General features: G+C 60.5%; 111 protein-coding genes and 2 tRNA genes (2 of these 113 running past the window's edge). 65 read left to right on the top strand and 48 right to left on the bottom strand.

The annotated features are described in order from the left end of the window. From QMK55_RS20160 to QMK55_RS20145, 4 genes are all read left to right on the top strand, one after another. Positions 1-242, top strand: the 3' end of a protein-coding gene (locus QMK55_RS20160) for an OprD family porin (RefSeq protein ID WP_102354294.1). It extends 1018 nt beyond the left edge of the window; the window shows 242 of its 1260 coding nt (coding positions 1019-1260); its start codon lies off the left edge, out of view; it ends in the stop codon at positions 240-242. Between the two features lie 188 nt (positions 243-430). Then, positions 431-1621 (top strand): FAD/NAD(P)-binding oxidoreductase, encoded by a 1191-nt coding sequence (locus QMK55_RS20155; protein ID WP_320329842.1) that lies wholly within the window; start codon positions 431-433, stop codon positions 1619-1621. Between the two features lie 26 nt (positions 1622-1647). After that, on the top strand, positions 1648-2004 hold the full coding sequence (locus QMK55_RS20150) for a hypothetical protein (RefSeq protein WP_320329841.1): 357 nt from the start codon (positions 1648-1650) through the stop codon (positions 2002-2004). A 21-nt stretch (positions 2005-2025) separates the two neighbouring features. Beyond that, complete coding sequence (locus QMK55_RS20145) at positions 2026-2844, top strand: methyltransferase domain-containing protein (RefSeq protein ID WP_320329840.1); 819 nt, start codon at positions 2026-2028, stop codon at positions 2842-2844. A gap of 104 nt (positions 2845-2948) precedes the next feature. Here the strand turns inward: QMK55_RS20145 and pcaC are convergent, their stop codons facing one another. From pcaC to pcaR, 11 genes are all read right to left on the bottom strand, one after another. Next, positions 2949-3341, bottom strand: coding sequence for a 4-carboxymuconolactone decarboxylase (pcaC, locus tag QMK55_RS20140; RefSeq protein ID WP_320329839.1), 393 nt, complete (start codon positions 3339-3341; stop codon positions 2949-2951). Positions 3342-3354: 13 nt separating this feature from the next. Further along, a complete protein-coding gene (pcaD, locus tag QMK55_RS20135; RefSeq protein WP_320329838.1) occupies positions 3355-4143 on the bottom strand; it encodes a 3-oxoadipate enol-lactonase in 789 nt (262 codons plus the stop codon). A 12-nt stretch (positions 4144-4155) separates the two neighbouring features. Then, complete coding sequence (locus QMK55_RS20130) at positions 4156-5520, bottom strand: 3-carboxy-cis,cis-muconate cycloisomerase (protein WP_320329837.1); 1365 nt, start codon at positions 5518-5520, stop codon at positions 4156-4158. 45 nt (positions 5521-5565) lie between these two features. After that, complete coding sequence (locus QMK55_RS20125; protein ID WP_102354300.1) at positions 5566-6861, bottom strand: MFS family transporter; 1296 nt, start codon at positions 6859-6861, stop codon at positions 5566-5568. 202 nt (positions 6862-7063) lie between these two features. Then, positions 7064-7630: a protocatechuate 3,4-dioxygenase subunit alpha gene (gene pcaG / locus QMK55_RS20120; RefSeq protein ID WP_320329836.1), complete on the bottom strand. Its 567-nt coding sequence runs from the start codon at positions 7628-7630 to the stop codon at positions 7064-7066. Between the two features lies 1 nt (position 7631). Continuing rightward, positions 7632-8336 (bottom strand): protocatechuate 3,4-dioxygenase subunit beta, encoded by a 705-nt coding sequence (pcaH, locus tag QMK55_RS20115; RefSeq protein WP_102354303.1) that lies wholly within the window; start codon positions 8334-8336, stop codon positions 7632-7634. A gap of 37 nt (positions 8337-8373) precedes the next feature. After that, complete coding sequence (gene pcaF, locus QMK55_RS20110; protein WP_320329835.1) at positions 8374-9579, bottom strand: 3-oxoadipyl-CoA thiolase; 1206 nt, start codon at positions 9577-9579, stop codon at positions 8374-8376. Then, the gene (locus QMK55_RS20105; RefSeq protein ID WP_102354305.1) at positions 9576-10355 is read right to left on the bottom strand and encodes a CoA-transferase subunit beta; all 780 of its coding nucleotides are present in this window, start codon (positions 10353-10355) and stop codon (positions 9576-9578) included. Before QMK55_RS20105 ends, pcaF begins: the two co-directional genes overlap by 4 nt. Then, positions 10355-11212 (bottom strand): CoA transferase subunit A, encoded by an 858-nt coding sequence (locus QMK55_RS20100; protein WP_320329834.1) that lies wholly within the window; start codon positions 11210-11212, stop codon positions 10355-10357. The genes QMK55_RS20105 and QMK55_RS20100 overlap by 1 nt, the downstream gene beginning before the upstream one ends. A gap of 273 nt (positions 11213-11485) precedes the next feature. Next, entirely contained in the window at positions 11486-12832 is a 1347-nt protein-coding gene (locus QMK55_RS20095; RefSeq protein ID WP_320329833.1) for an MFS transporter, read from the bottom strand. A 293-nt stretch (positions 12833-13125) separates the two neighbouring features. Continuing rightward, entirely contained in the window at positions 13126-13968 is an 843-nt protein-coding gene (gene pcaR / locus QMK55_RS20090) for a pca regulon transcriptional regulator PcaR (protein WP_320329832.1), read from the bottom strand. Here pcaR and QMK55_RS20085 point away from each other — a divergent pair. From QMK55_RS20085 to QMK55_RS20075, 3 genes are all read left to right on the top strand, one after another. After that, on the top strand, positions 13957-14130 hold the full coding sequence (locus QMK55_RS20085) for a hypothetical protein (protein WP_320329831.1): 174 nt from the start codon (positions 13957-13959) through the stop codon (positions 14128-14130). The genes pcaR and QMK55_RS20085 overlap by 12 nt on opposite strands. A gap of 486 nt (positions 14131-14616) precedes the next feature. Beyond that, entirely contained in the window at positions 14617-14817 is a 201-nt protein-coding gene (locus QMK55_RS20080; RefSeq protein WP_003222398.1) for a hypothetical protein, read from the top strand. 374 nt (positions 14818-15191) lie between these two features. Further along, on the top strand, positions 15192-16667 hold the full coding sequence (locus tag QMK55_RS20075) for an inorganic phosphate transporter (protein ID WP_025110748.1): 1476 nt from the start codon (positions 15192-15194) through the stop codon (positions 16665-16667). 1215 nt (positions 16668-17882) lie between these two features. Here QMK55_RS20075 and ccoM read toward each other — a convergent pair. From ccoM to QMK55_RS20060, 3 genes are all read right to left on the bottom strand, one after another. Then, complete coding sequence (ccoM, locus tag QMK55_RS20070) at positions 17883-17996, bottom strand: cytochrome c oxidase subunit CcoM (RefSeq protein WP_003222396.1); 114 nt, start codon at positions 17994-17996, stop codon at positions 17883-17885. A gap of 148 nt (positions 17997-18144) precedes the next feature. Next, positions 18145-18306: a hypothetical protein gene (locus tag QMK55_RS20065; RefSeq protein ID WP_178082166.1), complete on the bottom strand. Its 162-nt coding sequence runs from the start codon at positions 18304-18306 to the stop codon at positions 18145-18147. A 126-nt stretch (positions 18307-18432) separates the two neighbouring features. Continuing rightward, the gene (locus tag QMK55_RS20060; RefSeq protein ID WP_102358557.1) at positions 18433-18774 is read right to left on the bottom strand and encodes an aspartate-semialdehyde dehydrogenase; all 342 of its coding nucleotides are present in this window, start codon (positions 18772-18774) and stop codon (positions 18433-18435) included. A gap of 241 nt (positions 18775-19015) precedes the next feature. On the opposite strand from QMK55_RS20060, the gene rapA reads away from it, so the two are divergent. Then, the gene (gene rapA, locus QMK55_RS20055; protein WP_320329830.1) at positions 19016-21862 is read left to right on the top strand and encodes an RNA polymerase-associated protein RapA; all 2847 of its coding nucleotides are present in this window, start codon (positions 19016-19018) and stop codon (positions 21860-21862) included. Positions 21863-22023: 161 nt separating this feature from the next. On the opposite strand, the gene QMK55_RS20050 is transcribed toward rapA, so the two are convergent. Further along, positions 22024-23373, bottom strand: coding sequence for a spinster family MFS transporter (locus QMK55_RS20050; RefSeq protein ID WP_102358559.1), 1350 nt, complete (start codon positions 23371-23373; stop codon positions 22024-22026). Between the two features lie 301 nt (positions 23374-23674). Here QMK55_RS20050 and QMK55_RS20045 point away from each other — a divergent pair, with 301 nt between their 5' ends. Further along, positions 23675-24043, top strand: a complete 369-nt coding sequence (locus QMK55_RS20045) for a YkgJ family cysteine cluster protein (RefSeq protein WP_320329829.1) — start codon at positions 23675-23677, stop codon at positions 24041-24043. Between the two features lie 148 nt (positions 24044-24191). Beyond that, a complete protein-coding gene (locus QMK55_RS20040; RefSeq protein WP_320329828.1) occupies positions 24192-26474 on the top strand; it encodes a bifunctional diguanylate cyclase/phosphodiesterase in 2283 nt (760 codons plus the stop codon). Here the strand turns inward: QMK55_RS20040 and QMK55_RS20035 are convergent. After that, positions 26365-27261, bottom strand: a complete 897-nt coding sequence (locus tag QMK55_RS20035) for an NAD(P)-dependent oxidoreductase (protein WP_178082167.1) — start codon at positions 27259-27261, stop codon at positions 26365-26367. The two genes, QMK55_RS20040 and QMK55_RS20035, sit on opposite strands and share 110 nt — an antisense overlap. Before the next feature lie 197 nt (positions 27262-27458). Between QMK55_RS20035 and QMK55_RS20030 the strand changes: the two genes are divergently transcribed. Continuing rightward, complete coding sequence (locus QMK55_RS20030) at positions 27459-29657, top strand: hypothetical protein (protein ID WP_320329827.1); 2199 nt, start codon at positions 27459-27461, stop codon at positions 29655-29657. Between the two features lie 313 nt (positions 29658-29970). Here QMK55_RS20030 and QMK55_RS20025 read toward each other — a convergent pair whose 3' ends face one another. Further along, a complete protein-coding gene (locus QMK55_RS20025) occupies positions 29971-30276 on the bottom strand; it encodes a DUF2288 domain-containing protein (RefSeq protein ID WP_102358563.1) in 306 nt (101 codons plus the stop codon). Between the two features lie 352 nt (positions 30277-30628). Here QMK55_RS20025 and QMK55_RS20020 point away from each other — a divergent pair, with 352 nt between their 5' ends. The 5 genes from QMK55_RS20020 (at position 30629) to QMK55_RS20000 (ending at position 35629) form a co-directional block, all read left to right on the top strand. After that, positions 30629-31756 (top strand): branched-chain amino acid ABC transporter substrate-binding protein, encoded by a 1128-nt coding sequence (locus tag QMK55_RS20020; protein WP_102358564.1) that lies wholly within the window; start codon positions 30629-30631, stop codon positions 31754-31756. Between the two features lie 230 nt (positions 31757-31986). Further along, positions 31987-32910, top strand: a complete 924-nt coding sequence (gene livH / locus QMK55_RS20015) for a high-affinity branched-chain amino acid ABC transporter permease LivH (RefSeq protein ID WP_003222384.1) — start codon at positions 31987-31989, stop codon at positions 32908-32910. Then, positions 32907-34163 carry a high-affinity branched-chain amino acid ABC transporter permease LivM gene (locus QMK55_RS20010; protein WP_102358565.1) on the top strand — a complete coding sequence of 419 codons (1257 nt, stop codon included), beginning with the start codon at positions 32907-32909 and terminating at the stop codon, positions 34161-34163. The genes livH and QMK55_RS20010 overlap by 4 nt, the downstream gene beginning before the upstream one ends. Continuing rightward, positions 34160-34927, top strand: coding sequence for a high-affinity branched-chain amino acid ABC transporter ATP-binding protein LivG (gene livG, locus QMK55_RS20005; protein ID WP_102358566.1), 768 nt, complete (start codon positions 34160-34162; stop codon positions 34925-34927). The genes QMK55_RS20010 and livG overlap by 4 nt, the downstream gene beginning before the upstream one ends. After that, positions 34928-35629 carry an ABC transporter ATP-binding protein gene (locus QMK55_RS20000; protein ID WP_008082262.1) on the top strand — a complete coding sequence of 234 codons (702 nt, stop codon included), beginning with the start codon at positions 34928-34930 and terminating at the stop codon, positions 35627-35629. Between the two features lie 171 nt (positions 35630-35800). Here the strand turns inward: QMK55_RS20000 and QMK55_RS19995 are convergent, their stop codons facing one another. Together QMK55_RS19995 and QMK55_RS19990 are read right to left on the bottom strand one after the other, a co-directional pair. Then, the gene (locus QMK55_RS19995; protein ID WP_320329826.1) at positions 35801-37039 is read right to left on the bottom strand and encodes a DUF2599 domain-containing protein; all 1239 of its coding nucleotides are present in this window, start codon (positions 37037-37039) and stop codon (positions 35801-35803) included. A gap of 32 nt (positions 37040-37071) precedes the next feature. Continuing rightward, a complete protein-coding gene (locus QMK55_RS19990; protein ID WP_102358568.1) occupies positions 37072-38778 on the bottom strand; it encodes a DUF2599 domain-containing protein in 1707 nt (568 codons plus the stop codon). A 303-nt stretch (positions 38779-39081) separates the two neighbouring features. Between QMK55_RS19990 and QMK55_RS19985 the strand changes: the two genes are divergently transcribed. Genes QMK55_RS19985 through QMK55_RS19970 form a run of 4 tightly spaced genes read left to right on the top strand, consistent with a single transcriptional unit; the run spans position 39082 to position 41528 of the window. Next, positions 39082-39387 (top strand): DUF2282 domain-containing protein, encoded by a 306-nt coding sequence (locus tag QMK55_RS19985; protein ID WP_025110762.1) that lies wholly within the window; start codon positions 39082-39084, stop codon positions 39385-39387. 25 nt (positions 39388-39412) lie between these two features. Further along, the gene (locus tag QMK55_RS19980) at positions 39413-40300 is read left to right on the top strand and encodes a DUF692 domain-containing protein (RefSeq protein ID WP_102358569.1); all 888 of its coding nucleotides are present in this window, start codon (positions 39413-39415) and stop codon (positions 40298-40300) included. Then, positions 40297-41055 (top strand): DNA-binding domain-containing protein, encoded by a 759-nt coding sequence (locus tag QMK55_RS19975; RefSeq protein ID WP_320329825.1) that lies wholly within the window; start codon positions 40297-40299, stop codon positions 41053-41055. Before QMK55_RS19980 ends, QMK55_RS19975 begins: the two co-directional genes overlap by 4 nt. Further along, positions 41052-41528, top strand: coding sequence for a DoxX family protein (locus tag QMK55_RS19970; protein WP_102358571.1), 477 nt, complete (start codon positions 41052-41054; stop codon positions 41526-41528). The genes QMK55_RS19975 and QMK55_RS19970 overlap by 4 nt, the downstream gene beginning before the upstream one ends. A 117-nt stretch (positions 41529-41645) precedes the next feature. On the opposite strand, the gene QMK55_RS19965 is transcribed toward QMK55_RS19970, so the two are convergent. Then, entirely contained in the window at positions 41646-42560 is a 915-nt protein-coding gene (locus QMK55_RS19965) for a LysR family transcriptional regulator (RefSeq protein WP_320329824.1), read from the bottom strand. Positions 42561-42663: 103 nt separating this feature from the next. Between QMK55_RS19965 and QMK55_RS19960 the strand changes: the two genes are divergently transcribed. Next, positions 42664-43263 (top strand): short chain dehydrogenase, encoded by a 600-nt coding sequence (locus QMK55_RS19960; protein WP_320329823.1) that lies wholly within the window; start codon positions 42664-42666, stop codon positions 43261-43263. A 35-nt stretch (positions 43264-43298) separates the two neighbouring features. Here the strand turns inward: QMK55_RS19960 and QMK55_RS19955 are convergent, their stop codons facing one another. Further along, positions 43299-43667, bottom strand: coding sequence for a hypothetical protein (locus QMK55_RS19955; RefSeq protein WP_102358574.1), 369 nt, complete (start codon positions 43665-43667; stop codon positions 43299-43301). Between the two features lie 162 nt (positions 43668-43829). Between QMK55_RS19955 and QMK55_RS19950 the strand changes: the two genes are divergently transcribed. After that, complete coding sequence (locus QMK55_RS19950; protein ID WP_320329822.1) at positions 43830-44483, top strand: hypothetical protein; 654 nt, start codon at positions 43830-43832, stop codon at positions 44481-44483. A gap of 96 nt (positions 44484-44579) precedes the next feature. After that, a complete protein-coding gene (locus QMK55_RS19945) occupies positions 44580-46193 on the top strand; it encodes an NAD(P)/FAD-dependent oxidoreductase (protein ID WP_320329821.1) in 1614 nt (537 codons plus the stop codon). 139 nt (positions 46194-46332) lie between these two features. Here QMK55_RS19945 and QMK55_RS19940 read toward each other — a convergent pair whose 3' ends face one another. Continuing rightward, positions 46333-47427 (bottom strand): PLP-dependent cysteine synthase family protein, encoded by a 1095-nt coding sequence (locus QMK55_RS19940; RefSeq protein WP_102358801.1) that lies wholly within the window; start codon positions 47425-47427, stop codon positions 46333-46335. Between the two features lie 172 nt (positions 47428-47599). On the opposite strand from QMK55_RS19940, the gene nhaA reads away from it, so the two are divergent. From nhaA to QMK55_RS19905, 7 genes are all read left to right on the top strand, one after another. Further along, a complete protein-coding gene (nhaA, locus tag QMK55_RS19935) occupies positions 47600-48772 on the top strand; it encodes a Na+/H+ antiporter NhaA (RefSeq protein WP_102358802.1) in 1173 nt (390 codons plus the stop codon). Positions 48773-49018: 246 nt separating this feature from the next. Continuing rightward, complete coding sequence (locus QMK55_RS19930; protein ID WP_320329820.1) at positions 49019-50245, top strand: S-type pyocin domain-containing protein; 1227 nt, start codon at positions 49019-49021, stop codon at positions 50243-50245. Between the two features lie 5 nt (positions 50246-50250). Then, the gene (locus tag QMK55_RS19925) at positions 50251-50508 is read left to right on the top strand and encodes a colicin E3-like toxin immunity protein (RefSeq protein WP_413787275.1); all 258 of its coding nucleotides are present in this window, start codon (positions 50251-50253) and stop codon (positions 50506-50508) included. After that, positions 50502-50717: a colicin E3/pyocin S6 family cytotoxin gene (locus QMK55_RS19920; protein ID WP_320330269.1), complete on the top strand. Its 216-nt coding sequence runs from the start codon at positions 50502-50504 to the stop codon at positions 50715-50717. Before QMK55_RS19925 ends, QMK55_RS19920 begins: the two co-directional genes overlap by 7 nt. Continuing rightward, positions 50714-50947: a hypothetical protein gene (locus QMK55_RS19915; RefSeq protein ID WP_320329819.1), complete on the top strand. Its 234-nt coding sequence runs from the start codon at positions 50714-50716 to the stop codon at positions 50945-50947. Before QMK55_RS19920 ends, QMK55_RS19915 begins: the two co-directional genes overlap by 4 nt. A 228-nt stretch (positions 50948-51175) precedes the next feature. Next, positions 51176-52369 carry an S-type pyocin domain-containing protein gene (locus tag QMK55_RS19910; RefSeq protein ID WP_320329818.1) on the top strand — a complete coding sequence of 398 codons (1194 nt, stop codon included), beginning with the start codon at positions 51176-51178 and terminating at the stop codon, positions 52367-52369. 11 nt (positions 52370-52380) lie between these two features. Then, positions 52381-52632 (top strand): pyocin S6 family toxin immunity protein, encoded by a 252-nt coding sequence (locus tag QMK55_RS19905; protein WP_102358804.1) that lies wholly within the window; start codon positions 52381-52383, stop codon positions 52630-52632. 74 nt (positions 52633-52706) lie between these two features. Here QMK55_RS19905 and QMK55_RS19900 read toward each other — a convergent pair whose 3' ends face one another. Further along, positions 52707-53171, bottom strand: a complete 465-nt coding sequence (locus QMK55_RS19900) for a glycine zipper 2TM domain-containing protein (RefSeq protein ID WP_007918566.1) — start codon at positions 53169-53171, stop codon at positions 52707-52709. A gap of 167 nt (positions 53172-53338) precedes the next feature. Between QMK55_RS19900 and QMK55_RS19895 the strand changes: the two genes are divergently transcribed. After that, a complete protein-coding gene (locus QMK55_RS19895; RefSeq protein ID WP_102358805.1) occupies positions 53339-53575 on the top strand; it encodes a hypothetical protein in 237 nt (78 codons plus the stop codon). A gap of 5 nt (positions 53576-53580) precedes the next feature. Here QMK55_RS19895 and pdxH read toward each other — a convergent pair whose 3' ends face one another. The 5 genes from pdxH to dinG all read right to left on the bottom strand — a co-directional run bounded on the left by pdxH (position 53581) and on the right by dinG (position 61435). Then, positions 53581-54228 carry a pyridoxamine 5'-phosphate oxidase gene (pdxH, locus tag QMK55_RS19890; RefSeq protein WP_102358806.1) on the bottom strand — a complete coding sequence of 216 codons (648 nt, stop codon included), beginning with the start codon at positions 54226-54228 and terminating at the stop codon, positions 53581-53583. A gap of 24 nt (positions 54229-54252) precedes the next feature. Further along, the gene (locus QMK55_RS19885) at positions 54253-55371 is read right to left on the bottom strand and encodes an OmpA family protein (protein ID WP_102358807.1); all 1119 of its coding nucleotides are present in this window, start codon (positions 55369-55371) and stop codon (positions 54253-54255) included. A 113-nt stretch (positions 55372-55484) separates the two neighbouring features. Continuing rightward, positions 55485-56630 carry a serine hydrolase domain-containing protein gene (locus tag QMK55_RS19880; protein WP_102358808.1) on the bottom strand — a complete coding sequence of 382 codons (1146 nt, stop codon included), beginning with the start codon at positions 56628-56630 and terminating at the stop codon, positions 55485-55487. Between the two features lie 213 nt (positions 56631-56843). Further along, entirely contained in the window at positions 56844-59198 is a 2355-nt protein-coding gene (locus tag QMK55_RS19875) for a beta-galactosidase (RefSeq protein WP_102358809.1), read from the bottom strand. 92 nt (positions 59199-59290) lie between these two features. Further along, on the bottom strand, positions 59291-61435 hold the full coding sequence (gene dinG, locus QMK55_RS19870; protein ID WP_102358810.1) for an ATP-dependent DNA helicase DinG: 2145 nt from the start codon (positions 61433-61435) through the stop codon (positions 59291-59293). Between the two features lie 99 nt (positions 61436-61534). On the opposite strand from dinG, the gene QMK55_RS19865 reads away from it, so the two are divergent. After that, the gene (locus QMK55_RS19865; protein WP_320329817.1) at positions 61535-61999 is read left to right on the top strand and encodes a DUF2269 family protein; all 465 of its coding nucleotides are present in this window, start codon (positions 61535-61537) and stop codon (positions 61997-61999) included. 71 nt (positions 62000-62070) lie between these two features. Here QMK55_RS19865 and QMK55_RS19860 read toward each other — a convergent pair whose 3' ends face one another. The 4 genes from QMK55_RS19860 to QMK55_RS19845 all read right to left on the bottom strand — a co-directional run bounded on the left by QMK55_RS19860 (position 62071) and on the right by QMK55_RS19845 (position 64767). Further along, complete coding sequence (locus QMK55_RS19860) at positions 62071-62829, bottom strand: collagen-like protein (RefSeq protein ID WP_102358812.1); 759 nt, start codon at positions 62827-62829, stop codon at positions 62071-62073. Beyond that, the gene (locus tag QMK55_RS19855) at positions 62822-63097 is read right to left on the bottom strand and encodes a DUF1145 domain-containing protein (RefSeq protein ID WP_102358813.1); all 276 of its coding nucleotides are present in this window, start codon (positions 63095-63097) and stop codon (positions 62822-62824) included. Before QMK55_RS19855 ends, QMK55_RS19860 begins: the two co-directional genes overlap by 8 nt. A 162-nt stretch (positions 63098-63259) precedes the next feature. Next, positions 63260-63982 (bottom strand): OmpA family protein, encoded by a 723-nt coding sequence (locus QMK55_RS19850; RefSeq protein ID WP_102358814.1) that lies wholly within the window; start codon positions 63980-63982, stop codon positions 63260-63262. An 89-nt stretch (positions 63983-64071) separates the two neighbouring features. After that, on the bottom strand, positions 64072-64767 hold the full coding sequence (locus tag QMK55_RS19845; protein ID WP_102358815.1) for an OmpA family protein: 696 nt from the start codon (positions 64765-64767) through the stop codon (positions 64072-64074). Positions 64768-64964: 197 nt separating this feature from the next. On the opposite strand from QMK55_RS19845, the gene QMK55_RS19840 reads away from it, so the two are divergent. The 4 genes from QMK55_RS19840 to QMK55_RS19825 are packed head-to-tail and all read left to right on the top strand — an operon-like array spanning position 64965 to position 66687. Next, positions 64965-65462 carry a DUF6231 family protein gene (locus QMK55_RS19840; RefSeq protein ID WP_102358816.1) on the top strand — a complete coding sequence of 166 codons (498 nt, stop codon included), beginning with the start codon at positions 64965-64967 and terminating at the stop codon, positions 65460-65462. A gap of 4 nt (positions 65463-65466) precedes the next feature. Further along, a complete protein-coding gene (locus QMK55_RS19835) occupies positions 65467-65943 on the top strand; it encodes a YchJ family protein (RefSeq protein ID WP_102358817.1) in 477 nt (158 codons plus the stop codon). Positions 65944-65986: 43 nt separating this feature from the next. Continuing rightward, positions 65987-66481 (top strand): LEA type 2 family protein, encoded by a 495-nt coding sequence (locus tag QMK55_RS19830; protein ID WP_320329816.1) that lies wholly within the window; start codon positions 65987-65989, stop codon positions 66479-66481. Then, the gene (locus tag QMK55_RS19825) at positions 66478-66687 is read left to right on the top strand and encodes an SEC-C metal-binding domain-containing protein (RefSeq protein WP_018607772.1); all 210 of its coding nucleotides are present in this window, start codon (positions 66478-66480) and stop codon (positions 66685-66687) included. The genes QMK55_RS19830 and QMK55_RS19825 overlap by 4 nt, the downstream gene beginning before the upstream one ends. Before the next feature lie 147 nt (positions 66688-66834). Here QMK55_RS19825 and QMK55_RS19820 read toward each other — a convergent pair whose 3' ends face one another. Beyond that, on the bottom strand, positions 66835-67392 hold the full coding sequence (locus QMK55_RS19820) for a cysteine hydrolase family protein (RefSeq protein ID WP_320329815.1): 558 nt from the start codon (positions 67390-67392) through the stop codon (positions 66835-66837). Between the two features lie 144 nt (positions 67393-67536). Here QMK55_RS19820 and QMK55_RS19815 point away from each other — a divergent pair, with 144 nt between their 5' ends. The 11 genes from QMK55_RS19815 to pdeM all read left to right on the top strand — a co-directional run bounded on the left by QMK55_RS19815 (position 67537) and on the right by pdeM (position 81774). Next, a complete protein-coding gene (locus tag QMK55_RS19815; protein WP_320329814.1) occupies positions 67537-68181 on the top strand; it encodes a glutathione binding-like protein in 645 nt (214 codons plus the stop codon). 275 nt (positions 68182-68456) lie between these two features. Beyond that, complete coding sequence (locus tag QMK55_RS19810) at positions 68457-70907, top strand: penicillin acylase family protein (protein ID WP_320329813.1); 2451 nt, start codon at positions 68457-68459, stop codon at positions 70905-70907. Between the two features lie 191 nt (positions 70908-71098). After that, positions 71099-72133, top strand: a complete 1035-nt coding sequence (locus QMK55_RS19805) for a ligase-associated DNA damage response exonuclease (RefSeq protein ID WP_320329812.1) — start codon at positions 71099-71101, stop codon at positions 72131-72133. Further along, entirely contained in the window at positions 72130-73818 is a 1689-nt protein-coding gene (locus QMK55_RS19800) for an ATP-dependent DNA ligase (protein WP_320329811.1), read from the top strand. Before QMK55_RS19805 ends, QMK55_RS19800 begins: the two co-directional genes overlap by 4 nt. 425 nt (positions 73819-74243) lie before the next feature. Next, complete coding sequence (locus QMK55_RS19795; protein WP_025110791.1) at positions 74244-75026, top strand: transporter substrate-binding domain-containing protein; 783 nt, start codon at positions 74244-74246, stop codon at positions 75024-75026. A gap of 57 nt (positions 75027-75083) precedes the next feature. Beyond that, positions 75084-75812 (top strand): ABC transporter permease, encoded by a 729-nt coding sequence (locus QMK55_RS19790; RefSeq protein ID WP_102355738.1) that lies wholly within the window; start codon positions 75084-75086, stop codon positions 75810-75812. Continuing rightward, the gene (locus QMK55_RS19785) at positions 75809-76519 is read left to right on the top strand and encodes an ABC transporter permease (protein ID WP_320329810.1); all 711 of its coding nucleotides are present in this window, start codon (positions 75809-75811) and stop codon (positions 76517-76519) included. The genes QMK55_RS19790 and QMK55_RS19785 overlap by 4 nt, the downstream gene beginning before the upstream one ends. 11 nt (positions 76520-76530) lie before the next feature. Continuing rightward, positions 76531-77649, top strand: coding sequence for a M14 family metallopeptidase (locus QMK55_RS19780; protein WP_320329809.1), 1119 nt, complete (start codon positions 76531-76533; stop codon positions 77647-77649). A 13-nt stretch (positions 77650-77662) separates the two neighbouring features. Continuing rightward, positions 77663-78427, top strand: a complete 765-nt coding sequence (locus QMK55_RS19775; RefSeq protein WP_320329808.1) for an ABC transporter ATP-binding protein — start codon at positions 77663-77665, stop codon at positions 78425-78427. 204 nt (positions 78428-78631) lie between these two features. After that, positions 78632-81118 carry a ligase-associated DNA damage response DEXH box helicase gene (locus QMK55_RS19770; RefSeq protein WP_320329807.1) on the top strand — a complete coding sequence of 829 codons (2487 nt, stop codon included), beginning with the start codon at positions 78632-78634 and terminating at the stop codon, positions 81116-81118. Further along, positions 81118-81774 carry a ligase-associated DNA damage response endonuclease PdeM gene (gene pdeM, locus QMK55_RS19765; protein ID WP_102355734.1) on the top strand — a complete coding sequence of 219 codons (657 nt, stop codon included), beginning with the start codon at positions 81118-81120 and terminating at the stop codon, positions 81772-81774. The genes QMK55_RS19770 and pdeM overlap by 1 nt, the downstream gene beginning before the upstream one ends. Positions 81775-81821: 47 nt before the next feature. Here pdeM and QMK55_RS19760 read toward each other — a convergent pair whose 3' ends face one another. Both QMK55_RS19760 and dcd read right to left on the bottom strand, forming a co-directional pair. Further along, the gene (locus QMK55_RS19760) at positions 81822-82031 is read right to left on the bottom strand and encodes a hypothetical protein (protein ID WP_025110798.1); all 210 of its coding nucleotides are present in this window, start codon (positions 82029-82031) and stop codon (positions 81822-81824) included. Positions 82032-82137: 106 nt separating this feature from the next. Then, positions 82138-82704 (bottom strand): dCTP deaminase, encoded by a 567-nt coding sequence (gene dcd, locus QMK55_RS19755; protein ID WP_102355733.1) that lies wholly within the window; start codon positions 82702-82704, stop codon positions 82138-82140. Between the two features lie 353 nt (positions 82705-83057). On the opposite strand from dcd, the gene QMK55_RS19750 reads away from it, so the two are divergent. Beyond that, entirely contained in the window at positions 83058-83267 is a 210-nt protein-coding gene (locus QMK55_RS19750) for a cold-shock protein (RefSeq protein WP_002554837.1), read from the top strand. A gap of 280 nt (positions 83268-83547) precedes the next feature. Here the strand turns inward: QMK55_RS19750 and QMK55_RS19745 are convergent, their stop codons facing one another. Beyond that, the gene (locus QMK55_RS19745) at positions 83548-84555 is read right to left on the bottom strand and encodes a DUF481 domain-containing protein (protein WP_320329806.1); all 1008 of its coding nucleotides are present in this window, start codon (positions 84553-84555) and stop codon (positions 83548-83550) included. Between the two features lie 165 nt (positions 84556-84720). Between QMK55_RS19745 and QMK55_RS19740 the strand changes: the two genes are divergently transcribed. The 4 genes from QMK55_RS19740 to QMK55_RS19725 all read left to right on the top strand — a co-directional run bounded on the left by QMK55_RS19740 (position 84721) and on the right by QMK55_RS19725 (position 89493). Further along, a complete protein-coding gene (locus QMK55_RS19740; protein WP_102355731.1) occupies positions 84721-85074 on the top strand; it encodes an MGMT family protein in 354 nt (117 codons plus the stop codon). A 43-nt stretch (positions 85075-85117) separates the two neighbouring features. Further along, positions 85118-86677, top strand: a complete 1560-nt coding sequence (locus QMK55_RS19735; RefSeq protein WP_320329805.1) for an AmpG family muropeptide MFS transporter — start codon at positions 85118-85120, stop codon at positions 86675-86677. 129 nt (positions 86678-86806) lie between these two features. After that, on the top strand, positions 86807-88522 hold the full coding sequence (locus tag QMK55_RS19730; protein WP_102355729.1) for a proline--tRNA ligase: 1716 nt from the start codon (positions 86807-86809) through the stop codon (positions 88520-88522). A gap of 17 nt (positions 88523-88539) precedes the next feature. After that, complete coding sequence (locus tag QMK55_RS19725) at positions 88540-89493, top strand: hypothetical protein (RefSeq protein WP_320329804.1); 954 nt, start codon at positions 88540-88542, stop codon at positions 89491-89493. A 118-nt stretch (positions 89494-89611) separates the two neighbouring features. Here QMK55_RS19725 and dinB read toward each other — a convergent pair whose 3' ends face one another. Next, positions 89612-90673, bottom strand: a complete 1062-nt coding sequence (gene dinB / locus QMK55_RS19720; RefSeq protein ID WP_320329803.1) for a DNA polymerase IV — start codon at positions 90671-90673, stop codon at positions 89612-89614. A 280-nt stretch (positions 90674-90953) separates the two neighbouring features. On the opposite strand from dinB, the gene QMK55_RS19715 reads away from it, so the two are divergent. The 4 genes from QMK55_RS19715 (at position 90954) to QMK55_RS19700 (ending at position 95528) form a co-directional block, all read left to right on the top strand. Further along, positions 90954-91030, top strand: a tRNA-Met gene (locus tag QMK55_RS19715). A gap of 207 nt (positions 91031-91237) precedes the next feature. Then, positions 91238-91314: transfer RNA gene (locus tag QMK55_RS19710), tRNA-Met, on the top strand. 279 nt (positions 91315-91593) lie between these two features. Next, positions 91594-94233, top strand: a complete 2640-nt coding sequence (gene mprF / locus QMK55_RS19705) for a bifunctional lysylphosphatidylglycerol flippase/synthetase MprF (protein WP_320329802.1) — start codon at positions 91594-91596, stop codon at positions 94231-94233. Further along, positions 94233-95528, top strand: coding sequence for an AcvB/VirJ family lysyl-phosphatidylglycerol hydrolase (locus QMK55_RS19700; RefSeq protein WP_320329801.1), 1296 nt, complete (start codon positions 94233-94235; stop codon positions 95526-95528). The genes mprF and QMK55_RS19700 overlap by 1 nt, the downstream gene beginning before the upstream one ends. 194 nt (positions 95529-95722) lie before the next feature. Here QMK55_RS19700 and QMK55_RS19695 read toward each other — a convergent pair whose 3' ends face one another. From QMK55_RS19695 to QMK55_RS19685, 3 genes are read right to left on the bottom strand one after another with little or no spacing between them, the layout of a single operon-like run. Continuing rightward, positions 95723-96406, bottom strand: a complete 684-nt coding sequence (locus tag QMK55_RS19695; protein WP_102355724.1) for a serine/threonine protein phosphatase — start codon at positions 96404-96406, stop codon at positions 95723-95725. Next, positions 96403-97101 carry a hypothetical protein gene (locus QMK55_RS19690; RefSeq protein WP_102355723.1) on the bottom strand — a complete coding sequence of 233 codons (699 nt, stop codon included), beginning with the start codon at positions 97099-97101 and terminating at the stop codon, positions 96403-96405. The genes QMK55_RS19695 and QMK55_RS19690 overlap by 4 nt, the downstream gene beginning before the upstream one ends. Before the next feature lies 1 nt (position 97102). Continuing rightward, positions 97103-97870, bottom strand: a complete 768-nt coding sequence (locus tag QMK55_RS19685; protein WP_102355722.1) for a MarR family transcriptional regulator — start codon at positions 97868-97870, stop codon at positions 97103-97105. Positions 97871-98506: 636 nt separating this feature from the next. Between QMK55_RS19685 and QMK55_RS19680 the strand changes: the two genes are divergently transcribed. After that, positions 98507-98818 carry a DUF3077 domain-containing protein gene (locus QMK55_RS19680; RefSeq protein ID WP_178082120.1) on the top strand — a complete coding sequence of 104 codons (312 nt, stop codon included), beginning with the start codon at positions 98507-98509 and terminating at the stop codon, positions 98816-98818. A 162-nt stretch (positions 98819-98980) separates the two neighbouring features. Here the strand turns inward: QMK55_RS19680 and QMK55_RS19675 are convergent, their stop codons facing one another. Continuing rightward, the gene (locus QMK55_RS19675; protein WP_371859053.1) at positions 98981-100822 is read right to left on the bottom strand and encodes a potassium transporter Kup; all 1842 of its coding nucleotides are present in this window, start codon (positions 100820-100822) and stop codon (positions 98981-98983) included. A 350-nt stretch (positions 100823-101172) separates the two neighbouring features. On the opposite strand from QMK55_RS19675, the gene rimO reads away from it, so the two are divergent. From rimO to tsaA, 5 genes are all read left to right on the top strand, one after another. Beyond that, entirely contained in the window at positions 101173-102510 is a 1338-nt protein-coding gene (gene rimO / locus QMK55_RS19670) for a 30S ribosomal protein S12 methylthiotransferase RimO (protein ID WP_102355718.1), read from the top strand. Positions 102511-102949: 439 nt separating this feature from the next. Further along, entirely contained in the window at positions 102950-103423 is a 474-nt protein-coding gene (locus tag QMK55_RS19665) for a GNAT family N-acetyltransferase (protein WP_102355717.1), read from the top strand. A gap of 190 nt (positions 103424-103613) precedes the next feature. Further along, positions 103614-104324, top strand: a complete 711-nt coding sequence (locus QMK55_RS19660) for an rRNA pseudouridine synthase (protein WP_102355716.1) — start codon at positions 103614-103616, stop codon at positions 104322-104324. A gap of 73 nt (positions 104325-104397) precedes the next feature. Further along, positions 104398-104865, top strand: coding sequence for a DUF1456 family protein (locus tag QMK55_RS19655; RefSeq protein ID WP_320329800.1), 468 nt, complete (start codon positions 104398-104400; stop codon positions 104863-104865). A 186-nt stretch (positions 104866-105051) separates the two neighbouring features. Further along, entirely contained in the window at positions 105052-105750 is a 699-nt protein-coding gene (gene tsaA / locus QMK55_RS19650) for a tRNA (N6-threonylcarbamoyladenosine(37)-N6)-methyltransferase TrmO (RefSeq protein WP_102355713.1), read from the top strand. Between the two features lie 169 nt (positions 105751-105919). Here tsaA and fpr read toward each other — a convergent pair whose 3' ends face one another. Beyond that, complete coding sequence (gene fpr, locus QMK55_RS19645) at positions 105920-106699, bottom strand: ferredoxin-NADP reductase (RefSeq protein ID WP_007908723.1); 780 nt, start codon at positions 106697-106699, stop codon at positions 105920-105922. Between the two features lie 133 nt (positions 106700-106832). Here fpr and QMK55_RS19640 point away from each other — a divergent pair, with 133 nt between their 5' ends. Beyond that, positions 106833-107759, top strand: a complete 927-nt coding sequence (locus QMK55_RS19640) for a LysR family transcriptional regulator (protein WP_025110814.1) — start codon at positions 106833-106835, stop codon at positions 107757-107759. On the opposite strand, the gene QMK55_RS19635 is transcribed toward QMK55_RS19640, so the two are convergent. The 3 genes from QMK55_RS19635 to QMK55_RS19625 form a co-directional block, all read right to left on the bottom strand. Then, complete coding sequence (locus QMK55_RS19635) at positions 107756-108118, bottom strand: diacylglycerol kinase (protein ID WP_003222276.1); 363 nt, start codon at positions 108116-108118, stop codon at positions 107756-107758. The genes QMK55_RS19640 and QMK55_RS19635 overlap by 4 nt on opposite strands. Positions 108119-108192: 74 nt before the next feature. Then, positions 108193-108843, bottom strand: a complete 651-nt coding sequence (erdR, locus tag QMK55_RS19630; RefSeq protein ID WP_095119237.1) for a response regulator transcription factor ErdR — start codon at positions 108841-108843, stop codon at positions 108193-108195. A gap of 223 nt (positions 108844-109066) precedes the next feature. Then, entirely contained in the window at positions 109067-109816 is a 750-nt protein-coding gene (locus QMK55_RS19625) for a tRNA-uridine aminocarboxypropyltransferase (RefSeq protein ID WP_102355712.1), read from the bottom strand. A 186-nt stretch (positions 109817-110002) separates the two neighbouring features. Here QMK55_RS19625 and QMK55_RS19620 point away from each other — a divergent pair, with 186 nt between their 5' ends. Further along, complete coding sequence (locus tag QMK55_RS19620) at positions 110003-110428, top strand: PA3611 family quorum-sensing-regulated virulence factor (protein ID WP_102355711.1); 426 nt, start codon at positions 110003-110005, stop codon at positions 110426-110428. Here the strand turns inward: QMK55_RS19620 and QMK55_RS19615 are convergent, their stop codons facing one another. Next, positions 110429-110623 carry a hypothetical protein gene (locus QMK55_RS19615; protein ID WP_102355710.1) on the bottom strand — a complete coding sequence of 65 codons (195 nt, stop codon included), beginning with the start codon at positions 110621-110623 and terminating at the stop codon, positions 110429-110431. It abuts the gene before it with no gap. Positions 110624-110976: 353 nt separating this feature from the next. Here QMK55_RS19615 and QMK55_RS19610 point away from each other — a divergent pair, with 353 nt between their 5' ends. Beyond that, a complete protein-coding gene (locus QMK55_RS19610) occupies positions 110977-112095 on the top strand; it encodes a TIGR00730 family Rossman fold protein (RefSeq protein WP_102355709.1) in 1119 nt (372 codons plus the stop codon). A 55-nt stretch (positions 112096-112150) separates the two neighbouring features. On the opposite strand, the gene recX is transcribed toward QMK55_RS19610, so the two are convergent. Both recX and recA read right to left on the bottom strand, forming a co-directional pair. Then, positions 112151-112621: a recombination regulator RecX gene (gene recX, locus QMK55_RS19605; RefSeq protein ID WP_102355708.1), complete on the bottom strand. Its 471-nt coding sequence runs from the start codon at positions 112619-112621 to the stop codon at positions 112151-112153. An 8-nt stretch (positions 112622-112629) separates the two neighbouring features. After that, positions 112630-113134: the 3' end of a recombinase RecA gene (gene recA, locus QMK55_RS19600; protein WP_102355707.1), read on the bottom strand. The gene runs 554 nt beyond the window's last position; 505 of the gene's 1059 nt are visible here — the last part of the coding sequence; its start codon lies beyond the right edge, outside the window — the gene reads right to left on this strand; the stop codon is at positions 112630-112632.

The following is a 113134-nucleotide window of genomic DNA, read 5'->3' as shown; positions in this document are numbered from 1 at the left end:
CTCTCGGCATCCCTGGCCTGACCCTGATGAACCGCTACATCAGCGGCGACAACGTGCACACCGGAACCATCACCGACGGTAAGGAATGGGGTCGCGAGTCGGAACTGGGCTACACCGTGCAGAGCGGCACCTTGCGCGACCTGAACGTACGGTGGCGCAACTCGACCATGCGCCGTGACTTCAGCAACAACGAGTTCGACGAAAACCGCCTGATCATCAGCTATCCGATCAGCCTGCTCTGAACCCGCACGCCGGCGCTGAATGAGTGGCGCCGGCATCAACCACTGGTCAGCCCGGACTGGCGATTTGTCGAGGCGCAGATACAGTCAACAGAGTGTGTAAATTCTCCAGCCTGCTGTAGGAGCCCTTAGTTTTCTTCCGTTATCTCCGGATGCTGTACGCGAAGCTGCCTTGGCCACGGAGGTCAGGTATGAGCAAGCGAATAGTTATCGTCGGTGGCGGTGTAGGTGGAACCATGCTGGCCAATCAACTGGTCGGCAAGCTGTATCCCGAAGTTCTACGCGGCGACGTCTCGATCACATTACTGTCCAGTTCCCCCGATCATTACTACAAACCTGCGTTCATGTACGTGGCGTTCAGCCAGTTCTTCGAAGAGGAACTCAAACGTTCGGAACGCTCACTGTTGCGCCCGGAAATCAGTTTCCACGTTGAAGAAGTTACCCGCTTCGACTTTTCCGGGCAGCAATTGAGCACCCGAAACGGCAAGCGCTTCGACTATGATTTGCTGGTGATCGCCACCGGCTGCGTGCCGGCGCCGGAACGAATCGCGGGTCTGCAAGAAGCCGGCGACCACTTCTATCAATACCTTCCTGCCCGGCAGTTGGCGCAACGCCTGAACACCATCGAAAAAGGCCGGATTTTCATTACCGTATCCTTCCCGCAGACACCGAACGTCCCGCACCAATGCGGAATCGCGCCCGTGGAAACGACATTGATGCTGGATGATTTGTTGCGTCGCCGGGGCGTTCGCGAGCAAGTGGAAATCATCTACACCTACCCGACGGTTGCCCAGCTATTGCGCAATTGTCTGTTCTTGCAGCGCCCCACGGGTGAAATCCTGCCGAGCATCTTTGCCCGGAAAAACATTCATTTTCAGCGCGGCTTCACCTTGAGCCATGTGGATCCCGATGCAAAAGTCGCCTACTCAGCCGAGGGCGATGCGCAACCCTTCGACATCCTGATGGCTACTCCGCCAATCCAGGCCGTCGAGGTGGTGCGCGAGAGCGGCATCTCACAAGCCGCCAATGATGAAGGATGGCTGCCGACCAATCACGAAACGCTGCAGGTCTACGGTCTGGAGAATGTCTACGTGATCGGCGACACCGTCGATCTGCCGGTCAGCAAGGCAGGCGGCGCCTGTCATAACCAGGCGCCGGTGATCGCCAACAACATCACCGCCCAGATCCGTCTTGGCGCACCCAACTCGGTATACGACGGTCGGGTACAGGCGGTAGCACAAATGGGCCTGAATGCCGGGATGCCACTCTGGTACGACTACGCCCACGATGTATTGCCGACACCCCCGACCAAATTGGGCGGTCTGCTCAGAAACGGTTTCAATCGCGGTCTTTACTGGGCGGTGGCCCGGGGAATGCTTTGACCCTGCACAGGGAGGAGTGATTGCTCATGAACATGCCCGAGGAAATGTCAGCCACGCCCGGGTTTACTGCGCTGATGGCAAAACTGCAGCCATTAATCGATGGAGGACGCCTGGAGAATATTGTCGACCTGCTTTCCCTGGTTTCCGATATCGCCGATCTGCTCGACGCGGCCATGGTGGAAAAACTCGCGCAATTATTCGAAAACAGCACTGCCGCCACCTGGACAGTCAGCAATGCAGTGCGCGTGGCCAAAGCCGAAGTATCGGCACAGTCAGCGGCGCCGGGCACTCTGGCGTTACTCAAGCTGCTGAATGAAGAGGACACACGCAAAGGCGTGGCCATTGTCCTGAAAACCCTCAACGTCATTGGACGACAATTGTAATCCGCCAGAGAGGAGCTCCTCATGAGCGCCAAACTCAAAACGGCAGGGAACGCCTGCACCCACTGGGACGCCAAGGCGTACCAGCAGTTTTCCCGTCTCAGGCAACGCCCGGTCAACGAATTGCTCGACCGTGTCGATCTGCACGACCCCAAACGCATTTATGACCTGGGCTGCGGCACTGGCATTGCCACGCAGCTGCTGGCCGAGCGCTGGCCGCGTGCGCAGTTGCTGGGCGTCGACAGCTCGCGGCAGATGCTTGATCAGGCCCGATGCCTGCCGATCAACGCCCACTGGCAAGAATGCGACCTGCTCGACTGGCACCCCGAACAACCCGCTGATCTGCTGCTCGCGGCGGCGGTGCTGCACTTCATTGGCGATCATCAACAACTGCTGCCGCGCCTACTGGGACATCTGCGTCCCGGCGGCTGTCTGGCGGTACACATGCCGGACTGGCGCGATGCGCTGTGGTATCGACTGATGCTCGACACCCTCGAGGACGCAGGTCCCGATCACACGCCCATGGGCCCACCGCAACTGCGCCTGCAAATGGCGGCGCGACCGTTGTTGACACTGGAGGAGTACTACCGTTTGCTCGCACCGCTGACCACTTCACGGGACATCTGGGAAACCGAGCAATTGCAGGTGGTCGACGGCAAGTCGCCGATCTACGACTGGGTGAAGGTCTCGGCGCTGAGGCCGGTGATGCAGGCGCTGACGCCACAGGAACAGGCGCGGTTTATCTACCACTACCTGATGCGGGTGCATAAGCATTACCCGCCGGAGCAAAACGGGCAGACGCTGTTTCCGTTCAAGCGGATTTTCATTGTCGCCAAGGTGTGATGTGTCACGACAAGTATCGCCATCGCGAGCAGGCTCACTCCTACAGATGAACGCGTTCCATTGTAGGAGTGAGCCTGCTCGCGAAGGCGTCAGTTCAGGCACCATCACTCCCGGGATTCGACACCCAGCTCATCCCACACCGACTCCGCCAGATGGAATGTGGCATTGGCCGCCGGAATCCCGCAATAAATCGCGCTCTGCATGATCACTTCCTTGATCTCGCCGCGGGTCACACCATTGTTCGCCGCCGCGCGCAAATGCAGTTTCAGTTCGCCTTCGCGATTCATCCCGATCAGCATGGCGATGGTGATCAGGCTACGGGTGTGCCGTGGCAGGCCCGGGCGGGTCCAGATGTCGCCCCAGGCGTGGCGGGTGATCATCTCCTGGAATTCCGAATTGAACTCGGTCAGTGTGGTCAGGCTGCGGTCGACATGCGCATCCCCCAACACCGCGCGGCGCACCTGCATGCCTTCGTCGTAACGATGTTTCTCGTCCACAAAAATCCCCTTATCAAGCGTTCAGAAACGCCAGCACACGGTCGCTGAAAGCCGCACCGGCCTGCACGTTGGACAGGTGCGCGGCATGGAACTCGGCGTACTCGGCGCCGCGCACACGCTCTTGAATGAAATGCCCGCCGGACGGCGGCGTCACCGCATCTTCAGTGCCGGCAATCACCAGCAGCGGCAGGTTGATCGAGGCCAGCTGATCACGGAAATCGGCATCACGCACCGCCGCGCAATTGGCCGCATAACCTTGCGGCGAAGTGGCCGCGAGCATGTCGGTGATTTTCTTTGCAGCGCCCGGATTGGCCGCCGAAAAGTCCGGGGTGAACCAGCGCGCAATCGATGCGTCGCGCAGTGCGACCATCGCTGCCGGACCATCGCGCAGCACGGTTTCGATGCGCGGATTCCACACCGACGGGTCGCCGATCTTCGCTGCGGTGTTGCACACGATCAACGTGTGCAGGCGATGACCGGCGTTGATCCCCAGCCACTGGCCGATCAAGCCGCCCATCGACAATCCGCAGAAATGCGCGCGTTCGATATGCAGCGCATCGAGCAGTCCGAGTACATCGCGGCCCAGTTGCTCGATGCTGTATGGCCCCGGCGTCACCAGCGACTGGCCGTGACCGCGGGTATCAAAACGCAGCACGCGAAAGTGTTCGGTGAAGGCCGGCATCTGCGCGTCCCACATGTGCAGATCGGTGCCCAATGAGTTGGACAGCACCAGCACCGGCGCATCCACCGGGCCTTCAATAACGTAATGAAGTTCGCCATCGGCGAGTTGAACGAAAGCCACAGCCCTCTCCTTTCAGACAGACAATGCGTTGTGTTCGGCCACTGCGCGCGCGACCCAGACTTGCGCCTGGCCGAGGTAATGCACGGGGTCGAGCAGATGATCCAGTTCAGCGCTGCTCAGTTCGGCAGTCACTTGCGGCTCGTCGCCGAGCACCGCGCGCAAATGGCGGTGTTCAGCCACCGCACGTTTGCAGCACTGTTCGAGCAAATGATGCGCGGTGTCGCGCCCGACTCGCTGCGCAAGGACGATGCTCACCGCTTCGGCCAGCACCAACCCTTGGGTCAATTCGAGGTTGCGCGCCATGCGGGCGGCGTCGACTTCCAGGCCATCAGCAAGCAATTGCGCCTGCTGCAAAGCACCGGACACCAGGCAGCAGATCTCCGGCAGGGTTTCCCATTCGGCATGCCACAAGCCGAGGCTGCGTTCGTGCTCCTGGGGCATGGCGCTGAACAGCGTAGACAGCAGACCCGGCACCCGGGTCGCTGCGCCGATCAACACGGCTGCACCTACCGGATTGCGCTTGTGCGGCATGGTCGATGAACCGCCCTTGCCCGGTGCCGACGGTTCGAACACTTCCGCCGCTTCGGTCTGCATCAGCAGGCTGACGTCGCGACCGAGTTTGCCCAGGCTGCCGGCGATCAAACCGAGTACCGCGCCGAACTCGACGATGCGATCACGCTGGGTGTGCCACGGTTGCTCGGGCAGTGTCAGTTGCAGCTCTTCGGCCAGGGCCTGGGCGATCGGCAACGCCTGCCCGCCGAGCGCCGCGAGCGTGCCGGACGCACCGCCAAACTGCAGCACCAGCAGACGAGGCTTGAGTTCGCGCAGACGCTGACGACTGCGGGTCACCGCACCGAGCCAACCGGCGACTTTCATCCCGAGGGTCACCGGTGTCGCGTGTTGCAGCCAGGTGCGTCCGGCCAGTGGCGTCGCCGCATGACGTTTGGCTTGAGTGGCGAGTGAATCGGCAAGCGCTGTCAGATCGTTTTCAATCAGTTCCAGCGCCTGCCGCAATTGCAGGACCAGCCCGGAATCCATCACGTCCTGACTGGTGGCGCCCAGATGCACATAACGCTCGGCCTCGGCGTCGGTCGCAGCGATCTGTTTGCCCAAGGCCTTGACCAGTGGAATCGCCGAATTGCCCGCCGTGGCGATGGCTTCACCCAGCGCGGCGAAGTCATACAGACCGGCCTTGCATGCAGCGGCAATCGGGGCAACGGCAGACGCCGGAATCACCCCGACCCGCGCCTCGGCCCGGGCCAGCGCCGCTTCGAAGTCGAGCATCGCCTGCACCCGGCCCTGATCGCAAAAGACCTGGCGCATATCGCGCGCAGTGAAGTAGGCATCGAACAATTGATTGCCCGGTCGCTGAGTCATAAACAGTCCTTGCCGGCGCGGGCCATCGCGGCCCGCGCACATCGTTTAGAGATCGTGGTGCAAGTACGCCGCCTGTTTCGGCAGGCGCAGGCTGAACAGGAACGCCACCGCCATCATCACCGTAACGTACCAGTAGAAGGCGTTTTCCATGCCCCCGGCTTTCAGGCTCAGGGCCACGTATTCGGCCGAACCGCCAAAGATCGCGTTGGCCACCGCGTAGGCCAGACCCACACCTAGCGCGCGGACTTCCGGCGGGAACATTTCGGCTTTCACCAGGCCGCTGATCGAGGTGTAGAAACTGACGATCGCCAGCGCCACGGTGATCAGCACGAAGGCCAGAATCGGGCTGCTGACGCTTTTCAGGCTCAGCAGGATCGGCACCGTGAACAGCGTGCCGAGTGCGCCGAACCAGAGCATCGAATTACGTCGGCCGATCTTGTCGGCGAGCATGCCGAACAGCGGCTGCATGCACATATACAGGAAGAGCGCGCCGGTCATGATGTAACTGGCGGTCTTGGCGTGCATGCCGGCGGTGTTCACCAGGTACTTCTGCATGTACGTGGTGAAGGTGTAGAAAATCAGCGAGCCACCGGCGGTGTAACCGAGCACGGTGATGAACGCCGCTTTGTGATCGCGGAACAGCGCACGGATGCTGCCGGCATCCTTGTTCTCGCGCATTTCCTTGCTGGCGGTTTCTTTCAGCGAACGCCGCAGGAACAGCGAAATCACCGCCGCCACCGCACCGACCACAAACGGAATCCGCCAGCCGTAAGCACGCAGTTCGTCTTCGCTGAGGAACTGCTGCAGGATCACCACCAGCAGCACCGCCAGCAGTTGTCCACCGATCAGGGTCACGTACTGGAACGAGGCGAAGAACCCGCGCTGGCCCTTGAGCGCGACTTCGCTCATGTAGGTCGCGGTGGTGCCGTATTCGCCACCCACCGACAAACCTTGCAGCAGACGCGCGAACAGCAACAGCAGCGGCGCCCAGACACCGATGCTGGAATAGGTCGGCAAACACGCGATGAGCAGCGAGCCGAAGCACATCATCAGCACCGAAATCATCATCGAGGTCTTGCGGCCCTTCTTGTCCGCCAGCCGGCCGAAAATCCAGCCACCAATCGGGCGCATCAGGAACCCGGCGGCGAACACCCCGGCCGTGTTGACCAGTTGCACTGTGGGATTGTCGGAGGGGAAGAACGCCGGGGCGAAATAGATCGCGCAGAAGGCGTAGACATAGAAGTCGAACCATTCGACCAGGTTGCCGGACGAGGCACCGACAATCGCGAAGATGCGCTTGCTGCGCTCTTCGCCGGTGTAATGAGCGGTGGTAGTTGTCATTGTTTTTTACTCTGAGGGGACAGGTGAGAGTCTAGACACACTTCGCAACAGTCCCGTTCCACAGTTCCATCTGCAACACAGTTGATCGTTCCCACGCTCTGCGTGGTAACGCATCCCGTGACGCTCCGCGTCACAGTGGACGCGGAGCGTCCATGGCGGCATTCCCACGCAGAGCGCGGGAACGATCATTGGTGGTGTTCTTTTAATAATCGAAGAACACCGTCTCCGCCTCAGTGCCCTGCAAAATCACATTCCACTGGTAAACACCCGAGACGTCCTTTTTCGCCAGCAACGTCGCACGACGCTCAGCCGGCACGCACTCCAGCAACGGATCATCAACATTCGCCGGGTCGCCTTCGAAGTAGATGCGCGTCAGCAAGTGCTTGACCAGCCCACGGGCAAACACCAGCACCACCAGATGCGGCGCCTGGGTCGAGCCCTTCAGGCCTTCGACCGTGCCCGGCTTGATCGTGGTGAAACGGAAGCGCCCTTCGGCGTCCACCGGCACCCGACCGAAACCTTCGAAATGCGGGTCCAGCGGCTTGTCCTGCTCGTCTTCCGGGTGCGCGTACTTGCCGGCGGCGTTGGCCTGCCAGACTTCGAGCATCGCGTCGTTGACCACATCGCCGTTGCCGTCAACGACTTGGCCGGTGATCGCCACGCGCTCGCCGAGGGTTTGTTCGACCGCGAGGTTTTCGCGGTTCAGCCAAGTCAGGCCGATGTGGTAATACGGCCCGACGGTGTGAGACGTGGTGGCAGTCAGCGTCATCTTATTTCTCCATCGGCGTGGCGTCGCGGCCGCGCAAGACGATGTCCCAGCGATAGCCAAGGGCGTAGGACGGAATGGTTTTTTCCAGATCGAAACTGGCGATCAAACGTTCCTTGGCCGAGGTGTCCGGCACGCAGTTGTAGATCGGGTCGTAGGCCAGCAGCGGGTCGCCGGGGAAGTACATCTGCGTCACCAGACGAGTGAGGATGCTCGGCCCGAACAGCGAAAAGTGAATGTGCGCCGGACGCCACGCGTTGTGGTGATTGCCCCACGGGTAAGCGCCTGGTTTGATGGTCTGGAACTGATACCAGCCGTCGGCGTCGGTCACGGTGCGGCCAGTGCCGGTGAAGTTCGGGTCCAGCGGTGCGTCGTGCAGGTCACGCTGGTGGTTGTAGCGGCCGGCGGCGTTGGCCTGCCAGATCTCCACCAGAATCCCCGGTACCGGCAGACCGTTTTCGTCGAGCACGCGGCCGTGAAGGATGATCCGCTCACCCAACGGTTCGCCGTCGTGCTGGGCGGTCAGGTCGTTGTCCTTCTCGGCAACGCGCTCGGCACCGATGGTCGGGCCGGTGATCTCCGATAACGAATGCGGCAGAAACACCAACGGCTTGGACGGCGAGCGCAGGTTGGTGGATTGATACGTCGGGTGCAGGTACTCAGGCTGAGTGCCTTCCTGCGGACGACGGTAGCCAGGCTTGTCAGTCATTTCGCTTTCCTCTGTTCTTATCAGTCGACGCGCTGCGTCAGACGCGTTCGATCGCCAGGGCCAGACCCTGCCCTACTCCGACGCACATCGTCGCCAGACCTTTCTTGCCTTGAATCTTTTCAAGCTGATGCAACGCGGTCAGCACCAAGCGCGCGCCGCTCATCCCCAACGGATGGCCCAAGGCAATCGCGCCACCATTCGGATTGACCTGCGGCGCGTCGTCCGCCAATCCCAGTTCGCGCAGGACTGCCAGGCCCTGGCTGGCGAAGGCTTCATTGAGTTCAATCACGTCGAAATCGCTGACCGCCACGCCGAGGCGCTCGATGAGTTTGCGCACCGCCGGCACCGGGCCGATGCCCATGACGCGTGGCGCGATACCGGCACTGGCCATGCCGAGCACTTTGGCGCGAGCGGTCAGACCGTGTTTCTTCACCGCTTCAGCCGAAGCGAGAATCAGCGCGGCGGCACCGTCATTGACGCCGGAGGCATTGCCGGCGGTGACGGTCTTGTCCGGGCCGTTGACCGGTTTGAGTTTGCTCAGCGCTTCAATCGTGGTGTCGGCGCGTGGGTGTTCGTCCTGGCTGACCACAGTTTCGCCCTTCTTGTGGGCGATCCGCACTTCGACGATTTCCTCGGCGAAGTAGCCCGCAGCTTGTGCAGCGGCAGTGCGTTGCTGGCTGCGCAGGGCAAACGCGTCCTGATCGGCGCGCGACACTTTATAGTCGTCAGCGACGTTGTCAGCGGTCTGCGGCATCGCATCGACGCCATACTGCGCCTTCATCAACGGATTGATGAAACGCCAGCCGATGGTGGTGTCTTCCAGTTTCATGTTGCGCGAGAACGCCGCGTCAGCCTTGCCCATCACGAACGGCGCGCGGGACATCGACTCGACGCCGCCGGCAATCGCCAGCTCCATCTCGCCGCTGGCAATCGCGCGGAACGCGGTGCCGATCGCGTCCATGCCCGAAGCGCAGAGACGGTTGAGGGTCACGCCCGGCACGCTGTCTGGCAGGCCGGCCAGCAGCAGCGCCATGCGCGCCACGTTGCGGTTGTCTTCACCGGCCTGGTTGGCGCAGCCGAGGAACACTTCGTCGATCGCGTTCCAGTCCACCGAGGGATTGCGTTCCATCAGTGCCTTGATCGGCACGGCGGCCAGATCGTCAGCGCGCACGGCAGCCAGACCACCGCCGAAACGGCCGATGGGGGTACGAATCGCATCGCAGATATACACGTCACGCATCATGCTTCTCCCGGAGCCTGGCCGTGGGCCGCGGCGGTGCGCGCTTCGAGGTCGCGCAACGCAGTCAGCTCGACCGCGGTCGGCTCAGCGGTGGTGGCGACATTGTCAGCAAAACGAATGGCCCAACCGGTGGCAGCGACCACTTGCTCGCGGGTCACACCCGGGTGCAGCGCGGTGACCACGAACTCATGGGTGCCCGCTTCCGGTTCCATGATGCACAGGTCGGTGATGATCCCGACCGGGCCGGCGCCCGGCAGGCCCAGACGTTTGCGCGAATCGCCGCCCTCGCCATGGCCGACCGAGGTGATGAAGTCGAGCTTGTCGACAAACGAACGCGCCGACTGTTTAAGGATGATCAATACGCTTTTTGCCGAGCCGGCAATCTCCGGCGCGCCACCGGCACCCGGCAGACGGACTTTCGGGGAAAAGTAATCGCCGACCACGGTGGTATTGATGTTGCCGAAACGGTCGACCTGCGCGGCGCCGAGAAAACCGACGTCGATGCGCCCGCCCTGCAGCCAATAGCGAAAAATCTCACCGGTCGGTACGACAGTGTCGGCGGTTTCCGCCAGTTCGCCGTCACCGATCGACAGCGGCAGCACGCTGGGCTTGGCGCCAATCGGGCCCGATTCGTAGATCAGCACCACGTCCGGCGACGAAGTCAGGCGCGCGAGGTTGGCGGCTTTCGACGGCAGGCCAATGCCGACGAAGCACACCGAGCCGTTCTTCAGGCGACGGGCCGCCGCGACGGTCATCATTTCATTGGTGGTGTAAGTCATTACTTGGCCTCCGAAGCAGCGGCCAACTTGGCCTGGAACTCGCTGAAGTCAGCGCAGCCATGGATGTACTCGTTGATCCACGCGGTAAACGTCTCACGGTCGCGAGCGATCGGATCCCACGCCTGATAGAAACGATTGTCGCGCTCGGTGTAACCGTGGGCGTAGGACGGATGCGCGCCGCCGGGTACGTGGCAGACCGCGCTCAAGGCCCAGGTCGGCAGCACGCAGGCGTTCATCGGTGCGTTGAGGTTATCGACGATCTCCTCGACGGTGACGATGCAGCGCTTGGCCGCCAGTGCGGCTTCTTTCTGCACCCCGAGAATGCCCCACAGCAGCACGTTGCCTTGGCGGTCGGCTTTCTGCGCGTGGATCACGGTCACGTCCGGACGCACCGACGGCACCGCCGCCAGCACTTCACCGGTGAACGGGCAGGTCACGGATTTGATCAGCGGGTTGACCTTCGGCAGGTCGGAACCGGCGTAGGCCCGCAGAACGGCGAACGGCAGGCCGGAAGCGCCGGCGACGTAGGCATTGGCCAGGTCGGCGTGACTGTGCTCTTCGATTTCCAGCGCATGCGGCCATTGCTTCTCGACCGCATCACGCAGACGGTGCAGCGAACCCACCCCCGGATTGCCGCCCCAGGAAAAGATCAGCTTGCGTACACAACCGGCACCGATCAGTTGGTCGTAGATCAGGTCAGGCGTCATCCGCACCAGGGTCAGATCCTTCTTGCCCTGACGAATGATTTCATGACCTGCCGCCGTAGGGATCAGGTGAGTGAAGCCTTCGAGCGCGACGGTGTCACCGTCGTTGACGAATTGCTTCACCGCGTCGTGCAGCGAAAGGATCTCAGCCATGGAGCAGGCTCCCGTTATTGTAGTGAATCGCCAGTGATAAAAAGGCGCGAGGTTCAGCGCCGGAGTCACTGCAGATTAAGCCGCTGAAAATCACCAAACAATCCGATAATCGACTGAGTGTTCGTTTATCGAACGGATTGTTATCACCCTAACAATCAACAGCAAAAGCATCGCGAGCAGGCTCACTCCTACATTTGGAATGCGTTCCCCCTGTAGGAGTGAGCCTGCTCGCGATGAGGCCTGCCAGTTCAATGAAGATCTACAGACATGACCTCAAGTCGCATCCGCATGACTCACCATGCCTTTGATCACCACCGCCGTCGTCGCCAACGCCGCCGGAATCACCAGCGCCGTCAACACCTGCTCGAAATTCCAGCCCAGGCCCAGCAGCGTCGCGCCCATCCACGCGCCGAGAATCGCGCCAAAGCGGCCAATCCCCAGCATCCATGAAACACCCGTCGCCCGGCCCTGGGTCGGATAAAACCGCGCCGCCAGCGAAGGCATTGCCGATTGCGCGCCGTTGACGCACATCCCCGCCACCAGTACCAACGTCGCCAGCAACGTGATGTTGCCCAGGCTCTGCCCCACCGCGTAGGCAAACACCCCGGCCAGCAGGTAGAAAATGCCGATGACCTTATGCGGATTGAAGCGATCCATCGCCCATCCCACAGCGACCGCGCTCAACACTCCGCCGAACTGGAACAGCGCGCCAATGAACGCCGCCTGCTCCATGCTCGCGCCGCTGTCACGCATCAGGGTCGGCAGCCAACTGGTCAGCAGGTACACGATGACCAGGCCCATGAAATAGGTCAGCCACAGCAGCAAGGTGCCGGTGCTGTAGGTACCGGAAAAGATCACCGCGAACACGTTGCGCGCCTTGACGGTTTTCTGCTCCGGCACGCTGAAACTCGATGCCTGCGCCACGGCAAGCGGATCGATCGGCGACAAGGTCTTGCGTACTTTGTCGGTGCCGCGATTGCGCACCACCAGATAGCGCGCCGATTCCGGCAGCCAGAACAGCAACACCACAGCGAGGATCAACGGCAGGATCCCGCCGATCATCAGCAGGCTGTGCCAGCCGAACGCCGGGATCAGTTTCGCCGAAATGAAACCGCCGCCGGCCATGCCGAGGTTGAAGCCGCAGAACATGCTGGTCACCAGCAACGATTTCTTGCGCTCCGGGGTGTATTCCGAGAGCAGCGTGGTGGCGTTGGGCATGCCAGCACCCAGACCGAGGCCGGTGAGGAAACGCAGCACCAGCAGTTGCTCGACGTTGGTGCTGTACGCCGAGGCCAGGCTGAAGGCGCCGAACAACAGGACGGCGCCGACCAGCACGACTTTGCGCCCGAAGCGGTCAGCCAGCGGGCCGGAGCCGAGTGCGCCGAAGACCATGCCGATCAGCGCGGCGCTCATCACCGGGCCGAGGCTGGCGCGGTCGATGCCCCAGTCCTGGGACAACGCCGGAGCGATGAAGCCCATCGCGGCGGTGTCGAGGCCATCGAGAAACACAATCAGGAAACACAGGATCACCACCCGCCACTGATAGCGCGAGATCGGTTGGGCATTGATGAAGGTCTGCACATCGAGGCAGTTACCTACAGCGGACTGAGGCTGGTTCATTATTTTTATTCCACGCAAAAAACGCAGTCGAACGGCGGCCGGCCAAAGAGCGGCACGGACACAAGAATAGAAGGTCGGATCAGGCGTTGCGCAGAATCCGGCAACAGGGAATGGGGCTGAGACAGTCGGGGAGCATGCGCATGATGAGTTGCCTCTTGTCATTATTATGGGAGTCGACAATCCGGCAGGCTCATTCACATCTGCGCCGGATGACGCTGCCGCGACATTAATGAGCCGGGGGTTTTAGCGTCAATTCGATAAACGCAACACTGTGCGTTTATCGAACAGCTTCATCAGGCGAACAGCTGCGCGCTGAGGTCACGGCTGGCACTGAGCAGGCCCGGCAGAAAGCGTTGTTCCAGCTCGGTGCGAGTGACGCGGCCGGCGTGGGTACTGACGTTGAGCGCCGCGACCACCTGGCCCGACGCGTCGTAGACCGGCACCGCAATCGAACGCAGGCCTTGTTCGAGTTCCTGATCGACGATGCACCAACCCTGCTGCCGCACTTCCTGCAGGCATTCGAGCAAGGATTGCGGGGTGTGCAGGGTGCGACTGGTCTTGGCCACCAGTTCGGCATGGTCGAGGTATTCGCGCAGCGAGGTGTCGTCCAACGCCGCCAGCAGGATGCGCCCCATCGACGTGCAATAGGCCGGCAGACGCCCGCCCACCGACAGGTCCACCGAGATCAGCCGCTGGGTGGTCGCGGAACGGGCGATATAAAGAATGTCATCGCCTTCAAGCGTCGCCATATTGCAGGCTTCGTGCAACTGCTCGCTCATGCGGTCGAGGTACGGCTGGGCGGAAACCGCCAGCGGCGTCGAGGACAGATACGCGTGGCCGAGCGTCAGCACTTTGGGCAGCAACGAGTACGTGCGGCCATCGGTGGTGGCATAACCCAGTTTGATCAAGGTGTGCAGGCAACGACGCACCGCGGCGCGGGGTATTTCCGTGCGGTGGCTGATCTGGGCGATCGTCAGGTGCCGCTTGCGCTCTTGAAATGCCTGGACCACCGCCAGGCCACGGGCCAGCGAGGTCATGAAATCCGGGTCGCCAGTCAGCGCCTGGATACGCTTGGCCGGCGAAGCGACGATCGGCGGCGCCACGGAGGTGAAGGAGTTGCGCATTTGATCGTTCATTTCTTGTCCTTTTTTCCGGCACGGATCAATGGCTATACAAGCGGCTCGCCGACCGATGCACAAGGGCCGGGATGCCAAGATTGGGCGATTATCGAACCACCGGCCGATTATCGCAATCGCCTGCCGCCCAGCCTTGCTCGACCTCAAGGAAATATTTCCTAAACTTTGTCGAGCCGCTGAATCGATCCCTTAGTTGTTCGACTTAATGACGCCAGAAACACAACACCGGGCCAATAAAGGGTTGACCCGACTGCAACTACTGATAAAAAACGTCAGTCACAAAACAATCACACATCCAGAACCGTTTTTAACTTGGCAAAGATAGTCATTCCCGAATCGACCGCTATAATGCATCTCAGTGGCGCCCCGTTTTATTCGCCGAGACCGCCACCCGCCGACGCGATGCCAATCGCCGACAGCCCGGCCAGCGCTGACGCGCATGACTCATGCAACGCCAGCACTCGCTGAAACAGGAAACTGATGCTGCGTCAGTTTTAATCTGGTGCCGTAGCCGCCTGCAACATGGAAGTCTTGATCGCCCTGCCGATAACACCAATGCCCGTCCGGGTATGGCCTGTCGGTGGATCGCTCAATCGATTCGTTGCAGTCGTTCACCAGACATTTATCTCAACTCAAACAGGTAGCACTGTGACGAAAGACGAACTGCGCGCGGAACTTGAGCGCCAGGAACAACGTTACAAGGAAGTTTACGGCGGGGAAGTCACCACCTACGCCGCTCAACCGGAACCGGAACGCAAGGCATGGCGTAAACGCCCCACTGTTCAGGATCAGGTTTTCCAGCAAGAACTGAAAAAGATGGAAGAAGAACTCAAAACCGAAGAGCCATGACCGGGCGATCCTGAGTTTTCGAGGGCTTGCGTCTGCACCGCTTACAAGCGCGGTGAAGCGACGATGCCTTGCGCGCCCGCTACCCGCGGGCAGCGGCTACCTCCCCCGTCTTGCACGGGAATGGAGCGTGTCGTACACGTTTCAGAGATATTTCACACAAGCGTTCGAGCCGTCTCCAACCTTGGCAAAACCCTTGGCTGAGCGTTATTTTTCAAGGCTAATCAAGGGATTGCAAAACCCTGCAAAACACTCGGCCATTGCACCTTGCAACAATTTAATTTGTTGAAGTGCGCTACCGATGAGCAGGTAGGGGATCGATTTCCAGTCTTTTCTGGCATAATCGCGCCCCCTTATGACCGGGTCAGAAAACCTTCATGATCGATTTATTCAGCGGACTGGATGCTTGGGTGCTTGTGAGCCTCTTGCTCGCCCTGACGTTTGTCCTCGCCTTCGAGTTCATCAATGGATTTCATGACACCGCTAACGCGGTAGCCACTGTTATCTACACCAAAGCCATGCCGCCTCACCTGGCGGTGTTCTTCTCCGGTGTGTTCAATTTCCTCGGCGTGTTGCTGGGCGGCGTTGGCGTGGCGTATGCCATTGTTCACCTGCTGCCGGTGGAACTGCTGATCAATGTGAACACCGGCCATGGCCTGGCGATGGTGTTCTCGTTGCTCGCCGCAGCCATCGCCTGGAACCTGGGCACCTGGTACTTCGGTATCCCGGCGTCGAGTTCGCACACCCTGATCGGCTCGATCCTTGGTGTCGGCCTGGCCAATGCCCTGATCAACGACATTCCGCTGGCTGATGGCGTGAACTGGCAGAAAGCGATCGACATCGGCGCCTCGCTGGTGTTTTCGCCCATGGCCGGTTTCCTCGTCGCCGCCCTGGTGCTGATCGGCCTGAAATGGTGGCGCCCGCTGTCGAAGATGCACAAGACGCCGGAACAGCGCCGCAAGATCGACGACAAGAAGCACCCGCCGTTCTGGAATCGGCTGGTGCTGGTGATGTCGGCCATGGCCATGAGCTTCGTGCACGGTTCCAACGATGGTCAGAAAGGCATCGGCCTGATCATGCTGGTGCTGATCGGTATCGTACCTGCGCAGTTCGTCCTCGACCTGAACAGCACCACTTACCAGATCGAACGCACCCGCGATGCGACTCTGCACCTGAGCCAGTTCTACCAGCGCAACGCCTCCACCCTCGGCGAGTTCCTGGCCCTGGGCAAGAGCGTTGAAGGCGACCTGCCGGAGAAATTCCGCTGCAACCCGCAGCAGACCGAACCGACCATTTCCGCCCTGCTGCACACGCTTAAAGGTGTCTCGGACTACCACTCGCTGCCGGCCGAAAGCCGCATCGAAGTGCGTCGCTACCTGTTGTGCCTGGACGACACCGCGAAGAAAGTCGCCAAGCTGCCAGGCCTTGAAGCCCGTGAAAAGGCTGACCTGGACAAGCTGCGCAAAGACCTGACCACCACCACCGAATACGCCCCGTTCTGGGTGATTCTGGCGGTCGCCCTGGCCTTGGGCCTGGGCACCATGATCGGCTGGAAACGTGTGGTACTGACCATCGGCGAGAAGATCGGCAAGCAGGGCATGACTTACGCCCAAGGCATGTCGGCGCAGATTACCGCCGCGAGCATGATTGGCCTGGCCAACATCTTCAGCCTGCCAGTGTCGACCACTCACGTGCTGTCCTCGGGCGTGGCCGGTACCATGGTTGCTAACAAGAGCGGCCTGCAAGGCGGTACTGTGCGCACCATTCTGCTGGCTTGGGTGCTGACCCTGCCGGCGACTGTGGCGCTGTCGGCTGGTTTGTTCTGGTTGGCTTCGAAGGCTCTGGGTAGTTGATAGTCGGCTTCAGGCTTTGATGAAAAGGCGCGATTCGAGAGGATCGCGCCTTTTTTTGGTTTGGGGGTTGGGGGTATATCCGTTTCTGCGGGTGTTGCCGCTGGCGGCTTCGCTCTTACAGCGAGTCCCTTTTTCAAACGCCAAAAAGGAAGCAAAAGGCTTTGCCCCGGCGTACGGCACTTCGCTGAGGCTCAGTGTTCCCTCGCTACGGTGTCCATCAGGGGCATCGCCTACGGTTGGCTTCGCTGCACCTCCTCTCGATGTATGCGGCTGCGCCGCACGGCGCTACGCGCCTACCCCCCTGATGAACACCTTCGCTCGGCCTGCCGAAGGGGCCGGTACGGCAAGATCAAGAGCCAAAGCCAAAGCCAAAGCCAAAGCCAAAGCCAAAGCCAAAGCCAAAGCCAAAGCCAAATCAAAAGATCGCAGCCTTCGGCAGTTCCTACAGGGGGATTGGTTGCATTCAGTTAGAACTTGGTCGGCTGACAGGCCGCCTTCGCGAGCAAGCCCGCTCCCACAATTGGACCGATTACATCAGGAAGAAAGTGGTCGGCTGAGGCCGCCTTCGCAAGCAAGTCGAATCGTCGCACCGCCGCTCCCACAGTGGGATTGGGCACATTCAGTTAGAAAGTGGTCGGCTGTCAGGACGTCATCGCGAGCAGGCTCACTCCTACAGTTGGATCGTAAGCAGTCTGCGAGGGACTGGTTGGCTTTCAGGCCGCCATCGCGAGCAGGCGAAGACCTACAGTTTTTAGTTTGCGTACAACCCAAGCGGCGCAGCCGCCCCACTCAACAGGATGAGCGCAAGCTCGGCAGCAGCTCTTGATCTTGATCCACAGGCCCCGTCGGCAGGCTGAGAGGAGGGATTCATCCGGGGGTGGGAGCGCAGCGACCGTTTGGCGCAGCCAAACACATCGAGAGGAGGTGCAGCGAAGCAAACCGGAGGCGATGCGCCCGGATGGATCCCGGAGCGAAGGAACCCCGAGCCTTAGCGAGCGGGCCGAACGTTGGGGCAAGACTTTTTGGTTCCTTTTGAGGCGCTTGTCAAAAGGGCCTCGCCGTAAGGGCGAAACCGCCAGCCGCAACACCCAAAGCTACGGATATCCACACCAAACAACCCACAACATGGTCGGCCCAAAGGCCGCCAAGCACACAAAAAAAAGGGCAACCGAAGTTGCCCAAAATGCCTTGCGTGCTCATCAAACCCAGAAAGACCTACTTCTTGCGCTTATTCGCATCTTTCCAGATAAAAAATCCAAACCCTGCAAAAAACAGAACCATGAGTCCTACGGTCAGAACCCCGGCAAACACCACGTTATCGAAAAACATGACTGTGGCCTCCTGGCCCCTGCTTTGCTGCGATGGAACTAAGTTAACCAATCACGCAGGCGCAGAAATTGACCAGGATCAAGTCCGGTCAACACAAAAGGTAAAGGCGGGAAAATAACTGATCTGCATCAAAGGATGCGGAGGGAGATCAACGCTTTTTCGGTTTCTTTTTCGGCTTTTTCTGGTTTTTTCCCAACGGCATCGCCTGCTCGAAGGCTTTGCGCACTTCGTTCAGGCGTTTCTCGTTGAGGTCATGCACCCGCTTGGCGCGTTCGGTGCTGAGGTCGATCAGTTTGTCGTCTTGGCTCATGGCGTTCGGCGCATCGCTTGAAGAAATCACAACTGCCGCATCGCCGGCAGGACTGCGCCAATCATGCCGCCTGACGCCAGCGCTGACCAGCCACAGCTCTACAACAAATCATGTAAATGAACTGATTCAGATCTCGATATCGACCCACAAGCCCTGACGTGGCTGATCTTCCATCAGCGGCACCACCGGCACGGTGTTGTCGGCATTGAGCTCGGTGCCAGGCACGGCGAGGTGTTCTTCCGGGTCTTCGTCGGCCTCGCGGCGACGGCGGTCGCGTTCCTGCTGGCGGCGCTGTTCTTCGCGCGCCTGCAGTCGATCCTCTTCCGGATCGCGCTTTTGCAGATCGATCGTGCTTTCGTTGGAGCTTTCCTGCACCGGCACCACCGGAGGAATGTCCGGCCGCTGGCGAATCGGATCCTGCTGGGAAGTGATCGGCACAGCGCTCAGGGGGAGCATCGGTGGCAGCATATAAAGGGTCTCCTGTCAGCAGGCTATCGGCTTGGGCGAAGCTGGCTTGAGCCGCTGGTCGCAAACTTGTGACCGGGTTGGCACTCACAGGTGCCCCTCTCCCTCATAAAACCAACGCATGACCGCCTCTTGCCTCAGCTTGCGGCGCGTAGCTAAAAGCTTCCAACTGCTCCTAATCCTTTGGCCTCGGGGCCTCATTCCGTTAAGATAGCCCGCTTTTTCAAGGTGGGAGTCAGGCAGCATGGCGCAGCAGTATCAACCGGGGCAACGCTGGATCAGTGACAGCGAAGCAGAGCTTGGTTTAGGCACCGTTCTGGCACAGGACGGCCGCTTGTTGACCGTGCTTTACCCGGCCACTGGCGAAACCCGCCAGTACGCGCTACGGAATGCGCCGCTCACCCGCGTGCGGTTCTCGCCGGGTGACACCATTACTCACTTCGAAGGCTGGAAGATGACCGTGCGCGAAGTCGACGACGTCGACGGGCTGATGGTCTATCACGGCCTCAACGGGCAGAACGAAGCGGTTACCCTGCCGGAAACCCAACTGTCGAACTTCATTCAGTTCCGTCTGGCCAGCGACCGTCTGTTCGCCGGGCAGATCGACCCACTGGCGTGGTTCTCCCTGCGCTACAACACCCTGGAACACACCAGCCGCCAGTTGCAGTCCTCGCTCTGGGGCCTGGGCGGCGTGCGTGCGCAACCGATCGCGCACCAGTTGCACATTGCCCGTGAAGTCGCCGACCGTATCGCGCCACGGGTTCTGCTGGCCGACGAAGTGGGTCTGGGTAAAACCATCGAAGCCGGCCTGGTGATCCATCGCCAGTTGCTCTCGGGCCGCGCCAACCGCGTGCTGATCCTGGTGCCGGAAAACCTGCAGCATCAGTGGCTGGTGGAAATGCGCCGCCGCTTCAACCTGCAGGTTGCGCTGTTCGACGAAGAACGCTTCATCGAAAGCGATGCCGCCAACCCGTTCGAAGACACCCAACTGGCGCTGGTGGCGCTGGAGTGGCTGGTCGAAGACGAAAAGGCGCAGGACGCTCTGTTCGCCGCCGGTTGGGATCTGTTGGTCGTCGACGAAGCCCACCACCTGGTCTGGCACGAAGAAAAGGCCAGCGCGGAATATTCGCTGGTCGAGCAACTCGCCGAAGTCATTCCTGGCGTGCTGCTGCTCACCGCCACCCCGGAACAACTCGGCCAGGACAGCCACTTCGCCCGTCTGCGCCTGCTCGATCCAAACCGTTTCCATGACCTGGCCGCGTTCCGCGCCGAGAGCGACAACTATCGCCCGGTGGCCGAGGCCGTTCAGGAACTGCTCGACAAGGGGCGCCTGTCGCCCCAAGCGCACAAAACCATTCACGGCTTCCTCGGCAACGAAGGCGAAGCGCTGCTGACCGCGGTCAACGATGGCGACACCGAAGCCAGCGCCCGTCTGGTGCGTGAGCTGCTCGACCGCCACGGCACCGGCCGCGTGCTGTTCCGTAACACCCGCGCCGCCGTGCAGGGTTTCCCTGAACGCAAACTGCACCCATACCCGCTGCCGTGCCCCGACGAATACCTCGAACTACCGCTGGGCGATCACGCCGAGCTGTACCCGGAAGTCAGCTTCCAGGCCCAGCCGGACGCCAGTGAAGAAGAGCGCTGGTGGAAATTCGACCCGCGTGTCGAGTGGCTGATCGATCAGCTGAAAATGCTCAAGCGCACCAAAGTGCTGGTGATCTGCGCCCACGCCGAAACCGCGATGGACCTGGAAGACGCCCTGCGCGTGCGCTCCGGCATCCCGGCCACGGTGTTCCATGAAGGCATGAACATCCTCGAGCGTGACCGCGCCGCCGCCTACTTCGCCGACGAAGAGTTCGGCGCGCAGGTGCTGATCTGCTCGGAAATCGGCAGTGAAGGTCGCAACTTCCAGTTCGCTCACCACCTGGTGCTGTTCGATCTGCCGTCGCACCCGGACCTGCTCGAGCAGCGTATCGGCCGTCTCGACCGGATCGGCCAGAAGCACATCATCGAGCTGCACGTGCCGTACCTGGAAACCAGCCCGCAAGAGCGTCTGTTCCAGTGGTACAACGAAGCGCTGAACGCGTTCCTCAACACCTGCCCGACCGGCAACGCCTTGCAGCATCAGTTCGGCCCGCGCCTGCTGCCGCTGCTCGAAGAAGCTGACGACGGCGAGTGGCAAGCGCTGATCGACGAAGCGCGCACCGAGCGCGAGCGTCTGGAACAAGAGCTGCACACCGGTCGCGACCGCCTGCTGGAACTCAACTCCGGGGGCGCTGGCGAAGGTGACGCGCTGGTCGAGGCGATCCTCGAGCAGGACGATCAGTTCGCCCTGCCGATCTACATGGAAACCCTGTTCGACGCGTTCGGCATCGACAGCGAAGACCACTCGGAAAACGCCCTGATCCTCAAGCCGAGCGAGAAGATGCTCGACGCCAGCTTCCCGTTGGGCGACGACGAAGGCGTGACCATCACGTACGATCGCAATCAGGCACTGTCGCGCGAAGACATGCAGTTCATCACCTGGGAACACCCTATGGTGCAGGGCGGCATGGACCTGGTGCTGTCCGGCTCGATGGGCAACACCGCCGTCGCGCTGATCAAGAACAAGGCACTGAAACCGGGCACCGTGCTGCTGGAACTGCTCTACGTCAGCGAAGTGGTTGCCCCGCGCTCGCTGCAACTGGGCCGCTACCTGCCGCCGGCCGCGCTGCGCTGCCTGCTCGACGCCAACGGCAACGACCTGTCGCCACGGGTCTCGTTTGAAACGCTGAACGATCAGCTGGAAAGCGTACCGCGTGCCAGCGCCAACAAGTTCATCCAGGCCCAACGCGATCAGCTGACGCCACGGATCAACGCTGGTGAAGACAAGATCACCCCGCGTCACGCCGAGCGCGTGGCCGAGGCCCGTCGTCGTCTGGCTGCCGATACCGAAGAAGAACTGGCGCGCCTGACCGCGTTGCAAGCGGTCAACCCGACCGTACGCGACAGCGAACTGGATGCGTTGCGCAAGCAGCGTGAACAGGGTCTGGCAATGCTCGATAAAGCGGCGCTGCGTCTGGAAGCGATCCGGGTGTTGGTGGCGGGCTAAGGCCCCTGCTCCACCGTTGTAAATGAAAAGGCCCGCAGTGATGCGGGCCTTTTTGTTTGTCTGCTGTTTATCGGGTGATGCTGAAGGCCCTATCGCGAGCAGGCTCACTCCTACAGTTGGAATGCACTCCCCTGTAGGAGTGAGCCCGCTCGCGATAGCAATTATGCAGTCGCCACAGCAACATCAGGCTCACTCACCGCCACCAACCCCTCCCTCATCCGCTGCGCATCGCGCACAAAACACCGCGCCGCCAGAAACAGAAACACCATGGTGAAGAACAGCGCAACCGGGATCAGGTACATCGCGTCATGCAGCCCCACCGCCTTGAACGCCTCGGTCATCTGCTCAGCCCCCGCCGAGAACATCGCCGATTTGGCGAAGTGATCCGACAACGCCCCCACCACCACCGGCCCCAGTCCGCCGCCGAGCAGATACAGTCCAGCAAAGAACAGTGCCATCGCCGTAGCCCGCAGGCGCGGTTCGACCACGTCCTGAATCGCCGTATAGACGCAGGTGTAAAAGTTGTAGGCAAACAGCCAGCCGACGCTGAACACCGCGACGAACACGCCGATCTCGACCCGCCCTGCGTGCAGCGCCCACGCTGTGCACACGGTCGAGATGATCAGGCTGAAGCCGGCAAACAACAGCCGGCCATTGGCGACCCGCTGATGAATCTTGTCGGCGATCCAGCCGCCGAGGGTCAGGCCAATCAACCCGGTAACGCCGACAATCACCCCGGTCGCCACGGCGGCCTCCTGCAACGGCATCAGGAAATACCGTTGCAGCATCGGCACCAGAAACGAGTTGCAGGCATAGGTGGCGAAGTTGAAGCACAAACCCGCCATCACCAGCCAGAGGAAGGTCGGCACCGCGAGAACGCGGCGGATCGGCTTGTCGACTCGCTCCTGCGAGACCTGCACGGTTTCCGCCGCACCGCGCTTCGGCTCTTTAATGAAGAACATGAATATCGCCAGAATCAGCCCCGGCACCGCCGCAATAAAGAACGGCGCACGCCAGCTGTCGAACGCCTTGACCATCGCGCCGATGGTGAAAAACGCCAGCAGCAGGCCCAACGGCAAGCCGAGCATGAAAATGCCCATCGCCCGTGCCCGGCGGTGCGCCGGGAACAGGTCGCCGATCAACGAGTTGGCCGCCGGGGCGTAACTGGCCTCGCCAATGCCGATGCCCATGCGCACCAGCAGGAAACTCCAGAAACTGCCGACCAGACCGTTGACTGCCGTCAGCGCGCTCCAGGTTGCCAGACCCCAGCCCATCAGTTTGCTGCGCGAACCGGTATCGGCCATCCGGCCTAATGGCAGGCCGGCAATCGCATACACCAGAGTGAATGCAGTGCCGACGATCCCCAGTTGGAAGTCGCTGAGGTGCCATTCCATGCGGATCGGCTCGATGATGATCGCCGGAATGGTGCGGTCGAAGAAATTGAACAGGTTGGCAAGGAACAACAGGAACAGAATGCGCCAGGCATTCGCCGCTTGGGTCGAGTTCTGCATGGGTCCGTCTCTTTATTGTCATGGGGCTTCACTGCCGTCGCATCCGAGCCCGGAACCTGCAATCTAGACAGGCGGATCGGGGCTGTCTGTGATCATTCGCAAGCCTGATGTCGGGCCATGGCACTGTAACGAAACGTAAGCCCTTGATAACTCAGCAATCCCCCATAAACCGGGGCTTTCACGGCAAAACCCGGCTACAAAAAAATACTTTCGCGCCCCCCTTCCCAAGTTCACGGCGAAGCCTAGAATAGCCGCCGGATCCGTCCGGATTCGCCGATCAATCCCTTTGATGCCCTCCCCCATGTCCGAAGTCAGTCCGTGTCTGAATTGCGGTGCCTGTTGTTCCCATTTTCGTGTGTCTTTTTTCTGGGGTGAATGCGCTTCCTCCGGCGGTACGGTGCCCGATGAACTGGTCACCCAGATCAGCCCCAGCCGGGTGGCGATGAACGGCACCGACTGCAAATCGCCACGTTGCACGGCTTTGGTCGGCGAAGTGGGCAGCCAGGTGCAATGCTCGATTTACGAACAACGCTCCAGCCCCTGCCGTGAATTCGAGTCATCCTGGGAAAACGGCGAGCAGAATGTCGATTGCGACAAGGCGCGTGCCCGCTTCGGCCTGCCGCCCCTGCAACCTGGCTGGGCCGAGATTCCCTACGACCAGAGCGCGTGACGCTTAGCGCCAATCGCTATGAGGCTCATGCCGAAATCGTTGAATGCAATGTGCCACTATCGCTTGCACTATAAAAACCGCCTCTATACTCCTCTCATTCGCCTGCGTTGAAGACGCAGTAGGGACGACTTCAGAGACGGGGCATGCTATGGAGTGGCTTGGTTTGCAGTTTGTTACCGAGCTGCCGGAGAGCGGGCAGGTCATTCTCGATTGCACACATAACCCCTTGCTGGTGCTGGTGGCCTATCTGGTCGCCTGCGCCGCGAGTTTTGCCACCCTCGACATGGCCGAACGGGTCGGCCATGCCGAAGATCCGGGCTCGCGACGGGTCTGGCGCTGGATCGGCGCCACCTGCCTGGCCGGCGGCATCTGGGCCATGCACTTCATCGCCATGCTGGCGTTCCAGACACCGATAGAAATCCATTACGACCTGGCGATCACTCTGTTTTCCCTGCTGATCGCCCTGCTCGCCTCGTGGCTGGCGATGCACACCTTGAGTCATCCGCAGCCCAGCCTGGTGCACTACCTGAAAACCGCCATCGTCATCGGACTGGGCATCGCTGGCATGCATTACGTCGGCATGGCGGCGATGCACTCGGTGGCCACCGCTTACTACCAGCCGCTGCTGTTCTGCCTGTCGATCGTGATTGCCATCGGCGCCAGCTTCGCCGCGCTGTGGGTCGCCGGTTGTTTGCGTGAAGGCAACGGGCGTTTCCTTCATTTGCTCAAATACACCGCCGCGATGATCCTCGGCGCCGGCATCATCAGCATGCATTTCACCGGGATGGCCGCGTTGGATCTGGTGTTGCCCGAAGGCGCTGCGCCGACCCTGAGTACCGAAACCAATCACCTGCAACTGGGCCTGACAATCGCGCTGATCATTCTGCTGATTCTCGGCAGCGCGATCAGCGCGGCGCTGGCCGACAAGAAGCTGCAAAGCAAGGAACACGACCTGCGCCGGGTCAACGCCCTGCTCAGCCAGCTCGATCAGGCGCGTATGTCGCTGCAACATGTGGCCAACTACGACGCCCTGACCAACCTGATCAACCGTCGCGGTTTCAACCAGATCTTCGCCGAGAAACTCAGCCAGAAAACCAGCGAGGGCGGCATGCTCGCGGTGATGTTTCTCGACATCGACCACTTCAAGCGGATCAACGACAGCCTCGGCCATGACGCCGGTGACGCCTTGCTCAAAGTCATCGCCAATCACATCAAAGGCTCGGTGCGCAGCCACGAAGACGTGGTTGCACGCTTCGGTGGCGACGAGTTCTGCATCCTGATCGGCCTGCATGACCGTGAAGAGGCGCGCAGCATGGCGCAACGGATCATGCTGAAAATGAAGGAGCCCATCGAACTGGCGGGGCGCCGTATGGTGATGACCACCAGCATCGGCATCAGCCTGTTCCCCGACGACGGCAGCACTTGCGACGAGCTGCTCAAGCACGCGGATCTGGCGCTGTATCAGTCCAAGGGAGCCGGGCGTAACGGCCTGCATTTTTTCAGTTCGAACCTGAGAACCCGCGCCAGCCTGGAGCTGCAACTGGAAGAAGAATTGCGCCAGGCCCTGCGTGAGGAAAACGGGCTGACGTTGTATTACCAACCGATCTTCGAACTGAAAACCGGCCGGGTCACCAAACTCGAAGCGTTGATCCGCTGGCAGCACCCGGTGCATGGCCTGCTGGCTCCGGACCGTTTCATTGCAATTGCCGAAACCAACGGCCTGATCGCCGAACTGGACAACTGGGTGTTGCGCAGAGCCTGCACGGACCTTGGCGAACTGACGCGCCATGGCTGCGACGAACTGAAAATCGCCTGGAACTGCTCGCCGCTCAACCTCGCCCGGGAAGAGCTGGCCGATGAAATCGAAAGTGCGCTGCGCAGCGCCGGGGTCGCACCCGAGCGGCTGGAACTGGAAGTCACCGAAAACGCGCTGATGGGCAACATCGCCAACACCCTGGTGCTGTTGCGGCAGATCCGCGCCCTCGGCGTGTCGCTGTCGATCGACGACTTCGGCACCGGCTATTCGTCACTGGCCTACCTCAAGCGCCTGCCGCTCAACACGCTGAAGATCGACCGTTCGTTCATCCTCGACATCCCCACGGCAACCGCCGACATGGAGATCGTTCAGGCAATCATCGTCATGGCCCACACCCTGCATTTGCAAGTGGTGACCGAAGGCGTGGAAAGCCTGGAGCAGTACGAGTTTCTTGAGCGTTCAGGTTGCGACTTCATTCAGGGTTACCTGCTCAGCCGTCCAGTGCCGCTGGATGAGTTACGCCCGGTGCTGGAAGAGATCAACCAGCGCAAACACTCCCACGCGGTCAATCCGCTGAGTCTGGCGCGCGGTACATTTGTACCAGTGTCGCTGGATCCTTCTGCAAAAAGCCCTGCGCCCCATGCAGGCGCATCAGTTGTGCGGCCAATCCGCTGATCGGCGTCGCCGAACCCTGTTCACGCGAAAACTTCACCGCAGTATCGAGGTCCTTGAGCAACGTACGCACGTGCCATTTCACCGGCTCGAAACGGCTCTCGGCCATTTGCGGGGCGAGGATCTGCAACGGTCTCGAATCGGCAAAACCACCGGCCAGCGCTTCGGCGATCAGGCTGGCATCGACCCCGGCCTGCTCGGCCAGCGCCACCGCTTCAGCAATCACCAGCGCATTGCAAGCGACGATCATCTGGTTGCAGGCCTTGGTCACTTGCCCGGCGCCGATGCCGCCCATGTGGGTGACGCGCTGACCGAGGTTGAGCAGCACCGCGCGTACTCGCTGCAGATCCGCCGCTGCACCGCCAACCATGATTGCCAGGCTGCCCGCCTCGGCGCCGACCACCCCGCCGGACACCGGTGAATCGAGCCAGGCCATGCCAGACCTGTCTGCCAACTCGGCCGCCATCTCGCGAGTGGCGGTCGGTTCGAGGCTGGAAAAGTCCACCAGCAACTGGCCTTTTTTCGCCCCTTCAGCGACGCCGCCGACACCAAACACCACCTCGCGCACCACCGCCGTGTCGGCCAGACAGAGCATCACCACGTCCGCGTGTTCGCACAGTTCAGCCGGGGTCGCTACCTGCCGGGCGCCGGCTTCGACCAATGACGCGCACTTGGCCGGGTTGCGATTCCACACGGTCAGCGGGTAACCCGCCGCCAGCAGACGGTGGCACATCGGCAGGCCCATCAGGCCAATTCCGGCAAAGCCCAACGGAGGTAGCGTTGACATCATTTTGCCTCTTTTCGATTAAAGATCACCGAATAATGGCCGATTCATGAACGATCAGGAAAGGATTCCCCCGCGCGACGATCAGGCCAAGCCCCTGACGCCCGGGCCAAATACGCGCAGTCAAAGACGCGAGATCCTCTTTCCGTGAGGCTCGATGACAACGGTCGCCGAGCCAACCCTGTCCAGGTATATGGCGCACAATGACTTCTAAAAACAATCCCGCCACTGCGGTATCCGACCTGACTCTGAGTCCTGCGGCGAACAGCCCGGCACCGATGAAGCCATTGCCTCCTTCGCGCCCGCTGGGCACTCACCAATATCTCTATTACACCGAAACCAACACCGACCGCATCCTCGACAACCTCGATGGCCTGCGTGACCTCGTATTCCCGCGCCCGCCGCACCTGGAAGGCGACAACGAGCAGCACAACGACCAGGAATTCCCGTCGGTGTGCCTGATCGGCCTCGGTCGCTGCGGCTCCAACATCGCCCTCGACGTCGCGGAGCTGGTGTACAACGCGCGCAAGTTCTACCTCAACGAATTCAACAACGAAGACCGCGCAGCGGATCGGCGACTGGCCGACAAGGGCTACAGCCCGGCGCAGTGGATCAAGAACAACCTGCGGATCGGCCCGAACAAATCGAGCAAACCGGTGTTTCTGGTCGAACCGCTGGTAATGCTCGGCGACCTCGACAAGGACATCGCCGGGCGCATCCGTTTCTCGCGCAAGGGCGAGAAAAGCGGGTTCCTGCGCGACTACAGCAAAATGAAGATCATGGACTTGTCCGAAGTCCACGCCGGTGGCGCCGGTAACGCGCCGATCCTCGGCCAGTACCTGGCCAAGATCATCCTCAACAAGGACACCCAGCGCTTCTCCAGCCCCGACTGGAAAATGATCCACTCGTACCTGATCGACAGCTGCGGCATCAAGGCCAACCAGTCGCGCCTGTACTTCTCGATCTTCAGTGCCGGCGGCGGTACCGGTTCGGGCATGGCCTCGGAATTCGGCCTGGCCCAGCAGCACTCGTACATGAACAAAACGTTCGACACCAAGCCGATGGACGAGCATGACGGCAAGAGCGGGCATTCGTTCGTGTTCGAGCCGATCTTCACCAGCGGTATCTGCGTGCTGCCGAACATTTCCGACCACCGCAGCGAAATGTCCGAGGCGCTGCACATCAACGCTGGTCGCCTGCTGTGCAAATACCTCTCGGAAGAATGGGATTTCTCCTATAACTTCGCCAATGAAGACAGCAGCGAAGCCAGCGTCATGGGCCGCATCCGCCCATGGAACGCGATGATGCTGATCTCCAACGACATCATGCGTTACGCCGAAGAGAGCGATGACGGCAACATCCAGAACATTGATGTCAATGCGATGGAGAAGCACGCCAACCAGTACATCTCGCAGCAGATCTTCAACATTCTGACGGCGCAGGCGGTGACCACCGACTACGACCAGAACTACTTCCGTCGCGCCGGCATCGACATCGGCGAAACCATTCGCCTGGACGCCAACGACCTGTTCATGAGCCTGGCCGGCCCGGTGGCGATCGCCTACGCCGAATCGGTGGTGCCGGAAACCCCGCCGCCGAGCAGCGACAAGTTCAAGGTGTTCGACAAAGAGCCGCAGCGCCTGAACATCGACGACCTGTTCTTCCGCTCGATCGACTTGCCGCACTTCAACAAGGTTACCCAGGCGATCGAAGGCATCAGCCTGCTGCCGATCGAATCCAAGCGTTATCGCGCTTCGCTGGAGCAGTACAAGAATTCCGGCTACGACGCCGCCGCCCTGCACGACCTGCACTTCTTCAAGAACTGCTCGTCGGTGGTCTCGATCGTCTCGCTGCCCAAAGACTACAAGCTGTCCTACATGGACCTGAACCGGTTGAAGACCCACCTCAACAGCCTGTTCCCCAACACCACGCTCAAGCGCTACGCGCTGGTGATCGGTGCGTCGGCCAACCTGTCGCTGACCACCCTGATCGCCAAGAGCCCGTGCCTGTCGGACGACTTCCTGACGTTGATCGTGGCGTTCATCAAGCGCTGCTTTGCGAAGACCCCGTACCGTTTCGACGAGACCCTGGACAACTCGATCCTCGACTTCATCATCAATGAAGAATTCGACGAAGACCGTATCGACGATCTGCTCAACGAGTTCGAGAACCCGGCGAAGATCCTCGACACCAACTGGTACGCGATCAAGCCGATGTACGAGAAAAAGTACCGCGAGCTGATCAATGACAAAGACAAGTTCGTCTCGATCAATGACATTCGTTTGTCGCGTGATTGCGTGAAAAAGTCGATCAAATATCTGCGCGAGATTTATCGTCACCGGATTGGCAAGACCAAGGTTATTTCGCTGAATAACCATACGGGCAAGACGTTCACGGTCTGATCACGAACCGAGTCGCCCCCTTCGCGAGCAAGCCCGCTCCCACAGCAGACCGCATTTTCACTGACGGAATGCATTCAACTGTGGGAGCGGGCTTGCTCGCGAAGGGGCCGGTACATTCACCAAAGATTTCAGCCCTTCCAACATCCAGAAACAATTAAGCAGCCCGCAGGCTGCTCAATAAACTGTTCCCGTTACGTTTACGTCACCGTGATGCCACCCACGCATGTGGCATTTCTCTACGGCAACGTGCCATCACGCTACTCGGCTACACACTTTCCTTCGCACGACGCTCGCACCATCTAAGTGCAACCACTCAGGCGGGCGCCCTTTCCTGGATCAGAATCCACGGACTCACCACCACCGCCCACAGCTCGGGATCGCGCTCGAAAAGATCCAGCGCCCGCGTTTCAGACAGCTTGGCGACCTTGTCTTCGGCCAGCCAGGCGGCGACTTTCTCGCCATCATCCGATGCCACGGCCTCAGCGGCGGCGATCAAATCCAGGGCTGGATCGACCCACAATAGGGCACCCTTGGCAAAGAACGGCTCCAGCTCTTTCCAGGTAATAGATGCGGTTTCACCAAGCAGCTTGGCATAGAGGGTGCTAGGTTCTTGATTCATGGGACTGTCCGGAAAAGAAATCGACGCGAATGATAACGTCGGTGGTCCGGCAGAAAAACCCGGTTGCAAAACGCTTCACCGAACGAAAAGAGCAGGAACGCCAAGGAATGCTGTGTTTGGGGCATAAGCCCCTCGAAAGCCCCGCCGCAATTCTGTATTTTTCATTCAAAAATGCGACACCCACAAGTTTTGCCCCCTGGCGCCAGCTTCCCAGGCCAACAACCGGCGCTCTACACTGTACCGGTACAGTTGCCGGGGGCATTTCCGGAGGGTATCGCAAAGATATCTGACCCGGTTCTGCTGCTACGGCGCCAGAACTCAAAAAAAATTACAACAGTAAGAGTGGAGCACTATGACTAAGGCTACTAAGCAGATTTCCAAACTGTTTGCCGCTATGGTTCTGGCCGGGGTTGCCAGCCATTCGTTCGCAGCTGACACCATCAAGATCGGTATCGCCGGCCCTAAAACCGGCCCGGTAGCCCAATACGGCGACATGCAGTTCAGTGGCGCGAAAATGGCCATCGAGCAGATCAACGCCAAGGGCGGCGTCGACGGCAAGAAGCTCGAAGCCGTTGAATACGATGACGCGTGCGATCCGAAACAAGCCGTAGCGGTCGCGAACAAGGTCGTCAACGACGGCGTCAAGTTCGTGGTCGGTCACCTGTGCTCCAGCTCCACTCAGCCTGCTTCGGACATTTACGAAGACGAAGGCGTCGTGATGATCACCCCGGCTGCGACCAGCCCGGACATCACCGCCCGTGGTTACAAAATGGTCTTCCGCACCATCGGTCTGGACAGCGCCCAGGGCCCTGCCGCCGGTAACTACATCGCCGACCACGTGAAGCCGAAAATCGTTGCCGTACTGCACGACAAGCAGCAATACGGTGAAGGCATCGCTACCGCGGTGAAGAAAACCCTCGAAAGCAAGAACGTCAAAGTGGCGGTGTTCGAAGGCATCAACGCTGGCGACAAGGACTTCTCCTCGATCATCTCCAAGCTCAAGCAAGCCAACGTCGACTTCGTCTACTACGGCGGCTACCACCCGGAGCTGGGTCTGATCCTGCGTCAAGCCCAGGAAAAAGGTCTGAAAGCCAAGTTCATGGGTCCGGAAGGCGTGGGTAACGACTCCATTTCGCAGATCGCCAAAGAGTCCTCCGAAGGCCTGCTGGTGACCCTGCCGAAATCCTTCGACCAGGATCCGGCCAACGTTGCCCTGGCTGATGCATTCAAGGCGAAGAAAGAAGATCCGAGCGGCCCGTTCGTGTTCCCTTCCTACTCGGCGGTTGAAGTGATTGCCGGCGGTATCACCGCAGCCAAATCCGAAGACCCGGCAAAAGTGGCCGCAGCCATTCACGCAGGCTCCTTCAAGACCCCTACCGGCGACCTGAGCTTCGACGCCAAGGGCGACCTGAAGGACTTCAAATTTGTGGTTTACGAGTGGCACTTCGGCAAACCGAAAACTGAAGTTTCGCCTCAGTAAGGCGCGCCCTGACTGACTGCCAATAAAGCCCACGGCGTGCCGTGGGCTTTGTTTTACGAATGTATGGGCCGCGCTGGCGTGATCCGCCAGTCTCCCCACCTGAAAATCTCAAAACCGTCATCAGCGGTTCGCTGGCAAAACCCGGATTCGAAGTGGATATAGATCCACGGGGCCGGGCGGGAAAATGACTCCACCAGTGAAATGCGTATCAGGTTTTTAGGAGCGTTGTAATGCCTGACATCTATCACTTCTTCCAACAGCTGGTTAATGGCCTGACCATTGGCAGCACGTATGCCCTGATCGCCATCGGCTATACGATGGTTTACGGCATCATTGGAATGATCAACTTCGCCCACGGCGAGGTGTACATGATTGGCTCCTACGTGGCGTTCATCGCCATCGCCGGGCTGGCCATGATGGGAATCGACAACGTCCCGCTGTTGATGACCGCGGCGTTTATCGCGAGCATCGTTGTCACCAGTTCCTACGGTTACAGCATCGAACGGATCGCCTACCGCCCCCTGCGCGGCAGCAACCGTCTGATCCCGCTGATTTCCGCCATCGGCATGTCGATCTTCCTGCAGAACACGGTTCTGCTGGCGCAAGACTCCAAGGATAAATCCATCCCCAACCTGATCCCCGGCAACATCTCCATCGGGCCAGGTGGTGCACATGAAGTGCTGATTTCCTATATGCAAATCGTGGTGTTCGTGGTGACCCTGGTCGCCATGCTCGGCCTCACGCTGTTCATCTCTCGCTCTCGCCTGGGCCGCGCCTGCCGCGCCTGCGCCGAAGACATCAAGATGGCCAACCTGCTGGGCATCAACACCAACAACATCATCGCCCTGACCTTCGTCATTGGTGCTGCGCTGGCGGCCGTTGCGGCTGTGCTGCTGAGCATGCAGTACGGCGTGATCAACCCGAACGCCGGTTTCCTCGTCGGCCTCAAGGCCTTCACCGCCGCAGTACTGGGCGGGATCGGCAGCATCCCCGGCGCCATGCTCGGCGGGCTGGTGCTTGGGGTGGCGGAAGCCTTTGGTGCCGATATCTTCGGCGACCAGTACAAGGACGTCGTGGCTTTCGGCTTGTTGGTTCTGGTGCTGTTGTTCCGTCCGACCGGCATTCTGGGCCGTCCGGAGGTTGAGAAAGTATGACTAAAAATCTTAAGCAAGCACTCTTCAGTGCGCTCTTGGTTTGGGCGGTTGCGTATCCGGTACTGGGTCTGAAACTGACCATCGTCGGCATCAACCTCGAAGTGCACGGCACCAGCCCGGCCATTCTGGCGACCATCGCCGTGTGCTCGGTGCTGATGTTCCTGCGCGTGCTGTTCAACCAGCAGATCAGCAAGGCGTGGAAATCCTCGCCGAGCCTGCCGCTGATCCCGGCCAAGGCCAGCAACTTCCTGACCCTGCCGACCACCCAACGCTACATCATCATCGCGCTGATCCTCGGTGCACTGGTCTGGCCGTTCTTCGGCTCCCGTGGCGCGGTGGACATCGCAACGCTGATCCTGATCTACGTGATGCTCGGCCTTGGCCTGAACATTGTGGTCGGTCTGGCCGGTCTGCTCGACCTGGGTTACGTCGGCTTCTACGCCGTCGGCGCCTACAGTTATGCGCTGCTGTCGCACTACTACGGCCTGAGCTTCTGGATCTGCCTGCCGATTGCCGGCCTGATGTCGGCGACGTTCGGCTTCCTGCTGGGCTTCCCGGTGTTGCGTCTGCGCGGTGACTACCTGGCGATCGTGACCCTGGGCTTCGGCGAGATCATCCGTCTGTTCCTGCGCAACCTGACCGACATCACCGGCGGTCCGAACGGCATCAGCAACATCGAGAAACCGACGTTCTTCGGCCTGACCTTCGAACGTAAAGCGGCGGAAGGCATGCAAACCTTCCACGAGTATTTCGGCCTCGAATACAACTCGATCAACAAGGTGATCTTCCTCTACCTGGTTGCGCTGTTGCTGGCACTGGCGGCGCTGTTCATCATCAACCGCCTGCTGCGCATGCCGATCGGCCGTGCGTGGGAAGCGCTGCGTGAAGATGAAATCGCCTGCCGCGCACTGGGCCTGAATCCGACGATCATCAAGCTGTCGGCATTCACCCTGGGTGCGAGCTTCGCCGGTTTCGCCGGCAGCTTCTTCGCCGCCCGTCAGGGTCTGGTGACCCCGGAATCGTTCACCTTCATCGAGTCGGCGATCATCCTCGCCATCGTCGTGCTGGGTGGCATGGGCTCGCAACTGGGCGTGATTCTCGCGGCCGTGGTGATGATCCTGTTGCCGGAAATGATGCGTGAGTTCAGCGAATACCGGATGTTGATGTTCGGTGCGCTGATGGTGTTGATGATGATCTGGCGTCCACAAGGTCTGCTGCCAATGCAACGCCCACACATGGAGTTGCGCAAATGAGCCGCGAGATTCTTAAGGTCGAAAACCTGAGCATGCGCTTCGGCGGCTTGCTCGCGGTCAATGGCGTGGCCCTGACCGTCAAGGAAAAACAAGTGGTGGCGCTGATCGGGCCGAACGGCGCGGGCAAGACCACCGTGTTCAACTGCCTGACCGGTTTCTACCAGCCATCGGGCGGCAGCATTCTGCTGGACGGCGAGCCGATCCAGGGCCTGCCGGGCCACAAGATCGCCCTCAAGGGCGTGGTGCGCACCTTCCAGAACGTGCGGTTGTTCAAAGACATGACGGCGGTCGAGAACCTGCTGATCGCCCAGCACCGTCACCTGAACACCAACTTCCTGGCCGGCCTGTTCAAGACCCCTTCGTTCCGCAAGAGCGAGCGCGAGGCGATGGAATATGCCGAGTACTGGCTGGAAAAGGTCAACCTCAAGGAGTTCGCCAACCGTACCGCCGGGACCCTGGCCTACGGTCAGCAACGGCGTCTGGAAATCGCCCGCTGCATGATGACCCGTCCACGGATCCTCATGCTCGACGAACCGGCGGCCGGCCTGAACCCGAAGGAAACCGAAGACCTCAAGGCGCTGATCAGCGTGCTGCGTGAAGAGCACAACGTGACCGTGCTGCTGATCGAACACGACATGAAACTGGTCATGAGCATTTCCGACCACATCGTCGTGATCAACCAGGGCACGCCTCTGGCTGACGGCACGCCGGAACAGATCCGCGACAATCCTGAAGTGATCAAAGCCTACCTGGGGGAAGCGTAAATGCTGCAGTTCGAAAACGTTTCCACCTTCTACGGCAAGATCCAGGCCCTGCACAGTGTCAACGTCGAAGTCCGTCAGGGCGAGATCGTGACCCTGATCGGCGCTAACGGTGCCGGCAAGTCCACGCTGCTGATGACGCTCTGCGGTTCACCGCAGGCGCACAGCGGCAGCATCCGCTACATGGGTGAGGAACTGGTCGGCCAGGACTCGTCGCAGATCATGCGCAAAAGCATCGCGGTGGTGCCGGAAGGTCGTCGGGTGTTCGCCCGTCTGACCGTCGAAGAAAACCTGTCCATGGGCGGCTTCTTCACCGACAAGGGCGACTATCAGGAGCAAATGGACAAGGTCCTTGGCCTGTTCCCGCGCCTGAAAGAACGCTTCAACCAGCGCGGCGGCACCATGTCCGGCGGCGAACAGCAAATGCTCGCCATCGGCCGTGCGTTGATGAGCAAGCCGAAGCTGCTGCTGCTCGACGAGCCGTCGCTGGGTCTGGCACCGATCATCATCCAGCAGATTTTCGACATCATCGAAATGCTGCGCAAAGACGGTGTGACGGTGTTCCTGGTCGAGCAGAACGCCAACCAGGCGCTGAAAATCGCTGACCGCGCCTACGTTCTGGAGAACGGCCGCGTAGTGATGCAAGGCACCGGTGAAGCGCTGTTGACCGACCCGAAAGTGCGCGAGGCGTACCTCGGCGGATGATGCATTCGCCCAACAAAAAAACGGCCCTCGGGCCGTTTTTTTGTATTTTGAATTCAACGCACATCCCCTGTGGGAGCGGGCTTGCTCGCGAAGACGATTTTACATTCAGCATGTGTGCTGACTGATGCACCGCTTTCGCGAGCAAGCCCGCTCCCACAAAATCAACAGCCCTTAATAAGGGTTGCAGTACTGCGCGACTGCGGTGGCCTGATCGACGTAAGGCCGGGCCGGCTCAAGGTTCCACTCAGGCTTGTTGCGCACCGGCTTGCCATCGTAGACCGCCGCCAGATGACAGACCATCTGTCGACGCAACGAGCCACCATTGACGCTGTACTGGCGCCATTGCGGATCGTCCTTGTGCTTGTTGTACAGCTCGGCAAACATCCGATCGGTCTGGTCATCCTTGATCGCGCGGCCACACGCGGTCGGCACTACCGAGAGCGACCAGGTCTTCGGCCCCAGTTTCGGATCGGGACGCTCTACCCAGGTGCTGGACTCGATGTACTTGTCGCAGAATTTTGGTTCTGCCGGCGTCGAGGTCTGGATGCACGAGAACGAGGCCTTGCCGACCGGGGTTCTCGGAAAGTCGATCTTGATGATGTTGCGGTCCTTGCCGGTCTTGGCCTTGTAGTCCTTTTGATTGGCCATCGCATCATTCAAGCCGCGCTGATCGCTGTAGAAGAACGCCAGAATCGGCAGCTCATCGGTTTTCGGGTTACCCAGGCGCAGCTCCGTCTGGGTCTGGAATTCACGGCTGTTGATGACTTTGCGCGCGCCCATGAAATTGCGAAAGGCATCGACCCGCTCCTTGCTGCTCATCGGATTGCGCATGTTGAAGCCACACTGCAACTGGTCCTGCTGGCGATTGTTGTTGTACTGGGTGAAGTGCGCGACCCAGGCATTCGGCGTCACGATGGGTGGTTTCATGGCTTGGCAGACCGCCTCGGTCGGGCCGGTATTTTTGTTGTCGCCACAGCCACGGTCATTGCGAAAATCGGTCCAGGCATCATTGGGAAACGCGCAATAGACGTGCACCGGTGTTTCTGGATCTTTCACAAGATCCCTCGGCGTAATCAGGTAGCCGTTCTGCGTGCTCATGCCCGGGTCTTCATAGCTGATGCCATCGGCGCGCATATACGAGGCGGCGAACGTGCCCAGCTCCACGGCTTTCGGGCTGGGATTCCACACGTCCCATTTCTGCCCCTTGGCCGGATCGGCCCGGTGCGTACCCCGCACCAGCAGTCCCGAACAGTCCGACGCGGGATCCTGCCCGCAACTGTCGACGGTTTTGTTGTACAACGTTTCAACCTTTTTCAGCGTCTCCGCACATGACTCGGCATTGGCCGCAGTCGTGTGCAACAGCAGCGGCAAGATCAGCAGTGGAACAGTCCTGACCAAACGTTTTTTCATGGCTTGCATCTCCTTGATTTGCCAACACACACTCAACGCGGGACCGGGTTGCAACCCGCGGCGCGAGTCTCGCTGTCCGACAACGCCGGCCTGAATGGCTCCAGATTCCATGGCGTCTTGTTGCGGTAATTGACCAGCACGCAGCTCAATTGCTGACGCATGCTGCCGACGGATCTTTCGTTGTCACGCCAGTTGCTGTCCGAGCCCTTGAGGGCGAACAACTGGTCGTACAGAACGCCGATCTGCTCATTGGGCAAGGCGCGCCCTGCTGCGGTGGGCACCACGCTCAGGGTCCATTCATCCTTGCGAGTGCCGGGATCGTAGCGTTTGATCCAGTCGGCAGAAGCGATGTATTGCGGCGCCTGGACCGGCACCGGGTTGCAACCGGCCTTCGCCGCCTCCTGGGGGCTGACCACGGGGCGGAACGGCTCCAGATTCCATTCGGTCTTGGCCGGATAGTTCTGCACCAGACAACTCAGTTGCTGGCGCATGCTGCCCGCGGCTTTCTCGTTGTCATGCCACTGGTTGTCGGCCCCACGCAGGGCGAACAGTTCCTTGTACACGGCCTCTTGGTCAGTGGCCTGAGCCGCCTTGCCCTGCGCCGTCGGCGTGACCTTCAGCGACCATTCGTTTCTTTTGGTGCCCGGGTCGTAACGCTCGATCCACACAGCATCCGCGATGTACTTCTGTGTCGGGGCGCCTCCCCCCACCACCATGTCGTCGATTGCCTGATCGGCGGCGACATAGCTGAAACGCTGTTCCGCAGGCTTGGTGAAGTCCAGGCGCAGGATCGGCACGCTGTAGCCCTGGGCCTTGAGTTTCTTCTGGAAGTTGCGCGCGCTGTTCAGGCCGTTCTCCGGTTTCGGCGGCGCCTGATCACCGCGGGTGGCGAAGTTCTGCGTGCTGTTGACGTTGTAAATGAAGGCGTCGATGTACTTCATGTTTTCGCTGCCGTCGTTGGTCGCGGTGGCATTCTTCAACATGAATTCGTTGACCTGGCCACTGAAGGCAAAGGGGTCCTTGTTGGTGGTGTTCGGGCGCGACTCATGGACCCGGATCATCGCCTGCCAGTCACTGGGCTTTTCCGCGTTCCACGAGCACTGGCCGTACTGGATCGGCCCCTTCATCAGCCCGGTGTATTTCTGCGTCCATTGCTCGGCGGTGGTCACCCCGGCCTCGGCACAGGTGCCGTAGGCCAGCGCGGCATTGCGGTTGTTCATCGTCCCTTGCGCCGCGCGCGGCGGTTCGCGGCTGTCGAAGAAACCGCAGCCGTACCATTTGCGCTCAGGCCCCGTGCCGCCATCGAAGGCGTAGATGCAGGTAAAGCCCTGCTCCTTGACCGGCAACTTCAGCGCCGCCGCATCGGTGGGCGTGCGCAGGATGAAACCGGCCGGGTGGATGAGAATCCGCGTGCTCAGATCCTTGCGAATCCACGAGTAGGAGGTCGCGCCGATCTTGATCGCATAGGGGCTGTAATCCCACGGATTGAACGGTCCGTCATTGACCATGCGCAAGGTCACGCCGCTGCAGTAATACAGCCCGCGCGCGGCACTGGTGTCGGGTTCCTGGCAGTTGTCCTTGAGGGTGTTGTAGTTGCTGTTGATGCGCTTGAGCGTGTCCAGCGGGTCGGGTTGCGGCTGGGCGTCAGCCGTGGAAAACAACAGCGGCAGCGTGCAGGCCAGAGCAAACGATGAAGCCTTGCGCGACAGTACAGCGGAGACTGAGCGATCCTTTGTCATGAGATACCGTCCTGGTAAATCGGCCTGTTGGAGTGGCCGTTGAAATGACTATAGAACACGTGTGACAGTCTGGATGGGCAGAACACTAACCCTGTAGGAGTGAGCCTGCTCGCGATGACGGCGGCATATCCAACACATCTGCTGACTGAACTAGCGCGATCGCGAGCTGGCTCACTCCTACAGGGTTTTGCAGTATCTACAAAAAAATCGGGGGAGCTGTAACGCATCGCCATGAGCGATCTCTAGAGGGGTAAGCAAGCGCACTTCGCTTGCAAAACCCAAGTTCAAACCTGGAGAAACATCATGACTGCTACTACCCGCACCCTGTCCGCCACCGCCCTGGTTCTGGCCCTTGGCTCTGCCCTGAGCATGGCTGCCGTATCGACCGTCCACGCCGCTGATGCCGACATGGAAAAATGCTTCGGCGTGGCCATGAAAGGTCACAACGATTGCGCCGCGGGCGCAGGCACCACGTGTGCCGGTACCGCGAAAATGGACTACCAGCCGAACGCCTGGAAACTCGTACCGAAAGGCACTTGCGCCACCACCGAGAGCAAGACCTCGCCGACCGGTTTCGGTCAGATGCAAGCGTTCAAAGCCAAGTCCTGATCCACGGTCTGCCTGAGTGACGATCATGTTCAGCCTCGACGAACCTGTCCCACCCCGCACTCAGGCAGCCCTCCCCGGGCTCCCGCCCCGTGCCGGGCTGGGGCTCAAGACCGGGCACTTTCGCGAAGTGCTCGGCGCCCAACCGGACCTCGGTTTCTTCGAAGTCCACGCCGAAAACTACATGGTGGACGGCGGGCCGTTTCATCACTTTCTCGGTTTGATCCGCGAGCAATATCCGCTGTCGCTGCACGGCGTCGGGCTGTCCATCGGCGCCGAAGGGCCACTGGACACTCAGCACCTGCACCGTCTGAAAATGCTGATCGAGCGTTATCAACCACAATCCTTTTCCGAACACCTGGCCTGGTCGAGCCACGGCCCGGTGTTCCTCAATGACCTGCTGCCGCTGGCCTATGACACGCCGACCCTGAACCGGGTCTGCGAACATATCGACCAGGTACAGAACACCCTCAAACGCCCGATGCTGCTGGAGAATCCATCCACCTATCTGGCGTTCCAGCGCTCGACTATCGATGAGCCGGAGTTCATCGCCGAAGTGATCCGGCGCAGCGGCTGCGGTCTGCTGCTCGACGTCAACAATGTGTACGTCTCGTGCATCAATCATCAGCGCGATCCGCTGGCTTATCTCGACGCCCTGCCATTGCAGGCTGTCGGCGAGATTCACCTGGCCGGATTTGCCGAAGACAGCGACAGCCTCGGTGACCGTTTGTTGATCGATGATCACGGTGCACCAATCGACCAGGCGGTCTGGGCCCTGTACCGGCAAGCGCTGCAACGCACCGGCGCGGTGGCCACCCTGATCGAACGCGACAATCAGGTGCCCGCCTTCAATGTGTTGCTGGCCGAGGCGCGGCAGGCCGACGAAATACTGCTCGGCGCGGGAGTCCGGCCATGAGTACTCAAGCTGCTTTTGCTGCTGCGCTACTCGACCCGCAACGGCCCTGCCCCGAGGGTTTGTGCAGTGCCAACGGCGCCGACCCGGGCAGTCGATTTTCGGTGTACCGCAATAACGTGCAAGGTTCGCTGATCAAGGCCCTGGCGGACAGTTACCCGGTGGTGCAGCAATTGGTCGGCGAGGAGTTCTTCCGCGCCATGGCTGCCGTTTTCGTCCAGCAGCAGCCACCCGCCAGTCCGTTGATGAGTCATTACGGCGAAGCCTTCCCTGCGTTTATCGACGCCTTCGAACCGGCAGCGAGCGTGCCGTATCTGGCCGGCGTGGCACGACTGGAGCAGCTGCGCACCCGCGCCTACCACGCCGCCGATGCGCTGCCCGTGCAACCGCAGCAGATCACCGCTGCACTGGCCGATCCCGATGGGCTGAGCGACCTGCGCTTCAAGCTTCATCCGTCGCTGCATCTGCTCGACTCAAACCACGCCGTGGTCGCGATCTGGGCCGCGCATCAGGGTGACGCAACGCTGGCCGGCATCGACGTCGACCACGCACAGCACGCCCTGGTACTGCGCAACGGCCTCGACGTCGAGGTGTTTGCCCTCGAACCCGGCGCCAGCATGTTTCTGCGTCATCTGCTCAATGACCAACCGCTGCTGGCGGCCGCGCAAAACAGTCCGCCATTTGACCTCAGCCACACCCTCGCGCTGCTGATTGCGCACAACGCCATCGTTGACCTGAATAACAAGGAATCGCCATGAACAATCTCATTACCCGCGCCATCGCGCTGCTGGAAAAAATCCCCCACAGCCTGATCGCTTTCATCGCGCGTTTTTCGATTGCCGCGGTGTTCTGGAAGTCCGGACAGACCAAGGTCGAAGGCCTGGCCATCGACCTGATCGACGGCACCTTTCAACTCGGCTGGCCGCACCTGGCGGACTCGACGATTCCGCTGTTCAAAAGCGAGTACCACGTGCCGCTGCTGTCACCGGAAATCGCCGCACACATGGCAGCGTTCGCCGAGCACTTCTTCCCGGTACTGATCCTGATCGGCTTCGCCACGCGGTTTTCGGCGCTGGCGCTGCTGGGCATGACCCTGACCATTCAACTGTTCGTGTACCCGGATGCGTATCCGACCCACGGCACCTGGGCGGCGGTGTTGCTGTACCTGATGGCGAGCGGGCCGGGAAAACTGTCGATCGATCACCTGATCGCACGCCGCTTTGCCAGCTGACCACAAACCCTGTGGGAGCGGGCTTGCTCGCGAAAGCGCCGTATCAGCCAGCGAATTGGTCGAATATGAAACCGTATTCGCGAGCAAGCCCGCACCCACAAGGTATGGATTCCATAGCTAGCGCTGAAGTCGATCCAGCGCTTCGCCGCTGCGCTTGAACCAGCCGATCAGATAATCCGCCAGCACTTGGGTACGTTTCGGTAACCCGCCCTGATACGGATGCACCAGGTACATCGGCATGCGTCGCGTCTGAAAGTCGCGCAACAGCCAGCGCAAACGGCCGTCAGCCAGTTCCGTCTGCAGCAGATACGACGGCAACCGTGCGATGCCCGCACCGGCGAGGGCGGCTTTTTTCAGCAGATTGTAATGGTTGCTGGCGAGCGGACCGGATACCCGTACCCGCAGCAGTTCGTGCTGCTGGTGATACAACCACTCTTCGCGGGCGCTGTAGTGGCTGTTGAGCAGGCAGCGGTGTTCAGCCAGATCCTGGGGGGTCAGCGGCTCGCCAAACTGTTCAAGATACCCTGGGCTGGCGCAGGTCATTTCCTGCCAGGCCAGCAAGGGTTTGGCCACCAGGCGCTCGTCGTTGGCCACCTCGGTGCGAATCGCCAGATCGAAGCCATCCCGGGACAGATCCCGATAATTGTTATTCAGCTCCAGCTCGATCTGCACTTCGGGATACTTCTGCGAGAACTCCAGCAGCAAACCATCGAAAAACGTTTCCCCTAGCGACACCGGCACCGTCATCCGCACCGGCCCGGCCATGTCGTCCTTCAAGCGCGCCAATGCCTGACGTGCCTTTTCCACTTGGACGACCAGCGCTTGCGCCTGCGGCAGAAGCGCGGCGCCCGCCGCCGTCAGGCTCAAGCGACGCGTGGTACGTTGCAGCAACACCACGGAAAACTGCGCTTCCAACTGGCTGATGCGCTTGGACAACTGGCCCTTGCTACAACCCAATTGCTGCGCCGCCAAGGTGAAGCTGCCGGCCTCGATCAACACCGCAAACGCCGCCAGATCATCCATTTCGCTCATGGATTGTTTCCATTTGAAAACCAAAGGTTGCCTATTAGTGCGCTTATCCGCAGAAAAAACCACTCTAGACTGAAACCTCGTTCAACCCATTGAGGATTAGCCCATGAAGATTCTGTTGATCGGTGCCGCCGGCACCATCGGTTCGGCCGTGGACAAGGAACTGAGCCAGCGCCACGAAGTGATTCGCATCGGTCGCAGCAGCGGCGACTTCCGGGTCGACATCAGCGACAGCGCCTCGATTCGTAAACTGTTCGAGCAGACCGGCAAGTTCGACGCGCTGGTTTGCGCGGCCGGCAACGTGACCTTCGCCCCACTGGGCGAGATGACCGCCGACAGCTTTGCGCTGGGCCTGCAAGACAAGCTGATGGGCCAGGTCAACCTGCTGCTGATCGGCCGCGAATACGCCAACGACGGCGCCTCGTTCACCTTCACCACCGGCGTGCTCAGCCACGACCCGATCCGCACTGGCGCCTCGGCAGCACTGGTCAACGGCGCACTCGACAGCCTCGTGAAAGCCGCTGCCATTGAACTGCCGCGCGGCCTGCGGGTGAACTCGATCAGCCCGACGGTGCTGCTGGAAGCCATGGGCAGCTACGCCCCATACTTCCGTGGTTACAAGCCGGTTCCGGCGGCCGATGTGGCGTTGGCCTACGCGAAAAGTGTCGAAGGCCTGCAAACCGGCCAGACCTTTCACGTGGGTTGAAAAGCCTCGGCATGCGGCGCTGACCCAGCGCCGCATCAAGGTTTTTTAAGCTCCAGCAGCGTGGGAAGCAGCTTGCTGGCGACCTCGCGGGGCACGCTTATCATCAGACCCGGGCCATTGATCACCGATTGAATCGTCGCACTCGACACCTGAACGCCATTGATGGACAACAGCAGGGGCTGGTGCATTTTCTCAGTCGTCACCTGCTGCAGGCGACGCTGTGCATCCGGGCTCAACGTGACATTGAGCATGAGGGCTTGCGGATTCGGATTATCGATTCGTTTGAGCTCAAGGCTCATTTCGGAGAAGTCCGCATCCGATGAAAAGGCAATTTCTGCCGCCATCGACTGCCACGAAGCCATCATTGCCAGTACCGTCAATAGCACCCTGCCTGATCCTTTCATAAAATCTCCCGTATCCAAAAGGCGGACAAGGTACGACCAAGTGTCCTTCGTCCCGACTCCGAAAGTTAAGCCAAATGTTTCCGGTACGTGGCAAGTCCAACTCATGGTTGTGATAAGCGGTCAGCCTGCGTAACGTGGCGGCACTTGTCTGGAGAGCCGAAGATGCGTGTTGCCCGTTCGTTGATCGTAGTTGCCCTGCTGCCGTTGTTCGCCGCCTGCCAATTGCTTGATGGCCCGCGTCAAAGTGTTTCCCACGTCGGGCAGACCCGGATGCAAGGGCAATTGACGGCGGCCGACGGCAGACTGGTGTTCCAGCCGTGTGGCGAACAGCGTCAGTACGCGGTCAACGACATCGGCGGCACCAGCGTGCTGCAAGAGGCCGCGACCCTCGCCGATCAGCAGGGCAAGCTGTTTGCCGACGTACGCGGGAAGCTCGCCGGCGACCGCCTCGACCTCGCCCAGTTGTATCGCGTCGAGCGCTCCGGCACCGCATGCGATGACCCCAACTTCAAGCTGCTGACCCTGCGTGCCAGCGGCCACACGCCCGAGTGGAACGTCAAAGTCAGTGGCAAGGGCATGGTCATCGATCGTGAAGGCCAACCGGCGCTGGCAGTGCCTTATGTCGAAGAACAACTGGGCGACGGTCGCTTCAACCTGAGCAGCGAAGCCAACAACCAGCGCATCGAGTTGTGGGTCGCGCCGCAACGCTGTATCGACAGCAGCACCGGCAGCGTGCAGCACATGAGCGCCGAACTGCGCATCGACGGCAAGGTGCAACGCGGCTGCGGGTATTTCGGCGGATCGCGCAACGACTGAGCGTTTTAGCCTCACCGGATCCGGCCTTTGCGGCTTATAATCGCGCCTTCAAACGCCCTGGCGCAGTTGTGCGCCCCGCGAACCCGGATCCTCGCCATGTTACGAATCACCGAACTCAAGCTGCCAATCGACCATCCCGAAGAAGACCTGCGCCCTGCCATCGTGCAGCGTCTGGGCATCGCCAGCGATGATCTGCTCGATTTCACCTTGTTCAAGCGCAGCTACGACGCGCGCAAAAAGTCCTCCGAACTGTGCTTCATCTACACCATCGACCTCGAAGTGCGCGACGAGGCCAAGGTGCTGGGCAAGTTCGCCGACGACCGTAACGTCAACGTGGCGCCGGATGTCAGCTACAAATTCGTAGGCGAAGCGCCAAGCGACCTGAGCCAGCGCCCGATTGTGGTCGGTTTCGGCCCGTGCGGGATCTTCGCCGGCCTGCTGCTGGCACAGATGGGCTTCAAGCCGATCATCCTCGAACGCGGCACCGAAGTGCGTCAGCGCACCAAGGACACCTGGGGCCTGTGGCGCAAAAGCGTGCTCAACCCCGAGTCCAATGTGCAGTTCGGCGAAGGCGGCGCGGGCACGTTCTCCGACGGCAAGCTGTACAGCCAGATCAAGGATCCTAAGTTCCTCGGCCGCAAAGTCCTGCACGAGTTCGTCAAGGCCGGCGCGCCGGAAGAAATCCTCTACGTCAGCAAGCCGCACATCGGTACGTTCCGTCTGACCGGCATGGTCGAGACCATGCGTGAAGAGATCCGCGCCCTGGGCGGCGAAGTGCGTTTTCAGGAGCGCGTTAGCGACGTGCTGATCGAAGACGGCCAACTGGTCGGCGTCGAGCTGGCGAGCGGCGAAACCCTGCATTCGAAACACGTGGTCCTGGCCCTCGGCCACAGTGCCCGTGACACCTTCCGCATGCTCCACAGCCGTGGCGTGTTCATGGAAGCCAAGCCGTTCTCGGTGGGTTTCCGCATCGAACACCCGCAATCGCTGATCGACCGTGCGCGCCTGGGCAAGTATGCCGGCCACCCGAAACTGGGTGCCGCCGACTACAAACTGGTGCACCACGCCAAGAACGGCCGTTCGGTCTACAGCTTCTGCATGTGCCCGGGCGGCACCGTGGTGGCGGCGACGTCCGAGCCGAATCGCGTGGTCACCAACGGCATGAGCCAGTACTCGCGTAATGAACGCAACGCCAACTCCGGGATCGTCGTCGGTATCACCCCGGAAATCGACTACCCGGGCGGTCCACTAGCGGGTATCGAGTTGCAGGAGCGCCTGGAGTCCCACGCGTTCATCCTCGGCGGCAGCGACTACAAGGCACCGGCGCAACTGGTCGGCGATTTCATCAACGACATTCCTTCGACCGAATTGGGTGAAGTCGAGCCGTCGTACAAACCGGGTGTGGCACTGGGCGACCTGTCCCTGGCGCTGCCGGACTTCGCCATCGAAGCGATCCGCGAAGCGCTGCCGGCGTTCGAGAAGCAGATTCGTGGTTACTCGCTGCACGATGCGGTGTTGACCGGGATCGAGACTCGCACCTCGTCGCCGCTGCGCATCACGCGTAACGAGTCGCTGCAGAGCATGAACGTGAAAGGCCTGTTCCCGGCCGGTGAAGGCGCGGGTTATGCGGGCGGGATTCTGTCGGCGGGTGTCGACGGGATTCGTATTGCAGAAGCTGTGGCGCGAGACATTTTGGGCTTGGAAGCCTGATACATCTGTTTTGAAGTGACACCAACCTCCTGTGGGAGCGGGCTTGCTCGCGAATGCGGTGTGTCAGTCGACGATAATGTTGACTGACACACCGCATTCGCGAGCAAGCCCGCTCCCACATTGGTTTCCGAGTTTGGCTTTAGATATTGGCGCGCAACACTGAAGCCGGCAGCGCTTCACCGCGCTCGGCACTCGCCGCCACCGCCGCAATCAACCCCTCCAGCTCATACCCCTGCGCCTTCAGCCAGGCCTGATCGTAATAGGTGTCGGCATACCGTTCGCCGCCATCGCACAGAATCGCCACGATCGACCCCGACTCCCCCGCCGCTTTCATCTGTTGCGCCGCCATCAGCGCGCCGATCAGGTTAGTGCCGCTCGACCCGCCGACATGCCGCCCCAGGCGCTGCGCCAGGTAATGCATGGCCGCCAGCGACAAGGCGTCCGGCACCTTGACCATCGCATCGATCACCTTGGGCAGGAACGACGCTTCCACCCGTGGCCGGCCAATGCCTTCGATCCGCGAACCGCAGTCCAGACGCAGACTGGCGTCACCGGTCTGGTAGTAGTCAAAGAACACCGAACGCTCGGCGTCGGCACACAGTACGCGCGTGCAATGCTGGCGATAGCGCACGTAGCGGCCGAGCGTCGCGGTGGTGCCGCCGGTGCCCGGGCTGGAAATCAGCCAGCTCGGCTCCGGGTGCTTCTCGAAACGCATCTGCTGGAAGATCGACTCGGCGATGTTGTTGTTCGCTCGCCAGTCGGTGGCCCGCTCGGCGTAGGTGAACTGATCGATGAAGTGGCCGCCATGCTCGCGGGCCAGACGCTCGGACTCGGCGTAAATCTGCGTCGGGTCTTTCACCAGATGGCTCTGACCACCGTAAAAGGCAATCTGCGCGATTTTCTCTTTGGAGGTGGTCGCCGGCATCACCGCGATGAACGGCAGGCCAAGCATCCGCGCGAAATACGCCTCGGAAATCGCCGTCGAACCGCTGGACGCCTCGATCACCGGCGCGCCGGGCTTGAGCCAGCCGTTACACAACGCGTACAGGAACAGCGAGCGCGCCAGGCGATGCTTGAGGCTGCCGGTGGGATGACTGGACTCGTCCTTGAAGTACAACTCGATGCCCGAAAAACCCGGCAGCGGCAAGGGGATCAGATGGGTGTCGGCGCTGCGCTGGAAGTCCGCTTCAATGATGCGGATGGCTTCGCGGGCCCACTGTCGGTTGTCGCTCATGGTCATGCTCTCGTTGAATCGGGCAGGAATCGCCTCGTCACAGGCTCAGCTCTCAAGCATAGGAAAAAACCTGCAAAGCTCACAGATACAGCTGAGGCTCAATATATCCGCCAACTGCTAGGCTCTGTGCAAGTGCGTGTCCGACCTTTTGCAATGTAGATGGAGAGCGACCTTGCCGCTGCGTACAACCTTCACCCGTTTCTTTCAGTTGGAAGCGGCCAGCGGCCTGCTGTTGATCGCCGCCGCCATCCTCGCTCTGATCATCAACAACTCACCGCTGTCGTGGCTGTACACCGGCCTGCTCGACACGCCGGTGGTGGCGCAGATCGGCGCGTTGAAAATCGCCAAGCCGCTGCTGTTGTGGATAAACGACGGACTGATGGCGCTGTTCTTCCTGCTGATCGGCCTGGAGGTGAAGCGCGAAGTGCTCGACGGGCAGCTGTCGAAACCGTCGCAGATCGTTCTGCCGGGTGCGGCGGCGGTCGGTGGCATGCTGGTGCCGGCGCTGATTTACTGGCTGCTCAACCGTGACAGCCCGGCGGCCCTGAACGGCTGGGCGATTCCGACCGCCACCGATATTGCCTTCGCCCTCGGTGTACTGGCCCTGCTGGGCAAGCGTGTGCCGGTGTCGCTGAAACTGTTCCTGATGACCCTGGCGATCATCGACGACCTCGGCGCCATCGTGATCATCGCGATCTTCTATTCCGGCGAGCTCTCGACCCTGTCGCTGGGGCTGGCGGCGGCGTGCATCGCGGCCCTGGTGGCGATGAACCGGCTCGGCGTGGTCAAGCTCGGGCCGTACATGATCATCGGTTTGATCCTGTGGGTGTGCGTGCTCAAGAGCGGTGTCCACGCGACACTGGCCGGTGTGACGCTGGCGTTCTGCATCCCGCTGCGCACGAAAAATGCCGAACCGTCGCCGCTGCTGACCCTCGAACATGCGCTGCATCCATGGGTCGCGTACGGCATTCTGCCGCTGTTCGCCTTCGCCAACGCCGGCCTGTCGCTGAGCGGCGTGACGGTCGAAAGCTTCACCCATCACGTACCGATGGGCATCGCCATCGGCCTACTGTTGGGCAAGACCGTCGGCGTGTTCGGCCTGACCTGGCTGGCGGTGAAAATCGGCATCGCCACCCTGCCCCAGGGCGCCAATTGGGGTCAGGTGCTGGGCGTGGCGATCCTCTGTGGCATCGGCTTCACCATGAGCCTGTTTGTCGGCTCGCTGGCCTTTGAGCCGGGGGTAAGCGACTACGCCGGGATGGACCGGATGGGCATCCTCACAGGCTCGATTCTGGCGGCGTTGATCGGTTATGCGGTGACGGCGGCGGCGAGTCGCAAAGCTTGACGCGAAATCTAAAACACCTGTGGCGAGAGGATTCATCCCCGATGGCTGCGCAGCAGCCCTGAATCATGGGGACCGCTGCGCAGTCCGTCGGGGATAAATCCCCTCACTACAGGTCTGGCTTGTCTGACATTAAGCGAACAATCCCCACCTCAATAGAGACGCGTCCTACAGCTACCATCTGCCTGCTTCGTTAACGTCGCACAGCCCTTTCGAAGGGTTGTCGACGGATGAACGAAAGGACGCTCAGTGGCTCGCAACAAGGACATTCCCCGGGTCCCCAACCCACCGGCGGGCGACGGGCATCACGTCACCTACCGCTACATGACGGCCACTGAACTGGCCGAGCGCGAAGCCCGACAAAACGCTTACGACGCCATGCTGGCGCGGCAGGATGCCTTCGAGCGCAGTCGAGAGGTTGCGACCAAAAAGCCAGATCCCGTGCGTGCCGGGTGCGTGTTCGCCAAATCCTGCAAATTGCCGGACGCGATCATCGATTATTCGAACCCTTCGGGGATGGTGCCGACGGACAGCCTCAAGGATTACGGCGAGCTGATCCTGCTTGGCGCACGTGAAAGCGATGGCAACGGTGGCATTGCGCTGAAGAAACTCAGCGCCACGGCAATTCCCGCCGGGCTGGGCAGTTTCGCCTTGGCCGGCGCCGCGTTCGAGGCGCTACCCGCGATCACCGCCGGAACCGCGGCCGCCACCCTGGCAGGACTGGTGGCGCTGCTCATGCCTTCCAGCCTCGGCGACAGCGCGCTCTATAACGACGAGCAACTGCGCAGCCTCAAACAGGCCCGCACCCGCGTTCGCCTGCACATCGAACAACAGGCCGATGGCAGCCTGCGGGGCTACGGCTTCTACACCGGCAGGAACCGCGATTGGGAAATGGTCGATGTCGTGCAGTTCACGGCACGCGGCGACCTATTCGTCGCCGACCTGGGTGAAGGCATCGAACTGATCTGGACGCCTGCGGTGGATGGCTCGGACATTCTTGGCATTCCGGCGCTGGAAGCTGCACCGCAGGCACCGCACATCTGGGTGTATCCACCGACGAAAGCGGCGGACGGGATACTGGTGAGTCCGGTTTATCCGCCGGAGTATCGGGATTTCATTCTGGTGTTTCCGGCGGATTCGGGGGTTCGGCCTCTGTACATCGTGGTCAACACCTCGCGCAAAGGCTTACCGTTAGCGGGACACAGCTATCATAAACCTCCAAAAGCAGAGGAAATTACTGCGTTTCCCGGTCTGAAAAAGGTACAGAAAATGAATCCCGTACAAGGAGGTGGCGCACTTCGGGAACGATGGAAGGATGCAAAAGGCAGGAAAATTTATGAGTGGGACTCGATGCACGGCGAGTTGGAAGTTTACCGTGCAAGTGACGGAACTCATCTAGGCGCTTTTGACCCTTTTACAGGAGAGCGACGCGAGGACCCGAAAGATGAAAGAAGCATCAGAAAAAAATACTTGTGAGGGTGATGATGGGATTAAAACTAAGGCTGGAGTGGTACGACAAGCAAACCCATCTATGCGAAGACGAAGAGTACTCCAAGGATTTAGGCGATGATGAAAGCGTTCTGAATGCCTTGGGCATACCGGTGGAAAACAACATAAATAATGGCGGCTTCAACGTAGTCGAAAGTTGGAAACCTATCCTTCAACCTTACTTTCAAAACAATATTTCCCTTACGACTTACGACTATCAGATTTCGTTTGACTACAGCGACGTCTGGTAACCGGCACCCAAGATCATAAGAAAACCCCGACCAGTCACCTGATCGGGGTTTTCTTATGGGGACTGCTGCGCAGTCCGTCTGGTGCTGTGGAAAAGTACGACGCACGGGGTAAGCACATTGGCGAATTTGATCCAAACACTGGAGAGCCTACGTCTACAAAAAAGAACAAAAAATCGAAAAATGGCAAGAAAAGGAGTATTGAGCCTTGAGATTCCTAGTAGAAGCCTTTGACAAAAAAACTGACTACCAAACATCAGTCATTGAAATCCCCGAGAATTGCGTCGAGCAACTCAAATCGATAATGGGTTGGAGAACTAAGCAGCAAGGGTGGGAAGGTTACGACCTGGATCAGCAACAACTGAAAGCCATTGAGGCGCTGATTCAAAAGTCTATCGAAGATCCGCGTTATTACTTCCAACTGACTTGCAATGGGCATTGAACCGACAAACAAAAAACCCCGACCAGTCACCTGATCGGGGTTTTCTTATGGGGACCGCTGCGCAGTCCGTCGGGGATGAATCCCCTCACTACAGGTCTGGTTTGTCTGACATTAAGCGAACAATCCCCACCTCAATAGAGACGCGTCCTACAGCTACCATCTGCCTGCTTCGTTAACGTCGCACAGCCCTTTCGAAGGGTTGTCGACGGATGAACGAAAGGACGCTCAGTGGCTCGCAACAAGGACATTCCCCGGGTCCCCAACCCACCGGCGGGCGACGGGCATCACGTCACCTACCGCTACATGACGGCCACTGAACTGGCCGAGCGCGAAGCCCGACAAAACGCTTACGACGCCATGCTGGCGCGGCAGGATGCCTTCGAGCGCAGTCGAGAGGTTGCGACCAAAAAGCCAGATCCCGTGCGTGCCGGGTGCGTGTTCGCCAAATCCTGCAAATTGCCGGACGCGATCATCGATTATTCGAACCCTTCGGGGATGGTGCCGACGGACAGCCTCAAGGATTACGGCGAGCTGATCCTGCTTGGCGCACGTGAAAGCGATGGCAACGGTGGCATTGCGCTGAAGAAACTCAGCGCCACGGCAATTCCCGCCGGGCTGGGCAGTTTCGCCTTGGCCGGCGCCGCGTTCGAGGCGCTACCCGCGATCGCCGCCGGAACCGCGGCCGCCACCCTGGCAGGACTGGTGGCGCTGCTCATGCCTTCCAGCCTCGGCGACAGCGCGCTCTATAACGACGAGCAACTGCGCAGCCTCAAACAGGCCCGCACCCGCGTTCGCCTGCACATCGAACAACAGGCCGATGGCAGCCTGCGGGGCTACGGCTTCTACACCGGCAGGAACCGCGATTGGGAAATGGTCGATGTCGTGCAGTTCACGGCACGCGGCGACCTATTCGTCGCCGACCTGGGTGAAGGCATCGAACTGATCTGGACGCCTGCGGTGGATGGCTCGGACATTCTTGGCATTCCGGCGCTGGAAGCTGCACCGCAGGCACCGCACATCTGGGTGTATCCACCGACGAAAGCGGCGGACGGGATTCTGGTGAATCCGGTTTATCCGCCGGAGTATCGGGATTTCATTCTGGTGTTTCCGGCGGATTCGGAGGTTAAGCCGGTTTACATTGTTCTCAGCCGAGCTCGCGACCATGCCTACTACGACCACCCAAAGACGCTACCTGCGTTTCCTGATGCAGTCAGAGTGAAGTCCAAGTCATCGGTTCAAGGTGGTGGAAAGCGGCGAGCACGCTGGGTAGACCGCAAAGGTCGGATCTATGAATGGGATTACAAAAGCAATGCTGTAGAAAAATACGACAAACTAGGAACCACTCATTTGGGTGAGTTCAATCATATTACTGGTGAACAAACCGGGCCTGCCGAGCCGGATAGAAGAACCTCTAGAAATTAAGGGACTAATGCATGCGTTACCTTTCAATCACCGGGTTTTACCCTGACGAAATCCAAGACAACTCGCTACAGTTTGAAATGGATATCAACGGTAGCGAAATGAATGAAAAGGTTGCACAGCTCATTGAATCCAAACCGCTGAGCGAACTGGAACCTGGGGAGTTGTTATTGAGCCAGGATCAAGTGAGTTCATTGGAGGCTCTTCTAAACGTCAGCTTCCCGAAGGGTCTGGAGTATTTTATGGGCACCTGTGCCCAGCACTGAGCAGCCGAACTGAAACAAACAAAAAACCCCGACCAGTCACCTGATCGGGGTTTTCTTTTACCGCTCGTTGCCGCTTAGTGCGAAACGCGGCTGGTGCCACCGACGGTGGAGATGCGCACGCGCTCACCGACACGGAACACTTCGTTCTCCTGAACCTGTTGCACGTAGGCGCGCATGCTGCCGTCGTCTTCGCGCACGGTGATTTCCACGCCCTGGGTGCGGGTCAGGCCTTCTTCGGTGGCCGAACCGATCAAACCACCGGCCACAGCGCCGATGACCGCTGCCACGATGCTGCCCTTGCCGCCACCGATGGCGCTGCCACCAACGCCACCGACTGCTGCACCCGCGAGACCGCCGATCGGGGTCTTGGTGCCTTCGATTTTCACCGGACGCAGGGATTCGATGGTGCCCATGCGAATCGTCTGCACGCGACGCGCTTCGTCACGGGAATAGGAGTCACCGGTCAGGCTCGACTGGCAGCCGGTCAGCAACATCGCCATCGTGGAAAAGGAAGCAACCAGCAGAACAGACTTACGCATAGCATCAACTCCAAAAGTACATTTATTCATTAAACCCCGCTGCTTGACGCCTGTCACGACACAGCCCGGATAAACTTGATTTTATTCAGGCCCGGTACAGGCACCTGCAGAACCACCCAACAGTAGCGCCAAATCGCCCAACCTGCCCTGCCGACCCAAGGATTTTCATGGATTACTTGATCATTTTCGTCACCACCGTCGCCGGTCTGTACTTCCACGGGTGGCTGTACGTGCGGATCAAACGCTGGATGGATCGTGACCTGGCGTTGTCCCTGGCGGGCAACGATGAAGGCAAACGCGCCTTCATGCTCGAACAATTAGCCCATGCCCAGGCACAGAAGATCAAGCGTCGGGACTTGCCGAAGTGGCTTGAGGCCACTGCGGCAGGCTATCACGCTCGGTAGACTGCTTAAGGCGCCAGACGTTCAAGAATCCAGTTGGCGCCCTGCACACGGTAGTTGAGGCGATCGTGCAGACGGCTTGGACGGCCTTGCCAGAATTCGATGCGCTCCGGCAGCAGACGATAGCCACCCCAGTGTTCCGGGCAGTCGGGCTGGGTGTCGCTGAAGCGCTGCTCGGTGGCTTTGAGCAAATCTTCCAGCTCGCCACGCCCGTTGATCACCCGGCTCTGCGGTGAGGCCCAGGCCCCGAGCCGGCTGCCCAGCGGACGCACCTGATAATACGCGTCGGACTCTGCAGGCGTGACTTTCACCACACGCCCTTCGATGCGCACCTGGCGCTCCAGGGTTGGCCAGAAGAAGGTCATGGCGGCAAACGGATTGGCCGCCAGATGCTGGCCCTTGGCACTGTCGTAGTTGGTGAAGAAGGTGAAGCCCTGCTCGTCCAGCCCCTTGAGCAGCAGAATGCGGCAATGCGGTCGACCGTCCGCATCGACCGTGGCCAGGGTCATGGCGTTGGCCTCCACTGGCGCCTGTTCGGTTTTCACCGCGTCGGCAAACCACTGGTGGAACAGCGCAAAGGGTTCGGCCGGGGCTTGCGCCTCGGTCAGACCATCCCGGGTGTAATCACGACGCATATCTGCCAGAGCCTGGGTCATGGCGCATTCCTTTTCGTTAGCGGATCACTGCTTGGAAGTATCGGTGGCAGCGACTTTCTTGTCAGTGGCCGCCGCTTTGGCTGGAGCGGTTTTTTTGGCCGGCGTTTTCGCCGCAGCCTTGGTCGCCGCTTTCTTCGCGGGTGCCTTGGCGGCGGCTTTCTTCGCTGGAGCCTTTTTGCTTGCAGGTACGGCGGCCTTCGAAGTCGCTGGCGCCGGGGTGACCGGTTTGGCCACAGGCTTGACGTCCTGTGCGGCGATCATCGTGGTCGGAGCCGGCGCCGGCATGTTGTATTTGCTCAGCAGGGCAACCATGGTGTTCTGCGGAGTCACCAGCAGTTCGACGCGACGGTTCAGGGCACGGCCTTCAGCGCTGTCGTTGGCAGCACGCGGGGCATCGCCGCCCATGCCACGCAGCATCAGGCGATCACGCTGCAAGCCGCTCAGGCGGAAGATCGCCGCCACGGACTGGGCGCGCTCCTGGCTGAGTTTGACGTTGGCTGGCGCAGCGCCGGTGTTGTCGCTGTGACCGAGCACCAGTACCGCGGTTTTCGGGTCAGCTTCGAGGATTTTCGCAACATTGGTGAACGGGCTGAGAGTCACCGGCAGCAGCATCGCTGGGCGCTTCGGGTTGAACGAGCCTTCCACCGGCGCAATCACCACCAGCACGTTGTCACGGCGTTCGAGTTGCAGGTTGCTGTCCTTGATCGCCGCACGCAGGCGCGGTTCGTAGTCATCCAGCCAGGCCTGGGTGACTTTCGGGTCAGGCATCGGCACCACTTTGGCGGTGGACTGATCCTTGCCGCCGAACGGCCACCACCACTTGGTGCCGGTGTCAGCGTCGGCCTTGGCCACTGCAACCGGTTTGGCTTCTGGTTTGACTTCAGGTTTCACATCGGTCTTGGCGGCCGCATCATCGGAACTGCCGAACGGCCAGTACCAGTGGCTGCTGCTTTCAGTCTTGGCCACAGGTGCGGTGGCGGCAGGTTTGAGCGGGGCAGGAGCCGGTGCCGGCTCTTTGGCCGCCACTTTGTCAGAGGACCCGAACGGCCACCAACTGCCACCGTCCGCATCGTTTTTAGGAGTCTGTGCACAACCGGTAATCGCAACACACAGGGCCAGGGCGAGAGTTTTTTTGGACGACATTGAAAATCCACAAAGTGAAGTAATGAAAGATCAGAGCTCTTTTGCCCGGATAAACAGACGCTTTGAATCGAAAAACCGGAACTGGTTCCAAACCTGGAACCTCATGTAACGCTTTACAGACAAGTGGCAAGTACCCGCGCCAGCTGCTGCGCGCGCGGATCCATCAAGACGTACGGCCCAAGGGTATTTGTCACAAAACCGAACGCGACATCGTGCTCCGGATCAGCAAAACCCACCGAACCGCCCGCCCCCGGATGACCGAACGCGCGCGGGCCGAGGCCGTAGGTGGCATTCGCCATGTCCGGCTGATCGAGCATGCAGCCCAGGCCGAAACGGGTGCGGGTCAGCAGGGTCTTGTCCTCGCCGAAACTGTGTTCGCGGGTCAGCTCCTCAAGCATTTCGCTTTCCAGCAGGCTGCCGTCGAGCAGGCCTGCGTAGAAACCGGCCAGACTGCGCGCATTACCATGGCCGTTGGCGGCAGGCTGCTGCATACGCCGCCATTCCGGTTTGTTGGTGCTGGTGAGCACCGACGGCGGATTGGTGAAGGCGCGGGTGGTCATGGCGGTGGGCTCGCGCAGGGTCACTTGCAACAGGCGCTGGGCAGCGGCATCACCGACGTTGCCCTTGCCACGGGCGATATGCGCCACGCGGTAGAACTCTTCGTCAGCCAGGCCGACATGGAAATCCAGCCCCAGCGGCTTGGCAACACGGGCCACGATCGACTCGCCAGGCCCACGACCGTCAGCCCGACGCAGCAATTCCCCGACCAGCCAGCCATAGGTGATGGCGGCATAGCCGTGGCCAGTGCCCGGCGTCCACCACGGTGCTTCGGCGGCGAGGGCGTCGACCATGGTTTGCCATTCGTAGAGGGCGGCTGGCGCCAGTAACTCGCGCAGGGCCGGCAGACCGGCCTGATGGCAGAGCAATTGACGCAGGGTGATGGTTTCTTTGCCAGCGGCGGCGAATTCCGGCCAGTAGCGGGCAACCGGTACATCCAGTTGCAGCTTGCCTTCGGCCACCAGTTGCAGCGCGGTGACCGCTGTGAAAGTCTTGGTGCAAGAGAACAGGTTGGCGATGGTGTCGCTGTGCCAGGCCTCGGTGCCGTCCTTGTCGGCGGTGCCGGACCAGAGGTCGAGGACAGTTTCTCCGCCGACCTTGATGCACAAGGCTGCGCCGCGTTCCTGGGGATCGTCGAACAGTGCCGCGAAAGCCTCGCGCACCGCTTCGAATTGAAGCTCGTAATGTCCCTGAATCTGCACCCGCAACTCCCCCGCGAAAACGCTCTACAAAGTGGCCCGCATTGTTCCAGCCCTTGAGGAATTTGGGAACAGCTGCGGGCCGGACGGTTGAATGCTGTGGTGAGGCTACTGGCGCCTTCGCGAGCAAGCCCGCTCCCACACTCGATCTCTGCTGCACTGAAGATCAGCGTGGGAGCGGGCTTGCTCGCGAAGAACGATGACGCGGTCTAAACCTTAGTGACCATTCCCTGAATGCCCACCCGCATGCCCGGCCCCCGGGCCTTTTCCGGCTTCACCCTTGCGCCCGCCTGCAGCTTCATGGCCAGCGACCGCAGCGGCTTTCTCCGCCTCCTTGCCCAACTGATCAATCACCTGCAGGTTGCTCTTGCGCACTGCCTCGACGAAGCCCTGATACGGCAGATCGGTAATCCCCACCAGACCGAAGTGCCCGTTCTCGCCATCGAGCAGACGCCCGGTCACCGGTTGGTCCAGATACTGGAACCAGTGCACACCGACAATCGACGGTTCGCTCAACGCCTGTTTGAGGAAGGTGGCGTACGCCGGGCCGCGATCCTCTTCCTTCGCCAGCGGCGTCACACCGCCCCAGAACGGTCCACGGTCAGTCGAGCCGACATTGAATTCGGTGATCAGCACCGGTTTGTCGAGGGCGCGCAAGGCGGCGAAGTCATATCCGTCCTGCGGCTTCAGCGTGTACATGTTGAAACTCAGCACATCGCAATATTGCGCGCAGGACGCCACGGCTTCCGGGGTGCTGGTGGCAAACCGGCCGCCCAACAGCAACTGATTCGGCGCGTGCCATTTCAGCGAATCGGAGATGGTCTTGAAGTAGGTATCGGCGAATACCTTCTGGAAATATTTGAAATCGTTTTCAATTTCCGGGTGCTCCGGATTCGGCATCGGCGGCACGAAACCCGGGTCCTCCATCAACTCCCACGCCGGCAGATCAATGCCCCACGCTTTCGACAGGCCCGCCTGGTTGCGGTACTTGTCGCGCAGTTGCTTGAGGAACGCGCGCTTGGCCGGCACGTCGGTGGTCATTTTCAACGTGCCATAGGCCAGGGCGTAGCGTGATTGCGGATCGTCGCCGGGACCAGCCCAGGCCAGTTCGTTGTCGGCGTAGTAACCGATCAGCCACGGATCGTCACGATGATCGCGGGCAGCGATGGCCACGGCGCGCTCGGTGGCCATGGCGAAGCGCGGATCGAACGGGTCAGGCATGCCGCCCCACCAGTCGGTCCCGGTACTGATGCTGGTGTAATCGCCGACGATCGACAGCGGCAAGGTGTACGGCACCCGCTCGGCGTCGCTGAGCGAATCGGCACTCCAGTTGCCAACGGTGTTGAAGCCCCAGGCTTGCAGGCGATCGAGGGTATGTGTGGCCCACTTCTGCTCGTCGACCGTGGCTTTGCAGGGTACGGCCGCTGTCGGCTCGGCTGCTGGTTCGGCTTTGGTCTGCGCTGCGCAAGGTTCGCCGTACAGGCGTTGCAGGTTGGCCGCGTAGAAATCGTACCAGCGCCCGGCGTTGTAGCCCCGACCCTGATCGGCGCCATTGCCACCACGATTGTCGCCTTCACCGAAATGGCTGGCGAGCGGCTCGTCGGGTTTGGGCAGGGATTCGAACATCCATTCACGCCCGGCCACGTAGGTCTGGTTGACCTGCGGGCTGACGGTGTTGACTCCCAGCGAATAGAACGGATGCCCTTCAGGCGTCACCAGGTACCAGCGACCATCGCGCTTTTCGGTGCGGAAAAAGCCACTGGCCTTGAACGCCGGGCCTTTGTTCCAGCCACCGAATTTGTCCAGCGAAGACTTTTCGCGCTCGGCCAGCCAGGTTTTCAGCTGTTGCTGTTCCTTGGCAGCGGCGGATTTCAGTTGTTCATCGCTGCTGACTTTTTCCGGCCATTTGCTGCGGGTCGATTGACCGTAAGCATCCACCAGATTGCCGTAGACAGCCTGGGTCACCGCGTCACCGTCCTGCACACCGAAACGTTCGAGCAGCAAGCTCTGGGCGGCTTTCGGCTGATCCATCCACAGACTGACCGACACCACCTGGCTGCGATCCAGTTCACCGCGGCTGCTGGCCAGCAGAATGCGCTGGCCGTCAACGGTCATCGGCATCGGCGGCCCGGCCTTCATGCCCTGGCTCAGTGGCGAGGTCGCGACCAGCGGCACCAGCAGGGTTTGCGCAGGACCGGCAGGCAGGTCGACGCGACTGGTCAGCGTCTGGCCATTGTTGCTCTGGATTTGCACGTAGACCGTCACGGCCCAGTTCATTGCGCTTTGCAGGCGCAGGGTCATCATGCCCGACTGCGACCAGTCCCAGACGCCAGTCTGCGGGGTCAGGCGCAGGGTCGGACGCGCTACCGGGTTGAACGTCACCCGACGCAGCACTTCACCTTCCGGGGTTTGCTCGGCGTTGGCTTGTGGCAGATCAGTGTTTTCGGTGACGATTTTCACCACGTCGGCGGGACGGACGAAGTTGAACAGGGTCTGTTGACCGGCAGGCGCCGCCAGCAACGGGGCGGCGAAGATCAAGGCAAAAACGGCAGGCAACGAGCGGCGAATCATAAGAACGGAGTTCTCCCTAACGACCAAAAGGCCAATGGAAAAGCATGGCAGAGAGATAGACAGCGCGGCGGGCAAAACTGCCCACCGTTGTCTCAGGATATTTCACGACGGAATGGCGGCAACGCATTGAGGATCGCCTTGCCGTAGCGCTGGGTGACCAGCCGCCGATCGAGCAAGGTGATGGTGCCGCGGTCTTCTTCGGTACGCAGCAGACGGCCGCAGGCCTGGACCAGTTTCAGCGAAGCGTCGGGTACCGAGATTTCCATGAACGGATTGCCGCCGCGGGCCTCGATCCACTCCGACAGCGCAGCCTCGACCGGATCGTCCGGTACCGAGAACGGGATCTTGGCGATCACCACGTGTTCGCAGTAAGCCCCCGGCAAGTCCACCCCCTCGGCGAAACTGGCGAGGCCGAACAGCACGCTGGAATCACCGCCATCGACCCGCGCCTTGTGCTTGTTCAGGGTTTCCTGTTTCGACAGGTTGCCTTGAATGAACACTTGCTTGCGCCAGTCGCGGTCGAGACCGTCGAACACGTCCTGCATCTGTTTGCGCGAAGAGAACAGCACCAGCGTGCCGCGCGAACCCTCGACCAGATCGGGCAACTCACGAATGATCGCTGCCGTGTGAGCAGCGGCATCGCGCGGGTCAGCCTTCAGATCCGGGACCCGCAACACGCCGGCGTCGGCGTGATGGAACGGGCTCGGCACCACGGCAGTAACGGCTTTTTTCGGCAAGCCGGCGCGCATGCGGAAACGGTCGAAGGTGCCCAGCGCAGTCAGCGTCGCCGACGTCACCAGGCAGCCGTAGGCCACGTTCCACAGGCTGCGACGCAAGGTCTCGGCGGCAAGAATCGGGCTGGCGTTGACCTCGATGTCGAACAGCGAACCGCTTTCGGCCAGGGTCAGCCAGCGGGCCATCGGTGGGCTGTCTTCCGGGTCCTCAGCGGTGAATGCGGTCCACAGTTCCCAGTTGCCAGAAGCCCGGGACAACAGGCTGCCGAACAACGGATACCACTCTTCGGCCTGATTGCTGGCGATGCCGATGTTGACCTCGCCGTCCATGCCTTCCTTGAGCAGGTCGGTCAGGCGCGTGAACAGATCGTTGAGACGGGCAAAACCCTTCTTCAGCTCGATGCCCATTTCGCGCATGTGCTCGGGAATCACGCCGGCGACGAAACGATGACGTGGCCGCTCACGGCCCTCAACGTCTTCCCCGGGTTTGAAATCGGCGACCTGTTCACAGGCCGTGAACATGAACTGCTGCTGGGTCTTGATCTCTCGCGCCAGCTCCGGCACTTGCTCGATCAGTTTGCCGAGATCCCCCGGCAAGGGATGCTGGGCCAGGAGTTTGGTGAGGTTCTTGGCGGTGGTTTCCAGCCAGTCGGCGGTGGAACGCAGGCGCGTGTAATGAGCGAAGTGGCCGATGGCCTTGTCCGGCAGGTGATGGCCTTCGTCGAACACGTAAATGGTGTCGCGCGGATCCGGCAGCACCGCGCCGCCGCCCAGGGCCAGGTCAGCCAGCACCATGTCGTGGTTGGTGACGATCACGTCGACCTTGCCCATGCCTTCGCGCGCCTTGTAGAAGGCGCATTGGCCGAAGTTCGGACAATGCCGGTTGGTGCACTGGCTGTGATCGGTGGTCAGGCGTGCCCAGTCGGCGTCTTCCAACGCATTCGGCCAGCTGTCGCGGTCGCCGTCCCATTTATTGCCGGCAAGCTTTTCGATCATGCTGGTGAACAGCTTCTGACTGGCCTCGTCGACCTCGATCTTGAAGCCTTCTTCTTCGAAAAGCTGCGCAGTGGCGGTTTGCGCGTGGCCTTCCTGCAAGAGCATGTCGAGCTTGGACAGGCACATGTAGCGGCCACGGCCCTTGGCCAGGGCGAAGCTGAAATTCAGCCCGCTGTTGCGCATCAGGTCGGGCAAATCCTTGTAGACGATCTGCTCTTGCAGGGCCACGGTCGCGGTGGCGATCACCAGGCGCTTGCCGGCCAGCTTCGCCGTCGGAATCGCCGCCAGGCTGTAGGCCACGGTCTTGCCGGTACCGGTGCCGGCTTCCACCGCGACAATCGCCGGATCGCCACTGCGCCGGCCTTCGTCATCGGTGTCGATGTCACCGAGGACTTTGGCGATTTCAGCGATCATCAGGCGCTGGCCGTAACGCGGTTTGAGGCTCTTGGCTTCAAGAAAACGCGAGTAGGCGCCCTGGATCGTGGTTTTGAGTTCAGTGCTGATCATTGAGTGTCGGGCGCAAAAAACGCTGGATAAATTTTCAGTGGTTCGGTTCGGCGGCTATCATACCCCGCGAATCGATCCCGCGCAGAACGGAGTACCCCAATGACACCTTTTAGCCTCGTTTATCCGCTGCATGTCCTGTCCGCCCTGGTCTGGGTCGGCGGCATGTTTTTCGCCTGGATGGTCCTGCGTCCGGCGGCGGTGAAGGCTCTCGACGGCCCCGCTCGCCTGACCTTGTGGGTGGAAGTGTTTCAAGGTTTTTTCCGCTGGGTCTGGGTTGCGGTGATCCTGTTGCCGATCAGCGGCGTCGGCATGCTGCACTTGCAGCAGATCGGTTTCGAGACCGCGCCGAAGTATGTGCAGGTGATGATCGGGCTGTACGTGGTGATGACGGCGCTGTTTATCCGCATTCAGGGCTTGATGCTGCCGGAGTTGCGCAAGGCCGTTGAAGCCAAGGACTGGCCCGCGGGTGCGGCGGTGCTGGGGCGGATTCGCCGGGTGGTGGGGATCAATCTGATTGTCGGGTTGGTGCTGGTGGCGATTGCAGCGGCGCGACCGATGTTCTGACCCGCTGACGACAAGCACGATTTGTGGCGAGGGGATTTATCCCCTCGCCACAATTAAGAAGTGCTGTGTTTTTAGAGGCGCTGTACGGTCACGGCACCCGCCGCGCCCACAGGCCCTGGCAGACCATCAGCCCCGGCCTTGCCACTCTTGCCGCCATCGGCGCGATACACCAGGCAGCCCTTGGACTTGCCGCCCTGGCCCGCCTTGCCGCCGACACCCGCCGGGCCACCGGCGCCGCCAGCGACGTTGACCTTGATCAGCTCGGCCGGAAACTCGTGCGGCACTTCAAGGCGCACCAACGCACCCGGTGCGCCCGGCTGACCGTCGCTGCCGTTGCTGCCATCAAAACCGTGACCGGCCTCGCCCCAGGTGCAGCCCGGATCTTCACCGTTGCCGCCATCGAGGCCGACAAAACCCGGTGCGCCCGTACCGCCACGAGCATCAACCAACAGCTTTGGCGCATTCAACGCCTTGAACTGCAAATTCAGATTGCGCCCGGCACGGGCGGCTTTTTCATAAGTGCCCGGCGCGCCGCGAGCGGTGATCAGGCTGCCTTCGGACAACTGCGCACGGCTGACTTTCATGTCCAGCGCCTGTTCGCTCGGGACGATCGCGATGCGCGCTTCGTGGCCCAGACGCAATTCGCCAACGGTCAGTTCGGTCACGTTGGAGGGAATCAGCAAAGTGCCGTAGTCCGCCACTTCCAGCCGTTCCAGCTGCAAGGTGCTGGCGGTGTTGGGCAGACGCATCAGCGAGTTGGTTTCGACGCTGACCACCTGGGCGCAGGCCAGGGGACTGATGAATGCAGCGAGCAGGCAAAGTTTACGCATGGGAAGAAGCCTCCGGAGCGGCCGGGGCCGGGATGGTTTGCAGGTGAAATACGCCGAACAGCAGGACTCGCAGACGGTCGCGCCACGGGTTGGGACGCCCCTTGAGGCGGCAGAACAGCAACTCCAGAACATGCAGCGCCAGCAGCAGGGCGCCGGCCAGATTGACCAGCACATGCAGCGGATGAACAAACGGCACCAGCAGATTGACCACCACCACGCACCAGAACAGCAGGGTCAACAAGCGCCCCAGCCCCCAGAAAACCTTCATACGCTCCCCCGTGTCGCAATTATTCTTTGGGCGCACAGTAACGGCTTCGGCGGGGGATAAGCCAGAGGGATAAAAGAAAAAACTTTTGTCAGTCGTCGGATCGCTGCCGGTTCGACGATGATCGTCGCCCGGCAGCTCTAGCCTGCGGACTACAGACACGTCCTAGCGATTGATATGCAACTCCACCCGACGGTTTTTCGCCCGACCCTCTTCCGTCGCGTTGTCGGCTACCGGCTCGCTCTCGCCACGCCCTTCACTGGTCAGTTTGCCCGGCTCCAGGCCCTGGCTCAGCAGATACGCCGCGACACTGCTGGCACGCCGCTCGGACAGCGCCTGGTTATAGGCATCCGAACCCTTGCTGTCGGTGTGGCCGATGACCTTGATGCTGACCACGTCGGCATTGCGCAACTTATCCATCAGCGTATCGAGCTGCGCCTTGGCGGCCGGGGTCAGGTCCGACTTGTCGAAATCGAACAACACATTGCCGGCATCGCTGAGGGTGATGACTTCCGATTGCGGCGCAGGCTCTGGGGCTTTTGCAGTGACTGGATATTGCGGCAGCGGACAGCCGCGATGATCGACCGGGGTATTGGCCGGTGTGTCAGGGCAACGGTCGCGGCGGTCGAACACGCCATCGCCGTCTTCATCGCCATCCTGGGCATAGCAGATCAGCCCGCCGGTAAGAATCCCCAGCGCCGCGCCGCCACCGGCCCAGCCGCCACTTTCAATGGCGCCAAGACCGCCACCGACCAGCCCGCCGATCAGGCTGCAGATCGGCCACGTACGTTGATTGAGGGGGGCGTCGCCATCGCTGTGGGTGGCGCAACCGGTGAGCAAGCTGCCCAGCAGCAGCACCGGCAAGACGGACCTTGAGAAAACAGTCATTGTGAAAGCTCCTGTGTCACCGGCCCATACCGGTTACACAGGAGTAAAGACCCGCATCCGCGACTGCACAAGCCGCGGATGCGAGAGGGCTAGCGGACGATTTTGATTTCGGTACGACGGTTCTGCGCGCGACCGTCAGCGGTTTTGTTATCCGCCACTGGCTGGCTTTCACCCATGCCCGATACCGAGACGAAGCTGGCACGCGGCACACCTTGCTGGATCAGGTATTCCACCACCGAGTGCGCACGGCGATCCGACAGTTTCTTGTTGTAGGCATCGCTGCCGACGCTGTCGGTGTGGCCGGTCACGGTCAGTTGCGCGGTGGACGACTCTTGTTTCAGGCGCGTGGCGACTTTGTCCAGAACCTGTTTATCGGAGCCGGTCAGGGTGGCTTTGTCGAACTGGAAGTGTACATCGCGGATCACGATGGTTTCTTCCTTGACCACAACGGCCTCTTCTACCACTGGCGCCGGGGCTGGTGGAGGGCAGCCGTCAGCATCGACCTGCACGCCGCGAGGCGTGTGCGGGCACTTGTCGCGACTGTCCGGCACACCATCGCCGTCTTCGTCGCCGTCACCGTGGACCCAGCAATAGGCAGCTGCCGTGCCACCGACCAACAGTGCGCCATAGCCGGCCCACGACGAACTCTCCGTCGCACCGAGACCGGCACCGACAACACCACCGACCGCCGCACAGGTCGGCCAGTCGGTTTTCTGCAAACCTGCGCAACCAGTCAACACACTGGTTAGCAGAATCAAAGGTAATGCTGTCCGAACTATGCTCATCTGGTTTTCTCCTGAGGGATCGGCTTAGAACCGATTCACGGAGTAAAGACCGGAGTTTTAATCTCCGCCAGCAATAGGCCACTGGCATTTGGGAGCGTGTTCACAGTGATTCGGCACTTTTGCCATGCGCGACAAATCGGGGTCTAGGCCGGATCCGTCTGGCGCGCTAGTCTTGGCGATCTGATTGAGGAGCTACGATGAACGTCGCCATTTCTTCGCGCACGCCGCAACAGGCGCTGGCCGCTTTACTGGATCGCTATGCCCCGGCGCGGTTGCTGCTGATCGGCGCCAGCGAATTTCCGGCCCTGAGCGCTTTCAAGGAAGCGCACCCGGACCGTGTGGTCGCCCATGCCGCGCCCGGCGCGTTGCCTGCAGAGCTCGCGGCACAGCGTTTTGATCTGGCGCTGGTGGTCGATTGCCTGGAACATTTGCCCAAGCGCGACGGCCTGAACCTGCTGGGCGGGATCCGCAACCTCAACGCCAGCCGCATTGCAGTGCTGGCAGACCTGGCCGCCAGCGGCTGGCAGCAAACCGATTTCTACTCGCTGGCGCTGCAAGCCAGCGAACGCTTCCAGCGCGACGATCAAGTGCTGACACTGTTCACCTACGATCTGCTTGACTACAAACAAGTCCCCGACTGGCTCAACGCGCGGTTCTGGGCCAATCCGGAAAACTTCGGGAAATACTGGTGGTAATGCAATGAGTACAGCCATTTGCCCATGCGGCAGCGGCAACCTGCTGGAGGCCTGCTGCGGTCACTATCACGAAGGCCATCCCGCGCCGTGCGCCGAAGCGCTGATGCGCTCGCGCTACAGCGCCTATGTGCTGGGGCTGATCGATTATCTGGTGGCAACTACCCTGCCCGCCCAGCAGGCAGGCCTGGATCGCCAGTCGATCAGCGCCTGGAGCGCGCAGAGCACCTGGCTCGGCCTTGCGGTCGAAAGCTCGGAAGTGTTCGGCGGCCAGCCCGAGCATGCCTTCGTTACCTTCACCGCGCGCTGGCACGACAGTCAGGGCGAACACAGCCACCGCGAGCGCTCATCCTTCGTGCAGAACAGCGGGCGCTGGTACTTCATCGACCCGACCGTGCAACTGAAACTGGGGCGCAACGACAGCTGCCCGTGTGCCAGCGGGCAGAAATTCAAGAAGTGCTGCGCGGGGTATTTCGGCGCATAAAGGAAAGCGCCGACTAGACTGGGGCACAAAGGGAGTTTTTTCGATGCTCGGTCACCGCCGCACACTTCATGGCTTGCTGTTGATGCTGTTGCTGAACCTCGGCGGTTGCGCCTCGTGGTTCAGCGATGACAGCGTCGACCCCGCCGTCCACCTGGTGAAAGTCGAGGTGGTGCGGGCCAAGCTGCTCGAACAGAAATTCATCCTGCACTTTCGCATCGACAACCCCAACGACAGCGACCTGACCGTGCGCAGCCTGGAATATCGCATTCATCTGGCCGACCTGCTGCTGGCTGAAGGCGAGCATGAGCACTGGTTCACCGTCGGGCCGAAACGCAGTGCGTATTTCAAAGTACCGATCCGCACCAACCTGTGGCCTCGGGTAAAAGACGTGGTGAAAATGCTGAAAAGTCCCAACCAGCAGATTCCGTATCGATTGCAGGGTGAAATGGAAACCGGTTTATTCATCGCCCACTACGTGCACCTGGAGCGCAATGGCGTGATAATCCCCGCCGATTTAATTCCGGAGCAACACCGATGACCCAGCAACCTCATGTCCATGGCCCTGACTGCAACCACGATCATGACCATCATCACGATCATGACCATGACCATGGCCATGTCCACGGCCCGAACTGCGGCCACGCCCACCAGGAACCGGTGCGCAACGCCCTGAAAGACGTCGGCCGCAACGACCCTTGCCCATGCGGCAACGGCAAGAAATTCAAGAAGTGCCACGGCGCTTGATGCTTCAAGTGAAGATCTTCTTCGCCTGACACACCGCCTTCGCGAGCAAGCCCGCTCCCACATTCGACCGCGTTCAGTCCGCAGGAACGCGGTCGAATGTGGGAGCGGGCTTGCTCGCGAAAGGGCCGCTACATTCACCCGAGATGTTCAGCCAGCCGCCAGAATCCGCGCACTGCCGGTTACCGTCGCATACTCCCCGTGCAAATTCCCCAGCGACATCCCGTGCACCGCTTCGGCTGATCGCGGTGTGCCGAAATAATCGGCCTTGTCGAAGGTGAAGCACGCGTCCTCGATCACCCATGCCTCGAACCCCAGATTGCCCGCTGTGCGCGCTGTGGACTCAACCGAGTTGTTGGTCGCCACGCCGACGATGATCAACTGCCTGATTCCTGCTTCACGCAAGCGTGCCTCCAGCCCTGTCGAGCAGAACGCGTCCGGCACCTGTTTCTGGATCAGCCATTCGCCCTCCTGCGGCAAAAACCGCTGCTGAAACTCCACCCCTGACTGCCCTGGCCAGAACACCGAACCCGGTTCACGCGACAGGTGCTGCACATGAATCACCGGCCGCTCGCTATCTCGCCAGAACCCCAGCAGATCGAGGATTCGATCCTCGGCGTGGGGATTATTCCGCCGTCCCAGACGCGGATGCAGAATGCCCTGTTGCTGGTCGATGATGATCAGTGCGGCGTTGGCCTGAAGCTCCATGGCGTTTTTTCTCACACAGGGTCATTGAATTTACCGCAGTTCAGCATCACCTCTACTTATTAAGCAAGCTATCGAACACACCGGACGACCTGATGCCGGCGTTTGCTCTGCGCAACCAAGCCCATTGCTGATCTGGAGCTTTCAATGATCGATCTGTATTACTGGACCACCCCAAACGGCCACAAAATCTCGCTGTTCCTCGAAGAGGCCGGCCTGCCCTACAACGTGCATCCGATCAACATCAGCCAGGGTGAGCAGTTCCAGCCGGACTTTCTCAAAATCGCCCCGAACAACCGCATTCCGGCGATCGTCGATCATCAACCGGCCGACGGTGGCGAGCCGCTGTCGCTGTTCGAGTCCGGGGCGATCCTGCTGTACCTGGCAGAGAAGACCGGCAAGTTCCTGCCCAAGGATCTGCGCGGCCGGCAGACGGCGCTGCAATGGCTGTTCTGGCAGATGGGCGGATTGGGGCCGATGGCCGGGCAGAATCATCATTTCAGCCAGTTCGCCCCGGAAAAAATCCCCTACGCGATCAAACGCTACATCGACGAAACCGCGCGCCTCTACGGCGTGTTGAACAAGCAACTGGCTGACCACGAATTCGTCGCCGGCAGCGAGTACAGCATTGCCGACATGGCGATCTACCCGTGGATCGTCTCGCACAAATGGCAGAGCCAGAACCTTGAGGACTTCCCGCATGTGCTGCGCTGGTTCAACCAGATCAAGGATCGCCCGGCGACGGTGAAGGCGTATGCCTTGGTGCAGAAGATCAACCCGCCGAAAGCCTGATTGAAGTTCCTTTGTGGTGAGGGGATTTAGCGCGACGTCGCACCGCCCCGATGGGCTGCGCAGCGGCCCCGAAGCTGCAATCTCGGTGGGTCAGCCCTATCCCGGTTGCAGGAATCAGGGCCGCTTCGCAGCCCATCGGGGGATAAATCCCCTCGCCACAGGTTCTGGGTAAACGCAGAAATAACCACTCGCCCCGCTTGCGCGGCCACCTCCTGCTCACTAACGTAGCGGCTTTATTGCGCCCCCAGCCTCTACACCCCCGCAGGAGCTTTGCCATGGCCTCGCCAGCCCTTACACATTTTCTTCCCCGGTTCGGCGTTGCCGCAGCAGTGACCGGTGTCTTGAGCCTGTCCGGTTGCCAGACCTGGAACGCTCAGGACACCCTCCCGCCCACCTCCGGCGTGCAACCGCTCAAGGGCCTGGCGCAGAACGTTTCGGTACGCCGCAATGCCATGGGCATGCCGTTGATCGAAAGCAACAGCTTCCACGACGCACTGTTCACCCTCGGCTACGTCCACGCCAGCGACCGCATCAATCAGATGGTCACCCTGCGCCTGCTGGCTCAGGGCCGTCTGGCGGAAATGTCCGGTGCCTCGATGCTCGACGCCGACCGCTACATGCGCGCGGTCAACCTGAAGAAAAGCGCCGACGAGCTGTACAAGGCCTCGTCGCCACGGCTTAAGCGCTTCTTCGAAGTCTATGCACGGGGCGTCAACGCCTACCTGTTCCGCTACGCCGACAAACTGCCGGGCGACCTCGCTTCCAGCGGCTACAAGCCGCAATACTGGAAACCGGAAGATTCGGCGCTGATGTTTGCGCTGCTGAACTTCAGCCAGTCGGCCAACCTGCCGGAAGAGATCTCATCCCTGGTGCTGGCGCAAACCGTGACCAGCGACAAACTCGCCTGGCTGACCCCGTCTGCCCCGGACGAGAACCTGCCGCTGGCCGAGGCCGACAAGCTGCAAGGCCTCAAGCTCAACGGGCAGATCCCGGGCCTGAGCGAACTGAGCAACGCCAGCCAACAATTGGCGGCGGTGAATCTGCTCGGCACCAGCACTTCGAACAACTGGGCCATCGCCCCCCAACGCAGCCGCAGCGGCAAGAGCATTCTCGCCAGCGACAGCCACGGCCCACTGGCGGCACCGTCGCTGTGGACCTTCGTGCAGATTCGCGCGCCGAAGTATCAGGCCGCCGGTGTCACGGTTGCCGGTTTGCCGATGGTCCTCGGTGGTTTCAACGGCAAAGTCGCATGGAGCGCCACCAGCGTGCTCGGCGACAACCAGGATCTGTTTCTGGAAAAAATCCGCCGTCAGGGCAGCAGCCTGACCTACGAGGTCAACGGCAAATGGCAGCCGCTGAGCGTGCGCAACGAAACTTATTTCGTCAAAGGCCAGCGGCCGATTCGCGAAGCGGTGTACGAAACCCGCCATGGTGCGCTGCTCAACAGCGCCCAGGCAGCGGCGCAGGGCAACGGTTTTGGCCTCGCCCTGCAAACCCCGAGTTTCACCGACGACAAATCGCTGGACGCGTTTTTTGACCTGACCCGCGCGCAGAACGTTGAACGCGCCTCGGACGCCAGCCGCGAAATCCGCGCCATTGCCCTGAACATGGTGTTCGCCGACGTCAGCAACATCGGCTGGCAGGTCACCGGGCGTTTTCCGAACCGTCGCGAAGGCGAAGGCCTGCTGCCATCGCCGGGTTGGGAAGGTCGCTACGACTGGGACGGTTACGCCGACCCGATGCTGCACCCGTACGATCAGGACCCAAGCCAAGGCTGGCTCGGCACCGCCAACCAGCGGGTGATTCCTCACGGTTACGGCATGCAGTTGTCCAACTCCTGGGCGGCGCCGGAACGTGGCGAGCGCCTGGCCGAACTGGCCGGCAGCGGCAAACAGGACGGTCGCAGCGTGATCGCCATGCAGTACGACCAGACCACGACGTTTGCCGCCAAGCTGAAGAAAATGTTCGAAGCCCCGGGCATGAAACAGCCACTGAAACAGGCGATCGACGCCCTGCCGGAAGCCGATCGCAGCAAGGCCCGCGAAGCCTTCGCCCGCTTGATGGCCTTCGACGGCAAGCTCAGCCCGACCTCCGCTGACGCGGCGATCTATGAACTGTTCCTGCAAGAAAGCATGAAGCAGATCTTCCTCGACGAACTCGGCCCCGAGTCGAGCCCGGCGTGGAAAGCCTTTGTCGCCAATGGCGATTTGTCCTACTCGGCACAGGCCGATCACCTGCTCGGACGCGAAGACAGCCCATTCTGGGATGACATTCGGACCCCGCAGAAAGAAGACAAAGCGCAGATTCTGGCGCGCAGTCTGGCGGCCGCGATCAACGCTGGCGACAGTCAGTTGGGTGGCGATCACAAGGCTTGGCAGTGGGGCAAACTGCATGGCTACGAGTGGAAGAATGCCAACGGCCAGACTGTTCGCGGTCCAATCGCTGCAGGCGGTGACCACACCACCCTGAATACGGCGGCATTTGCCTGGGGCCAGGACTTCAACACCACGCGTGCGCCGTCGATGCGCTTCATCGTCGACTTCAGCCAGACCGAGCCGTTGATGGGGCAGAACGGCACCGGCCAATCCGGCAACCCGGCCAGCCCGAACTACCTCAACGGCATCGACGCCTGGCTCAAGGGCCAGTACATCGGCTTGCCAATGCAGCCGCAGAACTTTGACCGGGTGTATGGCAAGACGCGTTTGACCCTCACCCCCGGGAAATAACCCCCCATGATCGTTCCCACGCTCCGCGTGGGAATGCAGCCCGTGACGCCCCGCGTCACTGGACGCAGAGCGTCCCTTGAGGCATTCCCACGCAGAGCGTGGGAACGATCGTGCGGTATCCGCAAAATCAATAGAACTTCTGACTTCGCGCCAACCTCATAGCTAACAAGCCCCTCCATTCTGGTAACGACATGGATCTTGTTATCGCCCGCCCCGAAGGTTTGTACTGCCCTGCCGGGGATTTCTATATTGACCCGTGGCGCCCGGTCGAGCGCTCGGTGATCACCCATGCCCACGGCGATCACGCCCGTAGCGGCAACCAGCACTACCTTGCCAGCAGCGCCAGCGAAGGGATCTTGCGCGCCCGCCTCGGCCAGGACATCCATCTGCAAACCCTCGCCTACGGTCAGCGTCTGACTCATCACGGGGTGACCCTGAGTTTCCACCCTGCCGGGCATGTGCTCGGTTCCGCTCAGGTGCGCCTGGAATACGGCGGTGAAGTCTGGGTCGCGTCCGGCGACTACAAGATCGAACCCGATGGCACCTGCGCGCCGTTTGAACCGGTGCGCTGCCACACCTTCATCACCGAATCGACCTTCGGCCTGCCGATCTACCGCTGGCAGCCGCAGGCGCAGGTGTTCAGCGAGATCAATCAGTGGTGGCAGGCGAACATCGCCGCCGGCAAGGCCAGCGTGCTGTTCTGCTATTCATTCGGCAAAGCCCAGCGGATTCTGCATGGCATTGACCCCAGCCTCGGGCCGATCCTCAGCCATGGCGCGGTCGAACCGCTGAACCGGGTCTACCGCGAGGCTGGGGTGTACCTGCCGCCGACGATCTACGCCGGCGATGTGAAGAAGTCCGACCCGATCATGCGTCAGGCACTGGTCATCGCCCCGCCCTCGGCCGGTGGCAGCACCTGGATGCGCCGTTTTGGTGACTACAGCGACGCTTTCGCCAGCGGCTGGATGCGCCTGCGTGGCACCCGCCGTCGGCGTGGCGTGGATCGCGGCTTCGTGCTGTCGGATCACGCCGACTGGCCCGGCCTGCTCTGGGCCATCAACCAGACTGGCGCCGAGCGGGTGATGGTCACGCACGGCTCGATCGGCGTGCTGGTGCGTCATCTGCGCGAACAAGGTCTGGACGCGCACGGTTTCAACACCGAATACGGCGACGACGAAGAGGAAAACATTGGCGCCGAGCCGGTTATCGCCGAGGTACAAGCATGAAAGCCTTCGCCGAGTTGTACGCCGAACTCGACGCCACCACGTCGAGCAACGCCAAACTGACGGCCATGCAAAACTACTTCGCCCAGGCGGCACCGCAGGACGCGGCGTGGGCGGCGTACTTTCTGTCCGGCGGGCGCCCACGGCAACTGGTGCCGGTGCGTACCCTGCGCGAGTTGGCCGTCGAGGCCTCGGGGCTCGAACCGTGGCTGTTCGAGGAGAGTTACCAGGCGGTCGGCGATCTGGCGGAAACCATTGCGCTGGTGCTACCGGAAAACCCGCACAGCTCCGAGGCGGGCCTGGCCGAATGGATCGAACACAAGCTGCTGCCGTTGCGCGGTGAAACCCCGGAATACCTCGCCCGCCACTTGCCAACGCTGTGGGCGCAACTGGATCGGCCGAGCCTGATGCTGTGCATCAAGTTGATCACCGGCAGCTTTCGCGTCGGGGTATCGAAACTGCTGGTCACCCGCGCCTTGGCGTCGATGGCGGGCCTGGACAGCAAGCGCGTGGCGCAGCGGCTGGTGGGTTACACCGACCTGTCGAACCGACCGAATGCCGCCAGCTACCTGAAACTGATCGCCGCAGAATCTGCCGACGAACACGCCCAGCGCGGCGGCCAGCCCTACCCGTTTTTCCTCGCGCACGCCTTGTCGCAATCGGTGGAAGACTTTGAAGCGCTGCTGGGGCCGGCGAGCAACTGGCAGGTGGAATGGAAGTGGGATGGCATCCGGGCGCAGGTGGTCAAGCGTGACGGGCGTCTGTGGGTCTGGTCGCGGGGTGAAGAGCTGGTCACGGAGCGCTTCCCGGAACTCGACGTTCTGGTACATGGGTTGCCCGACGGTACGGTGATCGACGGCGAAATCGTGGTTTGGAAAAGCACCCACCCGAGCACCGAAGACGCTTTCGATCCGCAATCGACAGCGCCGCCGGCCGTGCAACCGTTCGCCCTGCTGCAGCAACGCATCGGGCGCAAGACTCTCGACAAGAAAATCCTCGAAGAGGTGCCGGTGGTGGTGCTCGCCTACGACTTGCTGGAATGGCAGGGCGAGGATTGGCGCAACCGCCCGCAAGCCGAACGGCGTGCGCAACTGGAACAGGTCATCGCCCGCAGTAACACCCCGGTGTTACTGCCCTCACCGGTTCTGACTGGCAGCGACTGGTTCGACCTCGCCCGCCAGCGTGAAGCGTCGCGGCGATTGGGGGTCGAGGGCATGATGCTCAAGGCCCGCGATGCGCTGTATGGCGTGGGCCGGACCAAGGACATGGGTGTGTGGTGGAAGTGGAAGGTCGACCCGTTCAGCGTCGATGCGGTGTTGATCTACGCGCAGCGCGGTCATGGGCGGCGCGCCAGCCTGTACAGCGATTACACCTTTGCGGTGTGGGATGGCCCGCCCGAGTCCAGCCAACGCGCACTGGTGCCGTTCGCCAAGGCCTATTCGGGGCTGACCGATGAGGAAATGCGCCAGGTCGACAGCATCGTGCGCAAGACCACCGTGGAAAAATTCGGCCCGGTCAGCAGCGTCAAGCCGAGCCTGGTGTTCGAGCTCGGTTTCGAAGGCATCGCCCTGTCGCGCCGGCACAAGAGCGGGATCGCCGTGCGCTTCCCAAGGATGCTGCGCTGGCGGCAGGACAAGCACGTGGATGAAGCGGATAGCCTGGCGACGCTGCAGGATCTGCTGGCCTGACCCGGTTTTCCGGGACAAACCTCCAATCGTCCTGAATGAATTCCCTGTGGTGAGGGGATTTATCCCCGATCGGCTGCGCAGCAGCCGCAAATCCGGTACACGCGGTTTGCTGAAAGAACACTGGGGGCCGCTTCGCAACCCATCGGGGACAAATCCCCTCACCACAGATCCACTCACCACAAATCACCGCCTCACCCCAAGGTCTCTCAACCATAAAGAAATGCCTGCATCGACCCATCTTGGTGCAGTCGTTAACGGACGTCCATTTCCGTGCACCAATCCCTCTCGTCGCCCCCTCCCCCAACCTTTTAAAACACTTGTTCGGGACTCTGGTTCGGAAATTGCTACTTTCTATAGGTCGTACGCGTTCCAGTAACAATAATTCTGCGCCACAAGCGCTCATATTGGTTCTTAGGGATTGAATAATGAAAAAAGCATTGCTGACCCTTTCTGCACTGGCGTTGTGCATGGCTGCCGGCTCCGCGCTGGCCAAGGAATACAAAGAGCTGCGTTTTGGCGTTGATCCTTCCTACGCACCGTTCGAGTCGAAAGCGGCCGACGGCAGCCTGGTGGGCTTCGACATCGACCTGGGCAACGCGATCTGCGCCGAGCTGAAGGTCAAGTGCAAATGGGTTGAAAGCGACTTCGACGGCATGATTCCGGGCCTCAACGCCAACAAATTCGACGGTGTGATCTCGTCGATGACCGTGACCCCGGCCCGCGAAAAGGCTATCGACTTCTCCAGCGAGCTGTTCTCCGGTCCGACTTCCTATGTGTTCAAGAAGGGTTCCGGCCTGAGCGATGACATCGCTTCGCTGAAGGGCAAGTCCGTCGGTTACGAGCAAGGCACCATTCAGGAAGCCTACGCCAAGGCCGTGCTGGAGAAGGCCGGGGTGAAAATCCAGGCTTACGCCAACCAGGATCAGGTTTACGCCGACCTGAAAAATGGCCGTCTCGACGCCTCGATCCAGGACATGCTGCAAGCCGAACTGGGCTTTTTGAAGTCGCCTGATGGTGCCGCTTACGAAGTCAGCAAGCCGGTTGACAGCGAATTGCTGCCAGCCAAAACCGCTGTCGGTATTAAGAAAGGTAACAAAGAGCTGAAGGCGCTTTTAGATAAAGGTATCAAAGCGTTACACGACGACGGCAAATACGCCGAGATTCAAAAGAAACACTTTGGCGATCTGAATCTGTACAGCGGTAAATAATGCCCTGGCGCCCATCCCTCGATGGGCGCCTTTTCTATCCGCTCAGGTTGCTGATTTATGTTCGAAAACCTCTTACAAAATCTGGGGCTCACCGCCTTCAGCCTCAAGGGCTTCGGTCCGTTGCTGTTGGAAGGCACCTGGATGACCATCAAATTGTCGGCGTTGTCGCTGCTGGTGTCCGTGTTGCTCGGCCTCCTGGGCGCCAGTGCCAAACTGTCGAAATCCAGACTGCTGCGCCTGCCTGCCCAGCTCTACACCACGCTGATTCGCGGGGTGCCGGACCTGGTGCTGATGCTGCTGATCTTCTACAGCCTGCAAACCTGGCTGACCGCGCTGACCGACGTCATGGAGTGGGATTACATCGAGATCGACTCGTTCACCGCTGGCGTGATTACGCTGGGCTTCATCTATGGCGCGTATTTCACCGAAACCTTCCGTGGCGCGATCCTCGCCGTGCCTCGCGGTCAGGTTGAAGCGGCGACCGCTTACGGCCTCAAACGCGGTCAGCGCTTTCGCTTCGTGGTGTTCCCGCAAATGATGCGTTTCGCCCTGCCGGGCATCGGCAACAACTGGATGGTGATGCTCAAGGCCACCGCGCTGGTCTCGATCATCGGCCTGGCCGACCTGGTCAAGGCAGCACAGGACGCCGGTAAAAGCACCTATCAACTGTTCTACTTCCTGGTACTTGCCGCCTTGATCTATCTGCTGATCACCAGTGCATCGAACGTCATCCTGCGCTGGCTCGAGCGCCGTTACGCCGCGGGCGCACGGGAGGCCGTACGATGATCGAACTCCTGCAGGAATACTGGAAACCGTTCCTTTATACCGACGGCAACAACATCACCGGTCTGGCGATGACCATGTGGCTGCTCAGTGCGTCGATCTTCATTGGCTTCCTGGTGTCGATCCCGCTGTCGATCGCTCGGGTCTCGTCGCACTTCTATGTGCGCTGGCCGGTGCAGTTCTACACCTACCTGTTCCGTGGCACGCCGCTGTATATCCAGTTGCTGATTTGCTACACCGGCATCTACAGCCTCGCCGCCGTGCGCGCGCAGCCGCTGCTCGACAGTTTCTTTCGCGATGCGATGAACTGCACGATCCTGGCGTTCGCCCTGAACACCTGCGCCTACACCACGGAGATTTTCGCCGGGGCGATCCGCAGCATGAACCACGGTGAAGTCGAAGCCGCCAAGGCTTATGGCATGACCGGCTGGAAGCTGTACGCCTACGTGATCATGCCCTCGGCGCTGCGCCGTTCGTTGCCGTATTACAGCAACGAAGTGATCCTGATGCTGCACTCGACCACCGTGGCCTTCACCGCGACCATCCCCGACATCCTGAAAGTCGCGCGGGACGCCAACTCGGCGACCTACCTGACCTTCCAGTCGTTCGGCATCGCCGCGCTGATCTACCTGACCATTACCTTTGCGCTGGTCGGCCTGTTCCGTCTCGCCGAACGCCGATGGCTGGCCTTCCTCGGGCCGACCCACTAGGAAACCCTGTAATGCGACACCAGATCCATGACCTGTTGGCCCCGGTGCCGGGGACCGCACGACAGATCCACAGCTTTCACTTCGGCCCGGAGCAGGCCAAAGGCAAGATCTACATCCAGTCCTCGCTGCATGCCGACGAAATGCCCGGCATGCTGGTGGCCTGGCACCTCAAGCAGCGCCTGGCGGAGCTGGAAGCCGCAGGGCGCCTGCGCAGCCAGATCGTGCTGGTGCCGGTGGCCAATCCGGTCGGCCTCGAACAGGTGCTGATGGACGTGCCGCTGGGCCGTTACGAGATGGAGAGCGGGCAGAATTTCAATCGCTGGTTTGTCGACCTCAGCGAAGAAATCGGCAATGACATCGAGGGCAAGCTGGGCGATGACCCGCAGCGCAACCTTGAACTGATCCGCGCCAGCCTGCGCCACGCCCTCGCCCGCCAGACCGCCGGCACGCAACTGCAATCCCAGCGCCTGACCCTGCAACGGCTGGCGTGCGATGCCGACATGGTGCTGGACCTGCACTGCGATTTCGAATCCGTGGTTCACCTGTACACCACCCCCGAGGCGTGGCCGCAGGTCGAGCCGCTGGCGCGCTACATCGAAGCCCAGGCCAGCCTGCTGGCTACCGACTCCGGCGGCCAGTCGTTCGACGAATGCTTCACACTGTTGTGGTGGCAACTGCAGGAGCGCTTCGGCGAACACTTCGAGATTCCGTTGGGCAGTTTCTCGGTGACGGTGGAGTTGCGCGGCCAGGGTGACGTCAATCACCCGATGGCCAGCCGTGACTGCCAGGCGTTGATCGATTACCTGATCCAGTTCGATGCGATCGTCGGCGAAACCCGGCCGCAGCCGTCCTTGCCCTTCCCCGCCACGCCACTGGCCGGTGTCGAACCGGTCGCGACAGCGGTCGGCGGGCTGCTGGTTTACACCGCGCAAGCCGGGCAGTACCTGCAAGCCGGGCAACAGATTGCCGAAATCATCGACCCGATCAGTGATCGGGTCACCCCCATTTGCTGCACCGCTGCCGGCGTGATGTACGCCCGCTCGCTGCGACGCATGGCCACTGCCGGCATGGTGATCGCCCACGTGGCGGGCGCCGAAGCCTATCGCAGCGGCTACCTACTTTCGCCTTGAGGATGTCTGTCTCATGTACAAATTGACCGTTGAAGGCCTGCACAAAAGCTATGGCGACCATCAGGTGCTCAAAGGCGTTTCGCTCAAGGCCAAGACTGGCGACGTGATCAGCCTGATCGGTGCCAGCGGCTCGGGCAAAAGCACCTTCCTGCGCTGCATCAACTTCCTCGAACAACCCAACGACGGCGCCATGAGCCTGGACGGCCAGGCGATCCGCATGGTCAGCGACCGCCACGGCATGCACGTCGCCGACCCGAATGAACTGCAACGCCTGCGCACGCGACTGGCGATGGTGTTCCAGCACTTCAATCTGTGGAGCCACATGACTGTGCTGGAAAACATCACCATGGCCCCGCGCCGGGTGCTGGGGTGCAGCAAACAGGAAGCCGACGACCGCGCACGCCGTTATCTGGACAAGGTCGGCCTGCCGGCGCGAGTCGCCGATCAGTACCCGGCGTTTCTCTCCGGCGGCCAGCAACAGCGGGTAGCGATCGCCCGGGCGCTGGCGATGGAGCCGGAAGTGATGCTGTTCGACGAACCGACCTCGGCACTCGACCCGGAGCTGGTGGGCGAAGTGCTGCGGGTGATTCAGGGGCTGGCCGAGGAAGGCCGGACCATGATCATGGTGACGCACGAAATGAGCTTTGCGCACAAAGTCTCCAGCCAGGTGTTGTTCCTGCACCAAGGGCTGGTGGAAGAAGAAGGCGCACCGGAAGACGTGCTGGGCAACCCGAAGAGCGAGCGGCTGAAACAGTTCCTCAGCGGTAACCTGAAATAACTCCCTCCACAATTCCCCTGTGGGAGCGGGCTTGCTCGCGAAGGCGGTATGCCAGTCAAAACAATGTTGACTGACACATCGCCTTCGTCGGAACGCCGCCCGGAGCAAGCCCGCTCCCACAGGAGTGTGCGCGTGCACAAAATTAAACTTGTCCGACAACGTCGTGGTCACTGGAAGAACACCTCCAGAGCGCGCGCAGCAGGCATGGCAACATCCCCCGACCTCGCAAAAACCTGGTTCCGCACACGCAACTGGAAGCCGTTCGCCTTTCAAAAACAGGTGTGGACCGCCGTCAAAAAAGGTCAGTCGGGGTTACTTCACGCCAGCACCGGGGCCGGCAAAACCTACGCGGTGTGGTTCGCCGCGCTCAATCGCTTCGCCCGCGCTCTGCCGCCAGCTGCAACGATCAGCAAACGCAAAGCGCCGGCCGAATCGCTGACCGTGCTGTGGATCACGCCAATGCGCGCCCTCGCCGCCGACACCGCCCGCGCCCTGCAAGCGCCGGTCAGCGATCTGCAGATTGCGTGGAGCATCGGCCTGCGCACCGGCGACACCAGCAGCGCCGAACGCGCTCGTCAGGGTCGGCGCTTGCCGACCACGCTGATCACCACCCCGGAAAGCCTGACCCTGCTGCTCGCCCGCGCCGATGCAAAAGCCGCACTGTCGAGCCTGCGCATGATCGTCGTCGATGAATGGCACGAATTGCTCGGCAACAAGCGCGGCGTGCAACTGCAACTGGCGCTGGCACGCCTGCGCCAATGGCAACCCGATCTGATTGTGTGGGGCGTTTCCGCCACGCTCGGTAATCAATCCCACGCCGAACAGGTGTTGATCCCACAGGGCGGCGGCGTGACGGTGCAGGGTCAAAGCGACAAACCGCTGCAGGTCGACACCTTGATCCCACCGGCCATCGAGCGTTTTCCGTGGGCCGGGCACATCGGTCTGAAGATGCTGCCGCAGGTGGTGACTGAACTGGACGCCTGCGCCAGCAGCCTGGTGTTCACCAACACCCGGGCGCAGTCGGAAATCTGGTATCAGGCGTTGCTCGAAGCACGGCCGGACTGGGCCGGGTTGATTGCGCTGCACCACAGCTCGCTGTCTCGCGAGACCCGCGACTGGGTGGAGCAGGCGTTGAAGGACGGACTCCTGAAAGCCGTGGTCTGCACCTCAAGCCTGGATCTGGGCGTGGACTTCCTGCCAGTGGAACGGGTGCTGCAAATCGGTTCAGCCAAGGGCGTCGCGCGGCTGATGCAACGTGCCGGGCGCTCCGGTCACGCGCCGGGGCGCACCTCGCGGGTGACGCTGGTGCCGACCCACAGCCTGGAGCTGATCGAAGCCGCCGCCGCACGCGACGCCGTGGAGCAACGGCGCATCGAACCGCGCCTGTCGCCACAGCAACCACTGGATGTGTTGGTGCAGCATCTGGTCAGCATGGCCTTGGGCGGTGGTTTTATTCCCGAGGAACTGTACGACGAAGTCCGAGGCGCCTGGGCCTATCGCGACCTGACGCCGGCAGATTGGGCCTGGGCGCTGGCGTTCGTACGCCACGGCGGCCTGTCTCTGACAGCCTATCCGGATTACCGCCGGGTCGATCCGGACGAACACGGCGTCTGGCGCGTCCCCGATGCACGCCTCGCTCGCCGGCATCGCATGAGCATCGGCACCATCGTCAGCGACGCGAGCATCAATCTGAAATTCTGGAGCAAGGGTGGCGGCGGCAAACAATTGGGCAGCGTCGAAGAAGGCTTTATTGCACGGCTGAAACCGGGCGACGGCTTTCTGTTCGCCGGGCGGTTGCTGGAGTTGGTCCGGGTGGAAAACATGACCGCTTACGTCAAACGCAGCACCGCGAAAAAAGCCGCCGTACCACGTTGGAATGGCGGACGAATGCCGCTTTCCAACCAACTGGCCGAGGCCGTGGTCAGCCGCTTCAGTGCAGCGGCGCGGGGTGAGTTCGCCGGGCCGGAAATGCAGGCGCTGCAACCGTTGCTGCAAACCCAGGCGCGCTGGTCGGGCCTGCCCACCTCCGATAGTCTGCTGGCAGAGGTGCTGAAGTCCCGCGAGGGCTGGCACCTTTTCCTCTACCCGTTTGCCGGGCGCCAGGTGCATCTGGGGCTCGCCAGTCTGCTGGCGTGGCGGATCAGTCAGCGTCAGCCGCTGACGTTCTCGATTGCGGTCAACGAATACGGACTGGAATTGCTCAGTGCCACGCCGGTCGATTGGTCTGAGCAACTCGATATAGCGCTGCTCAGTCCGCAGCAGTTGCTGAACGATGTGTTGGCCAGCCTCAATGCCGGAGAACTGGCGTTGCGGCGTTTTCGCGAAATCGCGCGGATCGCCGGGCTGGTGTTTGCCGGCTACCCCGGCGCGCCGAAGAGCATGCGCCAGGTGCAGGCCTCAAGCGGCTTGTTCTTCGAAGTGTTCAAGCAATATGACGCCGACAACCTGTTGCTGGCTCAGGCCGGGGAAGAAGTCCTGCGCGAAGAACTGGATATTCGTCGTCTGGAACAGACATTGGAGCGGATCAACCGGATGCAACTGGACCTGCACCTGATCAAACGTCCCACGCCGCTGGGCTTTCCGCTGCTGGTGGAGCGCATGCGTGAAAGCATGAGCTCGGAAAAACTCGCCGATCGTATCCGGCGCATGGTCGGCGATCTGGAGAAATCAGCCGACAAGGATAAAACCTGATGAGTAGCGGTTATCCGGTGCGTCTGGCCGGCGAAGAACTCTGGCTGCTGCCGGAAAAAGCCCTGTACTGGCCGGCACAACAGGCGCTGCTGATCGCCGATGTGCATTTCGGCAAGGCAGCGGCGTATCGCCGCCTCGGTCAGCCAGTGCCGCAGGGCACCACAGCGACGAACATCGAGGTACTGGACCATTTGCTGGCGAAGCTGCCCTGCCGGCAACTGATTTTCCTCGGTGACTTTCTGCACGGCCCCGGTTCGCATGCGGCGGGCACGCTGAATGCCTTGGCCGAATGGCGCGCACGTCATGCAGATCTGCCGATGACGTTGATTCGCGGCAACCACGACAAACGCGCTGGCGATCCACCGGCATCGCTGAACATCAGAGTAGTGTCGGAACCTTTGCTGCTCGGACCGTTTGCCCTACAACACGAACCAATCCCCCATCCTGAACGGCATGTGCTGGCAGGCCACGTACATCCGGTTTATCGGCTCAATGGGCGGGGAAGACAAAGCTTGCGCCTGGCGTGTTTCAGGCTGGGCGAGCGTTTGAGCCTGTTACCGGCGTTTGGCGCGTTTACCGGCGGTTATCCAGTGCAAATAGACGCCCATTGCAGGATTCTTGTCGTCGGCGATAACGAAATATGGCCAGTCAGCTGAGGTCTTTGGCAAACCTCAGCTGACTGGCCACTCATGGGTGCCGCGGATCAGGCGACGGGCGCGGGTGGTGGCTCGTCCGGCAGGGTCGGCTCGCCCGGCTCGGTCGGCTGCTCGTTGGGGGTATCCGGATCAGGCTGACCGGGAATTCCGCCGGCCATGCTGAGCGACGGGTGTGCCAACAAGGACCAGGCCAAAACGCCAACCTGATTGGGCTCAAGCCTTGCCAGTTCGGCGGTGATATGCGGATCGATCTTCATGGAACCTCCTCGGCGAAGGCCCGCTTTGCCAGAAGCAAAAACGGGCAGTACACCCCATAGAGTGTCTGCCCGCCGAAGAATTCCCGCGAACTGTCGGATGGACGGATCAGGTACGCGGCAGGGTCACGCCGCGCTGGCCCTGATACTTGCCGCCACGGTCCTTGTAGGACACTTCGCATTGCTCGTCGGATTCAAGGAACAGCATCTGCGCCACGCCTTCGTTGGCGTAGATTTTCGCCGGCAGGTTGGTGGTGTTGGAGAATTCCAGGGTCACGTGACCCTCCCACTCAGGCTCGAGCGGGGTGACGTTGACGATGATGCCACAGCGCGCGTAGGTGCTTTTACCCAGGCAGATGGTCAGGACATTGCGCGGAATACGGAAGTATTCGACGGTGCTGGCCAGGGCGAAGGAGTTTGGCGGAATGATGCAGACGTCGCTGTGGATGTCGACAAAGCTGCCCGGGTCGAAGTTTTTCGGGTCGACGATGGACGAGTTGATGTTGGTGAACACCTTGAAGTGGTTGGTGCAACGCACATCGTAGCCGTAGCTCGACACACCATAGGAGATCACACGGCTGTCGTCGTTGCCGCGTACCTGGCGCTCGACGAAAGGCTCGATCATGCCGTGTTCCTGCGCCATGCGGCGAATCCACTTGTCCGATTTGATGCTCATGGCGGGTGTCCTGAATAGCGAGGTGGAAAAAATCTGTCCGGCATCTTACCGGGCGCGCAGCCGGGTTCAAAGTCCGCGCTGCAATTCTCGCCGAACAGCCCGGAAATACGAGCTCTGGCGACGAACCGTCACACCGCCGATCCTTAAAACAGCGAAACCTTCGCAAGAAGCATTGGCACGTTCCGGAAAAAGGGTTAAGGTGGCGCCACTGTGCTGCTTGTGTCACTGAGAATCTCTACACGATATGTTGAATTTCGATCCAACCATCTACAAGAATTTTTCCTGCTCTTTGCACTCAGTCTCGGCCAGGGTTCTTCCTGAGTCGCAGTTATCTTTGTTCAAGGAGTTACACCATGTCTAATCGCCAAACCGGTACCGTTAAGTGGTTCAACGATGAAAAAGGCTTCGGCTTCATCACTCCACAATCCGGTGACGACCTGTTCGTTCACTTCAAAGCTATCCAATCCGACGGCTTCAAAAGCCTGAAAGAAGGCCAACAGGTTTCTTTCATCGCTACCCGCGGTCAGAAAGGCATGCAAGCTGAAGAAGTACAAGTTATCTAACTTGTAGCTTCTTTAGAAAAGAGCCCCGCCCTTAAAAGCGGGGCTTTTTTGTGGGCGTGTGTTTTTCGCGGCCAAAAAAAGCAGCCCTCGCGGCCAATGCCGATCAGCTAAACGCAGATCCTCTGTGGGAGCGGGCTTGCTCGCGAAAGCGCTGGGGCAGTCAACATCAATGTTGGCCGGGCCGACGTCTTCGCGAGCAAGCCCGCTCCCATAATTGATCTTCGTTGCTTTGAGCATTGAGTTCGCTTAACCGAGCGGCTGCTATTTTTTTGACTTCGTCTTACCAGGCCACGCCGAACCCTGCGGTGTAGCGGGTTTTGTTCAGGTCCGCATCCTTGGTACCGCTGATAATGTCGCGTTCGGCCTTGAGGTTGAGCGACGCCCAATCGGTAACCTTGTAGCGCAGGCCCATCTCGGCATCCAGCGCATAATTGGCCACATCGGACAGCGGCTTGCCCAGCTCGCCATTGGTGAAGAACTCGACCTTCTTGCCAATCAGGTAGCGGTTGTAGTCCCACTTCATGGCGACCGAGTAGAAGTTGTCCTTGCCGCCATCGCTGTACTCGTAATCGGTGCGGTTAAGCAGCGAGCCAAGCGAGAATGCCCCCAGTTCGTCATCCCAGAACTGGTAGCCCGGACCGGTACCGACCACACGCTGACGCGACAGTTCTTCAACGTAGTCACGCTTGTAATTCAGACGCCCCTGCCAGAACCATTTGTCGGTCAGGAAGCGGTCGAGTGCGTATTCGGCCCGCCAGTTATTGGTGGTGACCTGATCGTCCTGCACTTCACGGTTGTACTCGCCTTCGGCGGTATGGCGCCAGCGACCATGACGCGCCGAGGTCTTGAAGTCGATGTCGTAATCGTTGGTGTCCTTCTCCGCCCGCTGATAATCCATCGCCAGACCGATATTGCCTTTCCACACCAGATCCTCGACCACCGGCTTGGGCTTGAGGATCTGCTGGATGCTCGCCAGCTCCACGGTTTTCGGCGCCTCGCCATTGGCCAAGGTGACCTTGCCGTCATCGGCAGCGGTCAACGATTTGGCCTTTTCGCCGGTGTAGGCGTCCTGCTTGACCAGCAACTCCTGATCGCTTTCAAGGGTCTTGACCTGTTTCCAGTCAATCGTGACCGCCCCCGCATACTGGGTCTGGATCAGCAATTTGCCGCCATCGAACAGGGAAATTTTACCGCTCAACTTGTCACCGTTCTTCAACCAGACGGTATCGGCAAGCAGGGGTGTGGACGCACTGAAGACAGCAAGGCACAGCAGGGTTCTGGACAACATAAGCGAATCAAAGGCTCAGAATTGCAAAAAAAGGTCGGCATTATCCGTAGGAATAATCCCCTGACAAGGAGTGACCGGACGATTTCCATTGAGTTCATTTCTCATCCGGGCCCGCACGGATTACGCTGAAAGGCATCAACCCGAGATCATTCAGGAGCCCCGTACGTGACAGAGCCCACCGACGAGCGCGAAAGCGAAGCGCAAATCCGACGCACGGCGCTTTATTCCACCCTTGCCCAAGTACCTGAGGGCAAGGTGGTCAGCTATGGTCAGTTGGCCGAACTGGCGGGGTTGGGGCGCGCCGCCCGCTGGGTCGGCCGGACTCTGAGCCAGTTACCCGGTGACACCAGACTGCCATGGCACCGGGTACTCGGCGCCGGTGGTCGGATCAGTCTGCCGGTGGGCAGCCCTTCGGGGGACGAACAACGGGCACGATTGCGCTCTGAAGGCGTCACCATCCTGAACAATCGTGTGGATATTCAGCGTCATGGCTGGCGTCCGGTAGAGCACAGCGGTTAGAGTGCGCGCTTTGTTTTCGCAATCTTGAGGCAGACTTCAGCCCATGCCCCGTAAAACCTGGCGCGCCGCGCTCGCCGCCTATGCCAGTCCTTCGACGCTCGTGCTGTTGTTGCTCGGTTTCGCTGCCGGCCTGCCGTACATGCTGGTATTTTCGACGCTTTCCGTCTGGCTGCGTGAAGCCGGCGTGGCCCGTGAAACCATCGGCTACGCGAGCCTGATCGGCCTGGCCTATGCCTTCAAGTGGGTCTGGTCACCGCTGCTCGACCAATGGCGCCTGCCTTTATTGGGCAAGCTGGGTCGGCGCCGCTCGTGGCTGGTGCTCTCGCAGTCGCTGGTGATCCTGGGCCTGATCGGCATGGGTTTCTGTGATCCACAGAAACACCTGTCCTGGCTGATCGCCATTGCCGTCATTGTCGCCTTCGCCTCCGCCACCCAGGACATCGCGGTCGACGCCTATCGCCTGGAGATTGCCGACGACAGCCGTCAGGCAGCGCTGGCGGCCAGTTACATGTCCGGCTATCGCGTCGCCGCGCTGCTCGCCACGGCAGGCGCACTGTTCTTTGCCGAAGGCTTCGGCTCTACCGGGTTCAACTATCAGCATTCGGCCTGGACCGGCACCTACGCCCTGTTCGGGGTGTTGATGGTCCCAGCCTTATTGACCTCGCTACTGATGCGCGAACCGCCGGTGCCACTGCGCACGCAACTGCAGGCCGGCCGCTACAGCTTCGTGCATCAACTGGCCTCGGTGTTTGTGCTGATCGTGCTGCTGGTGTCCGTTCCGGCGATGTTCACCCAGCTCTACAACACCGATTTCGCCGGCGTGCTGTTCGGCACCATGAGCCCGCTCGACCTGCTGCTGGAAGACCGCGCCTTCCTGCGCGCCATCCTTTACACCCTGCTCACCGGTCTGTGCCTGTCGACCATGGGCCGGCGCGGCCTGGCGCCGGTGCTGACCCCGGTCAACGACTTCATCCTGCGCTACCGCTGGCAGGCCTTGCTGTTGCTCGGGCTGATCGCTACCTATCGGATGTCGGACACGGTAATGGGCGTGATGGCCAACGTGTTCTACATCGACCAGGGCTTTACCAAGGATCAGATCGCCAGTGTCAGCAAGATCTTCGGCCTGATCATGACGCTAGTCGGTGCCGGCATGGGCGGCCTGCTGATCGTGCGTTTCGGCATCCTGCCGATCCTGTTCATCGGCGGCGCAGCGTCGGCCGCCACCAACCTGCTGTTTGTGATGCTGGCCGACATGGGCCCCAACCTGCAGATGCTGGTGGTGACCATTTCTCTGGACAACTTCAGTTCCGGGCTCGCGACCTCGGCGTTCGTCGCCTACCTGTCGAGCCTGACCAACCTGAAGTTCTCGGCCACCCAGTACGCCCTGCTCAGCTCGATCATGCTGTTGCTGCCGCGCCTGATTGGCGGTTACTCCGGGGTGATGGTCGAAAAGTTCGGCTACCACAACTTCTTCATCATCACGGCGCTGCTTGGCGTACCAACCCTGTTGCTGATCGCCTTGCACTGGTTCCAGGAAAGCCGCCGCGAAGGCCCGACACCAACACCCGAACCTTTACCGACCTCCGTCGTGGAAGAGTCGTAAGACATTTCACATACGGCGGGAGGATTCCCGCCGTTGAGCCTCACCGCCGAGCGCAATCCTGTACGTCGGCAAATCTCGCCGGTACACTGCTCCGTCATTTCCAGTCATAGCAACCGACAACGGCCAACCATGCGCACCAGTCAATTTTTGCTCGCCACACAGAAAGAAACGCCTTCCGATGCGGTCGTGATCAGCCACCAGCTGATGCTGCGCGCCGGCATGATCCGCAAACTCGCTTCGGGCCTGTACACCTGGCTGCCGATGGGCTTGCGGGTAATGCGCAAGGTTGAAGCCATCGTTCGCGAAGAAATGAACGCCGCCGGCTCTCTTGAAGTGTTGATGCCGAGCACCCAACCGGCCGAGCTGTGGCAGGAATCGGGGCGCTGGGAAGAATACGGCCCTGAGCTGCTGCGCATCAAAGACCGCCACGGTCGCGACTTCTGCGCGGGCCCGACCCACGAAGAAGTGATCACCGATCTGATGCGCAACGAGTTGAGCAGCTACAAGCAGCTGCCAATCAACCTGTACCAGATCCAGACCAAATTCCGTGACGAAATCCGCCCACGCTTCGGTTTGATGCGCGGCCGCGAATTCATCATGAAGGACGCCTACTCGTTCCACGCCGATCAGGCGTCGCTGCAGGTCACCTACGACCGTATGCATCAGGCGTACTGCAATGTGTTCACCCGTCTGGGCCTGAAGTTCCGTCCGGTTGAAGCCGACAACGGTTCGATCGGTGGCGCCGGCTCCCACGAGTTCCACGTGCTGGCCGAGTCCGGCGAAGACGATATCGCCTTCAGCAACGGTTCCGACTACGCGGCGAACATCGAGAAGGCCGAAGCCGTGCCACGCGAAACCTCGCGCGGCGCTGCGACCGAAGAGCTGCGCCTGGTCGATACCCCAGACACCAAAACCATCGCCGCGCTGGTGGAAAAATTCAATCTGCCGATTGAAAAGACCATCAAGACCCTGATCGTCCACGCCGAAGAAGAAGGCAAGCTGATCGCGCTGGTGATTCGTGGCGACCACGAACTCAACGAAATCAAGGCTGCCCAGCAACCTGGCGTTGCCAGCCCGCTGGTCATGGCTTCCGATGCCGAACTGCGCGACGCCATTGGCGCGGGCGCCGGTTCCCTCGGCCCATTGAACCTGCCACTGCCGATCATCATCGACCGCTCGGTCGAGCTGATGAGCGACTTCGGTATCGGTGCGAACATCGACGACAAGCACTACTTCGGCGTGAACTGGGAGCGTGACCTGCCGGTTCCGACCGTTGCCGACCTGCGTAATGTGGTTGCCGGTGACCCAAGCCCGGACGGCAAAGGCACCCTGGAAATCAAGCGCGGCATCGAAGTCGGGCACATCTTCCAGCTGGGCAACAAGTACAGCAAGGCGATGAAGTGCGAAGTGCTGGGCGAGAACGGCAAGCCGGTGACCCTGGAAATGGGTTGCTACGGCATCGGCGTATCCCGCGTGGTGGCTGCCGCCATCGAACAGAACAACGACGAAAACGGCATCATCTGGAGCGACACCCTGGCGCCGTTCCAGATCGCTCTGGTGCCGCTGCGTTATGAAACCGAGCAGGTGCGCGAAGCCACCGACAAGCTGTACGCCGAACTTACAGCGGCCGGCTTCGAAGTGCTGCTGGACGATCGCGACAAGAAAACCAGCCCGGGCATCAAGTTCGCGGACATGGAGCTGATCGGCATTCCTCACCGGATCGTGGTCAGCGACCGCGGCCTCGCCGAAGGCAACCTGGAATACAAGAGCCGTACCGAGGGTGAGGCGCAAGCCCTGCCTGTGGCCGACGTGCTGTCCTTCCTTCAGGCCCGTATCCGCCGCTGAATCCAGATAGAGACCTCATGTTCAAGCGAAACACCTTGGGCCTCGGTGGCGCCGCCTTGTGCGGCGCCCTGCTGGTCAGCGGCTGTGCCAATCAAATGTCACAACGCAGCGAGCACGAAGAGCGGGTCGAGCGCAAACTGCTCGATCACAGCCTGCAGATCGATGTCGGCGAGCCCAAGGTGCTTGAGCTGCCGCAACGACGCGTGAAAATCAACGAACAGAAGACCTTCGAAGTCACAGAGTTCGAAGTCACCCGTCGTTACGACCGCTACACCCCCTACCAACCCTGGCGCGAAATCTACGAGATTCCGCTGGGCGCAGTGGCCGTGGTGGCCGGCATTGGCGCCAACGTGGTCAACGTTTTTGCTCTGGGCAACCTGCCGGACAGCGTGACCAAGGATTGGCTGAGCTACGGCATTGCCGGGGTCAACCCGTTCATGAACGTGCAGTCTCATGGTCGCGCGCAGCAGAACCTCGCCGGTATCGATGAAGTCCAGCGCGACAAGCGCATGGAGTATTCGAGCCTGCCGTGGAGCGAACGTCCGGTGCGGGTCAAGGCCGGCAAGCAGACCTTCGACATGACCACCGACCGCAACGGCGTGCTGCGCCTGAACTTGCTGGACAGTCCGTTCGCCGAAAATGACCTCAATCACGTCGGCAAACTGCAGATCAGCGTCGAGGACGGCAAGGATGACGTGCACAGCGACACGTCCCTGACGATCAGCAGCCACCTGCGCAGCAAGTTGCTCGAAGCGCACGGGCTGATTTACGACGATCTGGAAGACGACGAAGTGAGCCAGTGGGTACACCGGGTCAAACGCCTGTCGGAACTGGGCCTGGAAGAAGAAGCCAGCGAGCTGGAGCAAAGCCTGATCGAACTGACGCGCAACGATCCTGAGCTGCAGGCCGAGTTTCTCAAGTCTCTGACCAAGGATGCCGGGCGCCTGGTCGCTGATCCGGGACCGAACTAAAAGCCAAAAGCTTCACGAGCAAGCCCGCTCCCACAGTTGATTGCATTCCACTGAAGGAACTCGATCAACTGTGGGAGCGGGCTTGCTCGCAAAAGCGGCACCAGCAACACCACAGCAATTAGCGCTCAAACAACTCCATCTGCTCAAACCCGCCGCGCAAATCCTCAAGCCTTACCCCAACCCCCAGCAAGCGCACCGGTTTACCTCCCCGGTTGAACGCCTGTGTCAGCATCAACTGATAACTGCCCAGATCCCGCCCTGCCCCGGCCTGCTCCAGGGTTGTTTGGGTAAAATCGTGGAACTTCACTTTGACGAATGGTTTGCCCGGTCGATAACTGCTGTCGATCCGCTGCATACGGGTTTTCAGGGTTTCCAGCAGCTCCGGCAGCTTATCCAGACAACTGCGCAGGTCCGGCAGATCGACGTCGTAGGTGTTTTCGACACTGATTGACTGACGGCGGCTGTCGTTGTGTACCAACCGGTCGTCAATCCCACGGGCCAGACTCCACAACCGCTCACCGAAACTGCCGAATTCGCGCACCAGCGCCAGCCTGTCCCACTCACGCAACTGCAAGCAGTCGACGATGCCGAGCTTACCCAGTTTGTCGGCGGTGACTTTACCGACGCCATGCAACTTGCTCACTGGCAAACCGCTGACAAAATCCTCCACCTGATCCGGCGTAATGACGAACAGCCCGTTGGGCTTCTTCCAGTCGCTGGCGATCTTCGCCAGAAATTTGTTCGGGGCGACGCCAGCAGAAACGGTGATGTGCAACTGATTGGACACCCGCCGCCGAATATCCTGCGCGATGCGCGTGGCGCTGCCGCCAAAATGCGCGCTGTCGGAGACGTCGAGGTAGGCTTCGTCCAGCGACAATGGCTCGATCAGGTCGGTGTAATCGCGAAAGATCGTGTGAATTTCCTTCGAGGCTTCGCGATAGGCGTCCATGCGCGGCTTGACGATGGTCAGGTCCGGGCACAGCTTCAACGCATGCCCGGACGACATCGCCGAACGCACGCCATAGGCTCGCGCTTCATAGTTGCACGTGGCAATCACCCCACGCCGATCAGCCGACCCGCCCACCGCCAGCGGTTTGCCGGCCAGGTTCGGGTCGTCGCGCATCTCGATGGCGGCGTAGAAACAGTCACAGTCGACGTGGATGATTTTTCGCTGAGTCATGGCAGAAAAGGAAACATGGGGAGCAGGATCCGCAGTATCTCACTGACACCTGTATATAGCACCAGTAGTCAGAATGTTCTTTTGCGGCCGTAGGAAAAGACCAATGAATTTATTTTCTCAATCGAAAATCGCCAGTCGATAGAGCTGAAAGCCTTGCCCTATCTGCCCTGCGACCCTTTCGCCCTCACTGCGAAAAGCGCTAACCGATTGAACAGGAACAGATTTATCCTGATTCAAGGTTGACAGCCCGGCGATCCTCTGTAGAATGCCGACACACAGACGCGGGATGGAGCAGTCTGGTAGCTCGTCGGGCTCATAACCCGAAGGTCGTCGGTTCAAATCCGGCTCCCGCAACCAAACATCAAAAAAGGCTACTCGAAAGAGTGGCCTTTTTTGTGCGCGTCTGTTTTCCAATTACACGCACCGGAGCGAACAGGAATTCTTTGCATTTCCGAAACTTACCGCTGCGCTGCGACCGTTTGACGCAAATTCACACTTATTTGACCCTTTACGGGATTAGCGGTTGACACCCCGCCGTTCGCCTGTAGAATGCCGCCACACAGACGCGGGATGGAGCAGTCTGGTAGCTCGTCGGGCTCATAACCCGAAGGTCGTCGGTTCAAATCCGGCTCCCGCAACCAAACATCAAAAAAGGCTGCTCGAAAGAGTGGCCTTTTTTGTATCTGTTGAAAAAGTCCTTTCGCAACAATGATCTGTCACGCTGCAGTGAAACGTTCAGGATCGTCAGACCCGCCGAGTTGCGACTATGCTTGAGTCGCAGGCAAGACGTCTGCAGTCCATTACCTGCCCTCGCCCATACCGGATGAGAGGCGTAGTATTTTGTGATTATTTTTTTCTACAGGGATTGGTAACTTGGCTGGATACCTCCATCCTGTCGCGCACAATCCAAGAGGTGATTGATGCGCGCCAACTCGTCTGATCCACAAGACACTGTCACAGCAGAACATCCGATCAAACCCGAGCGCCTGCGCTTGCTGGATCGGTTGAGCAAGTATCGCCAGCCGATCGGTCTGGCGGTGACGTTGCTGCTGTTTGCCATTGCGCTGATTGCCTGTCGCCATCTGCTGAGCGAGCTCGATCTCTATGCGCTGCACGACTCGATTCTGGCCGTGCCGAAACCGGCCCTGCTCGGAGCATTGGGTGCGACGGTCGTCGGCTTCATTATATTGCTGGGCTATGAATGGTCGGCCAGCCGCTATGCCGGCGTGACCTTGCCGCCGCGAACCCTGGCGCTGGGCGGCTTCACCGCGTTTGCGATTGGCAATGCCATCGGCCTGTCGCTGCTGTCCGGCGGCTCGGTACGCTACCGTTTATATGCACGACACGGTCTGGGGGCATCGGAAGTCGCGCACATGACCCTGTTCGCCAGCCTGTCGCTGGGTTGCGCGCTGCCACCGCTGGCCGCCCTCGCGACCCTGAGCAACCTGCCCGCCGCCTCTGCCGCCCTGGGTCTGTCTGAGGGCTTGCTCGGCACGGTTGCCATGGTGGTGCTGGGGCTTGGCGCCATTCTGGCGATCGGCATCTATCGCCGACGCCTGCCGGAGCAACCCTACCGTGACAATCTGCTGGTCAGGGCCGGTCGCCGGACCTTGCGCCTGCCAGGCCGACGTCTGACCTTCCTGCAACTGATCATCACTGCCCTCGACGTCGCCGCAGCGGCCACCGTGCTCTATTTGTTACTGCCGGAAGCTCCGCCATTCGGCGCCTTCCTGCTGGTGTATCTGCTGGCCCTGGCCGCCGGCGTCCTCAGCCATGTGCCGGGCGGTGTCGGGGTTTTCGAAGCGATCCTGCTGGCCGCGTTCGCCGACACGCTCGGCGCCGCGCCACTGGCCGCTGCTCTGTTGCTCTATCGCCTGATCTATGTGGTGCTGCCGCTACTGGTGGCCTGCGTGTTTTTGCTGATCAACGAAGGCCAACGCCTGTTCCAGACCCAGACCATGCGCGCGGCCTCCGGTCTGGCGGCGCCGATTCTGGCGGTGCTGGTGTTCCTGTCCGGCGTGGTGTTGCTGTTTTCCGGTGCTACGCCGGAGATCGATACTCGCCTGGAGCACATCGGTTTTCTGATCCCGCATCGTCTGGTCGACGCTTCGCACTTCGGTGCCAGCCTGATCGGCGTGCTGTGCCTGCTGCTCGCCCAAGGCCTGCGCCGTCGCCTGTCGGCGGCGTGGATGCTGACCACCATTCTGTTGCTGGTCGGCGCCCTGCTCTCGCTGCTCAAAGGCTTCGACTGGGAAGAAGCCACGCTGATGACGCTCACCGCCGCACTGCTGGGGGTGTTCCGTCGCTCGTTCTATCGCCCGAGCCGCCTGACCGAACTGCCGTTCTCGCCGCTGTATCTGGTGGCCAGCCTCTGCGTATTGGGCGCTTCGACCTGGCTGCTGCTGTTCGCCTACCAGGACGTACCGTACAGCCATCAACTGTGGTGGCAGTTCACCCTCGACGCTGACGCCCCACGTGGTCTGCGCTCGCTGCTCGGTGCCGCCGTGCTGCTGCTGGTGATCGCCCTGACCTGGCTGCTGCGTACCGCCCGCCCGGTGATCCATCTGCCGACCCCGGACGAACTGGATCGCGCCGCGAAAATTCTGATGGCCTCCTCGCAACCCGATGGCGGCCTCGCCCTGACCGGTGACAAGGCGCTGCTGTTTCACCCCAACGACGAGGCGTTCCTGATGTACGCCCGCCGTGGCCGCAGCCTGGTGGCGCTGTACGACCCGATCGGCCCCGGCCAGCAGCGCGCCGAGATGATCTGGCAGTTCCGCGACCTGTGCGACATCCATCACACCCGTCCCGTGTTCTATCAGGTACGGGCCGAAAACCTGCCGTACTACATGGACATCGGCCTGACCGCGATCAAGCTCGGCGAAGAAGCCCGGGTCGATCTGCATCGCTTTGACCTGGAAGCCAAGGGCAAAGAGATGAAGGATCTGCGCTACACCTGGAACCGTGGCACCCGCGACGGCTTGTCGCTGGAGATCCACGAGCCGGGACAAGCGCCGATGGATGAGTTGAAAGTGATTTCCGATGCGTGGCTGACCGGCAAGAACGTGCGTGAGAAAGGTTTCTCCCTCGGCCGTTTCAGCGACGATTACCTGAAGCACTTCCGCATTGCGGTGATTCGCTTCGAAGGCCGCCCGGTGGCGTTCGCCAATCTGCTCGAGACCTACGGCCATGACCTGGCCAGTCTCGACCTGATGCGCTCGCACCCGGACGCCCCCAAGCTGACCATGGAGTACCTGATGGTCGGCCTGATTCAACACTATAAGAGTCACGGATACGCGCGCTTCAGCCTGGGCATGGTGCCATTGTCGGGGTTGCAACCCCGGCGCGGTGCACCGCTGACCCAGCGTCTGGGCTCGATGGTCTTCCGCCGTGGTGAGCAGTTGTACAACTTCCAAGGCTTGCGCCGCTTCAAAGACAAGTTCCAGCCTGACTGGGAACCCCGTTATATGGCCGTGCCCGCCGGACTCGATCCGCTGGTGGCGCTGGCCGATACTGCTGCCCTGATCGCGGGCGGCTTGACTGGATTGGTGAAACGCTGATGATTCAACGCTCCCTGAAGTACATCCTGGCCGCATTGATTGTGCTGGCCCTGATTGCCGGCGGCGGTTACTGGTACCTCAAACGTCCGGCACCCCAACCGACGCTGCAACCGCTGACTGCCGCTGATGGCACGGTCATGACCCGCGTCATCCCGGGCACCCAGCCCAAGGCGCAGGTGCTGGTGGCGGTCAATGACGACCAGAAGCTGACCGACAATCAACTGAGCACCCTGAGCCGCAGTGCTTCGGCGCAGATCGTTCAGGTGATTCTGCCCAAGGACTGCCTGCAACAGAGCCGCGCCCTGCAAACCGGCCTGCGCGAACTCAATGGCCCGGCCACGCTGGTCAGCGGTATCGGCCCAGGCGCCGTGCTCGCCTGGCGCTGGTTGTCCGAGCAAAAAGACGACAAGGCCCAGGCGATCTCGGTTGACCTCGCCCTGGAAAAACCCGGCTGCACCCACCTGCTGCCGAAATCCGCGGCTCACGGCCACTGGCTGGTGGCGTGGAACGACAACCCGGACGACACCAGCGCCGGCTTCGTGCGCGACCAACCGAACGCCGAAACCAGCATCAGTGACTACGACATCAACCTGCCACAAGTGCTGAACAACGAACTGCGCAAGATCCTCGTCGGCGGCGACAAGGCCAACGGTGGTCTGGCGATCCCGGTGGTGGAAGTACCGGCCGGTCAGGCGAAAGACACCGTGACCCTGTTCCTCTCCGGTGACGGCGGCTGGCGCGACCTCGACCGCGACGTAGCGGGCGAGATGGCCAAGATCGGCTACCCGGTGGTCGGCATCGACACCCTGCGCTACTACTGGCAGCACAAGAGCCCTGAGCAAAGCGCGCTGGACCTGACCGAGCTGATGCAGCACTACCGCCAGAAGTGGGGCACCAAGCGCTTCATCCTGACCGGTTACTCGTTCGGTGCCGACGTCCTGCCGGCGATCTACAACCGCCTGCCGGACACCGAGCAGCAGCGCATCGACGCAATCATCCTGCTGGCCTTCGCCCGCACCGGCAGCTTCGAAATCGAAGTCGAAGGCTGGCTCGGCAACGCCGGCAAAGAAGCCGCCACCGGCCCGGAAATGGCCAAGCTGCCACCGGCGAAGGTGGTGTGCATCTACGGCGCCGAAGAAACCGACGAAAGCGGCTGCACCGACAAGACGGCAGTCGGCGAAGCAGTGAAACTGCCCGGCGGCCACCACTTCGACGAGAACTACCCGGCGCTGGCCAAGCGCTTGGTGGATTTGATCGAGAAGCGCCAGAGCAAGGACTCGGTCGCCGAAGAGTGATCTGAGCCTCCACAAAAAGCCCCCGCAACTTCGCAGTTTCGGGGGCTTTTTACATTCCAGCAGCCACAAAAAAACGTGTGGGAGCGAGCCTGCTCGCGAAAGCGGTGGGTCAGCTTGCAGATTCGTCGACTGACACTACGCCTTCGCGAGCAGGCTCGCTCCTACAAGGGATGGCGCTGGATTCAGACAGCTCGTCAGTCTCGCCGGCCAAGCTGAACATCTATCCACGTGACATCATCGTCGCCAACGCTAAAGTCGCTATTCGGCGCCGCCAACAAACTGCTTTGCTGGGCTTGCGTCAAGTCCGCCCAAAATCCATCAGTGACAAATACCAAGCGCTCAACAGTATCCAGAGCACAACAAACAAAGTCAGGGTTCGGGACCCGATTGATCTTCAAGCATCGCGTTACCAAATTTCGCGCGGGGTCTTGCGCCAACTCACAGTGCGAACGGTCGCGCCGCCAATTGGCCTTGCAGTGAGGTGGCGTAATCCAATCGATGGCACCCGCCAACGTCACAATCCCGCATGAACAGTCTCCCTCGTATGCAACGGTAAGTCGGCCATGAGCGACCAAGCCAATCAGGTAACAGATGGCTCCCGTCTGATCAGCAGGCAACGACGCATGAAAATCCGCCAGTATTGAACCCAATAGGCGCTCAACAGCTGCGGGTTCTGCAGGATAGCTCCCCTGCTCCATCTGTGTGGAATGAGCCGCCAACATGCCGCTCACGAAGCTTTCAGCCAGATGTCCACTGCCGCGCTTGGAAGTGCCATCCGCGACAACAAAAAAACCACCGTCACCCTCACAGGTCGCTCCGGCATAGTCATTATTTCCTCTGCTGGCTTGCCCAGTGATTGATCGGGAGTGGTATCTCATGCGTTGGCCAGCGCTTTCATACGCCTGTGAATAATCTGCCCTCTACCTGGATTCGCCTGCACCGAGCCTGAACTTTCGATCACGTAGCCAACCCCATCCAACGCCATCAGCTTGTGGATTCCCTTTGTGATGAACGCCTTGAGGTCCTTGTCAGCCTGGCGCACCTCCTCCAACAGCTCAGGCCGACCATCGATCAAGATGATCATGTCCTCGACATCCTTATGATAAGGATCACCATTTCCCCGACCACTGAAAGCTTCCAGTTTCGTCGCGAGAAAATACGCGGGCTGGAATATCTGGATGGCAGTGCCGCTGGGCAGGGTGAATTTATCCGCCCTCGCCAGCCCCTCAACGAACCAGCGGTTGGCATAGCCGAGCACTGCAGGGTCGGAAGGCATGACATCCACGACAACGTCATTGAAGCGAAAACGACAATTGACCTCGTCCTCACCGGTGATCTTGAATCCCTTAGCCGCCAGCCGTTCGGTGAGTTGGTTCCAGGCGCTGATACCGGCCAACTCGATCACTAGATCAACGTCATCAGTGAAACGAATGTCGTCCAGCACGGCTGTATCTGTAACCAGCATGGCGGTTGTACAACCGCCAACAAAAGCAACTTCGGCGAGAAACGCCTCGCCCAAGCCTTCAGCCACGAACTCAATGAGTTCGTAGTTGTGATCCGCGTTTGACGACATGTTATTTCAGCCCCATCCCTGCCTTCAGAATACTGATTGCCACACCACACTCACGCGGACCACCCAGACGGATTGCATCAGCGAGCGCCAGATAGTGGTAAAGAATCCGGTCTTTTTTCACCGCTGCTGGCACTGTTTTGTAAAGCGGCTCTATCGCTTGGCCTCGCTCGGTTCCCTGCGCATCCGGCCAGACCGGAATCAAACCACCCGCACTCTTGATACTTTTGGACAGCGCAGGCGCCGCAAAACCCGTGGGTATGCCACGAACAATCGCGCCAGGCTTGACCGGGAAGAAGTACTTCAGCGCGTGCTCGGTAATTTTCAGCAGTTCCCGGCGGTGCACTTTGGCAAGCCCGGTGTCGTAGTCATGGATGAGCAATCCGGATTCCCGGCATCGGGCGAGAGCATTTGAGACTTCGCTTTTGCTCAGTCCGAGAGAGGCAGACAGTGCACGCAGAGAGTACCGATCGCTCCAACTTGTCAGCGGTGGATCAGATGCTGGTTCCGCCCATCCTTCCCACCCTGGCCCATCAGCGAAAGGCGAGTCGAATTCGCGGCGCTGGAAGATTGTGTCTTCGCCATCAGTGGAGTAGGTGACCAATGGCTTCCCCACACTCTCCCCTGCGGTCATTCGGCTGACGACATAAGGCCTGAGCAGCTCTTCAACCCTGTCCGAATTCGATTCGGCCTCCATCTCCCCCAGGAGGTTCTCTTCCTGAGCGTGGAGACTGGCAATTTTGAACAAAAGTAAAATGTCTTGACTCTTCATTTAAATCAAAACCTCAAGTGTCCACATTCCATAAAACGTGGACACTTGTCTCACTGCCGAGGCCGGGTCGTCAAGCCCTTGGGTCGATCACTAACCGCTGCATACCTTGCCCGCATATCGTCATGGCTGATTGCTTGGGCCAGATCAAAGATAAGCAATCGCTCACTGGCCTTCTTTTCGATACGAGGGCACCTCGGTTCATCCTGTGCTTCTTGTTGCGCTGATGCTGTCATACGTACCTGAATGCTTTGCACACGTCGGTTCGTGCGTGACGTTTAGTATCGTTTACTTCCAGTCTCGCAATATCAGATGACGCCCACAGACCTTGTAGGCAAACTCCGAAACTCGTGTTCGGGCGCCTTGCCGCTCTATTGCGCTGTTTTTCGACGGGCTACTCTCCGGACGTCGCTGACCCATTCAGCGATCGGGCTTGGTAACCCGGTGGAATAAGGCGCAACAGCGCACCCGACACGACTCAGGCGAAACCCGTCCGAGCCCCTGTGTTATGGCAGCTGTGCGTGGGACGCTTTCGGGCGTGCCGGTTTCCTTGATTCCCCGGTTTACCAACCTGCGCACAGCTGCCACCCATTCGCTTGGTATCGGATGCGGCAGCTCTCGAAATCAAGGGAACTGACAATGAACAATCCATCTGATCTTAAAACCATCGGCTTCACCCCCTTCCTCTACAACTCGGATCAAGCGTTCTTCAACGTCCGCTCCGGCATCCCGATCATCGATGCCTTGTCGCAATCCTCCGACCTGCTATCCCTCGCCAAATCCTTCGCAGAAGACGCTGCCTTCATCAGAGACACCGACCGCCATGCCTGGGCCGCGCATTACCTGACGGTGATGGGCAAAGCCTTGATTGATGATGTGATTCAGGCGTTGATCCCACGACCTGCGCGCACGAAGACCGAGCCTGAAGCAGAGATACCTGAAAGCTTGTAGAGGTTTGAAGATCAAAAGATCGCAGCCTTCGGCAGCTCCTACATTGGAATGCGAAACCTGTAGGAGCTGCCGAAGGCTGCGATCTTTTGATCTGAAGTTGCCGCCCACAAAAAAGCCCCCGCCAGCCACAAGGCTGACGGGGGCTTCTGCTATAACGCGAAGTTACATTTCTACCTGCGTCCCCAACTCAATCACCCGGTTCAGCGGCAGATTGAAGAACCTCAGGTTGCCGTTGGCGTTCTTCAACATGAACGCAAACAGCGCCTCACGCCAACGGGCCATGCCTTCGAGTTTCGAGGCGATCACCGTTTCGCGGCTGAGGAAGTAGGTGGTACGCATCGGGCTGAAGTCCAGGTCATCCAGATGGCACAGCTTCAGCGCCTGCGGCACGTCCGGCTCGTCGGTGAAGCCGAAGTGCAGGATCACCCGGAAGAAGCCTTCGCCGTAGGAGTCCACTTCAAAGCGCCGCGCTGGCGGTACACGCGGGATGTCTTCGTAGACCACCGTCAGCAACACCACTTGCTCATGCAGCACCTGGTTATGCAGCAGGTTGTGCAACAGCGCGTGCGGCACGGCGTCGGAGCGCGCGGTGAGGAACACGGCGGTGCCCTGCACTCGGTGCGGCGGTTGCACGCGGATACTGCTGATGAAGATCGGCAGCGGCAACGCACCTTCGTCGAGGCGCTCGACCAGCAATTGCTTGCCGCGTTTCCAGGTGGTCATCAGCACGAACAGCGCAATACCGGCGATCACCGGGAACGCACCACCCTGGACGATCTTCGGTACGTTGGCGGCGAAGTACAGACCGTCCACCAGCAGGAAGCCGATCAGCACAGGCACCGCAAGGATCGGTGGCCATTTCCACAGCAGCAGCATCACCGCCGACACCAGAATGGTGGTCATCAGCATGGTGCCGGTCACCGCCACGCCGTAGGCCGAAGCCAGAGCGCCTGAGGATTCGAAGCCGAGCACCAGCAGCACAACGCCGACCATCAGCGACCAGTTCACCGCGCCGATGTAGATCTGGCCCTGCTCATCGCTGGAGGTGTGCTGGATGTACATGCGCGGGATGTAGCCGAGCTGGATCGCTTGACGCGTCAGGGAGAACGCGCCGGAAATCACCGCTTGCGAGGCGATAACAGTGGCCAGAGTCGACAGCCCCACCAGCGGAATCAGCGCCCAGCTTGGCGCCAGCAGGTAGAACGGGTTACGCGCCGCTTCCGGATTGTCCAGCAACAGAGCGCCCTGACCGAAGTAGTTCAGTACCAGCGCCGGCAGCACCAGCAGAAACCACGCACGGGCAATCGGCTTGCGGCCGAAGTGGCCCATGTCGGCGTACAGCGCTTCGGCACCGGTCAGCGCCAGCACGACCGCGCCGAGGATCGCCACCCCCATGCCGGCATGCACCATGAAGAAGCGCACCGCCCACACTGGGTTCAGCGCATGCAGCACTTCCGGGGTGTGGCTGATGCCATACACACCGAGGGCACCGAGGACGAGGAACCAAGTGACCATGATCGGCCCGAACAGAATGCCGATCCGGGCCGTACCGTGACGCTGAATCAGAAACAGCGCCACCAGCACCACCAACGACAGCGGGACTACCCAGTGATCGATGCCATCAAACGCCAGGCCCAGACCTTCGATCGCCGACAACACGGAAATCGCCGGGGTGATCATGCTGTCGCCATAAAACAGCGCCGCACCGATCAGCCCGCAGACCACCAGCAATGAACGCAGCTTCTTGCGCCCGCCCGCCGCGCGACGCGCCAGCGCGGTGAGTGCCATGATCCCGCCCTCACCCTGGTTGTCGGCGCGCAGGACGAACATCATGTATTTGATCGACACGACCCAGATCAGCGACCAGAAGATCAACGACAGAATGCCCAGCACCCCATCGTGATTGACGGGCACGCCATAGCCGCCGGAAAACACTTCTTTGAGGGTGTACAACGGGCTCGTGCCGATGTCGCCGTAAACCACCCCGACTGCCGCAACCAGCATGCTCAGCGGTTTTGCAGCCGAATGCTCGGCGCCCGCCGCCTGACTACTTGCCTGACCCATCCAACACTCCTACTTCTCAGAACCGGCTTCTTTGAATGAAGCACTATGCTTTGTGGTGCAGCATGCGCTGTTTTACCTGTTGTTACAGACGTTTTGTTGACTGTAAAAAATTGGTAAAGCTCAACGGCGCGAAGCATAGCGCAGCACTCGTCGTATTTCCCTGCATAAAGCTGGTCAAGTGCGTTGCTCATCGCTAGAATTGCGCACTTTTTGATCAGAGGCGCACCCTAAGCGCCCATCCGTCGGCTTTCCCACACGGCAAGCGACGTCACAAGATACCGAGGTTAGACATGTCCACCACTCCTGCGCCGGCCAATCCAAAGGTTGGCTTTGTATCTCTGGGTTGCCCGAAAGCACTGGTCGACTCCGAGCGCATCCTGACCCAGCTGCGCATGGAAGGCTATGACGTGGTGTCCACCTACCAGGACGCCGACGTGGTTGTGGTCAACACCTGCGGCTTCATCGACTCGGCCAAGGCTGAGTCGCTGGAAGTGATCGGTGAAGCGATCAAGGAAAACGGCAAGGTGATCGTCACCGGTTGCATGGGCGTGGAAGAAGGCAACATCCGCGACGTGCACCCGAGCGTGCTGGCCGTGACCGGCCCGCAGCAGTACGAGCAAGTGGTCAATGCCGTGCACGAAGTCGTGCCGCCGCGTAAAGATCACAACCCGCTGATCGACCTGGTGCCGCCGCAAGGCATCAAGCTGACCCCGCGCCACTACGCGTACCTGAAAATTTCCGAAGGCTGCAACCACAGCTGCAGCTTCTGCATCATCCCGTCGATGCGCGGCAAACTGGTCAGCCGTCCGGTCGGTGACGTGCTCGACGAAGCCCAGCGTCTGGTCAAATCCGGCGTTAAAGAGTTGTTGGTTATTTCGCAAGACACCAGCGCTTATGGCGTTGACGTGAAATACCGCACCGGTTTCTGGAACGGCGCGCCGGTGAAAACCCGCATGACCGAACTCTGCGAAGCGCTGAGCACCCTCGGTGTCTGGGTGCGTCTGCACTACGTTTACCCGTACCCGCACGTTGACGAACTGATCCCGCTGATGGCCGCCGGCAAGATCCTGCCGTACCTGGACATCCCGTTCCAGCACGCCAGCCCGAAAGTCCTGAAGTCGATGAAACGCCCGGCGTTCGAAGACAAGACCCTGGCGCGGATCAAGAACTGGCGCGAAATCTGCCCGGACCTGATCATCCGTTCGACCTTCATCGTCGGCTTCCCGGGCGAAACCGAAGAAGACTTCCAGTACCTGCTGAACTGGCTGACCGAAGCCCAGCTCGACCGCGTCGGCTGCTTCCAGTACTCGCCAGTGGACGGCGCTCCGGCCAATGATCTGGATCTGGAGATCGTTCCGGACGACGTCAAGCAAGACCGTTGGGATCGCTTCATGGCGCACCAGCAGGCGATCAGCTCGGCCCGTCTGCAGATGCGCATCGGCCGCGAGATCGAAGTGCTGGTGGACGAAGTCGACGAACAAGGCGCGGTCGGCCGCTGCTTCTTCGACGCTCCGGAAATCGACGGCAACGTGTTTATCGATAACGGCAGTAATTTGAAGCCGGGCGACAAGGTCTGGTGCAAAGTGACTGACGCCGACGAATATGACCTGTGGGCTGAGCAGATCTGATCTGAACGTCAAAAGCCCCTCACCCTAACCCTCTCCCAGAGGGAGAGGGAACTGATCGAGGTGTTCTTTCGAATTGCAGCGACTAGAAATATCCAGTCGAACTCAGGTTTTGAACAGCATGAAGATCAGCTCCCTTCTCCCTCGCGCTCTCCCAGAGGGAGCGGGGACTGATCGAGGTGTTCTTTCGAATTGCGGCGACCTGAAATATCGAGTCGAACTCAGGTTTTGAACAGCACGAAGATCAGCTCCCTTCCCCCTCGCCCCCTCTGGGGGAGAGGGTTGGGGTGAGGGGGAGAGTTCTTGCTGGCGACAGAGATAGCCAGCCAGACACCGCAACAAATACAGAAAGCCCCGCTCTTTTTACAAGATGCGGGGCTTTTTTACGGCTATCGTTTAGCGGGGGACGGACTCCCTTGAAACGGACAAGAGGCAGACGGGCATGCGTCACCATTCGGTCATCCATACGCCGAAACTCAGCGATTATCAGGAACTGACCCGGGTCTGGGAGGCCTCGGTTCGCGCCACCCATGATTTTCTGCCGGACAGCTATATCGAACTGCTGCGTAATTTGGTGCTCACGCGTTATCTGGATGCGGTGATGTTGATCTGCACCAAGGACGCCAATCAGCGCATTACCGGGTTTGCCGGTGTTGCGGCGGGCAAAATTGAAATGCTGTTCATCGATCCGGATTATCGGGGGCAGGGCTTGGGCAAGAAACTGCTCAACTACGCGATGCAGCACCTGAATGCCGATGAACTCGACGTCAACGAACAGAATCCGCAAGCGCTGGGCTTCTATTTCAAGCAGGGGTTCGAAGTGATCGGCCGCTCGGAGGTCGATGGCATGGGCCAGCCGTATCCGTTGCTGCACATGCGCCTGCGACAAAACCAGCAACGCTCAGGCAACGGCTGACACAACACAACCCCATGTAGGAGTGAGCCTGCTCGCGATGCAGGCGCCGCGGTCAGTCAGATACACCGCGGTGATGCAATCGCCAGCAGGCTGGCTCCCACAGGGAATTGCGAACAGCCTGTAAATGGAACCGGGCTTAACCGGCGCCAGGCAGGTACAATGCCCACCCCTTTTTTGTTACGGCCCTGTCATGACTGACCCGATTCGCCTCTCCAAACGCCTCATCGAACTGGTCGGTTGCTCCCGCCGGGAGGCCGAGCTGTTCATCGAGGGCGGCTGGGTCACCGTGGACGGCGAAGTGATCGACGAACCGCAGTTCAAGGTCGGCGACCAGAAGGTCGAGCTCGACAAGGACGCCAAGGCCACCGCACCAGAGCCGGTGACCATCCTGCTCAACGCGCCGGCCGGCATGGGCATCGAGGCCGCCATGCAGTCACTCAGCGCCGAGACCCTCAGCGAAGAGCACCGCTACGGCAAACGTCCGTTGCGCGGGCACTTCCTGCGCCTGACCGCCAGTGCCGATCTGCAGGCCAAGGCCAGCGGCCTGCTGGTGTTCACCCAGGACTGGAAAATCCTGCGCAAGCTCACCGCCGACGCCGCCAAGATCGAGCAGGAATACGTGGTCGAAGTTGAAGGTGACATGGTCGCCCACGGCCTCAATCGCCTGCAGCACGGCCTCACCCACAAGGGCAAGGAGCTGCCGCCGGTCAAAGCCAGTTGGCAGAACGAAAACCGCCTGCGCTTCGCCATGAAAAACCCGCAGCCGGGAATCATCGCGCAGTTCTGCGAAGCGGTCGGCCTGAAAGTCATCGGTATTCGCCGGATCCGCATCGGCGGTGTGTCGATCGGCAAGGTCCCGGTCGGCCAATGGCGCTACCTGTCCGGCAAAGAGAAGTTCTAAGACTTCCCCTGCCGCCACACATTCCGGCAGCGCGCCTGCGCGTTGCCCACAACGAAATATCAGGATTGCCCATATGGTTCATAACGACGTACTGCGCAGCGTGCGCTACATGCTCGACATCAGCGACAAGAAAGTTGTCGAGATCATCAAACTCGGCGGCATGGAAGTAGCGCTCGCTGACGTGGTGACCTGGCTCGACAAGAAAGAAGAAGACGAAGAAGGCTTCGTGCGTTGCCCGGACGAAGTCATCGCGCACTTCCTCGACGGCCTGGTGGTCTTCAAGCGCGGCAAGGACGAAAGCCGTCCGCCACAGCCGATCGAAGTGCCGGTGACCAACAACATCATCCTGAAAAAGCTGCGCGTGGCGTTCGAGCTGAAAGAAGACGACATGCACGCGATCCTCAAGGCTGCCGAGTTCCCGGTGTCCAAGCCTGAGCTGAGTGCGCTGTTCCGCAAGGTCGGCCACACCAACTACCGCCCGTGCGGCGACCAGTTGCTGCGCAACTTCCTCAAGGGCCTGACCCTGCGCGTTCGCGGCTGATCACGAATCCAGCTTTAAACCAGCGGTGCGGCTTTCGCGAGCAGGCTCGCTCCCACAAGGGCTTTGTGTACACCACCAATCCATTGTGGGAGCGAGCCTGCTCGCGAAGGCGGACTGACAGCCAACACCGCACTTGAAGCCCTGCGGGTTATCATCCCCACCTCGCTCCTGCCTCGACTCCAGACCATGACTTACAGCGTCTCCCCCATCGGTTTCGTGCGCTCCTGCTTCAAGGAGAAGTTCGCCATCCCACGCCAACCGCAACTGGCCCCCGCCGCCCGTGGCGTGCTGGAACTGGTAGCACCGTTCGATCAGGGTGACGCCGTGCAAGGTCTGGATCAGGTCAGCCATGTCTGGCTGCTGTTCCTGTTTCATCAGGCGCTGGAAGATAAACCACGGCTGAAAGTGCGCCCACCACGCCTGGGCGGCAACAAGTCGATGGGCGTGTTCGCCACCCGCGCCACCCACCGCCCCAATGGCATCGGCCAGTCAGTGGTGAAGCTGGACAAGGTTGAGGTCAATCGGCTGTTCATCTCGGGGATCGACTTGCTCGACGGCACGCCGATTCTCGACATCAAACCCTATGTGCCTTACGCCGACATCATCGCTGACGCCGCCAACAGCATCGCCAGCGCGGCGCCACAACTAATCGACGTGCAGTGGACCGACGCCGCGCTGCAACAGGCGCACGGACATGCACAGCGCCTTGGCGAGCCTTTGGTCGAGTTGATCGAGCAGTGCCTGGCTCAAGATCCGCGTCCGGCGTATCAGACGCCGGCGCCGGAGCGTGAATATGGCGCGCAGTTCTGGGACCTGGACGTGCGTTGGCATTACCCGACGCCCGAGCAGATCCGGGTGCTGGAAGTGATTCCCGCCACGGCGTAAACCCCGGAAACGAAAAAGCCCGCGTTGCCTTCTCAGGCAACGCGGGCTTTTTAATGCAATACAAATCAATGTGGGAGCGAACCTGCTCGCGAAAGCGGTCTGTCATTCACATGTGCATTGAATGACACAATGCCTTCGCGAGCAGGCTCGCTCCCACAGGTATTTCGTTTTACTTCTCGACGAACGCACGCTCGATCAGATAGTCACCCGGCTCGCGCATACGCGCCGAGATCTTCAGGCCGAAGCTGTCGAGCACTTCGCTGGTCTCGTCGAGCATGCTCGGGCTGCCGCAGATCATCGCGCGGTCGTCCTGTGGGTTGATCGGTGGCAGACCGATGTCGCTGAACAGCTTGCCGCTGCGCATCAGGTCGGTCAAACGGCCCTGGTTCTCGAACGGCTCGCGGGTCACGGTCGGGTAGTAGATCAACTTGTCACGCAACGCTTCACCGAAGAACTCGTTCTGCGGCAGGTGCTCGGTGATGAATTCGCGGTAGGCGACTTCGTTGACGTAACGCACACCGTGAACCAGGATCACTTTTTCAAAGCGCTCGTAGGTTTCCGGGTCCTGAATCACGCTCATGAACGGCGCCAGGCCAGTGCCGGTGCTCAGCAGGTACAAGTGCTTGCCCGGGTTCAGGTCGTCGAGAACCAGGGTGCCGGTAGGCTTCTTCGAGATGATGATCTCGTCGCCCTCCTTCAAATGCTGCAGCTGCGAGGTCAGCGGGCCGTCCTGCACCTTGATGCTGAAGAACTCCAGATGCTCTTCCCAGTTCGGGCTGGCGATCGAGTAAGCGCGCATAAGCGGGCGGCCGTTGGGCTGTTGCAGGCCGATCATCACGAACTGACCGTTCTCGAAGCGCAGGCCCGGATCGCGGGTGCACTTGAAGCTGAACAGAGTGTCGTTCCAGTGATGAACACTGAGGACACGCTCGTGGTTCATGTTGCTCATGTACGTTTGACTCCTGGAGATTGGGTCTGCGCTGGCTTTTGAAGGCGACGGTGCGCAATTGCATCGCATTCTAATAGCGACGACAATATCTGTTAACTGGATTATTAAGATAAGGGTTATCGGTTATATCGATATGCGATTTACTCTCCGTCAACTGCAAGTCTTCGTCGCCGTCGCCCAGCAGGAAAGCGTATCCCGTGCTGCGGGTCTGCTCAACCTCTCGCAATCGGCAGCAAGCACCTCAATCACCGAACTGGAGCGCCAGTCCAGCTGCCAGCTGTTCGATCGCGCCGGCAAACGCCTGAGCCTCAACGCCCTCGGCAAACAGTTGTTGCCACAAGCGGTGGCCCTCCTCGACCAGTCCAAGGAAATAGAAGACCTGCTCAACGGCAAATCCGGTTTCGGCTCGCTGTCGGTGGGCGCCACCCTGACCATCGGCAATTACCTGGCGACCCTGTTGATCGGCGGCTTCATGCAGCGCCATCCGGAAAGCCAGGTAAAACTGCACGTACAGAACACTGCCAATATCGTGCATCAGGTCGCTCACTACGAAATTGATCTGGGTCTGATCGAAGGCGATTGCAGCCACCCGGACATCGAAGTGCAGAGCTGGGTCGAAGATGAGCTGGTGGTGTTCTGCGCGCCGCAACATCCGCTGGCCAAACGTGGCAGCGCGACCATGGAGGAGCTGACCCATGAGGCGTGGATTCTGCGTGAACAAGGCTCTGGCACGCGACTGACCTTCGATCAGGCCATGCGGCACCATCGCAGTGCGCTGAATATCCGTCTGGAGCTGGAGCACACCGAAGCGATAAAGCGCGCGGTGGAATCAGGGCTGGGGATTGGCTGCATCTCGCGGCTGGCGCTGCGCGATGCGTTCCGGCGCGGCAGTCTGGTGGCGGTGGAAACGCCGGACCTGGATCTGTCCCGGCAGTTCTACTTCATCTGGCACAAGCAGAAATACCAGACCTCGGCCATGCGTGAGTTTCTCGATCTGTGCCGCGCTTTCACCGCCGGGGTCCAGCGCAGCGACGAGATCGTTTTGCCGAGTATCGCTTAAAGCAGAATCACCGCCCACACCAGCGCGATCATGCTCAGGGCCACGAATTGCGCGGCGCTGCCCATGTCCTTGGCGTTCTTCGACAGCGGGTGCAGCTCCAGGGAGATGCGGTCGATGGCCGCTTCTACCGCCGAGTTCAGCAACTCGACGATCAGCGCCAGCAGGCAGACGGCGATGAGCAAGGCCTGTTCGACGCGGCTGACATTGAGGAAGAACGTCAGCGGAATCAGCACCACATTGAGCAGCACCAGTTGGCGGAACGCCGCTTCGCCGGTGAAGGCTGCGCGCAGGCCGTCCAGCGAGTAACCGGAAGCGTTGAGGATGCGTTTCAGGCCGGTCTGGCCCTTGAAAGGTGACATAAAGTAAAAACCAACCAAAAAGGAGTGGGAAAGCTAGATCAACAAAAGTCAAAAAAGCGTGAAGACGCCAGCCATTATTGGCTCGGAATTGACTCAAGTTGTTGCAGAAGTAATGCCGCTTGTGTCCGGGTACGCACATTCAGCTTGCGAAAGATCGCCGTGACGTGGGCCTTGATGGTCGCTTCGGACACGCTCAGCTCATAGGCAATCTGCTTGTTCAGCAAGCCTTCACAGACCATGGTCAATACGCGGAACTGCTGCGGGGTGAGGCTGGCCAGGCCATCGCTGGCGGCTTTGGCTTCGTCGGAAACGCTGACCGCTTCGAACGCCTGCGGTGGCCAGAACACGTCGCCATCGAGCACTTTGCGCACCGCTTCCTGAATCACGCTCAGGTCGCTGGACTTGGGAATGAAGCCGCTGGCGCCGAACTCCCGGGACTTGACCATGACCGAGGCTTCTTCCTGGGCCGAGACCATCACCACCGGGATCTGCGGGTATTGTCCGCGCAGCATGACCAACCCGGAAAAACCGAAAGCACCGGGCATGTTCAGGTCCAGCAGGACCAGATCCCAGTCAGCCTTTTCGGTCAGGCGCGCTTCCAGTTCGGCGATGCTCGCCACCTCCACCAGCCGTACATCCGGGCCAAGGCCCAGCGTCACCGCTTGATGCAGTGCGCTACGAAATAGAGGGTGATCATCGGCAATCAGGATGTCGTATGTGGCCATTTTTCAAATGATCCTGTTTTTGATGGCAGACCCGACGCATTCGGGCCTCACCAAAGCAACTCAAGAGACCAGCGTAAAGCGGTCTCCACAGGGGCACGTTCAACGCCAATCACTTGCAAACACGGCGTTTCAAACCTTGGCCGCACCCTAATCGGCGCCAAGCATGCCCAGCGAAGCCGGGGTGGTCAAGCAGCACGGCCGCCGCGGTGTGAAGTATGGGCCACTATGGGGCCAACACCGCTTGCGGCTTTCGTATATAAGGCAACAACTCGGCGTGGGCCGGGGTCGACTCGTTCATGTCCAACTGTTGTTTGGCGCCCAGATAATGCTGGCTGAACACATCGAAATAAGCGTCCAGTGCTGAAGCGGCATCGCTGTCCCCCGCCAACTCCAGGCACAACGCTGCGACTTCGGCGGTGCACAGGTGCTCGCTGCGGGTGGAACGGCGCAGGCGATAGCGCGAGAGTTTGTCGGGCAGCAGGCTGAGTATCGGCAAGCGATCGAAATACGGACTCTTGCGGAAGATTTTGCGCGCCTCGGTCCAGGTCGCGTCCAGCAGGATGAACAGCGGACGCTTGCTGCTATCGGCAGCGACGGTGTTGGTCACCCGCGACGGCTCGACGTATTCGCCGGGAAACACCAGGTACGGCTGCCATTGCGGGTCATTGAGCAGTGCCAGCATCTGCGGGTCAGGCTCGGTGCGCGACCAGATGAACGCGTGGTTGTCGCGCACCACATCGGCAATCAGCCAGCCGGTGTTACTCGGTTTGAACACTTCCTTGCCGGTCATGATCAGGCACACGCCGGAACGGGTTTCGACCGTCGGTCGCCAGGCGCACAGGCAATGGCTGATGATCACCCGGCAATCGCGGCAACGCTCGGAGCGAAAACCACGGGCCTGAATCGGCTTGATACCCTCGTCCTCGCGCTGATCGCGCAAGCGGGCTACGGCGTTGGGGGCATGATGGGTCACGGGCAACGCCCCACAGCAGGGAAACTCGACACGCACAGCACTCGGCAAGGCAATAAAGGCCGGCAGTTTAACAGAGCGGCGAGCGCAAACCTGTACCCTCCCGACCGGCTCCCCTATAATCCGGCGCCACTGAACGCACAGCCACGGGGCTGGTCGAACCACCAGTCACTGAATCAGGAGAGTTTCATGCTGCGCCTTATCGTTCCTACCGCGGCCATCGCACTGGCTTTGTCCTTCAGCGCACAAGCGGCGTCCCTGAAAGAGCAGAATCTGAACAAAGAACTGCGCAACATCGCCGAACAAAGCAGCGTCGGCACGCCACGGGCGATCAACGAAGACATTCTCGATCAAGGCTACACCGTTGAGGGCGTTACCCTGATCAACCACCTGAGTGTGCAGGCAAGCCACGCCGAAAAGATGCGCTCTGATCCAAAAGCCGTGTATTTCCAGCTGGGAGCTTCGGTGTGCAATAACCCGTCGTACCGCAAGCTGATGGCCAAGGGCGCGATCATGCGTTACGACTTCTCTGAATATAAAACCAACAAGGCCATCGGCTCGGCCAGTTATCAGGATTCCGACTGCCCGAAAGCGGCCCCGGCGAAGAAGAAGTAATCACCCGGTATTGGCGCGCCGCTGTTCATCCTCGGCGCGCAATTCGGCCACCAGGGCCTGCAAGTAGCGAGAACGTCGCTCTCCACCTGCCAACCGACGGCAGCACTCCTCTTCGAGACTCACTTGATTGGTCTCGGCTGACGCTTTCAGCATCCGATACAACTGCGTATCGATTTCCAGAATCACTCTGGCCATCTATCCCGCCTCCTTGCCACCCACGAATCCTTGAAAAGCGCGCACCTTGTGAACGGTTGCTGACCTAAAGCTGTCGTACGGTGCCTGTAAGTTAGTAAATCAGAGCGATTGCTCTACGGCGTACGTTCGGACGAGCGGTGAACTTCCTTTGCCAATCGACAAGCAACGGTTGCCAGAAAAGACGTCGCGGCGTAATGATCAACTCAGCGCAATGGCTCGCGAGGGTCTAGATTCAAAGTATTCCCGATCACCTGTTCACGGCAGAAAAAGGAGCTGCCGAGTGTGTGTTATTTGCAGCGCGGCACTGACGCCGCACGTCAGGGCCACAAGCTCTGTGCAGAAGGAGACGTTGAATGCCTTACCAACCGAATGACCTGCTCAGCCGTCATTTTCAGGAAAGCGGCCCCGACCTCATCAGCAAGGTCGAAGAACAACTCAACCAGGTTTCCCCCAATAGCCCGAACCTGCCGATTTATCGCGACATGATCCTGACCGTGCTGCGCATGGCTCAGGAAGATCACAACCGCTGGAACGCCAAGATCACCCTGCAAGCCCTGCGCGAACTGGAGCAGGCGTTCCGGGTGCTGGAACAATTCAAGGGACGACGCAAAGTCACCGTGTTCGGCTCGGCGCGCACGCCGATCGAGCATCCGCTGTATGCAATGGCCCGGGAACTTGGCGCGGCCCTGACGCGCTCGGACATGATGGTCATCACCGGTGCCGGTGGCGGGATCATGGCCGCCGCACACGAAGGCGCCGGTCGCGATCACAGCCTCGGGTTCAATATCACCCTGCCCTTCGAGCAACATGCCAACCCGACAGTGGACGGCACCGGTAACCTGCTGCCGTTCCATTTCTTCTTCACCCGCAAGCTGTTCTTCGTCAAGGAAGCCGATGCACTGGTGCTCTGCCCCGGCGGGTTCGGGACCCTGGACGAGGCACTGGAAGTACTGACCCTGATCCAGACCGGAAAAAGCCCATTAGTGCCGGTGGTGTTGCTGGATACACCCGGCGGAACGTTCTGGCAGGGCGCACTGGACTTCATTCGCCAGCAACTCGAAGACAATCGCTACATCCTGCCCACCGACCTGAAACTGATGCGGCTGGTCTACAACGTCGATGAGGCCGTGGAGCAGATCAATCAGTTCTACAGCAACTTCCACTCCAGTCGCTGGCTCAAGCGCCAGTTCGTGATTCGCATGAATCACAAACTCAGCGACCAGGCGCTGGAGCATATGCAGGAAGCTTTCGCCGACCTGTGCCTGAGTGACCAGTTCCATCAACACGCCTACAGCGGCGAGGAACACGACGAAGCGCAGTACAGCCATCTGGTGCGGTTGGCCTTCGCGTTCAATGCCCGGGATCACGGCCGACTCAGGGAGCTGGTGGATTACATCAATCTCCCGGAGAACTGGGCCCACACCAAACCGCAGACCACACAACGTACACGTGAGCCATCCAAGGTAATTTGAAGGCAAAAAAAAACGGCCCGCTATTTTCATAGCGGGCCGTTTTTAGTGAAGCGTCTTAATCGTCCATCCCTCTGCCGCTGAACAAGCGGTTGATCATCTCCATCGAAAAGCCCCGATACGCGAGGAACCGGCCTTGTCTGGCCCGCGCCTTGGCATCAATGGGCAACTGCCCGGAGAATTTTCGCTGCCACGTATCCCGAAGCTGCCCCTGCCAGTCGATACCGCTTTCGCGCAGGGCGAGTTCGATATCGGCGCGCTGCAAACCGCGCTGGCCCAACTCTTCGCGAATACGCAAAGGGCCGTAGCCGGAACGGGCACGGTAGGAAACAAAACTTTCAAGATAACGGGCTTCGGAAAGCAGCCCCTCTTCCGTCAAACGGTCGAGGGCTGTTTCGATCATCTGCGCCTCAGCGCCACGCTGACGCAGTTTGCGCGTCAGTTCGACTCGACCGTGCTCGCGTCGAGCGAGCAGGTCCATGGCGGTTCGCCGCACCGCGACGAGGGTATCGAGTACGGCGGTGGTCATCGCTGCGATCAGATATCAGCGTCAGCCAGGTCGTCTTCGGTCTCTTTGACCGCAGAAGCCTTGGAGTCGGCGATCACTGCTGGTGTCAGCAGTTTGTCACGCAGTTGCTTCTCAAGCTTCGCTGCGACTTCCGGGTTGTCTGCCAGGAACTTGGCCGAGTTGGCCTTGCCCTGACCGATCTTGGTGCCTTCATAGGCATACCAGGCGCCGGACTTCTCAACGAAACCGTGCAGCACACCCAGGTCGATCATCTCGCCATTGAGGTAGATGCCTTTGCCGTAAAGAATCTGGAACTCGGCCTGACGGAACGGCGAAGCCACCTTGTTCTTCACAACCTTGACGCGGGTTTCGCTACCAACCACTTCGTCGCCTTCCTTCACCGCGCCGGTACGGCGGATGTCGAGACGGACCGAAGCATAGAACTTCAGCGCGTTACCACCAGTGGTGGTTTCCGGGCTGCCGAACATCACGCCGATCTTCATGCGGATCTGGTTGATGAAGATCACCAGGCAG

This window comes from Pseudomonas sp. P8_229, assembly GCF_034008635.1.
In the GTDB taxonomy this organism is placed as follows: Bacteria; Pseudomonadota; Gammaproteobacteria; order Pseudomonadales; family Pseudomonadaceae; genus Aquipseudomonas.
This window is presented reverse-complemented; position numbering and strand designations above follow the sequence as displayed.

Coding starts and splice junctions, on each gene's coding strand:
- QMK55_RS20075 (WP_025110748.1), top strand. CDS start 15,192: ATGATCGATTTATTCAGCGGACTGGATGCTTGGGTGCTTGTGAGCCTC.
- QMK55_RS19855 (WP_102358813.1), bottom strand. CDS start 63,097: ATGAAGGTTTTCTGGGGGCTGGGGCGCTTGTTGACCCTGCTGTTCTGG.
- QMK55_RS20105 (WP_102354305.1), bottom strand. CDS start 10,355: ATGACTTACACCACCAATGAAATGATGACCGTCGCGGCGGCCCGTCGC.
- QMK55_RS20060 (WP_102358557.1), bottom strand. CDS start 18,774: ATGCTGCCACCGATGCTCCCCCTGAGCGCTGTGCCGATCACTTCCCAG.
- QMK55_RS19745 (WP_320329806.1), bottom strand. CDS start 84,555: ATGTTGTCCAGAACCCTGCTGTGCCTTGCTGTCTTCAGTGCGTCCACA.
- livH (WP_003222384.1), top strand. CDS start 31,987: ATGCCTGACATCTATCACTTCTTCCAACAGCTGGTTAATGGCCTGACC.
- QMK55_RS19735 (WP_320329805.1), top strand. CDS start 85,118: ATGCCCCGTAAAACCTGGCGCGCCGCGCTCGCCGCCTATGCCAGTCCT.
- QMK55_RS20000 (WP_008082262.1), top strand. CDS start 34,928: ATGCTGCAGTTCGAAAACGTTTCCACCTTCTACGGCAAGATCCAGGCC.
- rapA (WP_320329830.1), top strand. CDS start 19,016: ATGGCGCAGCAGTATCAACCGGGGCAACGCTGGATCAGTGACAGCGAA.
- QMK55_RS19800 (WP_320329811.1), top strand. CDS start 72,130: ATGAAAGCCTTCGCCGAGTTGTACGCCGAACTCGACGCCACCACGTCG.
- pcaR (WP_320329832.1), bottom strand. CDS start 13,968: ATGAACGATCAAATGCGCAACTCCTTCACCTCCGTGGCGCCGCCGATC.
- QMK55_RS20040 (WP_320329828.1), top strand. CDS start 24,192: ATGGAGTGGCTTGGTTTGCAGTTTGTTACCGAGCTGCCGGAGAGCGGG.
- QMK55_RS19850 (WP_102358814.1), bottom strand. CDS start 63,982: ATGACTGTTTTCTCAAGGTCCGTCTTGCCGGTGCTGCTGCTGGGCAGC.
- QMK55_RS19685 (WP_102355722.1), bottom strand. CDS start 97,870: ATGAAGAGTCAAGACATTTTACTTTTGTTCAAAATTGCCAGTCTCCAC.
- QMK55_RS20125 (WP_102354300.1), bottom strand. CDS start 6,861: ATGACAACTACCACCGCTCATTACACCGGCGAAGAGCGCAGCAAGCGC.
- QMK55_RS19995 (WP_320329826.1), bottom strand. CDS start 37,039: ATGAAAAAACGTTTGGTCAGGACTGTTCCACTGCTGATCTTGCCGCTG.
- QMK55_RS19610 (WP_102355709.1), top strand. CDS start 110,977: ATGCCTTACCAACCGAATGACCTGCTCAGCCGTCATTTTCAGGAAAGC.
- QMK55_RS19835 (WP_102358817.1), top strand. CDS start 65,467: ATGAGTACAGCCATTTGCCCATGCGGCAGCGGCAACCTGCTGGAGGCC.
- QMK55_RS19970 (WP_102358571.1), top strand. CDS start 41,052: ATGAACAATCTCATTACCCGCGCCATCGCGCTGCTGGAAAAAATCCCC.
- QMK55_RS19950 (WP_320329822.1), top strand. CDS start 43,830: ATGCGTGTTGCCCGTTCGTTGATCGTAGTTGCCCTGCTGCCGTTGTTC.
- QMK55_RS20030 (WP_320329827.1), top strand. CDS start 27,459: ATGACTTCTAAAAACAATCCCGCCACTGCGGTATCCGACCTGACTCTG.
- QMK55_RS19635 (WP_003222276.1), bottom strand. CDS start 108,118: ATGTCACCTTTCAAGGGCCAGACCGGCCTGAAACGCATCCTCAACGCT.
- tsaA (WP_102355713.1), top strand. CDS start 105,052: ATGACTTACAGCGTCTCCCCCATCGGTTTCGTGCGCTCCTGCTTCAAG.
- QMK55_RS20045 (WP_320329829.1), top strand. CDS start 23,675: ATGTCCGAAGTCAGTCCGTGTCTGAATTGCGGTGCCTGTTGTTCCCAT.
- QMK55_RS19770 (WP_320329807.1), top strand. CDS start 78,632: ATGGCAACATCCCCCGACCTCGCAAAAACCTGGTTCCGCACACGCAAC.
- QMK55_RS19885 (WP_102358807.1), bottom strand. CDS start 55,371: ATGTCGTCCAAAAAAACTCTCGCCCTGGCCCTGTGTGTTGCGATTACC.
- QMK55_RS20130 (WP_320329837.1), bottom strand. CDS start 5,520: ATGACTCAGCGACCGGGCAATCAATTGTTCGATGCCTACTTCACTGCG.
- rimO (WP_102355718.1), top strand. CDS start 101,173: ATGTCCACCACTCCTGCGCCGGCCAATCCAAAGGTTGGCTTTGTATCT.
- QMK55_RS19760 (WP_025110798.1), bottom strand. CDS start 82,031: ATGAAGATCGATCCGCATATCACCGCCGAACTGGCAAGGCTTGAGCCC.
- QMK55_RS19860 (WP_102358812.1), bottom strand. CDS start 62,829: ATGCGTAAACTTTGCCTGCTCGCTGCATTCATCAGTCCCCTGGCCTGC.
- QMK55_RS19820 (WP_320329815.1), bottom strand. CDS start 67,392: ATGGAGCTTCAGGCCAACGCCGCACTGATCATCATCGACCAGCAACAG.
- pdxH (WP_102358806.1), bottom strand. CDS start 54,228: ATGACCCAGGCTCTGGCAGATATGCGTCGTGATTACACCCGGGATGGT.
- erdR (WP_095119237.1), bottom strand. CDS start 108,843: ATGGCCACATACGACATCCTGATTGCCGATGATCACCCTCTATTTCGT.
- QMK55_RS19655 (WP_320329800.1), top strand. CDS start 104,398: ATGGTTCATAACGACGTACTGCGCAGCGTGCGCTACATGCTCGACATC.
- ccoM (WP_003222396.1), bottom strand. CDS start 17,996: ATGTTTTTCGATAACGTGGTGTTTGCCGGGGTTCTGACCGTAGGACTC.
- QMK55_RS19975 (WP_320329825.1), top strand. CDS start 40,297: ATGAGTACTCAAGCTGCTTTTGCTGCTGCGCTACTCGACCCGCAACGG.
- QMK55_RS20050 (WP_102358559.1), bottom strand. CDS start 23,373: ATGCAGAACTCGACCCAAGCGGCGAATGCCTGGCGCATTCTGTTCCTG.
- QMK55_RS19665 (WP_102355717.1), top strand. CDS start 102,950: ATGCGTCACCATTCGGTCATCCATACGCCGAAACTCAGCGATTATCAG.
- QMK55_RS19925 (WP_413787275.1), top strand. CDS start 50,251: ATGATGGGATTAAAACTAAGGCTGGAGTGGTACGACAAGCAAACCCAT.
- QMK55_RS20020 (WP_102358564.1), top strand. CDS start 30,629: ATGACTAAGGCTACTAAGCAGATTTCCAAACTGTTTGCCGCTATGGTT.
- QMK55_RS20010 (WP_102358565.1), top strand. CDS start 32,907: ATGACTAAAAATCTTAAGCAAGCACTCTTCAGTGCGCTCTTGGTTTGG.
- QMK55_RS19810 (WP_320329813.1), top strand. CDS start 68,457: ATGGCCTCGCCAGCCCTTACACATTTTCTTCCCCGGTTCGGCGTTGCC.
- QMK55_RS19615 (WP_102355710.1), bottom strand. CDS start 110,623: ATGGCCAGAGTGATTCTGGAAATCGATACGCAGTTGTATCGGATGCTG.
- QMK55_RS19845 (WP_102358815.1), bottom strand. CDS start 64,767: ATGAGCATAGTTCGGACAGCATTACCTTTGATTCTGCTAACCAGTGTG.
- QMK55_RS19660 (WP_102355716.1), top strand. CDS start 103,614: ATGACTGACCCGATTCGCCTCTCCAAACGCCTCATCGAACTGGTCGGT.
- QMK55_RS19690 (WP_102355723.1), bottom strand. CDS start 97,101: ATGTCGTCAAACGCGGATCACAACTACGAACTCATTGAGTTCGTGGCT.
- mprF (WP_320329802.1), top strand. CDS start 91,594: ATGCGCGCCAACTCGTCTGATCCACAAGACACTGTCACAGCAGAACAT.
- dinG (WP_102358810.1), bottom strand. CDS start 61,435: ATGATCAGCACTGAACTCAAAACCACGATCCAGGGCGCCTACTCGCGT.
- QMK55_RS20025 (WP_102358563.1), bottom strand. CDS start 30,276: ATGAATCAAGAACCTAGCACCCTCTATGCCAAGCTGCTTGGTGAAACC.
- QMK55_RS19945 (WP_320329821.1), top strand. CDS start 44,580: ATGTTACGAATCACCGAACTCAAGCTGCCAATCGACCATCCCGAAGAA.
- fpr (WP_007908723.1), bottom strand. CDS start 106,699: ATGAGCAACATGAACCACGAGCGTGTCCTCAGTGTTCATCACTGGAAC.
- QMK55_RS20155 (WP_320329842.1), top strand. CDS start 431: ATGAGCAAGCGAATAGTTATCGTCGGTGGCGGTGTAGGTGGAACCATG.
- QMK55_RS20100 (WP_320329834.1), bottom strand. CDS start 11,212: ATGGCTGAGATCCTTTCGCTGCACGACGCGGTGAAGCAATTCGTCAAC.
- QMK55_RS20145 (WP_320329840.1), top strand. CDS start 2,026: ATGAGCGCCAAACTCAAAACGGCAGGGAACGCCTGCACCCACTGGGAC.
- QMK55_RS20065 (WP_178082166.1), bottom strand. CDS start 18,306: ATGAGCCAAGACGACAAACTGATCGACCTCAGCACCGAACGCGCCAAG.
- pdeM (WP_102355734.1), top strand. CDS start 81,118: ATGAGTAGCGGTTATCCGGTGCGTCTGGCCGGCGAAGAACTCTGGCTG.
- QMK55_RS19805 (WP_320329812.1), top strand. CDS start 71,099: ATGGATCTTGTTATCGCCCGCCCCGAAGGTTTGTACTGCCCTGCCGGG.
- QMK55_RS19790 (WP_102355738.1), top strand. CDS start 75,084: ATGTTCGAAAACCTCTTACAAAATCTGGGGCTCACCGCCTTCAGCCTC.
- QMK55_RS19985 (WP_025110762.1), top strand. CDS start 39,082: ATGACTGCTACTACCCGCACCCTGTCCGCCACCGCCCTGGTTCTGGCC.
- QMK55_RS19955 (WP_102358574.1), bottom strand. CDS start 43,667: ATGAAAGGATCAGGCAGGGTGCTATTGACGGTACTGGCAATGATGGCT.
- QMK55_RS19865 (WP_320329817.1), top strand. CDS start 61,535: ATGACACCTTTTAGCCTCGTTTATCCGCTGCATGTCCTGTCCGCCCTG.
- QMK55_RS19695 (WP_102355724.1), bottom strand. CDS start 96,406: ATGAGATACCACTCCCGATCAATCACTGGGCAAGCCAGCAGAGGAAAT.
- QMK55_RS19775 (WP_320329808.1), top strand. CDS start 77,663: ATGTACAAATTGACCGTTGAAGGCCTGCACAAAAGCTATGGCGACCAT.
- QMK55_RS19875 (WP_102358809.1), bottom strand. CDS start 59,198: ATGATTCGCCGCTCGTTGCCTGCCGTTTTTGCCTTGATCTTCGCCGCC.
- QMK55_RS19815 (WP_320329814.1), top strand. CDS start 67,537: ATGATCGATCTGTATTACTGGACCACCCCAAACGGCCACAAAATCTCG.
- pcaF (WP_320329835.1), bottom strand. CDS start 9,579: ATGATGCGTGACGTGTATATCTGCGATGCGATTCGTACCCCCATCGGC.
- QMK55_RS19900 (WP_007918566.1), bottom strand. CDS start 53,171: ATGCGTAAGTCTGTTCTGCTGGTTGCTTCCTTTTCCACGATGGCGATG.
- QMK55_RS19825 (WP_018607772.1), top strand. CDS start 66,478: ATGACCCAGCAACCTCATGTCCATGGCCCTGACTGCAACCACGATCAT.
- QMK55_RS19965 (WP_320329824.1), bottom strand. CDS start 42,560: ATGAGCGAAATGGATGATCTGGCGGCGTTTGCGGTGTTGATCGAGGCC.
- pcaH (WP_102354303.1), bottom strand. CDS start 8,336: ATGACTGACAAGCCTGGCTACCGTCGTCCGCAGGAAGGCACTCAGCCT.
- QMK55_RS19680 (WP_178082120.1), top strand. CDS start 98,507: ATGAACAATCCATCTGATCTTAAAACCATCGGCTTCACCCCCTTCCTC.
- QMK55_RS20150 (WP_320329841.1), top strand. CDS start 1,648: ATGAACATGCCCGAGGAAATGTCAGCCACGCCCGGGTTTACTGCGCTG.
- QMK55_RS19725 (WP_320329804.1), top strand. CDS start 88,540: ATGTTCAAGCGAAACACCTTGGGCCTCGGTGGCGCCGCCTTGTGCGGC.
- QMK55_RS20035 (WP_178082167.1), bottom strand. CDS start 27,261: ATGATGTCAACGCTACCTCCGTTGGGCTTTGCCGGAATTGGCCTGATG.
- dcd (WP_102355733.1), bottom strand. CDS start 82,704: ATGAGCATCAAATCGGACAAGTGGATTCGCCGCATGGCGCAGGAACAC.
- QMK55_RS19840 (WP_102358816.1), top strand. CDS start 64,965: ATGAACGTCGCCATTTCTTCGCGCACGCCGCAACAGGCGCTGGCCGCT.
- QMK55_RS19700 (WP_320329801.1), top strand. CDS start 94,233: ATGATTCAACGCTCCCTGAAGTACATCCTGGCCGCATTGATTGTGCTG.
- QMK55_RS19905 (WP_102358804.1), top strand. CDS start 52,381: ATGCGTTACCTTTCAATCACCGGGTTTTACCCTGACGAAATCCAAGAC.
- QMK55_RS20095 (WP_320329833.1), bottom strand. CDS start 12,832: ATGAACCAGCCTCAGTCCGCTGTAGGTAACTGCCTCGATGTGCAGACC.
- QMK55_RS19895 (WP_102358805.1), top strand. CDS start 53,339: ATGGATTACTTGATCATTTTCGTCACCACCGTCGCCGGTCTGTACTTC.
- pcaG (WP_320329836.1), bottom strand. CDS start 7,630: ATGACGCTGACTGCCACCACGTCTCACACCGTCGGGCCGTATTACCAC.
- QMK55_RS19785 (WP_320329810.1), top strand. CDS start 75,809: ATGATCGAACTCCTGCAGGAATACTGGAAACCGTTCCTTTATACCGAC.
- dinB (WP_320329803.1), bottom strand. CDS start 90,673: ATGACTCAGCGAAAAATCATCCACGTCGACTGTGACTGTTTCTACGCC.
- QMK55_RS19640 (WP_025110814.1), top strand. CDS start 106,833: ATGCGATTTACTCTCCGTCAACTGCAAGTCTTCGTCGCCGTCGCCCAG.
- QMK55_RS19980 (WP_102358569.1), top strand. CDS start 39,413: ATGTTCAGCCTCGACGAACCTGTCCCACCCCGCACTCAGGCAGCCCTC.
- QMK55_RS19830 (WP_320329816.1), top strand. CDS start 65,987: ATGCTCGGTCACCGCCGCACACTTCATGGCTTGCTGTTGATGCTGTTG.
- QMK55_RS19795 (WP_025110791.1), top strand. CDS start 74,244: ATGAAAAAAGCATTGCTGACCCTTTCTGCACTGGCGTTGTGCATGGCT.
- QMK55_RS19780 (WP_320329809.1), top strand. CDS start 76,531: ATGCGACACCAGATCCATGACCTGTTGGCCCCGGTGCCGGGGACCGCA.
- QMK55_RS19960 (WP_320329823.1), top strand. CDS start 42,664: ATGAAGATTCTGTTGATCGGTGCCGCCGGCACCATCGGTTCGGCCGTG.
- QMK55_RS19730 (WP_102355729.1), top strand. CDS start 86,807: ATGCGCACCAGTCAATTTTTGCTCGCCACACAGAAAGAAACGCCTTCC.
- QMK55_RS19675 (WP_371859053.1), bottom strand. CDS start 100,822: ATGCTGGTTGCGGCAGTCGGGGTGGTTTACGGCGACATCGGCACGAGC.
- livG (WP_102358566.1), top strand. CDS start 34,160: ATGAGCCGCGAGATTCTTAAGGTCGAAAACCTGAGCATGCGCTTCGGC.
- QMK55_RS19620 (WP_102355711.1), top strand. CDS start 110,003: ATGCTGCGCCTTATCGTTCCTACCGCGGCCATCGCACTGGCTTTGTCC.
- recX (WP_102355708.1), bottom strand. CDS start 112,621: ATGACCACCGCCGTACTCGATACCCTCGTCGCGGTGCGGCGAACCGCC.
- QMK55_RS19990 (WP_102358568.1), bottom strand. CDS start 38,778: ATGACAAAGGATCGCTCAGTCTCCGCTGTACTGTCGCGCAAGGCTTCA.
- QMK55_RS19940 (WP_102358801.1), bottom strand. CDS start 47,427: ATGAGCGACAACCGACAGTGGGCCCGCGAAGCCATCCGCATCATTGAA.
- QMK55_RS19750 (WP_002554837.1), top strand. CDS start 83,058: ATGTCTAATCGCCAAACCGGTACCGTTAAGTGGTTCAACGATGAAAAA.